The 115,343-nt window shown below is 50.2% G+C and carries 96 protein-coding genes, 4 tRNA genes and 3 pseudogenes (1 of these 103 running past the window's edge); 52 read left to right on the forward strand and 51 right to left on the reverse strand.

What is annotated here, in order from left to right; all coding sequences use genetic code 11:
- Positions 1 to 862 precede the first annotated feature (862 nt).
- The 3 genes from BQ7483_RS10020 to BQ7483_RS10030 are packed head-to-tail and all read right to left on the reverse strand — an operon-like array spanning position 863 to position 3,210.
- Complete coding sequence (locus BQ7483_RS10020; RefSeq protein ID WP_072545810.1) at positions 863 to 1,429, reverse strand: nitroreductase family protein; 567 nt, start codon at positions 1,427 to 1,429, stop codon at positions 863 to 865.
- A gap of 19 nt (positions 1,430 to 1,448) precedes the next feature.
- Positions 1,449 to 2,573 carry an HpaII family restriction endonuclease gene (locus tag BQ7483_RS10025; RefSeq protein WP_072545811.1) on the reverse strand — a complete coding sequence of 375 codons (1,125 nt, stop codon included), beginning with the start codon at positions 2,571 to 2,573 and terminating at the stop codon, positions 1,449 to 1,451.
- 37 nt (positions 2,574 to 2,610) lie between these two features.
- Positions 2,611 to 3,210: an IMPACT family protein gene (locus tag BQ7483_RS10030; protein WP_022020678.1), complete on the reverse strand. Its 600-nt coding sequence runs from the start codon at positions 3,208 to 3,210 to the stop codon at positions 2,611 to 2,613.
- Positions 3,211 to 3,298: 88 nt separating this feature from the next.
- Here BQ7483_RS10030 and BQ7483_RS10035 point away from each other — a divergent pair, with 88 nt between their 5' ends.
- On the forward strand, positions 3,299 to 4,429 hold the full coding sequence (locus BQ7483_RS10035) for a glycerate kinase family protein (protein ID WP_072545812.1): 1,131 nt from the start codon (positions 3,299 to 3,301) through the stop codon (positions 4,427 to 4,429).
- Positions 4,430 to 4,442: 13 nt separating this feature from the next.
- Here the strand turns inward: BQ7483_RS10035 and BQ7483_RS10040 are convergent, their stop codons facing one another.
- Complete coding sequence (locus tag BQ7483_RS10040; protein WP_162274252.1) at positions 4,443 to 5,369, reverse strand: helix-turn-helix domain-containing protein; 927 nt, start codon at positions 5,367 to 5,369, stop codon at positions 4,443 to 4,445.
- Between the two features lie 261 nt (positions 5,370 to 5,630).
- Here BQ7483_RS10040 and BQ7483_RS10045 point away from each other — a divergent pair, with 261 nt between their 5' ends.
- The 7 genes from BQ7483_RS10045 (at position 5,631) to BQ7483_RS10075 (ending at position 15,450) form a co-directional block, all read left to right on the forward strand.
- Positions 5,631 to 6,755 (forward strand): efflux RND transporter periplasmic adaptor subunit, encoded by a 1,125-nt coding sequence (locus BQ7483_RS10045; RefSeq protein WP_072545814.1) that lies wholly within the window; start codon positions 5,631 to 5,633, stop codon positions 6,753 to 6,755.
- 21 nt (positions 6,756 to 6,776) lie between these two features.
- Positions 6,777 to 9,911: an efflux RND transporter permease subunit gene (locus BQ7483_RS10050; RefSeq protein WP_072545815.1), complete on the forward strand. Its 3,135-nt coding sequence runs from the start codon at positions 6,777 to 6,779 to the stop codon at positions 9,909 to 9,911.
- 31 nt (positions 9,912 to 9,942) lie between these two features.
- The gene (locus BQ7483_RS10055) at positions 9,943 to 11,313 is read left to right on the forward strand and encodes an efflux transporter outer membrane subunit (RefSeq protein ID WP_072545816.1); all 1,371 of its coding nucleotides are present in this window, start codon (positions 9,943 to 9,945) and stop codon (positions 11,311 to 11,313) included.
- A gap of 409 nt (positions 11,314 to 11,722) precedes the next feature.
- On the forward strand, positions 11,723 to 12,631 hold the full coding sequence (locus BQ7483_RS10060) for an ion transporter (protein WP_022020672.1): 909 nt from the start codon (positions 11,723 to 11,725) through the stop codon (positions 12,629 to 12,631).
- Between the two features lie 42 nt (positions 12,632 to 12,673).
- Positions 12,674 to 13,444, forward strand: coding sequence for a patatin-like phospholipase family protein (locus BQ7483_RS10065; RefSeq protein ID WP_022020671.1), 771 nt, complete (start codon positions 12,674 to 12,676; stop codon positions 13,442 to 13,444).
- A gap of 121 nt (positions 13,445 to 13,565) precedes the next feature.
- Positions 13,566 to 14,729, forward strand: coding sequence for an N-acetylglucosamine-6-phosphate deacetylase (gene nagA / locus BQ7483_RS10070; RefSeq protein WP_072545817.1), 1,164 nt, complete (start codon positions 13,566 to 13,568; stop codon positions 14,727 to 14,729).
- 46 nt (positions 14,730 to 14,775) lie between these two features.
- Positions 14,776 to 15,450 (forward strand): OmpA family protein, encoded by a 675-nt coding sequence (locus tag BQ7483_RS10075; protein ID WP_022020669.1) that lies wholly within the window; start codon positions 14,776 to 14,778, stop codon positions 15,448 to 15,450.
- A gap of 99 nt (positions 15,451 to 15,549) precedes the next feature.
- On the opposite strand, the gene BQ7483_RS10080 is transcribed toward BQ7483_RS10075, so the two are convergent.
- Positions 15,550 to 16,911: a glycoside hydrolase family 88/105 protein gene (locus tag BQ7483_RS10080; RefSeq protein WP_022020668.1), complete on the reverse strand. Its 1,362-nt coding sequence runs from the start codon at positions 16,909 to 16,911 to the stop codon at positions 15,550 to 15,552.
- A gap of 255 nt (positions 16,912 to 17,166) precedes the next feature.
- The gene (locus BQ7483_RS10085; RefSeq protein ID WP_072544383.1) at positions 17,167 to 18,336 is read right to left on the reverse strand and encodes an IS4 family transposase; all 1,170 of its coding nucleotides are present in this window, start codon (positions 18,334 to 18,336) and stop codon (positions 17,167 to 17,169) included.
- 141 nt (positions 18,337 to 18,477) lie between these two features.
- On the opposite strand from BQ7483_RS10085, the gene BQ7483_RS10090 reads away from it, so the two are divergent.
- Together BQ7483_RS10090 and BQ7483_RS10095 are read left to right on the forward strand one after the other, a co-directional pair.
- The gene (locus tag BQ7483_RS10090) at positions 18,478 to 19,230 is read left to right on the forward strand and encodes an SDR family oxidoreductase (protein ID WP_022020667.1); all 753 of its coding nucleotides are present in this window, start codon (positions 18,478 to 18,480) and stop codon (positions 19,228 to 19,230) included.
- 264 nt (positions 19,231 to 19,494) lie between these two features.
- Positions 19,495 to 19,932: an Hsp20/alpha crystallin family protein gene (locus BQ7483_RS10095; protein WP_022020666.1), complete on the forward strand. Its 438-nt coding sequence runs from the start codon at positions 19,495 to 19,497 to the stop codon at positions 19,930 to 19,932.
- Between the two features lie 78 nt (positions 19,933 to 20,010).
- On the opposite strand, the gene BQ7483_RS10100 is transcribed toward BQ7483_RS10095, so the two are convergent.
- Both BQ7483_RS10100 and BQ7483_RS10105 read right to left on the reverse strand, forming a co-directional pair.
- A complete protein-coding gene (locus BQ7483_RS10100; RefSeq protein ID WP_072545818.1) occupies positions 20,011 to 20,976 on the reverse strand; it encodes a YitT family protein in 966 nt (321 codons plus the stop codon).
- Between the two features lie 109 nt (positions 20,977 to 21,085).
- Positions 21,086 to 21,880 carry a DnaJ domain-containing protein gene (locus BQ7483_RS10105; protein WP_072545819.1) on the reverse strand — a complete coding sequence of 265 codons (795 nt, stop codon included), beginning with the start codon at positions 21,878 to 21,880 and terminating at the stop codon, positions 21,086 to 21,088.
- Positions 21,881 to 22,260: 380 nt separating this feature from the next.
- On the opposite strand from BQ7483_RS10105, the gene BQ7483_RS10110 reads away from it, so the two are divergent.
- The 4 genes and pseudogenes from BQ7483_RS10110 to BQ7483_RS17540 form a co-directional block, all read left to right on the forward strand.
- Complete coding sequence (locus tag BQ7483_RS10110) at positions 22,261 to 23,571, forward strand: TolC family protein (protein ID WP_072546214.1); 1,311 nt, start codon at positions 22,261 to 22,263, stop codon at positions 23,569 to 23,571.
- A 60-nt stretch (positions 23,572 to 23,631) separates the two neighbouring features.
- On the forward strand, positions 23,632 to 24,663 hold the full coding sequence (locus BQ7483_RS10115) for an HlyD family secretion protein (RefSeq protein ID WP_022020661.1): 1,032 nt from the start codon (positions 23,632 to 23,634) through the stop codon (positions 24,661 to 24,663).
- A gap of 3 nt (positions 24,664 to 24,666) precedes the next feature.
- Positions 24,667 to 26,256 carry a hypothetical protein gene (locus tag BQ7483_RS10120; protein WP_072545820.1) on the forward strand — a complete coding sequence of 530 codons (1,590 nt, stop codon included), beginning with the start codon at positions 24,667 to 24,669 and terminating at the stop codon, positions 26,254 to 26,256.
- Between the two features lie 228 nt (positions 26,257 to 26,484).
- A pseudogene (locus BQ7483_RS17540) lies at positions 26,485 to 26,742 on the forward strand (RNA pseudouridine synthase); the annotation flags it as partial.
- Here BQ7483_RS17540 and BQ7483_RS10130 read toward each other — a convergent pair.
- Positions 26,694 to 29,075 (reverse strand): TonB-dependent receptor, encoded by a 2,382-nt coding sequence (locus tag BQ7483_RS10130; protein ID WP_072546216.1) that lies wholly within the window; start codon positions 29,073 to 29,075, stop codon positions 26,694 to 26,696. The pseudogene BQ7483_RS17540 and the gene BQ7483_RS10130 sit on opposite strands and share 49 nt — an antisense overlap.
- A gap of 293 nt (positions 29,076 to 29,368) precedes the next feature.
- Between BQ7483_RS10130 and BQ7483_RS10135 the strand changes: the two genes are divergently transcribed.
- Positions 29,369 to 30,583, forward strand: a complete 1,215-nt coding sequence (locus BQ7483_RS10135) for a transposase (protein ID WP_072545385.1) — start codon at positions 29,369 to 29,371, stop codon at positions 30,581 to 30,583.
- A 107-nt stretch (positions 30,584 to 30,690) separates the two neighbouring features.
- Here BQ7483_RS10135 and BQ7483_RS10140 read toward each other — a convergent pair whose 3' ends face one another.
- A complete protein-coding gene (locus tag BQ7483_RS10140; protein WP_022020658.1) occupies positions 30,691 to 31,395 on the reverse strand; it encodes a 6-phosphogluconolactonase in 705 nt (234 codons plus the stop codon).
- Positions 31,396 to 31,586: 191 nt separating this feature from the next.
- Between BQ7483_RS10140 and BQ7483_RS10145 the strand changes: the two genes are divergently transcribed.
- Together BQ7483_RS10145 and BQ7483_RS10150 are read left to right on the forward strand one after the other, a co-directional pair.
- Positions 31,587 to 33,245, forward strand: a complete 1,659-nt coding sequence (locus BQ7483_RS10145; RefSeq protein ID WP_022020656.1) for an AMP-binding protein — start codon at positions 31,587 to 31,589, stop codon at positions 33,243 to 33,245.
- Positions 33,242 to 34,477, forward strand: coding sequence for an LA_2272 family surface repeat-containing protein (locus tag BQ7483_RS10150; RefSeq protein WP_072545822.1), 1,236 nt, complete (start codon positions 33,242 to 33,244; stop codon positions 34,475 to 34,477). The genes BQ7483_RS10145 and BQ7483_RS10150 overlap by 4 nt, the downstream gene beginning before the upstream one ends.
- A gap of 46 nt (positions 34,478 to 34,523) precedes the next feature.
- On the opposite strand, the gene BQ7483_RS10155 is transcribed toward BQ7483_RS10150, so the two are convergent.
- The 6 genes from BQ7483_RS10155 to BQ7483_RS10180 form a co-directional block, all read right to left on the reverse strand.
- Positions 34,524 to 36,512, reverse strand: coding sequence for a fructose-bisphosphatase class III (locus tag BQ7483_RS10155; RefSeq protein WP_022020654.1), 1,989 nt, complete (start codon positions 36,510 to 36,512; stop codon positions 34,524 to 34,526).
- A 55-nt stretch (positions 36,513 to 36,567) separates the two neighbouring features.
- Positions 36,568 to 38,232, reverse strand: coding sequence for a putative transporter (locus BQ7483_RS10160; RefSeq protein WP_072545823.1), 1,665 nt, complete (start codon positions 38,230 to 38,232; stop codon positions 36,568 to 36,570).
- 20 nt (positions 38,233 to 38,252) lie between these two features.
- Positions 38,253 to 38,909: a DedA family protein gene (locus BQ7483_RS10165; protein ID WP_022020652.1), complete on the reverse strand. Its 657-nt coding sequence runs from the start codon at positions 38,907 to 38,909 to the stop codon at positions 38,253 to 38,255.
- Positions 38,910 to 38,987: 78 nt separating this feature from the next.
- Positions 38,988 to 39,059: transfer RNA gene (locus BQ7483_RS10170), tRNA-Glu, on the reverse strand.
- A 12-nt stretch (positions 39,060 to 39,071) separates the two neighbouring features.
- Positions 39,072 to 39,144 (reverse strand) — tRNA-Lys (locus BQ7483_RS10175).
- Between the two features lie 11 nt (positions 39,145 to 39,155).
- Positions 39,156 to 39,242 (reverse strand) — tRNA-Ser (locus BQ7483_RS10180).
- A 206-nt stretch (positions 39,243 to 39,448) separates the two neighbouring features.
- Here BQ7483_RS10180 and BQ7483_RS10185 point away from each other — a divergent pair.
- Positions 39,449 to 40,033: a Crp/Fnr family transcriptional regulator gene (locus BQ7483_RS10185; RefSeq protein ID WP_022020651.1), complete on the forward strand. Its 585-nt coding sequence runs from the start codon at positions 39,449 to 39,451 to the stop codon at positions 40,031 to 40,033.
- 183 nt (positions 40,034 to 40,216) lie between these two features.
- Here BQ7483_RS10185 and BQ7483_RS10190 read toward each other — a convergent pair whose 3' ends face one another.
- Both BQ7483_RS10190 and BQ7483_RS10195 read right to left on the reverse strand, forming a co-directional pair.
- Positions 40,217 to 41,092: a helix-turn-helix domain-containing protein gene (locus BQ7483_RS10190; protein ID WP_022020650.1), complete on the reverse strand. Its 876-nt coding sequence runs from the start codon at positions 41,090 to 41,092 to the stop codon at positions 40,217 to 40,219.
- Positions 41,082 to 42,827: a bifunctional metallophosphatase/5'-nucleotidase gene (locus BQ7483_RS10195; RefSeq protein ID WP_072545824.1), complete on the reverse strand. Its 1,746-nt coding sequence runs from the start codon at positions 42,825 to 42,827 to the stop codon at positions 41,082 to 41,084. The genes BQ7483_RS10190 and BQ7483_RS10195 overlap by 11 nt, the downstream gene beginning before the upstream one ends.
- Positions 42,828 to 43,290: 463 nt before the next feature.
- Here BQ7483_RS10195 and BQ7483_RS10200 point away from each other — a divergent pair, with 463 nt between their 5' ends.
- Complete coding sequence (locus BQ7483_RS10200; RefSeq protein ID WP_072545825.1) at positions 43,291 to 45,435, forward strand: Tex family protein; 2,145 nt, start codon at positions 43,291 to 43,293, stop codon at positions 45,433 to 45,435.
- Here BQ7483_RS10200 and BQ7483_RS10205 read toward each other — a convergent pair.
- The gene (locus BQ7483_RS10205; RefSeq protein WP_072545826.1) at positions 45,432 to 46,301 is read right to left on the reverse strand and encodes a CPBP family intramembrane glutamic endopeptidase; all 870 of its coding nucleotides are present in this window, start codon (positions 46,299 to 46,301) and stop codon (positions 45,432 to 45,434) included. The two genes, BQ7483_RS10200 and BQ7483_RS10205, sit on opposite strands and share 4 nt — an antisense overlap.
- A gap of 127 nt (positions 46,302 to 46,428) precedes the next feature.
- On the opposite strand from BQ7483_RS10205, the gene BQ7483_RS10210 reads away from it, so the two are divergent.
- Positions 46,429 to 47,484: a leucine-rich repeat domain-containing protein gene (locus BQ7483_RS10210; RefSeq protein ID WP_072545827.1), complete on the forward strand. Its 1,056-nt coding sequence runs from the start codon at positions 46,429 to 46,431 to the stop codon at positions 47,482 to 47,484.
- 81 nt (positions 47,485 to 47,565) lie between these two features.
- Here the strand turns inward: BQ7483_RS10210 and BQ7483_RS10215 are convergent, their stop codons facing one another.
- The gene (locus BQ7483_RS10215; RefSeq protein WP_072545828.1) at positions 47,566 to 49,182 is read right to left on the reverse strand and encodes an ABC-F family ATP-binding cassette domain-containing protein; all 1,617 of its coding nucleotides are present in this window, start codon (positions 49,180 to 49,182) and stop codon (positions 47,566 to 47,568) included.
- A gap of 335 nt (positions 49,183 to 49,517) precedes the next feature.
- On the opposite strand from BQ7483_RS10215, the gene grpE reads away from it, so the two are divergent.
- Together grpE and dnaJ are read left to right on the forward strand one after the other, a co-directional pair.
- Positions 49,518 to 50,102: a nucleotide exchange factor GrpE gene (gene grpE, locus BQ7483_RS10220; RefSeq protein ID WP_022020862.1), complete on the forward strand. Its 585-nt coding sequence runs from the start codon at positions 49,518 to 49,520 to the stop codon at positions 50,100 to 50,102.
- 16 nt (positions 50,103 to 50,118) lie between these two features.
- The gene (dnaJ, locus tag BQ7483_RS10225) at positions 50,119 to 51,288 is read left to right on the forward strand and encodes a molecular chaperone DnaJ (protein ID WP_072545829.1); all 1,170 of its coding nucleotides are present in this window, start codon (positions 50,119 to 50,121) and stop codon (positions 51,286 to 51,288) included.
- A gap of 175 nt (positions 51,289 to 51,463) precedes the next feature.
- Here the strand turns inward: dnaJ and BQ7483_RS10230 are convergent, their stop codons facing one another.
- The 8 genes from BQ7483_RS10230 to BQ7483_RS10265 all read right to left on the reverse strand — a co-directional run bounded on the left by BQ7483_RS10230 (position 51,464) and on the right by BQ7483_RS10265 (position 63,159).
- Complete coding sequence (locus BQ7483_RS10230) at positions 51,464 to 52,681, reverse strand: cyclically-permuted mutarotase family protein (RefSeq protein WP_204246013.1); 1,218 nt, start codon at positions 52,679 to 52,681, stop codon at positions 51,464 to 51,466.
- Positions 52,682 to 52,797: 116 nt separating this feature from the next.
- Entirely contained in the window at positions 52,798 to 54,483 is a 1,686-nt protein-coding gene (locus tag BQ7483_RS10235) for a hypothetical protein (RefSeq protein WP_072545830.1), read from the reverse strand.
- Positions 54,484 to 54,569: 86 nt separating this feature from the next.
- Entirely contained in the window at positions 54,570 to 56,255 is a 1,686-nt protein-coding gene (locus tag BQ7483_RS10240) for a RagB/SusD family nutrient uptake outer membrane protein (RefSeq protein WP_072546218.1), read from the reverse strand.
- A 12-nt stretch (positions 56,256 to 56,267) separates the two neighbouring features.
- Positions 56,268 to 59,309 (reverse strand): SusC/RagA family TonB-linked outer membrane protein, encoded by a 3,042-nt coding sequence (locus BQ7483_RS10245; RefSeq protein WP_072545831.1) that lies wholly within the window; start codon positions 59,307 to 59,309, stop codon positions 56,268 to 56,270.
- Between the two features lie 34 nt (positions 59,310 to 59,343).
- The gene (locus tag BQ7483_RS10250; protein ID WP_072546219.1) at positions 59,344 to 60,519 is read right to left on the reverse strand and encodes an AGE family epimerase/isomerase; all 1,176 of its coding nucleotides are present in this window, start codon (positions 60,517 to 60,519) and stop codon (positions 59,344 to 59,346) included.
- Positions 60,520 to 60,524: 5 nt separating this feature from the next.
- A complete protein-coding gene (locus tag BQ7483_RS10255) occupies positions 60,525 to 61,442 on the reverse strand; it encodes a dihydrodipicolinate synthase family protein (protein ID WP_022020868.1) in 918 nt (305 codons plus the stop codon).
- Between the two features lie 23 nt (positions 61,443 to 61,465).
- Positions 61,466 to 62,704, reverse strand: coding sequence for an MFS transporter (locus BQ7483_RS10260; RefSeq protein ID WP_072545832.1), 1,239 nt, complete (start codon positions 62,702 to 62,704; stop codon positions 61,466 to 61,468).
- Positions 62,705 to 62,712: 8 nt separating this feature from the next.
- Entirely contained in the window at positions 62,713 to 63,159 is a 447-nt protein-coding gene (locus BQ7483_RS10265) for a NanQ anomerase/TabA/YiaL family protein (protein ID WP_072545833.1), read from the reverse strand.
- A 202-nt stretch (positions 63,160 to 63,361) separates the two neighbouring features.
- Between BQ7483_RS10265 and BQ7483_RS10270 the strand changes: the two genes are divergently transcribed.
- The 6 genes from BQ7483_RS10270 (at position 63,362) to BQ7483_RS10295 (ending at position 69,560) form a co-directional block, all read left to right on the forward strand.
- Positions 63,362 to 64,570 (forward strand): ROK family transcriptional regulator, encoded by a 1,209-nt coding sequence (locus tag BQ7483_RS10270; RefSeq protein WP_072545834.1) that lies wholly within the window; start codon positions 63,362 to 63,364, stop codon positions 64,568 to 64,570.
- A gap of 202 nt (positions 64,571 to 64,772) precedes the next feature.
- Positions 64,773 to 64,845 (forward strand) — tRNA-Thr (locus BQ7483_RS10275).
- A gap of 84 nt (positions 64,846 to 64,929) precedes the next feature.
- Positions 64,930 to 65,961: an endolytic transglycosylase MltG gene (gene mltG, locus BQ7483_RS10280; protein ID WP_072545835.1), complete on the forward strand. Its 1,032-nt coding sequence runs from the start codon at positions 64,930 to 64,932 to the stop codon at positions 65,959 to 65,961.
- Positions 65,962 to 66,034: 73 nt separating this feature from the next.
- Positions 66,035 to 67,627, forward strand: coding sequence for a thiamine pyrophosphate-dependent enzyme (locus BQ7483_RS10285; protein WP_072545836.1), 1,593 nt, complete (start codon positions 66,035 to 66,037; stop codon positions 67,625 to 67,627).
- 12 nt (positions 67,628 to 67,639) lie between these two features.
- A complete protein-coding gene (locus BQ7483_RS10290; protein ID WP_072545837.1) occupies positions 67,640 to 68,221 on the forward strand; it encodes an indolepyruvate oxidoreductase subunit beta in 582 nt (193 codons plus the stop codon).
- A 31-nt stretch (positions 68,222 to 68,252) separates the two neighbouring features.
- Positions 68,253 to 69,560, forward strand: a complete 1,308-nt coding sequence (locus BQ7483_RS10295) for a phenylacetate--CoA ligase family protein (protein WP_072545838.1) — start codon at positions 68,253 to 68,255, stop codon at positions 69,558 to 69,560.
- 349 nt (positions 69,561 to 69,909) lie between these two features.
- Here the strand turns inward: BQ7483_RS10295 and rplT are convergent, their stop codons facing one another.
- From rplT to BQ7483_RS10375, 16 genes are all read right to left on the reverse strand, one after another.
- The gene (gene rplT, locus BQ7483_RS10300) at positions 69,910 to 70,260 is read right to left on the reverse strand and encodes a 50S ribosomal protein L20 (RefSeq protein WP_022020876.1); all 351 of its coding nucleotides are present in this window, start codon (positions 70,258 to 70,260) and stop codon (positions 69,910 to 69,912) included.
- Positions 70,261 to 70,362: 102 nt separating this feature from the next.
- Complete coding sequence (gene rpmI / locus BQ7483_RS10305; protein ID WP_022020877.1) at positions 70,363 to 70,560, reverse strand: 50S ribosomal protein L35; 198 nt, start codon at positions 70,558 to 70,560, stop codon at positions 70,363 to 70,365.
- Positions 70,561 to 70,614: 54 nt separating this feature from the next.
- Positions 70,615 to 71,229 (reverse strand): translation initiation factor IF-3, encoded by a 615-nt coding sequence (gene infC / locus BQ7483_RS10310; RefSeq protein ID WP_072545839.1) that lies wholly within the window; start codon positions 71,227 to 71,229, stop codon positions 70,615 to 70,617.
- A gap of 59 nt (positions 71,230 to 71,288) precedes the next feature.
- Entirely contained in the window at positions 71,289 to 73,229 is a 1,941-nt protein-coding gene (gene thrS, locus BQ7483_RS10315) for a threonine--tRNA ligase (RefSeq protein ID WP_072545840.1), read from the reverse strand.
- Positions 73,230 to 73,304: 75 nt separating this feature from the next.
- Positions 73,305 to 75,341 (reverse strand): tetratricopeptide repeat protein, encoded by a 2,037-nt coding sequence (locus BQ7483_RS10320; RefSeq protein WP_072545841.1) that lies wholly within the window; start codon positions 75,339 to 75,341, stop codon positions 73,305 to 73,307.
- Between the two features lie 24 nt (positions 75,342 to 75,365).
- The gene (def, locus tag BQ7483_RS10325; RefSeq protein ID WP_022020881.1) at positions 75,366 to 75,926 is read right to left on the reverse strand and encodes a peptide deformylase; all 561 of its coding nucleotides are present in this window, start codon (positions 75,924 to 75,926) and stop codon (positions 75,366 to 75,368) included.
- Between the two features lie 35 nt (positions 75,927 to 75,961).
- Positions 75,962 to 76,381, reverse strand: coding sequence for a Holliday junction resolvase RuvX (gene ruvX, locus BQ7483_RS10330; protein ID WP_072545842.1), 420 nt, complete (start codon positions 76,379 to 76,381; stop codon positions 75,962 to 75,964).
- Between the two features lie 42 nt (positions 76,382 to 76,423).
- Positions 76,424 to 77,374 (reverse strand): PCMD domain-containing protein, encoded by a 951-nt coding sequence (locus BQ7483_RS10335; protein WP_407657213.1) that lies wholly within the window; start codon positions 77,372 to 77,374, stop codon positions 76,424 to 76,426.
- 36 nt (positions 77,375 to 77,410) lie between these two features.
- Positions 77,411 to 78,517: a sulfotransferase family protein gene (locus BQ7483_RS10340; RefSeq protein WP_022020884.1), complete on the reverse strand. Its 1,107-nt coding sequence runs from the start codon at positions 78,515 to 78,517 to the stop codon at positions 77,411 to 77,413.
- A 129-nt stretch (positions 78,518 to 78,646) separates the two neighbouring features.
- Entirely contained in the window at positions 78,647 to 80,092 is a 1,446-nt protein-coding gene (cysN, locus tag BQ7483_RS10345) for a sulfate adenylyltransferase subunit CysN (RefSeq protein ID WP_407657216.1), read from the reverse strand.
- Between the two features lie 72 nt (positions 80,093 to 80,164).
- Positions 80,165 to 81,076, reverse strand: coding sequence for a sulfate adenylyltransferase subunit CysD (cysD, locus tag BQ7483_RS10350; protein ID WP_022020886.1), 912 nt, complete (start codon positions 81,074 to 81,076; stop codon positions 80,165 to 80,167).
- A 17-nt stretch (positions 81,077 to 81,093) separates the two neighbouring features.
- Positions 81,094 to 81,696 carry an adenylyl-sulfate kinase gene (gene cysC / locus BQ7483_RS10355; protein ID WP_022020887.1) on the reverse strand — a complete coding sequence of 201 codons (603 nt, stop codon included), beginning with the start codon at positions 81,694 to 81,696 and terminating at the stop codon, positions 81,094 to 81,096.
- Between the two features lie 28 nt (positions 81,697 to 81,724).
- Positions 81,725 to 83,281, reverse strand: a complete 1,557-nt coding sequence (locus BQ7483_RS10360) for an SLC13 family permease (protein WP_022020888.1) — start codon at positions 83,279 to 83,281, stop codon at positions 81,725 to 81,727.
- A 19-nt stretch (positions 83,282 to 83,300) separates the two neighbouring features.
- The gene (cysQ, locus tag BQ7483_RS10365; protein ID WP_072545845.1) at positions 83,301 to 84,116 is read right to left on the reverse strand and encodes a 3'(2'),5'-bisphosphate nucleotidase CysQ; all 816 of its coding nucleotides are present in this window, start codon (positions 84,114 to 84,116) and stop codon (positions 83,301 to 83,303) included.
- Between the two features lie 173 nt (positions 84,117 to 84,289).
- Positions 84,290 to 84,790, reverse strand: coding sequence for an SPOR domain-containing protein (locus tag BQ7483_RS10370; protein ID WP_022020890.1), 501 nt, complete (start codon positions 84,788 to 84,790; stop codon positions 84,290 to 84,292).
- Between the two features lie 34 nt (positions 84,791 to 84,824).
- A complete protein-coding gene (locus BQ7483_RS10375) occupies positions 84,825 to 85,241 on the reverse strand; it encodes a lipocalin-like domain-containing protein (RefSeq protein ID WP_083535707.1) in 417 nt (138 codons plus the stop codon).
- 184 nt (positions 85,242 to 85,425) lie between these two features.
- Between BQ7483_RS10375 and BQ7483_RS10380 the strand changes: the two genes are divergently transcribed.
- The 3 genes from BQ7483_RS10380 to BQ7483_RS10390 are packed head-to-tail and all read left to right on the forward strand — an operon-like array spanning position 85,426 to position 86,287.
- Positions 85,426 to 85,635, forward strand: coding sequence for a YtxH domain-containing protein (locus BQ7483_RS10380; RefSeq protein ID WP_022020892.1), 210 nt, complete (start codon positions 85,426 to 85,428; stop codon positions 85,633 to 85,635).
- A 30-nt stretch (positions 85,636 to 85,665) separates the two neighbouring features.
- Positions 85,666 to 86,046, forward strand: coding sequence for a hypothetical protein (locus tag BQ7483_RS10385; protein ID WP_072545846.1), 381 nt, complete (start codon positions 85,666 to 85,668; stop codon positions 86,044 to 86,046).
- Complete coding sequence (locus tag BQ7483_RS10390) at positions 86,036 to 86,287, forward strand: hypothetical protein (RefSeq protein WP_072545847.1); 252 nt, start codon at positions 86,036 to 86,038, stop codon at positions 86,285 to 86,287. The genes BQ7483_RS10385 and BQ7483_RS10390 overlap by 11 nt, the downstream gene beginning before the upstream one ends.
- Positions 86,288 to 86,371: 84 nt before the next feature.
- On the opposite strand, the gene BQ7483_RS10395 is transcribed toward BQ7483_RS10390, so the two are convergent.
- Positions 86,372 to 87,343, reverse strand: a complete 972-nt coding sequence (locus tag BQ7483_RS10395) for a type I phosphomannose isomerase catalytic subunit (RefSeq protein ID WP_072545848.1) — start codon at positions 87,341 to 87,343, stop codon at positions 86,372 to 86,374.
- Positions 87,344 to 87,559: 216 nt separating this feature from the next.
- On the opposite strand from BQ7483_RS10395, the gene BQ7483_RS10405 reads away from it, so the two are divergent.
- The 12 genes and pseudogenes from BQ7483_RS10405 to BQ7483_RS10450 all read left to right on the forward strand — a co-directional run bounded on the left by BQ7483_RS10405 (position 87,560) and on the right by BQ7483_RS10450 (position 97,551).
- Positions 87,560 to 88,660, forward strand: a complete 1,101-nt coding sequence (locus BQ7483_RS10405) for an aldose epimerase family protein (protein ID WP_072546220.1) — start codon at positions 87,560 to 87,562, stop codon at positions 88,658 to 88,660.
- A 39-nt stretch (positions 88,661 to 88,699) separates the two neighbouring features.
- A pseudogene (locus BQ7483_RS10410) lies at positions 88,700 to 89,713 on the forward strand (MFS transporter); the annotation flags it as partial.
- Between the two features lie 186 nt (positions 89,714 to 89,899).
- Positions 89,900 to 90,190, forward strand: a pseudogene (locus tag BQ7483_RS18250) (MFS transporter); the annotation flags it as partial.
- Between the two features lie 47 nt (positions 90,191 to 90,237).
- Complete coding sequence (gene galK / locus BQ7483_RS10415) at positions 90,238 to 91,392, forward strand: galactokinase (protein ID WP_022020898.1); 1,155 nt, start codon at positions 90,238 to 90,240, stop codon at positions 91,390 to 91,392.
- Between the two features lie 180 nt (positions 91,393 to 91,572).
- On the forward strand, positions 91,573 to 93,582 hold the full coding sequence (locus tag BQ7483_RS10420) for a transketolase family protein (protein WP_022019539.1): 2,010 nt from the start codon (positions 91,573 to 91,575) through the stop codon (positions 93,580 to 93,582).
- 106 nt (positions 93,583 to 93,688) lie between these two features.
- Positions 93,689 to 94,132, forward strand: a complete 444-nt coding sequence (rpiB, locus tag BQ7483_RS10425; protein WP_022019541.1) for a ribose 5-phosphate isomerase B — start codon at positions 93,689 to 93,691, stop codon at positions 94,130 to 94,132.
- Between the two features lie 246 nt (positions 94,133 to 94,378).
- Complete coding sequence (locus BQ7483_RS10430) at positions 94,379 to 94,654, forward strand: tetratricopeptide repeat protein (RefSeq protein WP_022019542.1); 276 nt, start codon at positions 94,379 to 94,381, stop codon at positions 94,652 to 94,654.
- A gap of 25 nt (positions 94,655 to 94,679) precedes the next feature.
- A complete protein-coding gene (locus BQ7483_RS10435) occupies positions 94,680 to 94,907 on the forward strand; it encodes a 4Fe-4S dicluster domain-containing protein (RefSeq protein WP_022019543.1) in 228 nt (75 codons plus the stop codon).
- 16 nt (positions 94,908 to 94,923) lie between these two features.
- Positions 94,924 to 96,009, forward strand: a complete 1,086-nt coding sequence (locus BQ7483_RS10440) for a 3-methyl-2-oxobutanoate dehydrogenase subunit VorB (protein ID WP_022019544.1) — start codon at positions 94,924 to 94,926, stop codon at positions 96,007 to 96,009.
- Positions 96,010 to 96,033: 24 nt separating this feature from the next.
- A complete protein-coding gene (locus tag BQ7483_RS17910; RefSeq protein ID WP_022019545.1) occupies positions 96,034 to 96,204 on the forward strand; it encodes a hypothetical protein in 171 nt (56 codons plus the stop codon).
- A 21-nt stretch (positions 96,205 to 96,225) separates the two neighbouring features.
- Entirely contained in the window at positions 96,226 to 96,987 is a 762-nt protein-coding gene (locus tag BQ7483_RS10445; RefSeq protein WP_022019546.1) for a thiamine pyrophosphate-dependent enzyme, read from the forward strand.
- Positions 96,988 to 97,008: 21 nt separating this feature from the next.
- Entirely contained in the window at positions 97,009 to 97,551 is a 543-nt protein-coding gene (locus BQ7483_RS10450) for a 2-oxoacid:acceptor oxidoreductase family protein (protein ID WP_072545850.1), read from the forward strand.
- A 137-nt stretch (positions 97,552 to 97,688) separates the two neighbouring features.
- Here BQ7483_RS10450 and BQ7483_RS10455 read toward each other — a convergent pair whose 3' ends face one another.
- A complete protein-coding gene (locus tag BQ7483_RS10455) occupies positions 97,689 to 98,858 on the reverse strand; it encodes a BACON domain-containing protein (RefSeq protein WP_072545851.1) in 1,170 nt (389 codons plus the stop codon).
- Between the two features lie 17 nt (positions 98,859 to 98,875).
- A complete protein-coding gene (locus BQ7483_RS10460) occupies positions 98,876 to 99,859 on the reverse strand; it encodes a hypothetical protein (RefSeq protein ID WP_072545852.1) in 984 nt (327 codons plus the stop codon).
- 221 nt (positions 99,860 to 100,080) lie between these two features.
- Here BQ7483_RS10460 and BQ7483_RS10465 point away from each other — a divergent pair, with 221 nt between their 5' ends.
- On the forward strand, positions 100,081 to 101,592 hold the full coding sequence (locus tag BQ7483_RS10465) for an IS1182 family transposase (protein WP_072545345.1): 1,512 nt from the start codon (positions 100,081 to 100,083) through the stop codon (positions 101,590 to 101,592).
- A gap of 302 nt (positions 101,593 to 101,894) precedes the next feature.
- Here the strand turns inward: BQ7483_RS10465 and BQ7483_RS10470 are convergent, their stop codons facing one another.
- Positions 101,895 to 102,548 carry a response regulator gene (locus BQ7483_RS10470; protein WP_072545853.1) on the reverse strand — a complete coding sequence of 218 codons (654 nt, stop codon included), beginning with the start codon at positions 102,546 to 102,548 and terminating at the stop codon, positions 101,895 to 101,897.
- A gap of 110 nt (positions 102,549 to 102,658) precedes the next feature.
- Complete coding sequence (locus tag BQ7483_RS10475; protein ID WP_022019714.1) at positions 102,659 to 104,572, reverse strand: tetratricopeptide repeat-containing sensor histidine kinase; 1,914 nt, start codon at positions 104,570 to 104,572, stop codon at positions 102,659 to 102,661.
- A 193-nt stretch (positions 104,573 to 104,765) separates the two neighbouring features.
- On the opposite strand from BQ7483_RS10475, the gene BQ7483_RS10480 reads away from it, so the two are divergent.
- On the forward strand, positions 104,766 to 106,907 hold the full coding sequence (locus BQ7483_RS10480; protein WP_072545854.1) for a putative porin: 2,142 nt from the start codon (positions 104,766 to 104,768) through the stop codon (positions 106,905 to 106,907).
- Between the two features lie 36 nt (positions 106,908 to 106,943).
- A complete protein-coding gene (locus tag BQ7483_RS10485) occupies positions 106,944 to 107,771 on the forward strand; it encodes a transporter substrate-binding domain-containing protein (protein WP_072545855.1) in 828 nt (275 codons plus the stop codon).
- 7 nt (positions 107,772 to 107,778) lie between these two features.
- Here BQ7483_RS10485 and BQ7483_RS10490 read toward each other — a convergent pair whose 3' ends face one another.
- Complete coding sequence (locus tag BQ7483_RS10490) at positions 107,779 to 109,695, reverse strand: NAD(+) synthase (protein ID WP_022019717.1); 1,917 nt, start codon at positions 109,693 to 109,695, stop codon at positions 107,779 to 107,781.
- A gap of 148 nt (positions 109,696 to 109,843) precedes the next feature.
- Between BQ7483_RS10490 and BQ7483_RS10495 the strand changes: the two genes are divergently transcribed.
- The 6 genes from BQ7483_RS10495 (at position 109,844) to BQ7483_RS10520 (ending at position 113,680) form a co-directional block, all read left to right on the forward strand.
- Complete coding sequence (locus BQ7483_RS10495; protein ID WP_022019718.1) at positions 109,844 to 110,248, forward strand: Fur family transcriptional regulator; 405 nt, start codon at positions 109,844 to 109,846, stop codon at positions 110,246 to 110,248.
- A 60-nt stretch (positions 110,249 to 110,308) separates the two neighbouring features.
- A complete protein-coding gene (locus BQ7483_RS10500; RefSeq protein ID WP_021847577.1) occupies positions 110,309 to 110,866 on the forward strand; it encodes an NADH peroxidase in 558 nt (185 codons plus the stop codon).
- Between the two features lie 357 nt (positions 110,867 to 111,223).
- A complete protein-coding gene (locus tag BQ7483_RS10505) occupies positions 111,224 to 111,742 on the forward strand; it encodes an RNA polymerase sigma factor (protein WP_072545856.1) in 519 nt (172 codons plus the stop codon).
- Complete coding sequence (locus BQ7483_RS10510) at positions 111,739 to 112,203, forward strand: hypothetical protein (RefSeq protein ID WP_072545857.1); 465 nt, start codon at positions 111,739 to 111,741, stop codon at positions 112,201 to 112,203. The genes BQ7483_RS10505 and BQ7483_RS10510 overlap by 4 nt, the downstream gene beginning before the upstream one ends.
- Before the next feature lie 6 nt (positions 112,204 to 112,209).
- Complete coding sequence (locus tag BQ7483_RS10515) at positions 112,210 to 112,683, forward strand: DUF6108 family protein (protein WP_072545858.1); 474 nt, start codon at positions 112,210 to 112,212, stop codon at positions 112,681 to 112,683.
- A gap of 61 nt (positions 112,684 to 112,744) precedes the next feature.
- On the forward strand, positions 112,745 to 113,680 hold the full coding sequence (locus BQ7483_RS10520) for an outer membrane beta-barrel protein (protein WP_072545859.1): 936 nt from the start codon (positions 112,745 to 112,747) through the stop codon (positions 113,678 to 113,680).
- A 108-nt stretch (positions 113,681 to 113,788) separates the two neighbouring features.
- Here the strand turns inward: BQ7483_RS10520 and BQ7483_RS10525 are convergent, their stop codons facing one another.
- Positions 113,789 to 115,343, reverse strand: partial view of an OmpP1/FadL family transporter gene (locus BQ7483_RS10525; RefSeq protein ID WP_072545860.1) — the 3' portion only. Its footprint extends 95 nt past the window's final position; 1,555 of the gene's 1,650 nt are visible here — the last part of the coding sequence; its start codon lies beyond the right edge, outside the window; it ends in the stop codon at positions 113,789 to 113,791.

Here is a 115,343-nt window from a genome sequence, read left to right on the forward strand (position 1 = left end):
GTTTCGCTCTTGTACTACTGTATTGTTTATGTAAATCTCATCAAAGATCGCTCTTTCTTGACGCCTTCCGTTTTTAAGGGAAAGCGGTTGCAAAGGTAAGGAGTTTTTGGCATATCCTCCAAATTTTTGCGGAACTTTTTTCGAAGTTTTTTTTCGGAACGGAGCTCCGGGGTGTCCTTCTCAAAAGCGGGTGCAAAGGTAAGGAGTTATTTTCAAACCGCCAAACGTTTTGCGAAGTTTTTTCGAAGTTTCTTTTCCGAAGGCTGCCGGGGAAGGGCCGTCCGCTTGGGCCTCTCTTGCGAAAGGCGGGACCTGAGCCGCAAACCGTCCGGAGCACCCTGCGCCAAACGTCTCCGCAACATTCTGTCAAGCATCGCCGCTTCCTTTCCGAAAGCGGGTGCAAAAGTACGGGTTATTTCCATACTCGCAAAATCTGCGCAAGTTATTTTTTGAACTTTTCCGCAGGGTTTTACGCAAACTGCTGGTTTACAGATATGTTACAAAACATAATTTTCCCATGCTTGTGGAGGCAGGAAAAAGAAGGCACACATTATAATATTTCACGCGGGCGCATCGCGCGCGCATGACAATTACAATTACAGTTTCGGAAAAGGAAACGGCGACTTCCCGTCCGGAAAGCAATGATTTGAAGAGGGAAAAAGGATGCATTACAGAACACAAACGAAGGGAAAAGAATGTGCGAAAACAAAAGGGAGGATGCGCACAGGACGGAAAGAGAATGTACATATCCTGCAATAGAAGGGAAAAAATGGGCAGAAAAACTAAAAAAGGCTCGGAAACGCTCCTGCCAAGTAGCTGTTTCCGAACCTCTTGATCCCTTCTACAAAATAATAGAATTATTTTAACGGATAATGGTAATAGTCCCCTCCTTTACCTTCTTCTCTTTCTGAGGAGCATCGGCAGGTTCATATCCCAAAGCCGCACAGCCATAAACCTTATGATTCTGAGGAACTCCCAAGCGAGTAAGGAGGGCACGGACTTCAGGATCATCGCAAGTCTGCCCCAACTGATTAATCCAGCAAGAACCGATACCCAACGAACGTGCTGCCAAGAAAATATTTTCCAATGCACAAGCACAATCCATCGGTGCCCACCATTGGGTAGGTTCGTTGGAAACAATCACCAAAGTAGGAGCATGGTAATAACAACAATAAGTCGTACTATGCCCGCGTTCGCGCAAGCGGGGCTCGCCACTTTTGGCAAATGCACCCTTGATGGCCTCGTTCAACTCGGTCAGAACCGCCGCATCCTGAATGGCCGTAAAATGCCATGTTTCATAATGCATACCATTGGGAGCATAGGTAGCCGCTTCGAGAATCAAATCCAAATCGTGTGCCGACACCTGACGGTCGGTATAGGTACGCACACTGTGGCGTGCCTTGATGTTTTGCAATACTTCGTTCTTCATTTCTTCTATTTATTGTGGTTCAACGTTTCACCAATCCTATCTTGACATTCAGTTTGAAATACCAGGAGCCATTCTCACGCTCCAAAAAACCATACTTATCCTTCTCCAACGCTCCTTTTTCAAAGCGCGTATTAAGGTAAAGGAATTCGGCAAAATCCTGTCGGCACGACTGATGGTAACAAAACACTTCGCCTTGCCCGTCGACCAGCAGCATGCCCTCGACGGCCGAGTCGGCTCCATTGAAAATCTTGGCGGGACGCATGCCTAAAGCCAGAGCCAGCAGGAACTGCTTCATCTTGTACTCATAGAACCGATGTTTCTGGATGAGTTCATCCTTTATCTTCAACGGATTGAGTTCCTTGATGCGCTCTGTCAGCTCAGAGACGCGAGTAATGCCTTCGAGATGCATCAGGCGCACCATCTCGGCCAACATACGGGGAAAATGCAGGTCAATCATCAGCAGGTTGCAACGGAACACGCGGTCGGCCACATCGCTATACTTCAGCACGCCGCCCAGCCGTTCAATCATCAGCATACGCTCGGCCACCTCGTTGGGCGATTCGGGCAGGGCATTGACCTTGTTGACCGTAGGCACGGCAAACTTCACGCCTGTCTGTTCCAACTTCAAGTTGGCCGTACGCCCGCCGTCGAGCAACGGATTCATGGGACTCAACCTACAACGCACGCACAAGCCCGTCAAGGGAGCGTCCGCCTGCCAAAAAGCCACCTTGAAGTCGGTACGGTCATCGGTCTTGGCTTCCAGATCGTAGATGCGTACGGCATCGAGAAATCCTTCCAACCCATCAGGCACTTCAACTTCCTCGCCCGATGCATTCTTCAGAATATCAAGTATATAGTCGGCCGCTTCGCCAAAGTCGGTTCTCGGAAAAGCAACCGGCTCCGCCTCTTCCTTCGGCACAAACTGTCCGTTACGGTCCACCTCGCCCGACACCATGCGAACCTCCTCCGCTTCGATGTAATAACGGCGCGTACCGTCGTGCTCCTCGCGCTGAACCAGCGCCACAGGCCGGCAACGATTCATGTCCTTTTGTACCTGAGGCGTACCCATATATACCTTTCCATCCGCCAACAGACGGAAAAAAGCATAAATCTCGCCCAATTCTCTTTTTGTCGCTTTGAACATATATGATAATGTATAAAGTTAACAATATAATAGATTTCTACTCCTCTACTCTCAACGTTTCCACTTTCTCCAGCCGTGCACGCAAGCGTGGCATCAGGGAGCTGCGTATGCGGAGGGTCATACGGCAATCCGTGTCGTAACCCTGCTCCACAATCTCGGGCCCTTCTTCCTTGACCACCCGCATCACGTCGTTCATGAAAGGATATTCGAACCAGAAGCAGATGCACTCGTCCACAGTTTTCTCCACAACTTCAGCGGCGGCAATGGCTTCGGCAGCGGCAGCCTTGTAGGCTACAATCAATCCGCTTGTCCCCAACTTGATGCCTCCGAAGTAACGCACCACGATGATAAGGATATCCGTCAGCTCGTTCGAGTTTATCTGCCCCAGGATAGGTTTGCCTGCCGTACCCGACGGCTCACCATTGTCGTTCGCCCGGAAGTCTTTGCGCTGAGGGCCCAGCATATAGGCGTAGCACACGTGGCGGGCATCATAGTATTTCTTCTGATACCCCTCCAGCAACGCCTTCACTTCGTCCACCGTACGCACAGGCAAGGCAATGGCGATAAACTTGCTCCGCTTCTCCGTGTAAATGCCTTCGGCAGGAGCGGCAATGGTTCTGTATACGTCTTCGTTCATACCGACAAAGATAGTGCATTTTTCCACTTACTCCTCGCCTATTCCCGACAAAAATCCTAATTTTGCAGAGTACCAAGTCCTAAACGTCATGAGAAAGTTTGTCCTCGCCATCGACTCCTTCAAAGGAAGTCTCACGTCCACCGAAGCCGAAGCAGCCGCCCGCGAAGGCATCCTGCGGATATACCCTCGGGCTGAAACCCTTTGCATCCCGATAGCCGACGGAGGTGAAGGCATGCTGGATGCCTTGTCCACTTTAGGAGGACAGGAGGTACACCTCCGTGTACAGGGTCCCCTGAATGACAAGGTGGAAGCACGCTATCTGATTACTGCCGACAGACAGACTGCCTATATTGAAATGGCTTCGGCCAGCGGCCTGACTCTCGTACCCGAAAACTTGCGCACCCCCCTGCAAACCACGACCCGCGGAACAGGCGAACTGATGCGTGATGCCCTCGACCGTGGATGTCGCCGTCTGGTCGTCGGCCTCGGCGGCAGTGCCACCAACGACGGAGGTATGGGGATGCTCAGTGCCTTGGGCATCCGTTTCCTGGACCGGCAAGGGAAAGAGTTGGAAGGACGGGGCAAGGATATGACAGCAACGGTCCGGATAGATACCTCGCTCGCCCACCCTGCCTTGAAAACCACCCGATGTACAGCTGCCTGCGACGTCCGCAATCCCTTCTACGGTACCGAAGGTGCAGCCTGCATCTTTGCCCCCCAAAAGGGAGCCACCCCCGACGATGTGCAACTGCTCGACCAAGGCCTGCAACACCTGGCCCAACTCTACCAACAAGCGACAGGAATCGACATCGCCACCCTACCTGGTGCCGGAGCCGCAGGCGGACTGGGCGGCGCGCTGGCCGCCTTCCTGCATGCCGACTTACGTCCAGGCATCAGCCTGCTGCTGGAGGCCAACGGTTTTCAAGACAAAATAAAGGGGGCCGATCTGATCATTACAGGCGAGGGACGTGCCGACCGACAGACCCTGATGGGAAAAGTTCCGGCAGGAGTACTGCACGAAGCTGTACGGGCAGGCATTCCCATTGCTCTGATAGCAGGACAAATTGCAGACGAAGAAGAACTGCATGCAGCCGGATTCTACCATGTATGCGCCACTACCCCTCAAGACATGCCGCTCTGCGTAGCCATGCAAAAGCATACAGCCCAAGAGAATATCCGCCAGGCAATGGAGCAGCTTTTAAAAAATTGGAATAAATAGACATTCCACCGGTCTATTGCGGCGTTTTTTCTTTCTCCAGTTCACGGCGGAAGAGAGCCGGCGACACTCCGAAACAACGTTTGAAAAACTTGCCGAAAGCCGACTGGTCACTAAAACATAACTGGTCGGATACGTCCTGCACACTATATCCCGGATTGCGTAAAGCCACTTTGGCTTCAGTCAGAAGCAATTCATCGATTATACTCCGTGCAGTCTTTCCATACAACCTTTTCAAGGCAGCATTCAACGCATTGACCGACACGCCCAACTGCTCACAGTACCAGTTCACTTCGTGGCGTTCGCAACAGAAAGTGTGGACCAGATATAGAAAATGAGAAACTGTGTCACCCCAATGATAAGATTCTTCCGCTCCGTAAACAGACTCATGGCGACGGAAAATCGTATTCCATAACTCACACTGGCAGGAAGACAAAAGGCTCTGCAGCAATTCCCTATGGAAAACATCATTGCCTCCCAGCATTACCCCGAACAAGACAGAAGAAAGTTCCCCCAAACGCTCTGCCTCTTCCTGCTCCAACAAGACAAAGGGACTACGGACATATTCCATCATTTTTTCAGAGATTCGGGAACGAAGTTTGACAGTTACCTCGTGGAAGAAATTCCGTTCCACCACCAACAGATATGCTTTCAAGCAACCATCCATATGGACATTCTCCCAACGATTGGAATCAATAAAGTCAATATAGACGGGTGAAACGAATCCCATACGGTCACCGTTCAACGTCAGATGAAGTTCGCCTCCTATCATCAGCAAACTGATATGGTAACCGTCATCAGGAATGTCCAGTGCCCACTTCATGGCCTCACCTTCCAGTCTTGCCATCACTATTTCATGACCATAAGAGGCCACTTCCACCTTTCCACCCGCAGGCATTCCCTTGGAAAGCCAGCCATGAACGTCTTCTGCCAGATTCTTCATTCGCTCCATTTTTTATGATTCCTAATCTACGCCGGCTCTCTCTTCATGGCTGTATTTTCAACGACTTCTCATCCGATTTGCCGGTAAATATAAAGGAAAGACACGATAGGCCGAAGCCTTTTTTCACTTATTAAAAATTATAAAGCAAAAAAGTGGTAATATGCGATTTTAAACCAATCAAAAGTGAAATGAAACCAGAAGAAGGCCTCACATTGCCGATAACTTTGCGCCCATCAATCAAACGGATTAAGTTAATTAAGAATGAAAAGAATGTTTTTACGGGCAAGTGCATGGAGCCTCTGCCTCCTGCTTGCCACCGCATGCAAGAATGCCCCTCAGGACATGAATGGAGGAAACTACAGGACAATGGAAGTGACACGCGGAACACGTACACTCAGCCAAAGTTACACAGCTGTCATCAATGGTCGGCAAAGCGTGGAAATACGTCCGCAAGTAAGCGGTACCATCACCCAAGTATGCATCGCCGAAGGTGCTAAAGTAAAGAAAGGACAGACACTGGTCATCATCGACCAGGTACCTTATAAAGCGGCACTGGAAACAGCTGTCGCCAACGTAAAAAGCGCTGAAGCATCCGTAGGCACAGCCCGACTGACAGCCAACAGCAAAGAACAGCTTTTCAAAGAAAAAGTAGTGTCAGACTTTGATCTGCAGACTGCCCGCAACAGCCTGTTGCAAGCCGAAGCCACTCTGGCACAAGCCAAGGCAGAAGAAGTGAACGCACGCAACAACCTGTCGTATACCGAGGTAAAAAGCCCGGTAGACGGAGTGTCGGGCATGCTCCCCTATCGTGTAGGCGCATTGGTCGATGCCTCCATCACTACACCGCTCACCACCGTATCCGACGATAAAGAAATGTATGTCTACTTCTCCATGACCGAAAGTCAGATATTGTCCCTGATACGTCAATACAAGACACTCGACGAAGCCTTGAAACAGATGCCCGAAGTGGAACTGAAACTGAGCGACGGACTGACATACGCCCACAAAGGCCGCATCGATGCCATCAGCGGAACGATTGATACCAGTACAGGAGCCGTCAGCTTGAGGGCCACCTTCCCCAATCCGGGACACATGCTCCGCAACGGTGGTAGCGGTACAGTCATTTTCCCTTATGTGAAAGAGAATGTACTGATCATTCCCCAGGAAGCCACCTATGAAATTCAAGACAAAATTTTTGTTTATAAGGTTGTAGACGGTAAGGCCACTTCTTCACAAGTGACCGTATTCCCCATCAACGATGGGAAAGAGTACATCGTGGAAGATGGAATAAAAGAAGGAGACACTATCATCGCCGAAGGAGCCGGACTGGTTCAGGAAGGAACTGCAGTAGGTGCACCAGCACCCGAAAGCACCTCTGCCAACTAAACCTGAAAGGAGGAAAACGTTATGAAACTCAGAACATTCATCGACCGCCCCATCCTGGCATGCGTCATATCAGTACTGATACTGATGCTGGGCCTCATCAGCCTGTTCAACCTGCCTATGGAACAATATCCCGACATTGCACCGCCTACCGTCATGGTATCTACCAGCTACACGGGAGCCAATGCCGAAACCGTACAGAAGAGCGTCATCGTACCGTTGGAAGAGGCCATCAACGGCGTGGAGAACATGACCTACATGACTTCGACCGCCACCAACAACGGTTCGGGCAGCATCACCGTGTATTTCAAACAGGGCACCGACCCCGATATGGCCACCATCAACACTAAGAACCGTGTATCCGAAGCCGAAGGCCTTCTGCCCGCCGAGGTAACCAAAATCGGTGTGACTGTTGAAAAAAGACAGAACAGTATGCTGAAGATTCTGGCCCTCTACAGCCCCGACGACAGTTACGACCAGACCTTCATCAACAACTATTTCAAGATCAATGTAGAGCCACGTATTTCGCGTATCACAGGCGTAGGAAACGTCAATGTGATGGGTGGCGACTACGCCATGCGTATCTGGCTCAATCCGCAGATCATGGCCCAGTACTCGCTGGTACCCGATGACGTTATCAGTGCCCTGGGCGACCAGAACGTTGAAGCAGCTACCGGTACGCTGGGCGAAGATTCTGAAAATACCTACCAATACACCTTGAAGTACCGCGGACGTTACGAGACCTCCGAAGAGTTCGGCAACATCGTCATCAAGTCCCTGGCCAACGGTGAAGTGCTCCGCCTAAAAGATGTCGCCAAAGTGGAACTGGGGGCACAGAGCTATGCCTACAACAGCGAGATAAACGGCCATCCGGGAGCTACCTGCATGATTTCGCAAACGGCCGGCTCCAACGCCAACGAAATCATCCAAGAAATAGACAAGCTGACTGAAGAAATAGCCAAAGAACTGCCCAAGGGCCTGGTACTGACTGACCTGATGAGTACCAAAGACTTCCTCGATGCCTCCATCCACGAAGTGGTAAAGACGCTGGTTGAAGCCATTATCCTGGTTATCCTCGTTGTGTACGTCTTCCTGCAAAGCGTCCGCTCCACCATCATTCCGGCCGTATCCATCATCGTGTCGCTGGTCGGAACGTTCGCTTTCCTCTACGTAGCCGGCTTCAGCCTTAACCTGCTGACACTGTTTGCCCTCGTACTGGTCATCGGTACGGTGGTGGACGATGCCATTGTGGTGGTCGAAGCGGTACAGGCCAAGTTTGACGAAGGCGTCCGCTCGCCCTACAAGGCTACTACCGGAGCCATGGACGGCATTGCTGCCGCCATTGTCACCACATCGCTGGTGTTCATGGCCGTATTCATCCCGTCATCGTTCATGGGAGGAACCAGCGGAACGTTCTACATGCAGTTCGGTCTGACGATGGCCGTAGCCGTGGGTATATCCGCCATCAATGCCCTGACGTTGAGTCCGGCCCTGTGCGCACTCATCATGACTCCACATATCGATGCCTCTACGGGCCAGAAACTGAGTTTTTCTTCCCGCTTCCACCAGGCCTTCGAAGCTTCGTTCAACCGCCTCATCCTACGCTATAAAGGTGGAGTGAAATGGTTCTTCCGGCGCAAATGGATAGTAGGAACGGCACTGGTTGCCAGCATCGCCCTGCTGGTAGTCCTGATGAAGACCACCAAGACCGGACTGGTGCCCGACGAAGACATGGGCTGTATCTTCATGAACGTCACGACCCCTCCGGGCAGTAGTCTTTCGCAGACCGTCAAAGCCATGTCCGAAGTGGAAAAGTGCATCAAGGACATCCCGCAGATAGACCGTTACTCCAACGTGAGCGGTTACAGCATGATGGGCGGACAGGCTCCTTCGGGCGGTATGCTCATCATCAAGCTGAAGCCTTGGGAGGAACGTGCTGGAAGCGAAGACAACATCAACGCCGTCATCAACGAGATATACCGCCGCACGGCCAACGTCAAGTCCGCCAAGCTCTTCGTCTTCGCCCAGCCTACCATCATGGGTTACGGTATGGGCAGCGGTTTTGAGCTTTACGTGCAGGACCGTGCCGGAGGTGACATCAACACGTTGCAGAAATACACCACGAACTTCATTGCCGCCCTGAACCAACGGCCCGAAATCCAGATGGCCTATACTTCGTTCGACACGAAGTTCCCTCAATATACCGTCGAAGTAGACGCCGCCCGCTGCCAGCGGGCAGGCGTGACGACCACCGATGTACTCAGCGCACTGTCCGGCTTCATCGGCGGTAACTATTCGTCCAACTTCAACCGTTTTTCCAAGCTCTACCGCGTCATGGTGCAGGCCGACAAAACCTATCGTCTGGACAAGGATGCGCTGAACAACATGTTCATCCGTACCTCCTCGGGCGAAATGGCCCCCATCGGCCAGTTCGTCACACTGACCAAGGTATATGGCACCGAAACGCTCAGCCGCTTCAACCTCTACAGCTCCATCCAGGTGAACGGACTTCCGGCCGACGGCTACAGCACAGGCGAAGCCATTGCAGCCATTGAAGAGGTAGCCAAAGAGACACTGCCCGTGGGCTACGGCTACGAATTCGGAGGCATCACGCGTGAAGAAGCCGGAAGCGGAAGCAATACGGTTATCATCTTCGGCATCTGCATCATCTTCGTCTACCTCATCCTCTGTGCGCTCTACGAGAGTCTCCTCGTTCCACTGGCCGTCATGCTGAGTGTACCGTTCGGACTGATGGGAAGCTTTCTCTTCGCCAAGATGTGGGGACTTGAAAACAACATCTACATGCAAACGGGTCTCATCATGCTGATCGGTCTGCTGGCCAAGACAGCCATCCTGCTGACGGAATACGCCTCGGCCCGCCGCCGTCAGGGCATGACCATCGCCCAGGCAGCCGTATCGGCAGCCGGCGTCCGCCTGCGCCCCATCCTGATGACTGCCCTCACGATGATTATCGGTCTGTTCCCGCTGGTAGTAGCTTCGGGTGCCGGCGCCAACGGTAACATCTCGCTGGGCGTAGGAACGGTAGGCGGTATGCTGATAGGTACCCTGGCCCTGCTCTTCGTGGTGCCCACGCTGTTCATTGTCTTCCAGACGCTGCAAGAAAGACTGATGCCTGCCCGCAAACATGAAGAGGACTGATTCTTATATAAACTCTAACAGAAAGAAGAACATGAAACATATATGGATAGCCGCCCTGTCATTGCTGACAACCAGTTGCGGCATATACAACAAATACGAGCGGCCCGAACTGGGCACGGTTCAGACCGACAGCCTCTACCGCGCCGAAGCCGCTCCCGACACGACCTCGTCCATCGCTTCGCTGGGATGGGAGGAACTGTTCACCGACCCTTACCTCCAGTCGCTCATACAGCGCGGGCTGAAGGCCAATACCGACCTGCAGACAGCCGCCTTGCGCGTCAAGGAGGCACAGGCCGCCCTGATGTCGTCCAAGCTGGCCTACCTGCCTTCCCTGCAACTCGACCCGCAGGGCAGTCTCTCCAGCTACGACGGCAGCAAAACGCAGAAAACCTATTCGCTGGGGGGCTCTGCCTCGTGGGAAATCGACCTCTTCGGAAAGCTGACCAATGCCAAGCGCAGTGCCCGTGCGGCCCTGCTCGAAAGCGAAGCCTACCGACAGGCCATGCAGACCCAAGTCATAGCCACCGTAGCCGACAGCTACTATGCCCTGCTGATGCTTGACGAACAGGTAAGAGTCACCACACAGACAGCCGAAAGCTGGCGCGAATATGTCAAGTCGCTACATGCCCTGATGAATGCGGGCCAGGCCGACCGTGCCACCCTGAGCCAGGCTGAAGCCTCCCGCCTCAGTGCCGAATCGTCGCTCCTCTCGCTCCAGCAGCAGGTAGCCGAACAGGAGAATGCCCTGTGCACCTTCCTGGGTGAAGTGCCCCGCCACATCGAACGAGGTACACTGGACGAGCAGCAATTCCCCGACCACATGTCTGTCGGCCTGCCCATCGAGCTCCTGTCCCGACGTCCTGATGTACGCCAGTCGGAAGCCTCGCTCATGCAGGCCTTCTATGCCACCAATTCCGCCCGTTCGGCCTTCTACCCCAGCATCACGCTGAGCGGAAGTGCCGGATGGACCAACAGCGGCGGAGCGGCCATCACCAATCCCGGCGCCTGGCTTCTGCAGGCGGTAGGCTCGCTGGTGCAGCCGCTCTTCAACCGCGGGCAGAACATTGCCAACCTGAAGATAGCCAAGGCGCAGCAGGAAGAAGCGGTACTGGCCTTCAAACAGTCACTGCTCGATGCCGGACAGGAAGTGAACAACGCCCTTATCCAGTGGCAGACGGCCCGCGAACAGATCCTGCTGGACAGGGAACAAGTGAAACATCTGGAAACCACCGTTTCGGATACACGCCTGCTGATGAAGTACGGAACGGTGAACTATCTGCAGGTGCTCACCGCCCGCCAGTCGCTCCTCTCGGCTCAGCTGACCCTGGCTTCCGACCGCTACAATGAAATACAAGGCGTCATCAACCTCTACCATGCTTTGGGCGGAGGAGCTGACCAATAAATTCATACGGGACATTTCCCAAAAGGGGTTTTCCTAATACCGTGTTAACTAAATCTACTCTCTCTTCATAAACCAATATTATGAAGTCAACCTGAAGCCCGCACCATTCGTGACGAACCGTGCGGGTTTATTTCATACCAGTAAGCATCAGAAGCACAAACAGATAACACTTTATTTTCACTTTACGCATAATAAAGTACCGCTTTATCAGTAATAAAGCAATGCTTTAACAGCAATAAAGCATTGCTTTAAAGCGTTTAAAGCACCGCTTTAATCCGTGTAAAGCAAATACATCACCCACTTTCAGGCACCCTCCCCCATCCTGTAATAGAATTTTATGCCCGTCCGGCGATACAAAACCAGCCGTTAATTGTTAACTTTGTCCCACAAATTCAAGCAAGATACTATCATGAAATATTTTTCTACCCTGCGCCAACGATGGCACCACTTCCTGCACAACGAGGAGCTGAAGCAGAAGATCTTCTCCATCGTCTTCGAGTCGGACACGCCCCAGGGCAAGCTGTTCGACATCATCCTCATCGGGAGCATCATCCTCAGTGTGCTGCTTGTCATACTGGAGAGCATGCACATCTTCCCCCACTCGGCCTACCTGGCGCTGAGGGGGCTGGAGTATCTGCTCACACTGATTTTCACCATGGAATATCTGGCACGCATCTACTGCCTGAAGCAGCCGCGGAAATACATCTTCAGCTTCTTCGGCATCGTCGACCTGCTGGCCACGCTGCCCGTCTACCTGAGCTTCTTCCTCCACGGGTCGCACTACCTGCTCGTCATCCGCGCCTTCCGCCTCATCCGCGTCTTCCGCATCTTCAAGCTCTTCACCTTCATCAACGAAGGCAACCTGCTCCTGCGCTCCCTGTGGATCAGTGCGCCCAAGATATTCATCTTCTTCTTTTTCGTGCTCATCCTCGTCACGTCCATGGGCACGGTGATGTATGCCATCGAAGGCGATGCCCCCGGCTCACAGTTCAACAACATCCCCAACAGCATCTACTGGGCCATCGTCACCATGACGACCGTAGGATATGGAGACATCACACCGGTCACGCCCACAGGCCGCTTCCTGTCGGCCGTCATCATGCTCATCGGCTACACCATCATTGCCGTACCTACCGGCATCGTGTCGGCCACCATGGTGAGCGAACACAAGAAACGCGAGAAACGCCGCTGCCCCCGATGCCATCGCGACGGACACGACTTCGAGGCCCTCTATTGCAAATATTGCGGCGCCCGCCTGAGGAAAGCCGAACCCGATACGGACAAGCCGCAGGAGCAACGCGACGACGAACACTTCTGACCGCCTGCCCCCTTCACTGAACCCAAGATATATTGACGCCTTATGAACAAACAGAAGATAGCCCTCGTACTCTCCATGGGCGGCGCCCGTGGCATCGCCCACATCGGCGTGATAGAAACCTTGCTGGAACGTGGTTACGAAATAGCGTCCATCACCGGCAGCTCCATGGGAGCGATGGTCGGAGCCATGTACGCAACCGGAAAGATGGACGCATGCAAGGAATGGCTGTGCAGCTGGGACAAGCGAAAGATGTTCCAACTGGCCGACCTTACCCTGAGCCGTGACGGGCTGGTAAAAGGCGACCGCTTCATCCGCGAACTGAAACGGATTGTCCCTGACATCCCCATCGAGGACCTTCCCCTGCCCTACGCCGCCCTGGCTACGGACATCCTGAACGAACAGGAAGTGAAGTTCACCTCGGGCAGCCTGTTCCACGCCATCCGGGCCTCCATCTCCATCCCCATGGTGTTCCGCCCCGTCCGCTCCGAAGGCCGCATACTGGTGGACGGCGGACTGCTCAATCCCCTGCCCCTGCGCCACGCCATCCGCACGCCGGGCGACCTCCTGGTGGCCGTCGACGTCAACGCACCCATCGACAACGGCAAACGCCAACGGATGAATCCCTACAAGCTGCTGTCAGAATCGTCACGCCTGATGATGCAGCAGATTACTCGCTTCGACATCGAACGCACCACGCCCGACATCCTCATCCAAATGTCCGCTCGCGACTACGACATGATGGAATTCAACCACGCCAGCCGCATCATCCGGAGCGGAGCCGAAGCCGCCCGCCGCACATTGGAGAAGCTGTAACATTTTCTGCCTGATAAATTTCCCATAAAAATTTCAGAGCAAAAGAACCATTTCTCATAAGAAGTCGTTACATTTGCAAGAAACAATCCAATAACACTAACCTTTAAAAAGAAAAAAAACGATGCTGACTCAGATTATAAACGGCCGTATATTTACTCCGCAAGGATGGCTGGACGAAGGTTCCGTACTGATGCGCGACGGAAAGATACTGGAAGTAACCAACTGTGACCTGGCACTGATCGGTGCCCGCATGATTGATGCCAAAGGCATGTACATCGTGCCGGGCTTCGTATCCATGCACATTCATGGCGGAGGCGGACACGACTTTACCGAATGTACGGAAGAGGCTTTCCGTTCTGCCATCCATGCCCATCTGCTCCATGGCTCTACCACCATCTATCCCACCCTGTCCAGCTCACCTTTCGACAAGCTGCACGAAGCGGCCTCCATCTGCGAAAAGCTGATGCAGGAGCCGGGCAGCCCTGTAGCAGGACTCCACATCGAAGGCCCCTACCTCAATCCCAAGATGGCTGGAGAGCAATTTACCGGACAAGTAAAGGACATTGACGAAAAAGAATACAAGGAACTGGTGGAAAGCACCTGCTGCATCCGCCGCTGGGACGCGTCCCCCGAGCTGCCGGGTGCCCTCGACTTCGCCCGCTATCTCCGCCAGAAAGACATTCTGGTCGCCATCTCGCATACCGAAGCCGAATACGACGCCATCAAGGCTGCGTATGAAGCCGGATTCACCCATGCAGCCCACTTCTACAACGCCATGCCGGGCTTCCACAAACGCCGCGAATACAAATACGAAGGCACCGTGGAAAGCGTCTACCTGACAGACGGCATGACCATCGAACTGATAGCCGACGGCATCCACCTGCCCGCCACCATCCTGAAGCTGGCCTACAAGCTGAAAGGCGTGGAACGTACGTGCCTCGTCACCGACGCCATGTCGTGCTCGGCCAGCAACGGTAAGGAAATCAACGACCCGCGCTACATCATCGAAGACGGAGTCTGCAAGCTGGCCGACCACTCGTCTCTGGCAGGCAGCATCGCCACCAGCGACACGCTGGTCCGCACCATGGTAAAGGCAGGCATACCGCTGGGCGACGCCCTCCGCATGGCAAGCGAAACGCCGGCACGTATCATGAACATTTCCGACCGCAAGGGCTCCCTGCAGAAGGACATGGACGCCGACGTCGTCGTACTCGACAAGGAACTGAACATCCGGGCCGTATGGCAAGCCGGAAAGTTGGTGGAAGAAACCAATACGCTATTCTAAGACAGAAAATAACAGAACTATATCCTAATCCTAAACTTATAGAAAGATGAAGAATGTGAAATTAATGATTGGCTTGCTCTGTGCAGGCATGTTGGCCAGTGGTTGTGGAACCATGAACAATACGGCTAAAGGAGGTATCATCGGAGGTACATCGGGAACCGCAGCCGGCGCCCTCATCGGAGGACTGGTAGGCAAAGGCAAAGGAGCCGCCATCGGTGCTGCCGTAGGAGCCGTGGTAGGCACCGGAACCGGTGTCATCATCGGCCGCAAAATGGATAAGAAAGCAGAAGAAGCCGCCAAGATTGAAGGCGCCGAAGTGGAAAAGGTAACCGACACCAACGGACTGGATGCCGTCAAGGTATCGTTCACATCGGGCATCCTGTTCGGGTTCAACTCTTCGGCGCTGAGCAACGATGCCAAAGCCTCGCTCCGCGAACTCGCCCAAATCCTGCGCGACGACCCGACAACAGATATCGCCATCATCGGACATACGGATAAGGTGGGAACGTATGAGGCCAATGTGAAAGTCTCGAAAGACCGCGCATACGCCGTAGAAAACTATTTGCAGGAATGCAACGTGTCGCCCGCCCAGTTCAAGGTAGTGAAAGGTGTGGCTTATGATGAATACGACGAAAGCAAGTCGGCCGACGAAAACCGCCGCGTAGAAATCTATATGTATGCCAGCAAGGAAATGATCCAGCAAGCTGAAGCACAACAATAAAGGGGAGACCGCACCCCACATCTGTCAAAAACGGGCCGCAAGCATCGATGGAATTTCCACCGGAACTTGCGGCCCGTTCTTTTTTTATATCATCGGCTGTCACCGGTCCAACTGCTCATATTCGACAGACGCCATGATAAAGGTGCCTATAGCCTTACCCTCGTTTTCGACAACCGTCACGTCCTTGCCCGCCAGATAATAGTTAGCCGTACCGGTACGCGAAGGATCCTTGGCCGGCCCCAGACCGGCCGATGCACACGTCTGCACAATGTCCAGACGACCGTCAGGCTGTTCGCGGATGAATGTCTTGAGCAGTCCCTGATAAGCCTTCTCGGCCACAGGCAGGTATACCTCACGGTCGAGCAAACCGAGGCGTATGCCTTTCAGATAGGCATACGTGAAAATGCCCGAAGCCGAAGCCTCCAGATAGTTGGAAGCCGTCCCTACGTTATAGACCTGTCCGTTGATGGTATCACCCTTGCCGTCGGCCCGCATCTGTCCGTCGTATTGCAACAACTGATACCAGACGCCCGAGGCAGGATCCTGCCAACGCTTCAGTCCTGCAGCCACCTGACGGAAAATGGCCAATACATCCGCATAGTCGGGATGGTCCTGAGGCATGTACTCGAGTACATCGGCCAAAGCGGCAAAATACCACCCCATGCCACGTGCCCAAAATTCCCGGCTGCATCCCTTGAACGGCCCGTCCTGGCGTGCCCAGAACGAATTTTCATCCTCAGGAGTGGCCGACCACGCATGATAGTTCAGCTGCTTGCCCTCGTCGTACGTATACCGGTTGATGGTCTTGAACTGCAAGGCTATGTCGGACCAGCTCTGTGCATTGTCCTCGGGATGCTCCTTCCCGAATACATGCTGCCACTGGGCATAAATCGTGGAACCCATGTAGAGTCCGTCAAGCCACATCTGGTTGGGATACACCGCCTTATGGAAGAAGCCTCCCGCTCCCGGAAGCCCTTCGGCAATGCGCGAATGCTCATACTTCAACTTATTGCGGATAAGCGACGCCGCATTCTTGTACCGCTCGGCATCCTGGACGTTTCCTTTCTTCAATTCCTCCTTATATAAGGTAAAAAAGACATTTCCTGCAGGCAGATCGTCGATGTTGCTTGGACGGAGGGCCGGTTTCCCTTTGGCATTCAAGATGACGGAACCGTCAGGAGAAGTGCTGTTGTCGACGAAAGCCTTCACCGCATCGTAATACTCGGTTTTCTCCGGATAGAGCAGCCATGCCTTCAAAACCGCATTGGCCACCAGCCCCGAAACATAATCCCAGGCGGCACTGTCCAGCTCCGTCTGATGGTGACGGTTACAATAGAAATCGACCAGCCCGTGCGACTCCACCATCCGCTGGGAATAGTTTTCCGGTTGGTGCGTTTGCCTTTCCGCACCACAACCTGTCATGACGGCTACCAGAACCGCCAACAGTAGACAATTTTTCATGCTATATTCATTTAAAGTTCATCCATACTCCACGCTCACGGCACACCGTTTTTCCCATCGTTTTCCCAAACGATACAGGCATTTCTTCCGGCAACCGTGTTCGTTAACGGCACAAATATAACACTCCTTATCCGAAATAAAAACTTTTGGAACTCATCTTTACAAGGATAACTTTCCGCATACGAAGAAAAAACCTATTTTTGCACCTTCGTCATACAAAAAAGACAACCTCAATCACTGCTGTCCGGAGAAACTTTACCACAATGTAAGCTGCCTAGGACCATCACCCTCCGGAACATTAGCAGTGAGGTCGGTTTGATTAAATATATCTTTGATGTCGCCTCTTTTGAAGAGAACTTGACCAATAGAATTTGAAATAGAATGAAGACTTGGGTTCAACATATAATGTTTCTTCGCAATGATAAGCAGAAGATAGTCACAGATAGCTATCCATATCTGTGTGTACACGGCGTTTTGGGTGGTTCCATAGAATGTCTTTATGTGCAGATGCTGCTTTATCCATTTGAAGAACAACTCAATTTGCCATCTTTCCCTGTACAACTCGGCAATGGTCAATGCCTCAAGTTTGAAGTTATTGGTGAGGAAACGGTAAACTGTATTTGTGCTGAAGTCTTCATATACAACAAGTCTAAGAGAATCAGGATACTTCTGAGAAGTAAGTGGCCCAGTCAATTTGATGGTTTCATCAGAGGAAAGTCCGGCAGATTGATCTACCTCTCTACTATCAATAACCTTATAAAGCATATTTCCTTTTGCTCTAGTTACAAAAAAGGCATTGTTAAGATGAAAATGCTGGTACAAGGAGTCAAACTTGACATATCCTTTGTCCATAAGATAGTAGGAGTTTGCTTCTACAGGTATCTTATCCATAATTTTGGAATCGTGAACCGCTCCTTCTGTCAGATGAACAAATGTCGGGATGGAACCCCTAAAATCCATCAAGGTATGCATCTTGATTGCTCCTCTCTCATGATGAAACTTAGCCCATGGACAAAGCTTCAGACACAGCTCAATAGTGCTGCTGTCAAAGGCATAGACCATTTCATCCAGGTCAAGTCTAAGTTTCTGTCCCTTATATGCTTCCTTTGCTTGTCGTATCAGAACTTGTGCAAAGTCCTGATAGATACGCCAATCCTTCTTTTCGTTCGCTTCGGCCAAGGTGGATTTGGGCATTACCTTGATACCAGAACGGTAAAGATCAGGAGAACAAAGGTTAAGTGTAGTCTCTATGTCTCTCAGCCCGGACCTGTCCGTGAACTGGGCAAAGCTCATTACCATGAACTGGTCACGGCAAGTGAATTTGATGGAGTGTCTGTCACCCTTATAGCGGTTGACGCACTTCTTAAATTCGTATGTGTTTATAAGAGACATAACCTGTGCAAATATTGTTTTTCCTTTGTTCATAGTTTGCAGAATTGGCTGTTTATACCTTCTTGCAAAACTATGATTTCTAATCGAAAAATTTTATTATCCTCGTAACCAGTTGAGTATTAATTAATAATAGCTGCTTTGGAGAATCTTCTCCGGACAGCAGTGAACCTCAATATGAAATTCAATCATAAAGTTTGCGTCCTCACCGGAGGAGCGGCCGGTATTGGAAGATGTCTGGCCGAAAGTTTCTGTGCCGAAGGAGCACGAGTTTACGCCATAGACAAAGATCCAGCTCCGTCCTCATCTGCCGGTATCCGGTATTATCAGGGAAACATCTCCGAACAAGCAGTAATCGATGCATTTGTCGACTGGGTATTGCAGCAGGAAAAGCACGTCGACATCCTGGTCAATAATGCCTGCCTGACGAAAGGCGGCATTCTGTCCGGCTGTACATACGAGGACTTCCTATATGTGCAGCGCGTCGGGGTAGCTGCCCCCTTCTGGCTCGCCAGCCGGCTGAAACCTTATTTTGCCCCCAGAGCCAGCATTGTCAACCTTTCGTCCACCCGCGCCTTCCAGTCACAGGCCGACACGGAAAGCTATTCGGCTGCCAAGGGTGGCATCACGTCCCTGACCCATGCCCTGGCCGTCAGCCTGTCCGGTATAGCCCGCGTCAACTCCGTAGCACCCGGCTGGATTGAAACGGCCCGTTTCCACACCGAGGCTCCCATCCCCTCCTATTCGACGGCCGACCTGCAACAACACCCTTCGGGACGAGTGGGTGAACCTGAAGACATCGTGCGTGCCGTATTCTTCCTCTGTGATGACCGGAACAGCTTCGTCAATGGCATCAACCTGACCGTAGACGGCGGCATGAGCCATCTGATGGTGTATCACAACGACGAAGGCTGGACATTGGACAGGTGACAATCTTTCCGGAAAAATGACAATCTGACGCCCGGTTCCCCGGTCCGTCACACCCGGAAGAGCTAACAAAGTATGCACAAGTTTAAAAACACGGAGCATTCCGATTAAAATTGTTTTCACAAGTTTAAATGGCACATAGCGGGAGCTGACATTCCGGCAAGCGGCACAGTATTTGCCAATCCTTAGGCGAACAACGAAACCGAAAGGTGGAGGGGTTCAGAAGAAAATTGATAATAAACAACTTAAAAATAGGAGATTACAACTATGATGCCGATTAGAAAGTACAACAATCAGAATTGGTTACCGAGTATCTTTAATGATTTCTTTGATAACGATTGGATGGTAAAAGCAAACGCTACTGCTCCTGCAATCAACGTAATAGAAAACGAAAAAGATTACAAAGTAGAAGTAGCTGCTCCGGGTATGACAAAGGATGACTTCAACATTCATCTGGGTGACGACAACGAACTGGTCATCACGATGGAAAAGAAGAACGAGTCCAAGGAAGAAGACAAGGAAAACAAGAAGTATCTGCGTCGCGAGTTCTCATACTCCAAGTTCCAACAGGCTTTCGTTCTGCCTGACGATGTTGAAAAAGACAAAATCAGTGCCAACGTCAGCGATGGTGTACTGACCATCGAACTGCCGAAGAGCACACCCGAAGAAAAGGCCAAAGTCAATCGTGTGATTGAAATCCATTAATATAAATCAGCCTTTTAAATGAAAGAGAGCGTATTCCGCTACGGGAGTACGCTCTCTTTTTTTATGTCCGTATCCTGCCTATTCCGGTTGCAGCTCGTTGGCCGATGAAGGCAGCTGCTTCCACCCTTCGCCAAAGGCGTCGTAGGCATCGGTCACCACCACGAACGCCCGCGGATCGGCCTCCTTGATCTTCAGCTTCACGCCACTCACCTCCTTATAGCTCACCACCAGGAACAGCATTTCTTTCTCCGCCCCCGTATACAGGCCGCTGCTCTTGATGCATGTGGCCGTACGGTCCAAATCCTCGAGAATATACTTGTGCAGGTCGGTCATCCGCTTGTCGCTGATGACAAAAATCAGCTTGTCGTTCTTCGCCCCATTGATCATGAAAGCGATGACACGCGAGCAGACAAAGATGGCAATCAACGAATAGAACGACAGGAAAAGCGCAGGCTGCTCTACGTCCTCGGCACTGCCGATGCCGAAACCGATGACGGCCAGACCGAAGCAAACCACCGCTCCGTCGGCCAGCAGGATGGCCCGGGAGAAGCGGATGTGGCAATACTTCTGGAGCAGCATACCCACGATGTCCGTACCGCCCGTAGTGGCCTGATTGCGAACTACGATGCCCGACCCGATGCCGATTACCGTGGCGCCGATAACGGACGTCAGCATCAAATGGTCCGACAAGTCCATGCACCCGCCCAGCAACTGCGACGGGTCGAGCGCTTCGAGTGCCTCCTGCGAGGGATACACCGCCCGCGAAAGCAGGTTCATCAGCAACGGCGTGGTCAGCGCGGCAACAATGGTTCGCGTACCCAGCCGGGCTCCCAGCAACACAACCGACAGGATGAGCAACGGCACGTCGAACATATATCCGAACGTACCCACCTGGACGGATGGAAACAGATTATGGAGCACAATGCTCGCCCCATATACTCCGCCCGGAACGATGTTATAAGGGTTGATGAAAAATACGAAACCGGATGCCAGAATAAAGCATCCCAACAGAATACTGACCCAGGAAGTGATTGTTTTCTTCATACGGTTAACTTTTTATCTTTATGCAGCAAATATACGAAAATCATCCGCATACACGGCTATAAAGGAAAAGAAAAATCGCATGAGCCCGCCTCTTCCGCCGGCCGGTACATCACTTCAGCCCGCGTGCCTTGTAGATGCGCTCCTTGGCCTCGTTGATTTCCTGGAACTTCTGCTCGGCCGCCTTTCGGATGTCCTCGCCCAGCGCAGCCACCTTGTCGGGATGGTGCTTCAGCGCCAGGCGGCGGTAAGCGGCACGCACTTCGGCATCGGTCGCGTCGGGCGACACTTCGAGCACCTTGTAGGCATCCTCCAGCGAGCTGCCACGCAGGTTGAGCATCGACTCTACCTCCTTTACCGACAGGCCCATGGCGACCGCCACTTCCTTCAGTGCATCGATTTCGGCCTGACACACGTTGCCGTCGCTCTGGGCTATCTTCACGAGGAAGTCCAGCAGCTGCAGACGCTGCTCATAGGTCAGGTTGGCGGCAATCTGCACGCCGCAGTCGTGGATGGTGTTCTTGAATGCCATCGGATTGGTACGCTCCATCTGCTTGCGCCGTTCGAAGAGGTTCAGCAGAATCTGTTGTCCCTCGTCCACAGCCCCCTCGCCGAAGTTCACCCGCAGAAAGCGGCGCACAAACTCCATCTCGCTGTGCATGATGCGCCCGTCGGCCCGGATGATGTACGAAGCCATAACGAGCATCGCAAACAGAAAACTGTTGCGCTGTCCCAGGTCCTCGCATCCCTCCGCCGTAGGGCCGTAATACTCGTGCCCCGTAGCTCCCTGTGCTTCCGCATCCGTCGCCTTGTCGAACAGCGACCCTATCGCATATCCGGCCAGCGCACCCAGAGGCCCCATGGCCATGAAGCCCACCACGCCGCCTATCCATTTTCCGTATCCCATAGCGTTACTTATATGATATTAATGTATAGATGATTGAACAATTCAGCGCAAAGGAACATATTTTTCGTCGGTCTGCCAATTGCATCGCCTCCATTCATCCGTTAAAACGACTTAAAAGAACGGCTTTATAGAGTCACAACTTATTTTCCTAATTTCTACCTTTGCAGCCGAAAATCAAAACAGTAATCAGTCAGAACATGATGGAAACCATCCGACAATACAGCGCCTTCCGCTACAAGAACAAGATACACGATTTCCATGTGTGGGGTGTAGCCGCACAAATCTGACTCCATATAGGAGCGCGGAGGCTCCCTGTCCTGCTTCCTCCGCCCGATTTTCATCTCCATTTTACATTTTAACAAGCAATTTCTTTAGACATGATGAGCAAACTGAACAGGCTCATGGTGCTGTGCATCGCGGCACTGTGCAGCCAGCATCCGTATGCCCAGTCGCAGGTGACGGGCATCGAAGAACTGTTCCGCCTGGCCGACGAGAACAGCACGAGCATACAGGCTTACCGCACCGGCAAGGAAGCGGCCGACCAGGCACTGAAAGCGGCCAAGGCACAACGCCTGCCGGACATCAACGCGTCGGTATCGGCCAGCTACCTGGGCGACGGACGCCTGTGGGACCGCGACTTCGGCAACGCCATGACCGTCGACATGCCGCACTTCGGAAACAACTTCGCCATCGAGGCGCAGCAGGTGGTCTACGCCGGAGGAGCCATCAACAGCGGCATCCGCCTGGCCGAGCTGGAACAGCAACTGGCCGAACTGGACTGGCAGAAGAACCGGCAGGAGATACGCTTCCTGCTCACGGGCTACTACCTGGACCTCTACAAACTGAACAACCAGGAACAGGTATTGCAGAAGAACCTGGAACTGACGGAGCAGATGATAGCCCACATGGAGGCACGCCGCCGCGAGGGCACCGTCCTGCAGAACGACATCACCCGCTACGAACTGCAACGGGAGACGCTGAAGCTGCAGCTGGCCAAGGTGCAGGACGCCGCCAAAATCATGAACCACCAGCTGGTGACCACGCTCCACCTGCCCGAAGGTACGGTCATCGTGCCGGACACCACCCTGCTGGAACGCCGCGTACAGACGCTGGCCGAAGACGACTGGCAGGCCCTGGCCACGCAAAGCCACATCGGGCTGCGGCAGGCCGAAGCTGCCGTACGCGTCAACGAGCAGAAGGTGCGTCTGGAACGCTCGGCCCGTCTGCCGCAAGTGGCGCTCGTGGCTGCCGACCACCTGGACGGCCCCATCACCATCGAGGTACCCGTACTGGACAACAACTTCAACTACTGGTACGTGGGCGTAGGCGTGAAGTACAGCCTGTCGTCGCTCTTCAAGAACGGCAGCAAGCTGAAGCAGGCCCGCCTGAACGTGCGCCGCGCACAGGAGTCGCAACGCCTGGCCGCCGAACAGGTGGAGAACGCCGTGCAGGCGGGATACACCAGCTTCCTGACGGCCTTCACCGACCTGCACACGCAGGAGAACAGCGTCCGACTGGCCGACCAGAACTACAGCGTGACCAGCAACCGCTACCGCAACGAGATGGCCCTGCTGACCGACCTGCTCGACGCCAGCAACATGAAGCTCAGCGCCGACCTGGGGCTGGTGAACGCCCGCATCAACGTGCTCTACAACTACTACAAGATGAAGTACATCACGCACACGCTCTGAATTGAAAATTGAGAATTGAAAATTAATAATTATCCATTATCAATTATCCATTAAACCATCATGATTACCCGAAAAGTTAAAAAACTGATCTATAACATCGTCATCGTCTGCCTGCTGGCAGCCGGACTGATCTATGTATGTTCCCGCTTCTTCCATCCGGGCGTGGAATATACCGACAACGCACAAGTGAAACAGCACATCACGCCGGTGAACACCCGCGTACAGGGCTTCGTCCAGCGCATCTGCTTCGACGAATACAAGCCCGTGCACAAGGGCGACACGCTCGTCATCATCGAAGACACGGAGTTCCGCCTGCGCCTGGCACAGGCCGAAGCCGACCTGGCCAACGCCCTGGCCGGACAGGAAGCCACCACGGCAGGCATCGCCACCACGCAGAACAACCTGAGCGTGAACGACGCCGGCATTGCCGAGGTGCGCGTCCAGCTGGAGAACGCCCGCCGCGAACTGGAACGTTACAAGCGGCTGCTGGCCGAGGACGCCGTCACCCGCCAGCAGTATGACAACATCCTGACTGCCTACGAAGCCACCAAAGCCCGCTACGAACAGGTGTCGCGCGTGAAGCACTCCACCTCGCTGACCAAGAACGAGCAGACCCACCGCCTGGGCCAGAACGAAGCCGCCGTACGCCTGGCACAGGCCGCCGTCGAGCTGGCGCGGCTCAACCTGTCGTACACCGTCATCACGGCCACCTGCGACGGCGTGACGGGCCGCAAGGACATCCACGAAGGCCAATTGGTACAACCGGGACAGACGATGGTGGACATCGTGGACGGCACCGACCTGTGGGTCATCGCCAACTACCGCGAGACGCAGCTGCCCCACATCCATGAGGGCGACCGCGTGACGCTGACCGCCGACGCCGTGCCGGGCGTCACCTATACGGGCACGGTGGAGTCCATCTCCGACGCCACGGGAGCCGCCTTCTCCCTCATCCCGCAGGACAACGCCACGGGCAACTTCGTGAAGGTGGAGCAGCGCGTCCCCGTCCGCATCAGCCTGGCGGGCAACGACCCCGAACGGCTGAAGCTGCTGCGTGCCGGATTCAACGTAGAGTGTAAAGTGAAGCATTAAGCCATGGGAGCACCTGTATTAAACGGCCCGTTCACGATGCCGATGATCCGCAGCTTCGTGCCGCGCAGGCTGCAGCCGTGGATCTATGTCCTCATGGCCTTCACCTTCCAGTTCTCCGGCGGCCTGTACATGGGCGCGCTCAACCAGATGGTGGGCGAAACGTCGCTCATGCGCGAGGACCTGCAGATGTGCCTCTACGCCAACCTGGCGGGCATGGCCATCTACTTCCCCCTGCTGTTCCGCATGAAGTTCCGCTTCACCAACAAGACGCTGCTCATGGCCGCCGCGGCCGGCGTGCTGGTGTGCAACCTCGCCGCCCCCTACATCACCTACCTGCCCCTGCTCTGGGCGGTGTGCTTCGTCGAGGGCATCTGCAAGATTCAGGGAACGTTCGAGTGCATGTCCACCATCCAGCTGTGGATGACGCCCAAGCGCGACTTCACCGTCTTCTTCCCCCTGCTGCACATCATCATCCTGGGCAGCATGCAGCTGTCCGACCTGCTGGCCACACACCTCATGTACTACTACCACTGGAGCTACATGCACCTGTTCATGGGCGGCGTCATGCTGGTCGACCTGCTCTACCTGGCCGTCTGCACGCGCCACTTCCGCATCGTCAAGAAATTCCCCCTGTTCGGCATCGACTGGCTGGGCGGCGTGCTCTGGGCGGTGCTGCTGCTCGAGGTGGCCTACTTCTTCTGCTACGGTGAGTTCTACGACTGGTGGAACAGCCCCGTCATGCGGCGCCTGGCCGTGGCCATCGTCGTCACCCTGTGCTGGTGCGTAGGCCGCATGCGCCACGTCCGCCATGCCTTCCTCGAACCGAAGATGTGGACTTATCGCCACCTGCTGCCCATCCTGCTGCTCATCACACTGGTCGAAGCCTTCCTGGCCACGGAGCACGTGCTCGAGGAGGTGTTCTACGAGGAGGTGATGCACTACGAGGCGCTGACCGCCGTCCGCCTGGACTGGCCCATGCTGGGGGGCATCCTGGCCGGCTGCCTCTTCGCCTACTGGTGGATGCACGTGCGGCGCTTCAACTACCTGCGCCTGCTCATCGTGGGCCTCGGCGCGCTCGTCTGCTACCTGCTGGGCTACTACTTCACCCTCTCGGCGGACATCCACCTGTCGCAGCTCTACCTGCCCACCGCCTGCCGGGGCTTCGCCTACTCCATCCTGAGCGCCACGTTCATGGTGTGTCTGGAAGAAATCATGACCTTCCAGCACTTCTTCCAGGCGCTGAGCGTGTTCAACATGCTCCACATGGTGGTGGGCGGCGTCATGGGCGCGGCGCTCTACGGCCACGGCTTCTCCTACTACGTGGCCGACAACCTGGCGCGCTACGGTGCCGCCGTAGACCGCGTGGCGGTCAGTGCCTCACCCCTGCCCTTCGGCTCCTTCGTCGAGTCGTTCATGACGCAGATGATGGAGGTCAGCATCAAGCAGATCTACGGCTGGGTCATCTACGCCTGCATCCTGCTCCTGCTGCTCTTCCTGCTCTACGACGCGCCGATACGCCGCGAGCTGAAGCGGATGCCCTTCTGGCGCACCGTACGCAAGGATGTGGAAAAGGAATTGAAAATGGAGAATTGAAAATTGAAAATGGAGAATGCGGCATGGAGAATGAAAAATAGGTATCTTTGCAACCTGATTGAAACCATTATCCATTTTCAATTCTCAATTTTCAATTCAATGGCCGACAACTATCTGGAACGCCAGCGCGACGCCTACGAGGCCCGCAAGGCGGCATGGGAAAAGAAGAAGAAACACGCGGCGGGGTTGAAGAAGGCCGCCGCACGCACCACCGGCGACGGGGCGGAGATGCTCCACCCGTTCGCCTCGCCTACTGAGGGCATCGAGCTGCCCCGGCAGTTCACCTATCCCTTTGCCTACACGCCCCACCCGCTCTGCCTGCTGGCCGCGCACGAGGTGCAGCAGTACCTGGCGGCGCAGACGCAATGGCACGACGAGCTGGAGCGCGGCAAGATGTTCGGCGTGCTGGTGGTGCGCACCCGCGAAGGGCAGCTGGGCTACCTGGCCGCCTTCTCGGGCATCCTGGCGGNGAATTCCACCGTCAGCCCGATGGTGGGCAGCAGCGTCCCGCTTTCCTGCTTCAGGCGCTTCATCACGTAGCGCTGCTCGGCGGCAGGGGCTTCGGGGTTCTCGATGACGCCGGTGCTCATCAGCACGTCCTGCTGGCGGAGGACACTCTTCGTGACGTTCTGCAGGTCGAGGTAGATGCCCAGGCGCCAGCCGCGGAAGTAGTAGTTCTTATCCACGCGGACGTCGAGCTGGGCAAAGGCGTCGAGGCGGCAGGTGTTGTAACGCGAGTAGTCGTAATAGGGCCGTCCCTGCACGTCCCAGGCCTCGACGAGCGACGAACGGTCTTCATCGTAGGGTGTGTAGGGGCTGCCGCCGATGGCACTCAGCTTGGCGCCCACGCTCCAGTTGCGGGGAAAGTCGTAGGTACCGCTCACGTTGGCAATGAAGCGGTTATCCCAGGCGGAAGCGATGTAGGGCGAACGGTCGTCGTTGCGGTACTCGCTGCGAAAGCAGGTGACGGAGGCCACGGAGGTGAACTTGCCGGGAATCTGCCAACGCATGGAAGCCTCAACGCCGTAAGCGCGTCCGCTGGCCGTGGGGAGGAGCAATTCGTTGCCCACCGTGCCGTAGTCGTTTCCCTTACAGGAAAGGGGGATGCCGTCGGCCACGGACAGGGGCACGCGGGTATAGTATTTGTAGAAGCCTTCGAGGGCGAGGACCACACGGGGGGTGACGTTCCACTCGGTGCCCAGGTTGGCATTGGCCACACTCATATACTTCAGCGATTTGTTGGCATACATACCTGCTGCATCCTTGTAGCCCAGCCCGGTGTAGGGCGGCAGCTGGTGGTAAAGGCCCACGGCAGCGTTGATGGCCACGGCGGGACGCACGCGCCACGACACGGAGAGATTGGGCGACAGGTTCTGCCAGAAGCGCGCCATGGCACGCGAGTAGTCGCAGCCGTCGAGGCGCAGGCCCAGCGTGGCCGTCCATCGTTCGCCAGCCGTCCGGTAGCGGGCGGAAGCAAAGGCTCCCCAGCCCACGATGCCCAGATTGGTCTGCTGCTCCCGCACCTGCTGCATACCGCCTGCGAACAGCCGCTGGAAGGTGTGGTCGTCGTAGCGGGCATACCAGGCCTCCACGCCCTCAGTCAAGGTCCACCGCTCACCGTGCGTGCGGTTCTCGGCGCGGAGGGTGGCCTTCTGCTCGTGCGAGCTCAGGTCGAGATTCAGGTTGTCCGGACTGGAGTCATCGTTGTTCGCATATTTCAGGTTCTGATTGGCCAGGTAGTTGTAGCCCAGGGAGACGGTCTGCACGTGCCGTCCGGCGTAGTGTTTGTAGGCCGCGCCCAGGGTGAAGGTCTGCTGCTTGATGCGGGGCAGGTAGCTCAGCATGTACTCCGCGTCCTCGCCCTCCTCGTCGGTGTTCAGCTTCATATTGTCGATGCCCGTCAGGCCCAGAAAGATGAGCTCGTCCGTAAGCGTGAGGCGCGTCTTGATCTTGAACTGCCCGTCGATGTAGTTGGGCAGGAACGGCAGTCCCAGCATCTTGAAGAGCAGTTGCAGGTAGGACTGGCGGACAGAAAAAAGATAGGTGGTCTTCTCGCCAAAATGTCCGGCTCCGCTCAGTGAAACCTCTGACGCCCCCAGCGTGGCCTTGAAGGTCTGGTCGTCGGGATTGCCGTCGCGCAGGCGGATGTCCATCACGGAGCTCAGCGCCCCACCCTTGTCGGCCGGAAAGGCACCGGTGTAGAACTGCACCTCACGGATGAGGTCGGCGTTGAGGATGCTGACGGGGCCACCCGAAGCGCCCTGCGTGGCAAAATGATTGATGTTGGGTATCTCGATGCCATCCATATAGAAGCGGTTCTCCGAGGGCGAGCCGCCGCGCACGATGAGGTCGTTGCGGTAGCCGATGGGCGAGAACGACACGCCCGGATAGGAACGGACGATGCGCGAGATGTCGCGATTGCCGCCGGGGCTTTTCTCAATCTCGCTCAGGCCGATGATCTGCAGGCTGACGGGGCTCTCCTTGATGCGGCGGAAAGGTGCGGCGGCCTGTACGGTCACCTCGGCCAGCTGTGAGGCGTCTTCCTCCAACTCCAGCTCGACAGGCGGCAGCTGGGCAGAAACGATATATTCGGGTGAAAGCAGGTTCTTGTAGCCAATGCACGAAACGGAAAGCTGATGGATACCCGGCGAGACCCGCTCGATGCGGAACACACCCAGGCTGTCGGTCGACGCGCCCTGCCCGGGCTGACCATAAAGCGACACGTTGGCGTAGGGAACGGGCTGGCGCGAATACTTGTCCACCACCCGACCCCGGACGGTGTAATACTGGGCAAACAGTTGCAACGGCAACAGAAGCATCCAGCCCAGTATGCATAGAAATGAACGGAACGACATGGTTGAAAACATTTTTATATCTGTTTAGATTTGCAATACTTCGGTAAATTTTTACCGATAAATTTAATTAAATAATAGAATCGGTGTTAGCCAGTTCAATATTATTAAAGAGATCATTGAAATACTGTCAAGAATGAATCGTTAAGGGGTAAGAAAAGTGATGAAAAATATATGATAAATAGCTGAAAATAAAGCATGAAAGTATTGCATAATTTGTTGATTATTAGTAAATTAGAAGTATCTCACCACTTTTAATTATGACCAAAGAATCACTCCTTATGCAATACCAATCCGAGTGCAGGAATGCTCTCGAATCAGTTGTAAATATAAGCAAATCTTTCCAGAAAGTATTCATGGATGCAATAAAATTGTTCATGGCCATACCTGACCGCATCAATTTCCTACAAATGGGACGATATGGATGTTTCTCAGAACAGACATACCGAAACAATTTTGAGAATGATGGCTTTGACTGGTTTTCCTTCAATGAAGCCATCATTAGAGAACACCTTAAAGGTGGTCGTAAGGCGATAGCCGTTGATCCGTCTTTCATTCCAAAATCAGGCAGCAAAACGCCATGGATTGGCTATTTCTGGTCCGGTTGTGCCGGTGAATACAAACGCGGACTGGAAATAACCGGTATTGGAGTTATAGACGTTGACAACCATGAATGTATGACTTTGGGTTCTGTACAGACACCTGACAACGCAACGCTGGAAAGCTGTGAGAAGAATCTTGTTGACTGGTACAGCTCTTACCTTATCAGCATACAGGAACAGCTGAAACGTATTTCTGGCACAGTCGTATGTGATGCGTTCTTTTCAAAGGCAACTTTCATCAAACCATTGTACGATAACGGTTTCCACGTAATAAGCCGTTTCAGGAATGATGCCGTATTGTTTTATCCCACCTTAGAAAATAGGACAGGAAAACGCGGACGTCCAAAATTACATGACGAGAAAATTGACTTTGAAAATCTGGACATCACAAGATGTACCGAGTACAAAGTGAACAAGGGTAAACTTTACGGACTGAAAGCATACTCCAAAGCGCTCAAACGCTTTGTGAGCCTGGCTGTATGGTATCCTATGGATGGAACGGACAAATGGCAGCTGTATTTCTCTACGGACGAAACACAGAACGCACAGGATGTTCTGGACTTTTACAGGACACGTTTCCAACTCGAATTTTGCTTTCGTGATGCCAAGCAATATGCCGGAATAACAAACTGTCAGTCTACAGACTTCAGGAAACTGGCATTTCACTTTAATGCATCACTTGCAGCGATAAACCTTGCCAAGGCTGCCTGTAAGAGGATGGGAATAAAATATTCCATATCATCATGCAAGTCAGTCATACACAATGCTTACATGCTTGAACGATTTATTCACGTGTCTGGGATTGAACCAGACACGCATTTAATTGACAGACTTTTCAAAGAACTCATTTTATTTACTGCCAAAGCCGCTTAGGCTAGGCTAATGGTTAACGAACTATTGGATTTGTGCAAAGATAAGAAAGTCATCCCACATAAAGCCGGAATCCGGCCATTATCTTGTCAACAAGTTTTCCAGACTGTCTATTCGCCATAAGCACTCCGGTCGACAAACAGGCCGACACAGGACGCATGATGGGCAATGTAGGCGGCAGGCGTCACGTCGCCCGAACGAAGCACATCGGAAACTGCCGTCCTACGGCTCCGGCCCACCGCCAACAGAAGCAGCCGTCCGGCCGCCAGCAGCTGCGGCCCCGTAGCCGTGACACACTTCTGTCCCGTATAGGGATTGATGCAAGGTGCGTACCATTCCCTCAAAGCCAGCAAGCGCTCCTGCCCCGCATAGATGGAAGCCACATGGCCGTCGGATTCCAACCCCAACAGAACAATATCGAAAACCGGTACCCCCGCCACCTGCGGCACCGTAGCTGCCACAACCCGTGCATAACGGGAAGCCTCCCGCTTCGGCGAAAGCAGGTCGGACATCGGGTAAATGTGTTCCAGAGGAAAATCGACCTTGTCGAGCAACAGGCGGCACAACGTACCATAGTTGCTGTCCGAGTCGCTGACGGGGACGCAACGCTCATCGGTCCAATAGATGCGCATCCGTTCCCAGGGAGTCTGCCCGCCATACTCATTGGCCCATATATCAAACAGAGGCAACAGAGAATCGCCGCCGGAGAAGGCCAAACAGAACGTCTTCTCAGGCCGGGCGTTCATCGTGTCAAGAAGATGCCTGATCAAGGCATGACAGGTAGCGGTAGCAGTTCTTTCTATATGAATATCCATGTTAGGCTAATCAACAAAGTAAAGGAATCGGATGTATTTTTTAAACAAAAGGAAACAGATGTTTGTTCATAAGCAAAAGCAGATAAAAAGGCTGTTTCTGCAACAATCATCTACCTTTTTGGAACAAATCGTTTGCATTGTGTTGAGAAAAGCCTATATTTGCACAAATCTAACAAAAATGTGCAATCATTATGGAGCAAAGTTTTATCGCATACATTGAGAAAAGCATCAAGGAAAACTGGGACCTGGACGCCCTGACCGACTACAAGGGAGCAACCCTGCAATACAAAGACGTTGCACGAAAAATCGAAAAGTTACACATTATCTTTGAGGCCAGCGGCATCCGGAAAGGAGACAAGATAGCCGTCTGCGGACGCAACAGCTCGCACTGGGGCGTGACATTCCTCGCCACCCTGACCTATGGAGCAGTCGTCGTACCCATTCTGCATGAATTCAAGGCCGACAATGTACACAACATCGTGAACCACTCCGAAGCCAAGCTGCTCTTTGTGGGTGACATGGTTTGGGAAAACCTGAACGAAAACGCCATGCCCTTGCTGGAAGGCATCTTCCTGATGACCGACTTCTCCATCCTCGTCTCCCGCAGCGAGAAAGTAGACTATGCCCGCGAGCACCTGAACGAGCTCTTCGGCAAAAAATATCCCAAGAATTTCCGCAAGGAGCATATATCTTATCATAAGGACCAGCCGGAGGAACTGGCCGTCATCAACTATACATCGGGAACAACCAGCTACTCCAAAGGCGTGATGCTGCCCTACCGCAGCCTCTGGTCGAACACGACTTTCGCCTTCGAAGTACTGTCGTTGAACAGTGGCGACAAGGTGGTGTCCATGCTCCCTATGGCCCACATGTATGGACTGGCCTTCGAATTCCTGTATGAGATTGCCGTAGGATGTCACATTTATTACCTGACGCGCATGCCGAGCCCCAAAATCATCTTCCAGGCCTTTGCCGAAGTAAAACCGCGCATCGTCATCGCCGTCCCCCTCATCATCGAAAAAATTATCAAGAAGAACGTACTGCCCAAACTGGAAACGCCCACCATGAAACTGCTGTTGAAAGTTCCCTTCGTGAACGACAAGATCAAAGCAACCGTGCGCGACCAAGTCATCCAGGCTTTCGGTGGCAACTTTGAAGAAGTCATCATCGGCGGTGCAGCCTTCAACCACGATGTGGAGCAGTTCCTGAAAATGATAGACTTCCCCTATACCGTCGGCTACGGCATGACTGAATGCGGCCCCATCATCTGCTACGAAGACTGGAAACGCTTCAAGCCAGGTTCCTGCGGGAAAGCCGCCCCGCGTATGGAAGTCAAGATTCTGTCGCCCGACCCGGAAAATATTCCTGGTGAAATCATCTGCCGCGGGTCCAATGTTATGCTGGGCTATTACAAGAATGAAGAAGCCACCCGCGACGTTTTGGAACCGGACGGCTGGCTTCACACCGGCGACCTGGCATTGATGGACCGCGAAGGAAACGTCACCATCAAGGGACGCAGCAAGAATATGCTCCTCGGTCCCAGCGGACAGAACATCTATCCGGAAGAAATAGAAGACAAGCTGAACAACATGCCTTACGTATCGGAAAGCATCATCGTACAACAGAACGAACGGCTGGTCGGACTGGTCTACCCCGACTTCGACGATGCCTTCGCCCACGGCCTGACCAACGAAGATATCGAACGGGTAATGGAAGAAAACCGGGTGGCACTGAATGCCGAACTTCCGGCCTACAGCCAGATTTATAAAATGAAAATCTACCCGGAGGAATTCGAGAAGACTCCGAAGAAGTCCATCAAACGATTCCTCTATCAAGAAGCCAAAGGATGAAACGTATCTATATTATCACCTTGACAATGTCCCTGCTCACCGCAGGGACACTTCTTTTTGCCCAATCCCGTACTCCACTCCCCGCTTCCAATCCACTGAAGCCCGTAGGCATCAACCTGTCCCTATGGAAAGGCTTGTCCACCCAACCGACAGACAGCGTCGGCAGTACAGCCTTCAACCTGGGTATCTTTTCTTCCCAGAACAACCTGACCGGAGTGGGTATCAACCTGCTGGGAAGTGTCACGAAAAGAGACGTAAAGGGCCTGCAACTGTCCGGACTGTCGAACACCGTAGGGCAACAGATGAAAGGCCTGCAACTGGCTGGCATCACCAACATCAACGATTATGGATATCAAGGTGTCTCCATCGCCGGGCTGGTAGGTATCAACGGTGATGAAGGAAAAGGCCTGCTGGCCTCCGGCCTGGCAAACGTTACCGGCAATGACAACTGCGGACTGACCTTGGCCGGACTGATGAACTTTACCGGCAACGGAGGAATAGGATTGCTCTTGTCCGGCATCGCCAACATCACAGGCAATGGCTACCGGGGCATAGCGGCATCCGGACTGATGAATGTATCGGGCGGCTCTGCAGCCGGCATGCAGGTGAGCAGTCTGCTCAACCTCACCGCAGAAGACATGGCAGGCCTCCAGCTGTCGACTCTCGGCAACGTTGTAGGGAAAGAGCTGAAAGGCGTCCAGATTGGACTGGCCAACATGGCCTCCCGAGGCAAGGGACTCCAAATCGGTCTGTTCAATTATTACAAGGAAAAATTCGACGGACTGCAATTAGGACTGGTCAATGCCAATCCGCATACCCGAACCCAACTGCTGGTATCGGGAGGCAATACAACAAAAATCAATCTGGCAGCCCGCTTCAAGAACAACCGGCTTTACACCATCCTGGGAGCCGGCGCCCCTTACTTCGGCTTTGACAACCCGTTCTCCGGCTCCCTGTTCTATCGGGCCGGTGCCGAACTTCCTCTTTACAAGCATCTGTTTGTCAGCGGAGACTTGGGTTATGCCCATATCGAGACATTCCGCAAGAACAACACTTCCTGCCCGGCGCGCCTTTATTCCCTCCAGACACGCATCAATCTGGAATACAGACTGACGGACCGCATGGGGCTGTTTGTCAGCGGGGGATACGGGTGGGACCGTTATTACAACCGGAATGCCACTTACGACCACGGTACAATCATAGAGGGCGGCATCGTACTGTTCAAGTACTGACGCCGCCCTCCAAGGTCGGATATCTACTTTCTTGTCCGAGAAACTATCAGACGTGTTCTTTAATCAGTCCGGTACGATAGGCTACCAGCAATTTCTTCAAATCCTCAATCTGAGTGCGCAATTCACGTCCCTTATCGGTATCTTTCACCATCATGCGCTGCGAATTGAATTCCACCAGGAAAGTGGTCGACTTGATGTCAAGTCCCTCTTCGATAGCCTTCTGACGACTTTGAAAGGGTTCGTGCTGTACCAGCTGCAGACCGTGCGAATGATATACCAACGTATATCCGGCAATGCCCGTTTCCGGCTGATAGGCTTTGGAAAAGCCGCCATCAATCACCAGCAGTTTTCCTTCGGCCTTGATGGGCTGTTCGCCCTTGATGGTCTTCACAGGCACATGACCGTTGATGATATGGGCATGAGCTTCGGGATCTATGCCAAATTCCCTCAGGATGTTATTGCAGACCTCCACCTCGTTCCTCAACGTATAATAATACCCTTTCGTTTCCTTGTGTAGAGACTTGTCCGCTACAAAATAACGTTCGAACGTAGCCATCTTGTCCTTATCAAAGGACGGGGCATCCGGACCGCACCACAAGTACCACATATAGTCGAGGGCAAAACTCTTTTCCTCCGAACCTTCCTCACCGAAATAGGCAGTACGCACCAACTGATCCACTTTCTTCAGCAGCTTCTCCCCCCAATACTCTTTTCCATTGATCTTCACATGCTTGAAGCTGCCGTCTGCATTCAGAGGCACCGAGGCATGGTAAAGCAAATTACTGTTGCACACCAGATACATGCCACCATAAGTAAAAAGGCAGCGCATGTGTTTCTTTAGTTTTTCACTGTTCATGAAAGAAGCATGGAGTTTCTCCATCAAATCATGCTCCTCGTCTGTCAACCGATAAGGATCAGCCGGATCGATTGTCGGGAAATTGGTATCGAGCAGAGCATATTCCTGCCCTTCATATTGGAAAACTCCCCGCTCAAAATCTATCAGATGCAACAACTTGCGCCCCTGCATACCGAGATCCGGACGACGGTCAATGATGGCAGCTTCCAGCTTCAACTGTATGATGGTAATGGCTTTATGCATCTGGGTAATGAGACGCAACGTCTTTTCATTGTAGCGGGAATCGGAGAAGTTCAGTTTCGGTGCAAAAATCTCACAGGGATCATCTCCATAAATATCCATGGCAAAGGTCGCCAACGGAAGCAGGTTGATGCCGTATCCGTCTTCCAATGTAGCCAAATTGGCATAACGCATGGACATACGAATCACGTTTGCCATACAGGCATCATTTCCCGACGCCGCCCCCATCCAAAGGAGATCATGATTACCCCACTGGATATCGAAGTTGTGATAATCGCAAAGCGTATCCATAATAATATGTGCCCCCGGACCACGGTCATAAATATCACCAACAATATGCAAGGAATCAATGGTAAGACGCTGGATCAGATTACACATAGCTATGATAAAGTCATCGGAACGCTTGGTCGAAATGATGGTACTGATGATGACATTAATATACGCATGCTTATTAGGATCTATAGTAGATTCATGCAACAACTCCTGAATGATATAGGAAAAATCTTTCGGCAAAGCTTTCCTCACTTTGGAACGGGTATATTTGGATGATACGTTCTGACACACCTTAACCAACTGATTCAGCGTAATCAAGTACCAGTCATCAAGATCCTTCTCTTTTTCCTTGATAAGTTGTAATTTCTCTTCCGGATAATAAATCAAGGTACATAGTTCCTTCTTTTCGCTCTCGCGCAACGTATGACCGAAGATTTCATTTACCTTACGTTTCACGGCTCCCGAAGCGTTCTTCAACACATGCTGAAAAGCTTCATACTCCCCGTGCAGGTCAGTCAGAAAGTGTTCTGTCCCTTTCGGAAGATTCAAAATGGCTTCCAAGTTGATAATCTCAGTACTGGCATCAGCTATCGTCGGAAAACTATGAGACAACAACTGCAAATAGCGCAAATCACTGATGATACTTTCAGAAGTAATGTTTCCCATGACTTTATCGTTTTAATACATTCTTTTCTCTATTCTGTCTCAATATATACCCCTATCATCCCAATAGGAACATCAGCAGCACTTGGGCTATGATGACCCGCAGGAACATGCAAAGCGGATAAACCGTAGCATAAGATACGGACGGATTATCCCCCGGGATGGTATCATTGGCATAATTCAATGCCATCGGGTTGGCCATACTACCACACAACATACCTGTCACAGAACCGAAATCCACTTTCATCCATTTAAAAGCCACCACCCCCATGATGAATACAGGCAACAATGTCAGTACAAAACCCACACCAATCCAAAGCAGACCTTCAGGACGGAATACAGTCTCAAAGAAATGAGCTCCTGCATCCAACCCCAGGCAGGCCAGATACAAAGACAACCCCAAAGCACGAAGCATCAGATTAGCACTGCGAGTGGTATAAGTCACCATGTGCAAGCGCGGGCCAAACGTACCTATCAAGATACCGACAATAATGGGACCACCGGCCAATCCCAATTTCACAGGCGCGCTGATACCGGGAATGGAAATGGGAATAGCTCCCAGAATAAGCCCCAATATAATGCCAATGAACACTGCCACAAGGTTGGGCTCCTTCAGACTCTTGATAGCATTACCCAACACCTTTTCCACATTATGTACAGCCGCCGCTTCACCAACAATTGTCAAGCGGTCACCCAACTGCAACGTCAGACCAGCTGTAGCCAAAAGTTGTACGCCGCTTCGATAAACACGCGTAATGTTGATACCATAATGATTGCGCAGGTGGAGGGAACCTAATTTCTTACCGTTCAATTCGGGACGGGTCACCACAATACGCTGGGATATCAATTTGCTGTCAATGGCATCCCAGTCAATATCCTCCTTATTCCAATCCGTATGTTCCTGTTCACCGAAAAGCACCGTCATCGCAGCCGCCTCTTTCTCTGAAGTAATGACCAGCAAGCGGTCACCTTCCATCACGACCTTATCCGATGTTGGAATAATTACCTTTCCATCACGCCACAAACGGGAAATCACAAACTTGGAATGGCTCAGATCCGCAATCTCTTTCACACTTTTGCCAAAGATGCCCGGATTATGCACTTGGAAAGCACCAATATACGTCTTGTTATCATTATCCTTTTCCGATATTTCCAAATCTTTGTCCTTTACCATCAGCTTGCGGATGACAAGGATTGCCAATATGACGCCTATTACTCCCAAGGGATAAGTGACAGCACAACCCAAAGCCGGCGTGCTGGCGTCCATACCCATCTGCTTCAGCGTCTGTTGAGCGGCTCCCAAAGCCGGTGTGTTGGTCGTGGCACCACAAAGAATGCCTGCCATATCGGGCAAGGAAATGCCTGTCAACCAGCAACCTGCCACTGCCATAAAAGTACCAATCAGAACAACTCCGATACCCAGCATATTAAGACGGACACCTTCATCACGAAAAGAACTGAAAAAACCAGGCCCCACCTGCAGTCCCAAAGCATATACAAATATCACCAAGCCAAAACTCTCGGCATAGTTCAGCATCTGAGGGTCTATCTTCAACCCCAAGTGTCCAGCCAATATGCCGGCAAAGAAAACAAAGGTGACACCCAGCGATATGCCTCCTATACGTATTTTACCCAATCCGAGTCCAATGGCACAGATGAGTGATAGTATCACCACCGCCTGCAAAGCCGATGGTTCTATAAACAAATTATACAGCCAGTCCACGGTCAGTTCTTATTTGGAGTTCAAGCTTGATGTTTATTCCTTGCGTTTTTGAACCGCACCCGCAGCACTTCCAGCACGGCCGGCAAAACAGACACGACTATAATAGCCACTACCAGCAACTTCAGGTTTTGTTGTACGAAAGGAAGGTCTCCGAAAAAGTAGCCCGCATAGCAAAACAAGGCTACCCATAGCAAACCGCCCGACACGTTGTAAAGCATGAAATAATAGTAGTGCATTTTGCCCATACCTGCCACAAACGGCGCAAAAGTACGTACAATCGGGACAAAGCGGGCTATAATAATCGTTTTTCCGCCATACTTCTTGTAAAATTCATGCGTTTTATCCAGATGACTCTGCTTAAATATCTTGGATTTAGGATTACTGAACAGTTTTTTTCCGAAAAAATGCCCGATGGCATAATTGCTTGAATCCCCCAGGACGGCCGCAGCAAATACGATGAGTACTAACACGTTGACCTCCAGAGGTATGTCGGGCTGTGCGGCGATAGCCCCCGCCACGAATAGCAAGGAGTCTCCCGGCAGGAAAGGGGTAACCACAAGACCGGTCTCGCAAAAGATAATGAGAAAAAGAATGGCATACGTCCACAAATGATAAGCTTGCACGATATTAATCATGTGCTGGTCAATGTGAAGGATGAAATCGATGATGAAATCCATAACAATGTCACATTTTACAATGAATTCAACCAAAACAGGCGACCGCAGATATTATTGCAGCCGCCTGTTATTCAAAAGTAGTGGATACGAGAATCGAACTCGTGTTCCATGCGTGAGAGGCATGTGTCCTAGCCGCTAGACGAATCCACCCTAAAAAATTTGTACACCCTCAGGGATTCGAACCCTGGACCCACTGATTAAGAGTCAGTTGCTCTACCAACTGAGCTAAGAGTGCATATCACGCTGCGGAAGCTGGGGGATTCGAACCCCCGGTACGGTAACCCGTACGGCAGTTTAGCAAACTGCTGGTTTCAGCCACTCACCCAAACTTCCTTAGTGACCAGCATTCTTTCGAAATGCGCTGCAAAGGTAGGGAAAGTTTTGGACTGTGCAAACCTTTCCAGCATATTTTTTTCGTAGTTTTTTCACCTCAAAACTTAATCTTCTAACATTCAAACCAATAAAGCGTCCACCAAATAAACAAGAAATTGGCTTTTTTTGTTATCTTTGCAGTCCGATGATCAAAATCAGAGAAAAAGATGGATACATTATTGAAAGAGACAGTCAATCTGGCTGTAAATTCCCGATACCCGGGCATGAATTCTGAAGGAAGAAGGCAGATAGAAGGCATTCTGGTCCGACAGGACATCACCAAAGGAGAGATTATTCTCGACGAAGGCCAAATCAGCCACGACATTCTTCTGGTGGGCAAAGGAATGGTACGCCAGTTCTATTATAAGAACGGGAAAGACGTCACCGAACATTTTTCCTACGAAGGATGCATCGTGATGTGCATCGAGAGCCTGCTGAAACAGGAACCTACCCGACTGATGATAGAAGCGCTGGAAGACGGTACGGTCTATCAGCTCAATTATAATAAACTAATGCTGCTGGCCGAGACGTCGTGGGAGGTCAACATGTTCTACCGGAAGATTCTGGAATTCTCCCTCATCACGTCGCAGGTGAAAGCAGACTCCTGGCGGTTCGAGACGGCCCGTGAACGCTACAACAACCTGATGCAGGCACAGCCTGAAGTTATCAAGCGGGCTCCTCTCTCCCACATTGCATCCTATCTGCTCATGACGCCCGAAACACTGAGCCGTGTACGTTCCGGAGTTTTGTAAACAGGCAAAAAGAAAGATGTACCCTTACTTTTGTCGCTTTTTGACGCAAATCAACGGATAAAAGAAGAAAAGGTTATAACTTTGCACCATCAAACAATAGAGAGATTAGTTTTTATAAGAGAGATTAGTTTTAAAAGGGTACAAGAGAAGAAGCAGGCCTTCGCAAAGGGCCTGCTTCTCTTTTTATTGGTTCCGGTATGCCTTGGGAGACATCCCTGCATGTTGTTTGAAATACTTGCCGAAAAAAGACTGGTTGGCAAAATGCAGCTCTTCTGCAATCTCCTGGATGCTGGCGTCCGACGATTTGAGCAGGACCTTGGCTTCCAATACCACCAGGCTGTCTATCCACTCGCCGGCCGTACGCCCACTGACCTTCTTGACTACAGCCGACAAATGTTTGGACGAAAGACACATCTTCCCTGCATAAAATGTCACGCTCCGCTCCTGCTTGCAGTATTCGGACACCAAATGCATGAACTGGCGGAACTGTTCTTCCTGAAGACTCTCGGAATCCTTCACCTGAATATTCCGCTGCAGATAGATGCCGTATATCTCGTAAAAAAGAGAAATCAACAAACCTTGGGCCACCTCCCGCCGAAAAGGATGTCGTTGCTGGCGTACCTTGCTCCGCAGGAATGAATGGTATTGGCAGAACGTCTGCTTTTCTTCCGGAGTAATCCGTATGCAGGGATGGTCCTTGACCAGAAGAGAGACTGGAAACAGCTTCTGAATAGTGGGCAGGATACCTTCCACAAAGTCTTTGGATATGACAATAAAAAGCCCCTCAAAGTCTTCGGTGTAGGAGCCCAACTGGATAATCTGTTCCGGCAGAATGACTCCCAGCATGCCTGCCTCCACTTTGTATTCCTGCAGATTGAGGCACATCGAGCCACGCCCTTTCAGACAGACATACAGACAGAGGACACCCAAACGGCTCGGGTAACCGGAAAAGGGGATATCCCTGATGCTGTCAAATATAGCAAAGTCATTGCCGATGAAGTCTATCATCGGCAAGTGCTGTATCTGCGTCAAGTCTACATGTGGAATCTTACTTTCCATCTCCGAACAACCGTTTGTAGTCGCGACTGGAGGCCGGCCCCGCCCAGTCTTCGGGAATGAAACGCCATTGGTTCAACGAACGGGGCGTAAGGGTCTGCTGCTGCTCGATGTACTGCATCAGGTAGTAGCGCAGGTCCTTGTCCGTAGACGAGAGGATGCGTTTCTCCAGTTCGTCCTGCGGGATGCCGGCTCCGCGGGTCAGCAGTTCTCCGCCGCCGTTGCCGCGATAGGAATTGACAGCCACCTTGTACATCTTTGCCTCATCAAAGGGAGTACCGTCGGCCATACTCACGATGTGTACCTTCTGCCCTTCGGGTTTCGTCACGTCCACCGTATAGATGATGCCTGCCGCCGAATCGAAGTTGTAGCTGGGATTCTGGAAGGCGGCACGGTCGGCAGCCCCCTCGCGGGGACGGTCGCGCAAGAGGAGAAGCGGATCGTCGGCCGAAGTCATGCGGTTGGTCCACAAGGCATACGACATCTCGAGGGCGCCGCGGATTTCCTTGCCGGAAAGGCTCATGACGTAGAGCATGTTTTCGTACTTATAGAGGTTGAACATGTCGCTCACGAAAATGTCGCCCGCCGGTATCTGTGCATCAAAGGACAAGGGTGCGGCCAGCGAGATGTCGGCCCCGCTGATGGCCAGCTGGAGCTGGTGGATGAAGTCCACGAAAGCCGAGGGGCCGAAGTAGGCCGGACGGGTGGAGATGCCTTCGGTGAAGCGGCCTATCCGCTTGGACACGAACTGCTCCACCGTCTTGCGCTGGGGTGCGAAATGGGTCGTGAACTCGGCATCGGGTTCGTAACCGTCCATCCGTACCAGCTCGCCGGAAACGTGCTTGCCGGTCACGCGGCCATCGCTCAACGCCAATGTCACGTCCACGGCTGCCACCACAGAAGCGTTGTTGGCCGGGTTGATGATGAGCACGGAGTCACCCTCTACGTTCACCACCTTTTCGCAGGCCAAGGCATGGTCGTGGCCCATCATCACCACGTCGAAACCGGGCACACGGCGGGCCACGTCGGCCGAAGCGTTCTCGTTATACTTGCCGTTCATCACGTAGGCATTACGTCCCGAGTGGAAGATGCCCACCACCACGTCGGGCTGCTCCCGCTCGCGGATGACCTGCATCCAGCGGCGGGCCGTCTCCTCCATGTCGTCGAAGCGCAGGCCGCGCCACAGGTTCTCCGACAGCCAGGCGGGAATGGCGGGCGTTATCAGGCCCAGCACAGCCACCTTCACTCCGCCGCGCTGCAGCACGACGTAAGGCTTGAAGTGGGGCTGCCCCGTGGCCGCATCCACGATGTTGGCACCGAGGATGGGGAAACGGCAGTCCGACGCCCAACGGTCGAACACCGTGCGGCCCGTCTCCACGTCGTGGTTGCCCATGTTGCCTGCGTCGTAACCCATGAAGTTCATCATGTCGGCACACAGGTGCACGGACATCGTGTCCATATAATTATAGTAATAGGCCGTGGGCTGTCCCTGCAGGATGTCGCCGTTGTCCAGCAGCACCAGCCGGTCGCCATACGCCCGGCGTTCCTGCCGTACGTACGAACAGACGCGCGAGAGGCTGCCCGCCGCGTCGCGGCCCACAATGAAGTCGTAAGGATAATAATTGCCGTGCACGTCGCTCGTCTGCACCAGCTTCAGTTTCACCTCCCGCTGCTCCTGCGCCCACATCGGGAAGGCCAGCAGCAGGCACATCAGGAACAAGATGTTCTTTTTTCTCATAGTTACAACGTTTTGGGATAAATAATGTCCGGAGGAAACCGGGCCAACCAGTCACCTTTGCCTGCCTTCCCCGTCACCTCAGGCAGGAATCATGTTACTTGATTCGTATAATCTCGTTACTTGATTCATACAATCCTGTTACTTGATTCCGGCCTGAGGTGACGGGGAAAGCTATCCAAGGTAGGGACTGAGGCACACTAAGCCCTGCCACCTCCTCCACTCAACGCGGCAAAGATAGTGAAAGGCGAGAGGAGAAGCAAATGAAAATGAAAATGAAAATTTCAATTTGATTCTTCCGAGCCGCATCCTAATCTTATGAAAAGATAGCGAAAGATATTAAAAGACAAGGGCAGGGACAAAACGAAAAACAAAGTTTTTTGATTTGGTTATGCCGAGCCGTATCCTATCTGAAACAAAAGTACTATCTTTGACCCGATTTTATTCCTAAAAGAAAATCCCTGATATGAACGACCTGTTTCCCCACCTGATAGCCGCACCGCTCGCCCTGACAGACAAGCAGGTGCGCCAGACCCTTGTCCTGCTGGACGACGGGGCCACCATTCCCTTCATCAGCCGCTACCGCAAGGAGGCTACCGGCGGACTGGACGAGGTGCAGATAGAAAACATCCGCGACCGCTACGAGAAGCTGAAGGAAACCGAACGGCGCAAGGAAACCATCCTGACCACCATCGAGGCACAGGGCAAGCTGACCGACGCGCTGAAGCACCGCATTGCGGACACCTGGGACAACACCGAGCTGGAAGACCTTTACCTGCCCTACCGCCCCAAGCGAAAGACCCGCGCCGAAGCCGCCCGCCAGAAGGGACTCGAGCCGCTGGCCACCCTGCTGCTGCTCCAGAAGGACCCTGCTCCCGACCGACGGGCACAGAGTTACGTCAAGGGCGACGTGAAGAGCGTGGAAGAAGCCCTGAAGGGCGCCTGCGACATCATTGCCGAACAGGTGAGCGAGGACGAACGCTCGCGGCAGACCGTCCGCACAACCTTCGACCGCCGTGCCGTCATCACCGCCCGCGTGGTGAAGGGCAAGGAAGCCGAAGCGGCCAACTACCGCGACTACTTCAACGTATCCGACCCGCTGAAGCGTTGCAGCTCCCACCGCCTGCTGGCCATGCGCCGTGCCGAGGCCGAAGGCGTGCTCAAGGTGAGCATCGCCCCCGATGAGGACGACACCTGCCTGGAGCGCCTCGAACGCCAGTACGTGCGGGGCAACAATTCCTGCAGCCGCTACGTGGCCGACGCTGTGCAGGATGCCTACAAACGCCTGCTGAAACCCTCCATCGAAACCGAGTTTGCCGCCAGCAGCAAGGAGCGGGCCGACGACGAGGCCATCCGCGTCTTTGCCGCCAACCTGCGCCAGCTGCTCCTGGCCTCCCCGCTGGGACAGAAGCGTGTCATGGGCATCGACCCCGGCTTCCGCACGGGCTGCAAGGTGGTGTGCCTCGACGCGCAGGGCAACCTGCTCCACAACGAGAACATCTACCCCCACCCGCCCGTCAGCAAACCCAAGGAAGCGGCACAGAAGATACAGAAGATGGTGGAGGCCTACCGCATCGAGGCCATGGCCATCGGCAACGGTACCGCCAGCCGCGAGACGGAAGACTTCCTGAAGCACCTGCGCTTCGACCGCGACATGCAGATATTCGTCGTCAGCGAGCAGGGTGCTTCCATCTACTCGGCCTCCAAGCTGGCCCGCGAAGAGTTTCCCGACTATGACGTCACCGTCCGCGGTGCAGTCTCCATTGCCCGCCGACTCATGGACCCGCTGGCCGAGCTGGTAAAGATAGACCCGAAGTCCATCGGCGTAGGACAATACCAGCACGACGTGGACCAGACAAAGCTGAAGAAATCGCTCGACCAGACGGTGGAAAGTTGTGTGAACCTGGTGGGTGTCAACCTGAACACGGCCAGCAGCCATCTGCTGACCTACATATCGGGCCTCGGACCGCAACTGGCGCAGAACATCGTCAGCTACCGTGCCGAACACGGCCCCTTCGCCTCGCGCCGCGACCTGCTGAAGGTGCCCCGCATGGGCGCCAAGGCCTTCGAACAGTGCGCCGGCTTCCTGCGCATCCCCGATGCCAAGAACCCGTTGGACAACACGGCCGTCCACCCCGAAAGCTACGGCATCGTGGAGCAAATGGCCAAGGACCTGGGCTGCACCGTCCATGAACTGATAGCCGACAAGCAGCTGCGCCTGCGCATCCGGCCCGAGCGTTACCTGACGGACACCGTCGGCATGCCTACCCTCAAGGACATCCTTCAGGAACTGGACAAGCCCGGACGCGACCCGCGAGGCCCCATCAAGGTGTTCGAGTTCGACCCGAACGTCCGCACGCTGGACGACCTGCACGAAGGCATGGAGCTGCCCGGCATCGTGGGCAACATCACCAACTTCGGCGCCTTCGTGGACATCGGCATCAAGGAGAACGGCCTGATACACCTCTCTCAACTGGCCGACCGCTACGTGACCGACCCCAACGAAGTGGTGTCCATCCACCAGCACGTCCGGGTACGTGTGCTGGGCATCGACACGGAACGCAAGCGCATCCAGCTGACCCTGCGCGGCGTATCGCAGGAAGGACTCTAAGCCTCCTTCCTGCCGCGCCGTTCGTAATAGCCGACAATGGCCAGCGTCCCCACAACAAGCAGCACCGTGCAGAGCAGCGAACCTTCGAAGCCGAAGCTGCCGCCCGTCAGCAGGTCGCTGCCCGTCAGACGGAGGGTAAGCAACGATTGGCCACTGTCTGTCCCGCTGACCTCATAGCCCAGCACAGACCCCTGCAGCCAGTTCCAGAACCAGTGCAGCACAATGGGGAAGCACAAATTACGTGTATACAGAAAAGAAGCACCCAGCAGACAGCCTGCCAGCAGAATGTTGACAAACGGCAGAAGAGCGAAATTGGGATTGAACAGATGCATGGCCGAAAAGAGGGCCGACGACAAGAAAAGAGCCACGAAACGGTTCATACCTTCCGAAAGCATCCTTCCCAGCACGAAACCACGAAGCATCACCTCTTCCGAAACGGCTACCAGCAGGAAGAGCAGCAACCATCCCAGCAAATCACAGGGTATCCATTGGATGCCTGTCACCTCGACAGCCCCCGTCAGGAGCGACACGCCAAACCCGACGGCATACAGCAGCACCGCCACACCAAGGCCCGCCAACAGGTCCTTCCCCCGCCCCTTCAGCGACAAGCCCAGCGACGACAGGGGCAGGTTACGCCAGCGCAATATCAAGACCGCCGCACTCAGATAGCCCACCAGCATAAACAGACTCTCACACGCATGGGAGAGCAAGCCGTCCTCCGGCATCTCTGCTGCCGCCAACTTATATCCCAAGAAGAGAAACATACCCAGAAACATCAGGATAAATGTCCCTATCACATAAAACAGCAGAATATCCGCCACCAATCGGCCGGTCTTCTTCCAGAAAGTTTTGTTTCCTATCTCCATACCTTATTATATATTATCTAAAATCACTGAACACGGCTGCAAAAATACAAATAAAAGAAAAAAAATATCCATTCTCGCCAAATCTTCCGTATCTTTGGAAACCGAACCAATAAAAAAGAGAAGAAATATGAAAATAAGACACATACTGCTGATGGCAGCCGGCTTCTGCCTTACACTGGGAACCTATGCCCAAAAGAAAACAACCCTCTACGTGCCCAAGGCCGGCACACTGGTAGAACTGCTGACCGAAAATGAAGCCAACCAGATAACCCACCTCACCTTGCAGGGAAAACTCAACGCCGTAGACTTCCGTCACCTGCGCGACGAGTTTACCAGCCTCCGGGTACTGGACATCTCGAACGCCAGCATCAGCATGTATACCGGCAAGAACGGTACGTATCCCGACAAGTTCTACATCTATCCGGGCAACTGCATTCCAGCTTATGCCTTCTGCAAACAGAAGGAAGACGGAAGCTACCAGGGGAAAACAAGTCTGGAGCATGTCATTCTGTCCGAAAAGACCAAGAACATTGAAGATGCCGCCTTCAAGGGCTGTACCAATTTGAAGATTTGTCAGATTCGTAAGAAAACAGCCCCCAACCTGCTGCCGGGAGCTTTGGCAGACAGCATTACGGCCATCTTCGTCCCGCTGGGTAGCAGCGATTCCTACCGCCACAAGGACAGATGGGAAAACTTCTCCTTTGTCGAAGGTACCCCAACCGCCGTTACCGTACAGATAGCCAAAATGGGCAGCCTGGCCAGCGAACTGCTGAATGCCGGCGTGCAGCCCCGTGACGTGAACTTCCTGACCATCGAAGGCAAAATGGACGAAACGGACTTCAAACTCATTCGCGACTACATGCCCAACCTGGTTTCGGTCAACATGGAGAACTGTAACGCGACAACCATCCCCGAATACACCTTCACACAGAAAAAATACATGCTGAACATTACCCTCCCCAAAGGACTGACCACCATCGGGCAACGCGCCTTCAGCGGTTGCACACGCCTGTGTGGCACACTGGTATTGCCCGCCTCGGTGACAGCCATCGAATATGGGGCGTTCATCGGGTGTGACAACCTGCGCCGGGTACTGGCAACCGGTACCCAAATTACGACGTTAGGCGACAACCTGTTTGGTGACAGCAATGCCAGCAAGATTGTCTACCAATCCGCCCAATAAAATCATTTGATTCCAATAAAAAGAGGGGGCGCATCACGGATGATACGCCCCCTTTCTGTTTTCTGCTCTCTTCTTCTATTTTTATAATTGATACATCCGGGCCCTCAACTCCTTGATGTGATCCGAAGCAATGTATTCGTCGTACTCCATCATCTTGTCAATGATGCCGTTCGGCGTCAGCTCTATGATGCGGTTGGCCACCGTCTGGATGAACTCATGATCGTGTGACGCAAACAGAACGTTGCCTTTATAAATCTTCAGATTATTGTTGAAAGCCTGGATGGATTCCAAGTCCAAGTGGTTGGTAGGAGTATCCAAAATCAGGCAGTTGGCATTGCGCAGCTGCATACGGGCAATCATGCAACGCATCTTCTCGCCTCCCGACAGCACACTGGCTTTCTTCAGCACCTCGTCGCCCGAGAACAGCATACGGCCCAGGAAACTCTTCATGTAGACTTCGTTGCCTTCGCCAAACTGGCTGAGCCATTCTACCAGATTCAGGTCCGTGTTGAAATAGGCCGTATTGTCCAGCGGCAGATAGGCCGTCGTGATGGTCACACCCCAGTTGTAATGACCGGCATCGGGCTTCATATTTCCGTTGATGATTTCGAACAGCGCCGTCATGGCACGCGGGTCGTGCGACAGGAACACAATCTTGTCTCCCTTCTCTACGTTGAAATTCACGTCGCGGAAGAGTATCGTACCGTCGTCCAGCGACTTGGTCAGTCCCGACACCTCCAGTATCTGGTTGCCCGGCTCGCGCTCCGGCGTAAAGATGATGCCCGGATATTTACGTGAAGACGGTTTGATTTCCTCCACATTCAGCTTTTCGAGCATCTTCTTGCGGCTCGTCGTCTGCTTGCTCTTGGCCACATTGGCACTGAAACGGCGGATGAACTCCTCCAGCTCCTTACGCTTTTCCTCGGCCTTGGCCTTCTGGTTCTGCTGCTGGCGCAGGGCCAGCTGGCTCGACTCGTACCAGAAGCTGTAGTTACCGGCAAACAGATTGATTTTGCCATAATCGATATCAATCGTGTGCGTACATACCGAATCCAGGAAGTGGCGGTCGTGGCTGACAACCAACACGGTATGTTCGAAATTAGACAGATAATCTTCCAGCCATGTCACCGTTTCCATGTCCAGGTCGTTGGTCGGCTCGTCCAGCAACAAGTTGTCCGGATTACCATACAATGCCTGTGCCAGCATGACACGCACCTTCTCCTTGTTGTTCAGCTCGCTCATCAGCACATAATGCTTGTCCTCCTTGATGCCCAGTCCGCTCAGCAAGGATGCCGCATCGCTTTCGGCATTCCATCCGTCCAGTTCGGCAAACTTTTCTTCCAGTTCAGACACCTTCATGCCGTCCTCGTCCGTAAAGTCTTCCTTGGCATAAAGTGCCTCACGCTGCTTCATGATGTCCCACAACACCGTGTGACCCATCATCACCGTATCCATCACCGTGTAGGCATCCCACTTGAAGTGGTCCTGACTGAGCACAGACAAACGCTCGCCCGGCCCCAGAGTAATAGACCCCGTCGTGGGCTCCAGCTCACCCGAAATCGTCTTGAGGAAAGTGGACTTGCCCGCGCCGTTGGCACCGATAACACCATAACAATTGCCGCTGGTAAACTTCAGGTTTACGTCGTTGAACAACACCCTTTTACCAAACTGCACCGAAACATTAGAAACTGTAATCATGAATTATTTTTCCCTTATATTACTAATACCTTAAAATTGAGCGTGCAAAGATACGACTTTATCGCGATATATACGATACCGCAGGCAGTAAACATCATGGAAATACGTTACAAACTTCCTGCCGACAGGAAGCAGACATTCCATCAACAGACCGTGCATATCCTAAATATCCTGCCTTTACACTGACAATCTGACATAAAAACACTACCTTTGCGGCGTTTTTCAAGAACGGATGTCCATTTGGCAAAGTTTTTGTACGAACATCGGATAAAAATGGTCCAAGCCTAAACGGGCTTGGATATATATCAACAAGCAATCATAAAAAATATAAAGATATGGATCCGAAAAAAGAAACCATGAACGAAGAAGAGCTGAAGGCCCGTGCCGAACGCGAAGAGCACAAAGCCAAGGGCTCCAAGGAAAAAGAAGAGAAAACGACCGATGAACAGTCGGCCGAAGAGAAGCCTGCAGATGAAGTGGAAAAGCTGCAAAACGAGCTGGACAGCTTGAAAGACAAATACCTGCGCCTTTCCGCAGAATTTGACAACTACCGCAAACGTACGATGAAGGAAAAAGCCGAGCTCATCCTGAACGGCGGTGAAAAGTGCATCAGCAGTATCCTGCCTATTGTCGATGACTTCGAGCGTGCATTGAAAAACATGGAAACTGCCGAAGACGTAGCTGCCGTAAAGGAAGGAGTTGAACTGATCTACAACAAGTTCATGACCGTACTCGGACAAAATGGCGTGAAACCCATCGAGACCAAGGAGCAGCCGCTCAACACAGATTATCATGAAGCCATTGCCGTCATTCCGGCACCGGCGGAAGAACTGAAGGGCAAGGTTTTGGATTGTGTACAGACCGGCTATACGTTAAACGACAAGGTAATCCGTCATGCCAAAGTGGTAGTCGGAGAATAAAGAACAGGCATAGGATATGGAAAAAAGAGATTACTACGAGGTACTGGGAGTCGACAAGAATGCATCGGCCGATGAGATAAAGAAAGCCTACCGCAAAAAAGCCATCCAATATCACCCCGACAAAAATCCCGGCGACAAGGAAGCGGAAGAAAAGTTCAAGGAGGCTGCCGAAGCCTATGACGTACTGAGCAATCCGGACAAACGTGCCCGTTACGACCAGTTCGGCTTTGCAGGCATGAGCGGCGCAGCCGGCAACGGAGGTCCTTTCGGTGGATTCAGCGGAGGCATGTCCATGGACGACATCTTCTCCATGTTTGGCGACATCTTCGGCGGACACGGTGGAGGTTTCGGCGGTTTCGGAGGATTCGGCGGAGGAGGCGGTGCACAGCAACGCCGTTTCCGTGGTTCCGACCTCCGCGTAAAGGTGAAGCTCAACCTGAAGGAAATATCTACCGGTGTAGAGAAGAAATTCAAGCTGAAGAAATACGTCACCTGCAGCCACTGCCATGGCACCGGAGCCGAAGGCAACGGAGGAAGCGAAACCTGTCCCACCTGCAAAGGCTCAGGGACCGTTATCCGCAACCAACAGACGATTCTGGGTACCATGCAGACGCGTACCACCTGTCCCACTTGTGGCGGTGAAGGCAAAATCATCAAGAACAAGTGCAAGGAATGTGCAGGCGAAGGTATCGTATATGGCGAAGAAGTAGTAACCGTCAAAATTCCTGCCGGCGTAGCCGAAGGCATGCAATTGTCCATGAGCGGTAAGGGAAATGCCGGCAAACACAATGGCATACCCGGCGACTTGCTCGTGCTGATTGAGGAAGAGCCGGACAAAGAACTGATCCGTGAAGAGAACGACCTTATCTACAACCTGCTGCTGAGCTTCCCCACGGCAGCCTTGGGCGGTGCAGTAGAGATTCCGACCGTCGACGGAAAGGTAAAGGTTAAAATCGAGCCGGGTACACAACCGGGCAAAGTGCTCCGCCTCCGCAACAAAGGTCTGCCCAACGTCAACGGTTACGGCACAGGCGACCTGTTGGTCAATGTCAGTATCTACGTCCCCGAAACGCTGAGCAAAGACGAAAAGAAAGCCTTGGAGGAAATGGAAACTTCCGACAACTTCAAGCCGAATACTTCCATCAAGGAAAAGATATTCAAGAAGTTCAAGAGTCTGTTTGAATAAAGGCATCCTATCGGCTGTTTACCCAGTTTAAAGCGATGCTTTACCCAGCATAAAACAATGATTTGTCCAGCTTAAACGATTGGTTTACTCATAGTAAACGGACGGTTTAAGCTGGACAAACTATATTAATAATTCTATTAGCTACAGTACCTCGGGCAAAACTATATGAATAGAGTTAAGGGTTAGAAAACGATATTCTCACTACAGTAGGAGTGCGTACTCCAGGTTTAATCTCCCCATTTATATAAAAAACCATATTTTTGTAAGGTACGGCCACTGCACCTGCGCGAGCCAGAACAGGAGAAGTACACACAGTCTTCCATTCATGACTAAAAACATGATAACCCAATAACTCCTGATTAAACTTATACCACTCAGCAGGATGAGACAAATAATCAGGAGCCGGCTGACGCAAAGCCTGTAAAAACACATCTTTGTTCACCCCACCCATACAAAGGATCAGGCTATCACCGACTGAAACTGCAGCGCCACCACCCAACGAAACAGCCTCACCGCGAGTATTCGTAGGAGAGGCTAAAGGTACCCACTCCTTCTGCGACAAAGAATACCGATATCCGTCTGTCGACAAAGAAGCCTCCCTTTCTGAAGATGCCGGAGCAAAACCACCCCATAAATAAATTGCATACTCTCCTTTTTCATCCTTTTGAACAGCGCAAACCGGCTGGATACGCGGCTTCCCTGGGAAGGGAGCCAACTCTACCCACCCAGTAGAAAGATGTTCCAAATCCAAACGCAAAAAGACATTAGATGCCTTGCCATCACGATTTCCTCCCAAAACAAACAAGCTATTATCGACAAGGCAGCCGGATATATTATCCAAAGCAAAAGGTAAAGAGGGCAATTCCTCCGTTTTCAGCTTTCCGTTCACCATAGACAAACGAAAAACTCTTTTCACCGCTCCATCATCATTCATTCCACCAACACAGACAATGCCATCAAGAGTAGTAACAGAGAAGCCGTAAGCCATAGGCTGAAAAAGTTCTCCCACTTTCCTCCAAGATAATAGAGTATCTTTCTCAATCCTAGCCATGTAAACATCTTTATAAAAAACTTTAGTTCCACCTTTTTCTGCAGATACATCAGGGAAATTACAGCCACCGGCTATCACCAAATCATCCCCCATACATCCAGCAAAAGGCGCTGATACCCCTCTTGCAAACTTTATATTTTCAGTTACAAAGTCACGTATCAATTTCAAGTTCGGAATTTCCTCAGAACAAAACGGCATATCTCCACCAGACACAATCATTCTATCTTTTTCTCTCCCGCTTATGAAAGATGCTACAAGACTTAAAATCACCACACAAATACATAAACTTCTCATTCCTATATTATACAGTTTAGTCAACAAATTTCTGTCATTATAAATCATATAAATAAACATCCCTTTATTTCTCATTATTACTTTTCAGAATCCAAATGTGAAATAAAGGGATGTTTAAATGGGCCATATCAACTACTATCCATAAAAATATCAACAGATACTCATTAAGGTATATCTATTCCTTCCTCATTGAGCCCCGGTCCGCCTCCAGCTGTATAGCCACGGCTTTCTCCAGTCTCCCAAGGGGAAATCCAAAATGAATAAAGATCACCTTGCTGCAAATAGAATTTCACACGAATGTTTTTCCCCTTTAAAGAGGATAAATCTTTGTTTCCTTTCCACGTAACCATTTGCTTTGTACTGTTTACCCCTTTGATTAAAAGACAATCTTCTTTTGTAAAACCTGAAATAGGCTTACTTGATTCATCTAACAATTCAACAGTCAAAGTGGAATTCTCATTACGTACATCTACATTCACAAAAAAATACTTGCCGTCAAAAGATAATTTTTCTGTAACTAAGAAACCCTCAGTGTTACCAGCATGCATTGACATAAAACCGTCTCGTCTAAGCGTTGCAAGTCCTGTCGAAACATGACCATCCCACATGACATCATTCTTCATACGTCCACTAGAATAGAAATACAAAGAATCGCCAACAATAAGAGGAACTCCATTGACAGATTGCATATTCCCCCAATTCCATGCGCCTTCCGTTTCATTTACTCCCATAAAAGCCGAGTGATCTGGCCTATAGAAATGAAAACCATCCCGACTATAACCCAACCCTATTTCATTTCTTTTTTGAATTCCATATCGGTCACAAACATCATTTTCAGGGCCTTTCCACATTGCATAGAAACCTAAAATAACACTTTCATATGCTATAGCATCAAAATTATAGATTGCAGGTTCCACTTCTGGGAATTTAGGATGATGCAGTTCTTTATCATCAGGAGAAAACCAGAAAACAATATTACGATCCTTTATAGTATTACGAATATGATGAGCTAAACTTACTGCCATTTCAGGATCTTCATGTTCTAGATATGCCCTTGAACGGCCAGATAATTTATTCCCATACCGCAAACTTATAACCCATTTATTAATAAAAGGATTATAAAAAGCTGTAGTCCTGTCCCCCACAGATCCAGATTGAGCTTCACCTTTTGACCAATGAATACCATCTGCAGAATATTTAAGAACAATCTGCCAACCTCTGTTGGTTTTCTCTACATTAAATAGTTTGTACCGTTTTGACGGTTCCTTTTCCTTTTTATCCAACCATACTGTAGCAGCATCACGATCACAAGTATCCACAATATTTGTATGTGGATATACATCACGTTCTATTTTATTCCAATGTTTTCCATCGTCGGATTCTGCATAACAAGTATAAAAACTCTGTTTATGCTTATGCAACATACCAGCTCCAGCCAAGTACCACATTTTATATTTATTCTCCCGTTCATCATACCAAATTCCATCACTAAAGGGCGCAGCGTAAGGAGACCTTTCATAAGTCATTTCCCACTCCTTATCAGGTTGCAAAACTGGATTATCAGCATAAAAAACTGCATGATGTGGAATTTTCTCCAAGTTATTAACAGATGAGATCAAAAAATCATCAACAAACAATTGCCGTCCCACATTAACCGGAATGACTTCAGGTTTTTTATCAATATAAGGCAACGGCATCTCCTGTCGTTGATCTGGCACCTCATAACGAGGGGGCCAAACCTCCGGTAACACAATACCATTATGCAGAGCTGTGCTTTCATTGAGTTTATCATTGCCAGATGAACAGCCTATAAAAAAAATAACAAGAAATAAGAAATTCAAAAATCTCATGTTTTTTCATATCATATGAATAAGGTATTAGGATATCAGAAAATGATTATCCTAACCCTTATTCTGTTAAACATTCATTCTATCTATTACCAACCAGGATTGTTTGAGGTTATATAAGGATTACCTTCCACTTCTTCAATAGGAATAGGAACCCATTCATGTTTACCTTCCACAAATCCTTTATAAGTATGCCCATTATTATAAGCCTTGAAATTCGGATCTGATGCCTCTAACTCACGAAAACGTTCCGGTAATCTTCCCCAACGCAATAAATCATAAAAACGATGTCCCTCATAAGTAAGTTCCAAGATTCTCTCATGTTCAACCGTTTCCATATTAGCGGTTGCTACATGAGGCATATGCACTCTATCTCTAACTTCATTAATAGCCTCTAACGCTGTTATAGAGGTTTGTTCACCCCCCATGACCAATGTTTCAGCATACATCAGCAACACATCAGAATAACGAATCCACCTCCAATTAACTCCTTGGGCACGTCCATAAAAGAAATACTTGTTATCACCTGTATTTTCCATAGGCAATGTCCAATCCAACCATTTTCGACTAGCACATTTATAATTTTTTGCAGCTTCCCATTTGTTTCCAAATCCAGCATCAACCCCTCCGAACTCATCAGCCCAAGTATCACCTTCCAAGAAGGTTACCTTACATCCTGATGGAGCTTTTATTTCCGGCAAGTTATCATTAAAGACTAACGTACCGAACATGCGAGGATCCGTTTCACCAGCTTCATTTTTTGAATTTACAAAAACATCATAGACCCAATCATGAATTACCTGAGCATTACTTGCATTATAACCGGTATTCTGTCCCATAATGGGTAATTTGGATCGAATATCGCTAAATAAACCACTTTCAACAAAACCTGGATTAAAATTAGTATTAATTACATCCCCTAAGAATTGAATTTCCCAAATAGATTCATCATTGTTTTCATGAGCTACATCAAAATTCCAATTATAATCTTCAACCAACTTATAAGATCCATATTCACCATTAATTATACGGCCAAAAGCTTGAGCAGCCTCATTATAATAAGAATTTGTACTATTCCCATAATATTTCTCAATGCCGCTTCGATATAAATAAGCTTTTCCTAAAAGAGCAGCAGCACTCGCTTTAGTGGCTCTTCCCAAATTGGAAGCGTCCCAATACCCTTTCATAGGCAATAAACGTTCTGCCTCCTTCAAATCATTTATAATGAAATCCCAACATTCTTCTGGACTAGCCTGCGGCCTATATTCATTCGCATTACCTGTCATTTCCTTAATTAATGGTATATTTCTATAGTTTACAAATAAAAAGAAATGGGTAAATGCCCGTAAGAAATATGCTTCTCCCAAATAGGCATTTTTTAAATCTTCATCTACAAAATCTACATTCGGAATTGTTTGTATCATTTGACAAGCTTGTCCTGCTGCAGTATACATCAATTGAAAAGGCTGCACAATTGTATAATATGATGATGTGTAATCATCACTATAAGTACCAGGCATACTATAATCAGCACCAGAAGAGGCTTCATCACTCCTACTCAATTGCAATCCAAATCCACAAGCACCTAAATTTCGAGGAGTCGATATATAACCATAAGCACCCAAAATTCCTTTTTCAACATTTTCAGGAGTCGTATAAAAAGAATTTAAATCAATTTGATTCGGATTAATAGATAAATCATCAAACACGTCATTACATGATGTAATCAATAAGCAACCTACAGCTATTAATATTTTACTTATATAAGTCTTCATAATTATCATATTTTAAAAAGTCAAATTAAAACCAATATTAAATACCCGAGCATTATATGTAGGAGCATGAGCAGAATTCTGAGAAATATAAAAGCCATCTACTCCTCTGTCAAACAATGTATTGGAGTTTACCTCAGGATCATACAAAGGATATTTCGTTATGGTAAATAAGTTTTGTGCGCTAACATATATCCTCGCATTCTTAATGTGAACTTTAGACAATAAATTAGGACTAAAAGAATAACCTATTTGCAGATTCTTCAAACGCAAATACGAACCGTTTTCTACATAAAAAGAACTAGGCAAAGCATTGCTTCCACTTGAGTTTGCAACCTTAGCAATAGGTATATCAGTATTGGTGTTTGTTGGCGTCCATGCATTTAATGCATCTTTCAACAACCCTCCATTATAATTAAAATACCAATCATATTTCATTAGAGCAAAAATATCATTGCCTTGCGACCCTTGGAAGAAAGCTGTAAAATCCCAATTCTTATATGTAAATCCTAAATTTAATCCATAAGTAAAATCAGGATGAGGATTACCAATGTTTGTTTTATCATTCTCATCCACAACTCCATCAGGTTTCCCCGTCAAGTTGCCTGCTGAATCAAGACCATTATTATCCTCAAATATAAAATCGCCATTTTCATCAATGCCTAAAACATTATACCCCCAAAATGTTCCAATAGGCAAACCCGGTTTTGTAATCGTAGGACGATCATTAAAACTACCACTCATAAAAACTTCTGCATTAATTGGCTGAACCCCTTCTCCCAAGCTCTTGACTTTATTACGCAAAAACGACACATTGGCATCTACATTAATGCTCCAATCTCCAAAACTCTTTCTATAAGAACCTGACAATTCCAATCCTTTATTGCGTACAGAAGCCGAGTTAAATACAGTATTTACTCCTTCATTTACATAAATCATCTGACCGGATGAAGGTAATGGAACCAAAGAAGCCAACAAGTCATTGTTATCACGAATAAAATACTCAACCGTAAATTGCAATGCATTATCAAGGAAACCAAGTTCAACACCATAATTTTGACTGATAGACTTTTCCCAAGACAAATTCTGTTGAGCATATCTCGCGACATAACCAAGTACTCTATTATCACTTCCTACTACTGCAGGAATAGGACCATGAGCAGTAGACAAAAAAGAATACGGATCAATAAAATTCGCACCTAATTGCCCATAACTTGCACGAAGTTTTAACTTTGACAACCAGGGAACATTAAAAAACTCTTCATTGTGGACATTCCATCCTGCAGATATAGACGGGAAATAACCAACTCTATGCCCTGAAGCAAATTTTGAAGACTTATCACTGCGAATACTTCCTGACAGCAAATATCTATTATCATAATCATAATTTACACGAGCAAAAAAAGACAGCAGTGCTGAATTAAATTCCTCTCCGCCAATATTACCTGTACCATTAAATACTGTAATGGTCGGCGCACCTAAATCCGTATTACCAGAATCTGTTGATGTTAAGCGATAATATTCTCGCATCCAACTAGTACCAATCATAGCATTAACCGTATGACGATTAAATGTATTTGAATAGCTCAATATATTATCAATCGTATAATTAAACTGTTGTGAACGACTTTCAGACAACGAATTTAGTAAATTACTATATTGTTGGATAGCAGTACCATCAGCATTCCATTTTGAATCATATGCAGCCGTACGAGTGAAGCTATGACCAGCCAAATAATCTCCACCCATGGTAAGTTTATAATCCAAACCTTTGAATAAATTCAACGTTAAATTCAAACTTCCTGTTACATTCACATTACGGTTTCTTCTTTCTTGATTTGATAAAGAAGCCAAAGGATTTATATTACCCTCTGAACCATTAATATAATATTCACTACCGCCGGAAACATATCGACCATACTCATCTGTCAACGGCAATGTAGGCAAAGACATCACCATACGTGTTTTAGGTTCCTGATTAGTATAAGCTACAGCCAAATTCTCCTGCACTGTCAATCTTCCCTTCTTGAAAGTTCCATTCAACCGTGCATTATATTTCTCATATCCTGAATATATAGTTATTCCCTCTTGATTCATGTAACCAACACTTGCATTAAAAGTTGTATTCTCACCACCACCTGATATTGCAGCATTTACATTATACATAGGAGCTGTACGCAAATATACATCTTGCCAATCTGTACTCAAATTAGGATTTGTCGGATTTATATTTTCAGAAGCATTTATTGCACCAGGACTATTTGCTACTAACATTGCAGCGTATTCCCGATATTCACTTGCATTCATAAAATCCAATTTTTTAGAAGGAGTCTGTACTGAATAAGTTGCAGATAAATCAACTTTAGTTTCCCCTTTCTTACCTTGTTTTGTCGTTATTAATACAACACCGTTAGCCGCACGGGAACCATAAATAGCAGCAGCTGCACCATCCTTTAAGACCTCAATGGATTCAATATCAGTTGCGTTCAAAGTATTCAGACCACTATTACTAAAAGCACCATCTATAACATATAATGGCTCCGTTTCTCCAAAAGTTCCAGCACCACGCACTAGAATTTTAACATCAGCACCGGCTTCTCCTCCTTTTTGAAGGACTTCAACACCAGGAATTCTTCCTTGTAAGGTAGAAGCGACATTAGGTGCTACCTGTTTTTGAATTTCATTCACTGAAACAGATGCGACCGAAGCTGTCATACTAGATTTTTTCTGCACACCATAACCTACTACAACAACTTCTTCCAATTGTTCTGCATCTTCTTGCAATACAACATCAATAAATGTCCTCCCACCAGGTACTATCTCTTGTGTTTTATAACCTATATAGGAAAAAACCAAGGTCGACCCAGTTCCTACATTTAATGAAAAGCTTCCGTCCAAAGAAGTTATTGTTCCATTAGTCGTCCCTTTTTCTGATATTGAGACACCAATTAAAGGCTCTTTTTTGTTATCAGTAACCTTACCTGTAATAGTTAACTGCTGAGCATACACTACAACATAAAAACAATAAAAGCATAAAAACAATAAAAGTTTCTTCATAGCGCAAATTAAATTAATTATAAAATCAATATTCCTATATACTCTCTTTACATAACATGTATCCACAAACCATCATACGAGGAATGTGGAAAGGTCCCTTGAACAAATTGCCCTTTGCCGGCTGAGCCACAGTACCGTCACGATGAAGATAACCGTACCACTCACCAAACTCCTTATCAGGGAAATGAGCATAAGTCCAGTCACTGATCTGTTTGTGCATTGCCAGATATTTTTCATCATGCGTAGCTTGATAAGCATACAAAGTGGCAATGATAGCTTCAGTCTGCGGCCACCAGAACTTCATATCTTGCGAATAATCCTGTACAGGGAAATTACGACAATCGCGGAAATTGATGATGCCACCATATTCCTTGTCCCAGCCCCACTCCCAGGACCATTCCAATATATCAAGAGCCATCTGAACCAAATTCTTGTCCCAATTGCGATACTTGGCCTCTTCCATGATAAACCAGGAAGTCTCGATGCAATGTCCAGGGTTAATGAGACGACCGTTGCAAGTATCCATAAATTCGCCATTGGGTCCCACCATTTCAAGCACAGCCTTGAACTCCGGATGCATGAAATAATGACGAATCGCAGACAACGATTCATCAATCTGTTTGTCGAGTATAGGATCCGCGATAGCCGCACGTATACGGGAAGCCGTATTGATGAGGATCATCGTAATGGAATGTCCACGCGACTGCAAGGTCGGCAGATACTTGGGTTCCAAAAAACCAGGAGTTGACAAGAACTTCTGAATATTTTTAAACATATCCAAAGCCTTCAACGCATAGGTCGTGTCGCCCGACGCAATGGAATATTCCGACATGGCAATGGCTGCAAAGCATTCAGAAAACACGTAACGACGTTTTCGCAAAGGTTGTCCGTCACCTGTCACCTCAAAAAACATATGTCCGTCTGTATCGATGCAATGCTGCTCTATAAAATCTACGCAACTTTTAGATGCTGCCAACCAGTCGGGATTTTTCTCCACCTGATTGTATGCATAAGCTGCTATAAAACCAAACCTGCCCTGAAACCAAACCGATTTGGTCGTATCCATCAAACGTCCTTCCCTATCCAAACAAGTATACACTCCACCATGCTGACGGTCCAGCCCATGTTCCAGCCAAAACGGCATAATATTTTCTTGGAGTTCATGCTTATAATCAGAAGCCCAGGTATTCAAATACTGTTTTATATCCATAGCATTCAGAATTTGTTGCAACGTTCAAAGAAATTAATGGCCTCCAATTCCGCTTTCATACGCTTCTCTTCCTCATCGGTCATATTCTGGAAAGGTGTACGGTTCTTTCCCAAATCAAGTCCTATCAGCTTCATAATCCGTTTGCCTGCAACTATATTACCCCGATAATGGCAAATGACATTAATGACATCTTGGGAGAAATTTTGTAATTCACGGGCCTTCTCAATATCACCGGCATTCCAGGCATCAATGATACCTACCAAATTAATGCCATTGTAATTGGTCGTTCCACCAATACCTCCCTGAGCTCCGCCCATTGCCAATGAAGGAAGAATGGTTTCATCCTGACCGTGAAGCATATCAAACTTGCCATTTTTATACAGACGGCACTGGTTGTATTCATAAATGCTCTCGTAGGTATATTTGATTCCAGCGAAGTTAGGTATACGCCCATCCACAGCTTTCAACAGTTCGACCATCGGCAGAAAAGCCCCATTGAATGCGGGGATATGATAGTAATAAAAAGGCAAATTGGGAGCTCCCATCGCAATCTCCTCGCAATATTTCACCAATTCCTCAATACGACCCACCTTCGGAAAAGGGGGAGCCATCGCACCAATACCCCATGCACCTATTTTCTGCGCATGTTCGGCCAGCATTTTGCTAGCCTTGACACAACAACTGCCCACATGAACAATCACCTTGAAACCTTCAGGCGCCACTTCTATCCAACGTTCCGCCAGCTTCATGCGTTCTTCTTCCGTCAGCATATAGCCTTCACCGGAAGAGCCATTAATAAAAACTCCCTTCAGACCATTCTTTTCCAACATCTTGGCATACGCCTCAATGGGTTCATAATTCACTTCTCCATTCTCATAAAACGGAGTAAAAGGCGCGTCAATCAATCCGATAATTTTCTCCATAACTTTCATATATTAAAGGTTTATTATTCTACATTATCTGTCGTGGGACGTAAGAAATACAGCTGTAAGCCCAGGGCAACCAGCACCACTATACTTAACAACGCAAATCCCAATCCCAAATTTCCGCCATCGGTCCATTTCCCTAAAAGCTCTGTAACAGCTGCACCGGCAAAAACACCGGTCATATTCATAATTCCGTATGCTGTAGCACGATGTTTGGCTGACACAAATTGGCAGAGAATTGGCATATTGTTCGCATCGAATACGCCATAACCAATACCAAAAAGCAAACCGGCTCCTACAACCGCAATCAGGCTATGTCCAAAGCCTAACAAGAGCAAAGCTGGTATCGTCAAACCCAAACCTATTGCGCCGGTATATACCCGACCCCGTATATTTTTCTGCACCCAACGGTCGGACAACACTCCACCGGCAAGCACACCAATAAAAGAAGAAACCGCAATAGTTATTGTCGAAATGGGGCCTGCTTCCGACATCGGAATATTCAAATTCTCGGCAAACAGAGTAGGCAACCAATTTTTAGTAGCCCAACCGGGCAAACTGGGAGCAGCAAAATAAAAAAGAATAATCCAAAAAGCCCACGTCGAGAACAACATGCCCAATCCACTGAATAACGAAGTCTTTTTCACCTCATTCTGGACAGGTTTCACTTTCTCTACAGAAGCATGAAGAGGATTTTCGCGGAGAGCCAGCATCAGAACCAAGGAATAAGCTACACCAATAATACCAAACCAATGGAATGCCGAATGCCATGAAAACATAGCGGCCACCGTTGCACCAAATCCGCCAATTGCCTGACCAACATACAAACCTGTCATATGTACACCAACAGCCAGCGAACGGGACTTACCTTGATGCCAATCAGCAATCAAAGACAAGGCAGAAGGAATATAAAGAGCCTCACTGATACCCATCACAGCACGAAGCCAATATAATTCATGAAAAGTATCAGCGTATCCCATCAAATAGGTAACAGCAGACCAAACGAACAAACTGCCTACGACCAGCCATTTCCGGCTGAAACGATCTGCAATCATACCTGCAACCGGACTCATAAAGCCATATATCCATAAAAATATAGCCATCAGGGCACCGAAGGCCTCAGCTTTATTCAATTCCACAATATCGACCTTCATAGCCTCCTGCATGGTAGAAAGCATCTGACGATCCATATAATTAAGCAAGGCTACCACCCAAAGCAACCCTACCACAACCCAAGGATACACTTTTCCATTTCCCATAATATCAATTACAATTTAACCTTTGCTATAAGTTTTCTAATTTTTCCCTCGCCAATGCATGGAGCATGAGCATCCTCAGGATAAGCAACCACAAATTGACCAGGCACCAAATCCACATATGTAGTCGGAGCATCGCTATACAAGGCACAATCACCTTCCGGAGAATAAGCCTTTTCCTCTTGAATCAAATCAGATGCAGCCTTCCACCCTATTCTTTCACGACCCTCCAATAAAATATGGACATCAAGATATTGATTATGAAGCTCAAGCAACTGCTGCTCTTGAGATACAGCTTCAGTTTCCGTATTCATAACATAAAGATTATCTCCATCTATATCAATCCGTCCCAAGGGAGCACAAGAGAAATCATAAGATCTCACAAAATCAAACAACTTTTTAAATAATGGATGAAGAACCTCCACCCGACTTGAATTAACTAAATTCGAGATTATCATAGCAAAACATTTAAGTTTTTACATTATAGAGGACAAATACAAAGATTAATTTTCAAATCACATATAATTAATAAAATATTTTATTAACAATGCTGTAAAACATATAAAATATGACCTATTTAGTATATAACAACGGAGCAATTACTATATTTTTATGAAAAACATTCGTATATTTGTCGAAACAACTAATAAATTAAGACACATGAAACAAGCGTTACTTAAAGAAATAGAAATAGGCAGCAAAAATGCCTTACTTAAAAAGAAAATCATTACACATTATATATATAATGGATGTTCAACCATCACAGATTTATCCAAAGAGCTGGATTTAAGTGTACCGACAGTAACCAAATTCATCTCAGAAATGTGCGAAGAAGGCTATATCAATGATTATGGGAAACTGGAAACAAGCGGCGGAAGACATCCAAGTTTATATGGACTCAATCCAGAATCAGGATACTTTATAGGCGTAGACATCAAAAAATTTGCAATCAATCTGGCACTGATCAATTTCAAAGGCGATATGCTGGAATTAAAAATGAATACTCCCTATAAATTTGAAAATACTCCAGAGGCACTGGAAGAACTTTGCAAACTCATCAAAGATTTTATCGCAGAAACAGAAGTGAAACTGGAAAAGGTGATGAATATCTGCATCAACATCTCCGGGCGAGTCAATCCAGAATCTGGGTACAGTTTCAGCATGTTCAATTTTTCAGAAAATCCATTGGCTGATGTCCTAAGAAAAAAAATAGGATTTCCTGTATGCATTGACAATGATACACGCGCTATGACTTATGGAGAATATATGAAGGGATGCGTCACTGGAGAAAAGAATATAATTTTTGTCAATATCAGCTGGGGATTAGGTATTGGTATCATTATTGACGGGAAAATATATACAGGTAAATCAGGTTTTTCTGGAGAGTTCGGTCACATCAACGTATTCGACAATGAAATCATCTGTCATTGCGGCAAGAAAGGATGCCTGGAAACAGAAGCCTCAGGAAGTGCCTTCCATCGTATTTTTCTGGAAAGAATAAAAAACGGAGAAACATCCATATTGTCTGAAAGGCTTAAAGAAAAGAACAAAGCCCTCACCTTGGACGAGCTGATAGCAGCAGCATGCAAAGAAGACCCGCTCTGCATAGAAATAGTTGAAGAGATAGGACAAAAACTCGGAAAGCAGATTGCAGGACTGATAAACATCTTCAACCCTGAACTGGTAATAATAGGAGGTACGTTGTCACGAACTGGCGACTACATCACTCAACCAATAAAAACAGCTGTCAGGAAGTACTCCCTAAACCTGGTAAATAAAGACTCGGCTATCCTTACTTCTAAACTAAAAGATAAAGCCGGCATCATAGGAGCATGTATGCTGGCCCGCAGCCGCATGTTTGAAGGGTGATACCAAATAAGAATCCTCTCAAGTCTAATTTACCATTAACAGAGGCTCCTTCCTGCTATCTCAGGCACCCAAAAAAGAAGGCCATATCATTCCGTCCATTAAAAATTTAAGGGGAGCAAGACAAAAAAAACGCCCCTAAACCTTTTGATTTTTCAAATAAAGCTGTACCTTTGCACGCCGTAAGACATAAGGGCTTATGATTGCCGATATAGCTCAGTTGGTAGAGCAACGCATTCGTAACGCGTAGGTCGCCGGTTCAAGTCCGGCTATCGGCTCAAAAGAGATGCAAACAATGCATCTCTTTTTTCTTTATTAGAAATTTCATATTTTTGTGCCTCAAATTCAACAAAAGCAATCGTATGACCAAAAGGAAAAAGCTCATTACCCTGCTATTGGCTTTGACGACCATTCTGTGCATCTGCATGGGAACAGCCTACTACCTACTGCTGGCTCCACAATTCCACCCCAAGAAACCGGTTTATATCTATATAGACAAAGACGACACGGCCGACTCGGTGTTCCACAAGCTCCATACCACAGCTTCTCCCGGCCATCTGGCCGGCCTGTACGCGATAGCCCGTCTGAAAGGATATGACGAACACCTCCATACGGGACGCTATGCTGTCCGCCCCGGCGACAATGCCTACCATGTATTCGGAAGGTTGTCACGGGGACACCAGGAACCCGTCAACCTGGTCATAGGCAGCGTACGTACCCTGGACCGCCTGGCACGCAACGTAGGCAGGCAACTCATGATAGACTCTGCGGACATTGCCCGGGGGCTACAGGACTCTGCCTACTGGAAAGAACAGGGCTATACAAAAGAAAGCCTCCCCACCCTCTTCATCCCCAACACCTATCAGGTGTATTGGGATATGGATGCAGAAGGTTTCTTTAGACGGATGATAAAGGAACACAACCGTTTCTGGAACGAAAGTCGCCTGAGCAAAGCCGACTCGCTGGGCATGACACCCGTAGAGGTAGCCACCCTGGCATCCATTGTGGAAGAAGAGACCAACAACGCACAAGAAAAGCCGATGGTAGCCGGCCTGTACATCAACCGCCTGCACGCAGGCATGCCGCTCCAAGCTGATCCTACGATCAAGTTTGCCTTGCAGGATTTCGGCCTGCGCAGAATCAGCAACGCCCATCTGGGCATCGACTCTCCCTACAACACCTACCGGTATGCAGGTCTGCCTCCGGGCCCCATACGCATTCCCTCGCCTGCGGGAATAGATGCCGTGCTGAACTACACGAAGCATAATTATCTGTATATGTGTGCCAAGGAAGACCTCTCGGGTACCCACAATTTTGCCGCCAACTACGCCGAGCACATGCGCAACGCCCGAAAATACTGGAATGCCCTGAACAAGCGAAAGATTTTCCAATAGATTTGATTTAATAAGAGCAAAAGCTTATATTTGCCCTTCGTATAACCGAATCATAAAAAATACGAAGAAAGATATGAGCAAGCAACTCTTACTTGGCGACGAAGCCATCGCCCAGGCGGCACTCGATGCAGGCCTCTCGGGCGTTTATGCCTATCCGGGCACTCCTTCCACAGAAATAACCGAATACATTCAGGCGGCTCCCGTCACTGCTGCCCGAAACATACACAGTCACTGGTGCAGCAATGAGAAGACGGCGATGGAGGCAGCACTGGGAATGTCGTTTGCAGGCAAACGGTCGCTGGTGTGCATGAAACACGTAGGCATGAACGTGGCAGCCGACTGCTTCGTCAACTCAGCCATCACCGGTGTAAAAGGCGGCATGATAGTCGTAGCAGCCGACGACCCCAGCATGCACTCTTCACAGAACGAACAGGACAGCCGCTTCTACGGCGACTTCGCCCTGATTCCCATGTATGAACCCAGCAACCAGCAGGAAGCCTACGACATGGTCTACAACGGATTCAAATTCTCCGAACAGACAGGCGAACCCATCCTGCTGCGCATCGTCACCCGCCTGGCCCACTCCCGTTCGGGCGTGGAACGTCGGGAAGAACAACCGCAGAACACCCTTGCGTTCAGCGAAGATCCCCGCCAGTTCATCCTCCTGCCCGGCAATGCGCGCAAACGCTACAAGGCGTTGCTGCAGCAGCAGGAAGCCTTCATTCACGCCTCCGAGACATCGCCCTACAACCGCTACACGGAAGGGAGCAACAAGAAAATGGGAATCGTGGCTTGCGGCATCGGCTACAACTACCTGATGGAGAACTATCCCGAAGGATGCGAATATCCGGTGTTGAAGATTGGCCAATACCCCTTGCCCAAGAAACAACTGATGAAGCTCGTGGAGGAATGTGACGAAATCCTGGTTCTGGAAGACGGACAGCCGTTCGTAGAGAAACAACTGAAAGGCTACTTGGGTCTGGGCGTCCATGTGAAAGGACGACTGGACGGAACCCTGCCGACCGACGGCGAGCTGACCCCAGACAGCGTAGCCCGGGCCATAGGCAAAGAGAACGTAGCCACCTTCAGTGTTCCTTCTCTGGTAGAGATGCGTCCGCCAGCCTTGTGCGACGGATGCGGACACCGGGACATGTACACCGTGCTGACCCAAGTTCTGAGGGAAGAATATCCCGACCACAAAGTATTCAGCGACATCGGCTGCTATACACTGGGGGCCAACGCTCCGTTCCATGCCATCAACTCCTGCGTGGACATGGGCGCCTCCATCACCATGGCCAAAGGCGCTTCCGACTCCGGTGTACATCCGGCAGTAGCCGTCATCGGCGACTCAACCTTCACCCATTCGGGCATGACAGGCCTGCTGGACTGCGTCAATGAAAATGCAAACGTCACCATCGTCATCTCGGACAACGAAACGACCGCCATGACCGGCGGACAGGACTCAGCCGGTACCGGACGTTTGGAAAGCATCTGCGCCGGCATCGGTGTGGCACCGGAACACATCCGTGTCGTCGTGCCCCTGAAGAAAAACTACGAAGAGATGAAGCAAGTAATCCGCGAAGAAATCAATTACAAAGGCGTGTCCGTCATCATTCCCCGTCGAGAATGCATCCAAACACTGGCACGCAAGAAACGTAACAAATAAACAAGAACAGCCATGAAAAAAGATATCATATTGTCGGGCGTGGGAGGACAAGGCATCCTCTCCATCGCCACCGTTATCGGACAAGCCGCCCTGAAATCGGGTCTTTACATGAAGCAAGCCGAAGTGCACGGCATGAGCCAGCGCGGCGGCGACGTACAGTCGAACCTGCGCATCAGCGACCGCCCCATCGCTTCGGACCTCATCCCAACCGGAAAATGCGACATCATCCTCTCGCTGGAACCTATGGAGGCGCTGCGCTATCTGCCCTACCTCAGCCCCGAAGGCTGGCTCATTACCAACGAGACGCCGTTCATCAACATTCCCAATTATCCGTCGACGGAAAGTATCCAGGCGGAGCTGGACAAACTGCCCCACAAAATCACGCTGAACGTCAACGAAGTGGCCAGACAGACCGGCTCACCACGCGTAGCCAACATTGTTCTGCTAGGTGCCACCATTCCGCTACTGGGCATCAGTTACGAAACGGTACAGGAAAGCATCCGGGAAATTTTCCAACGGAAGGGAGAAGAAATCGTGGCTCTGAACCTGAAAGCGCTGGCTGCCGGAAAGGAAATAGCCGAAAAGAACATCTGAAAAATACAACAACTATCATACAACCACAACCATGAATAGCAAATACTGGGAAGAAGAGATCGAAACCATGCCACGCGAAAGGCTGCGTGAGCTGCAGTTGCAAAGACTGAAAAAGACCATCGGCATTGCAGCTCACTCGCCTTTCTACCACAAAGTGTTTCAGGAGCATGGCATCACACCGGACAGCATCCGGACACTGGACGACATCCGCAAAATACCTTTCACAACCAAAGCCGACATGCGCGCCAACTACCCCTTCGGACTGGTGGCCGGCAACATGCGCGAAGACGGAGTGCGCATCCACTCGTCCAGCGGCACCACCGGCACACCGACCGTCATCGTACATTCACAGCACGACCTGGACTCTTGGGCCAATCTGGTTGCCCGCTGCCTGTACATGGTCGGCATCCGCAAAACAGACGTATTCCAAAACAGTTCGGGCTATGGCATGTTTACCGGAGGACTGGGATTTCAATATGGAGCCGAACGACTGGGAGCACTGACCGTACCGGCAGCAGCCGGCAACAGCAAACGCCAGATCAAGTTTATTACCGATTTCCACACAACGGCCTTACACGCCATTCCCAGTTATGCCATCCGCCTGGCAGAGGTATTCCAATCGGAAGGGATAGACCCGGCCAGTACCACTCTGAAAACCCTGGTCATCGGAGCCGAGCCACACACCGACGAACAGCGGAAAAAAATAGAGCGTATGCTGGGCGTAAAAGCCTACAACAGCTTCGGAATGACAGAAATGAACGGACCGGGAGTGGCATTTGAATGCCAGGAGCAAAATGGCATGCACTTTTGGGAAGACTGTTACCTGGTAGAAATTATCAATCCGGAAACGGGAGAACCTGTACCCGATGGTGAGATTGGCGAACTGGTGCTCACCACGCTTGACCGCGAGATGATGCCATTGATACGCTACCGCACCCGAGACCTGACCCGCATTCTTCCGGGAGAATGTCCCTGTGGACGTACCCACCTGCGCATCGACCGCATCAAAGGCCGCAGCGACGATATGTTCATCATCAAGGGTGTAAACATCTTCCCGATGCAGGTTGAAAAGGTACTGGTACAGTTCCCACAACTGGGCAGCAATTACCTCATCACGCTGGATACCATCGACAATCAGGACGAAATGATTGTAGAAGTAGAGCTCAGTGACCTGTCTACCGACAGCTATGTCGAACTGGAAAAGGTACGCAAGGAGATCACCCGCCAGCTGAAAGACGAGATTCTGCTGACTCCCAAGGTCAAGCTGGTCAAGAAAGGCACCCTTCCCCAAAGCGAAGGGAAAGCCGTCCGGGTCAAAGACCTGCGCAACAACCGATAAGGGAAGGAGAAAGAAAAGAGGGATGGTTCTTGAAAGCCATCCCTCTTTTTTATAGAAAGCCGCACCGATGATGTGATGAAACTCCGATAGACATGATTTGAGTGCTCGTCCTCTTTGTAATCCACCGACTCAAAGGTTACCCCGAAGGGCGTGGCCCGCCATTGAGAAGCGAAACTTGTCTCGGTATTTCTTATAATTTGATGAGTTTCCCGATCCAATCAATGCGGCTATTTTTTCTATAACAAAGGTAAGAAGTTTATCTGAAAGAAACAAGCAAAACACAAAAAAAGTGTCGGAAACTTATAAAAGTCCCGACACTTTCCTTTAATCTTCAGCTATTCAGGATAGCTTATGCTGCTTTAGCCTTAGCAACGATAGCCTTGAATGCTTCCGGGTGATTTACAGCCAAATCGGCCAACACCTTGCGGTTGATTTCGATTCCGGCTTTGTGCAGAGCACCCATCAGCTTCGAATAAGACAAACCTTCCAGACGGGCAGCAGCGTTGATACGCTGAATCCACAGAGCACGGAAGTTTCTCTTTTTGGCCTTACGGTCACGGAACGCATACGTCAAACCCTTCTCCCAAGTATTCTTGGCAACGGTCCAAACGTTCTTTCTTGCACCAAAGTAACCTCTGGTCAACTTCAAAATTTTCTTTCTTCTTGCTTTAGAAGCAACATGATTTACTGATCTTGGCATAGTTTTTTCTGTTTTTGAATGTTAGCGCCATTGCTCCACGCAACGGACTTCAAGCTAATGCATTCGGTTAATAACTTTAATTTCTTTAGCAGCTTTCTCTGATTACTTCATAGCCAAAAGCTCCTTCACCTGGCTCACATTCGTAATGTCTACCAATGTAGAGTAGCATAAGTTTCTTTTTTGCTTTTTAGTTTTCTTAGTCAGGATGTGACTGTGAAAAGCATGCTTTCTTTTGATTTTACCCGTTCCGGTAAGAGTAAATCTCTTTTTTGAACCGGAGTTAGTCTTGATCTTTGGCATCTTACTTATTTTTAAATTATTAAAATTAGATGGCAACGCACTATACCTGCGGCGTTACTCATTATTTTCATTTTCTGTGGCAGCTTCCTTCTCTTTCGGCGCTGCAGCGGCTTCAGCTTTAGGAGCAGCAGCTTTCTTGGGAGCTCCTGGTTTCTTAGGCGAAAGCTGGATGGTCATGCGTTTCCCTTCGAGAACAGGCATCTGGTCTACCTTGGCATAGTCTTCCAAATCGTTAGCAAAACGGAGCAGCAATACTTCGCCCTGCTCTTTGAACAAGATGGAACGTCCTTTAAAGAAAACGTATGCTTTTACCTTGTCACCGTCTTCCAGGAAACCTTTGGCATGCTTCAACTTGAAGTTGTAGTCATGATCATCGGTTTGAGGTCCGAAACGGATTTCTTTCACGTTGACCTTCACCTGCTTGGCCTTCTGTTCCTTCTGACGTTTCTTCAGTTGGTAAAGGAATTTAGAGTAATCGATAATACGACAAACAGGGGGTTGTGCATTGGGAGAAATCTCTACCAGGTCCGCTTCATGTTCCTCAGCCAGTCGCAAGGCCTGACCGATGGGATACACTTTGCTTTCCACTTCGTCGCCCACAATACGGACTTCTTTGGCACGAATCTGTTCATTGATTCGGTGTTGCCCTTTTAAGCTGTCATTCTTCATTCAATAATGTTACTACCTCTTTTTGTTTTTTATTCGTTACTACTAAATTGGCCGCAAATTTACCACTTATTTATCATATTCTGAACTTCTTCACTAATTTTTTTAGCGAAATCTTCAACTTTCACGGTTCCCTGATCGCCTTCACCTTGCTTACGCACAGAAACTTCGCCGTTCTCGGCTTCTTTCTCGCCGACTACCAGCATGTAAGGAATGCGCTTCATCTCGTTGTCGCGGATCTTACGCCCGATTTTCTCGTTTCGTTCGTCGACCAGCGCACGGATATCGTATTTCTTCAAGATCAGACGCACTTCGTTGGCATAGTCGTTGAACTTCTCGCTGATAGGCAGGATAGCTACCTGGTCGGGAGTCAGCCACAAGGGGAACTTACCGGCTGTATGTTCGATGAGCACAGCCACAAAACGTTCCATAGAGCCGAACGGTGCACGATGAATCATGACCGGACGATGCTTCTGGTTGTCGGCACCGGTATATTCCAGCTGGAAGCGTTCGGGCAAGTTATAGTCCACCTGGATGGTACCCAGCTGCCAGCGACGTCCGATGGCATCCTTCACCATAAAGTCCAACTTCGGGCCATAGAAAGCGGCTTCGCCATATTCTACCTTCGCTTTCAATCCTTTCTCTTCGCAAGCCTCGATGATGGCACGTTCGGCCTTTTCCCAGTTTTCATCGCTACCGATGTATTTGTCACGGTTCTCCTTGTCGCGCAACGAAATCTGTGCTTCGAAGTTCTCGAAATCCATCGACTTGAATACGATGGAAATGATGTCCATCACGCGCAGGAATTCATCCTTTACCTGGTCGGGACGACAGAAGATATGGGCATCATCCTGCGTAAAGCTACGAACACGGGTCAGTCCATGCAACTCTCCGCTCTGTTCGTAACGGCATACGGTACCAAACTCGGCCAGACGCAAAGGCAGGTCCTTGTACGAGCGGGGCGAGTTCTTGTATATCATGCAGTGGTGCGGGCAGTTCATGGGTTTCAGGAAGTATTCCTCTCCTTCCTCCGGTGTGTGAATGGGTTGGAAAGAGTCCTTGCCATACTTCGCATAGTGCCCGGATGTAATGTAGAGCAGTTTGTTTCCGATGGGCGGACACATCACTTCCTGATAGTCGTAACGGGCCTGGATGCGACGCAGGAAGTCCTGCAGACGGATGCGCAGTGCCGTTCCTTTCGGCAACCACATGGGCAAGCCCTTGCCCACGGTATCCGAGAACATGAACAGGTCCATTTCCTTACCAATCTTGCGATGGTCGCGTTTCTTGGCCTCTTCCAGCATCACCAGATACTCGTCGAGCATTTTCTTCTTCGGGAAAGTGATGCCATAGATACGGGTCATCATCTTGCGGTCTTCTTGTCCGCGCCAGTAGGCACCGGCCACCGAAGTCAGCTTGATTGCCTTGATGGGAGCGGTTGTCATTAAGTGAGGACCGCGGCACAAGTCTGTGAAAGCACCTTGTGTATAGGTCGTAATATGGCCGTCTTCCAATTCCGAAATAAGTTCGCACTTATAGGTTTCGCCCCGGTCACCAAACATCTTCAAAGCATCGGCTTTGGAGATATCCCGACGAACCACGGCTTCTTTCTTGGCAACCAGTTCGGCCATTTTCTGTTCGATAGTAGGAAGATCGGACTCCTTGATGGGAGTTTCACCCGGATCGACATCATAATAGAATCCGTTTTCGATAGCCGGACCGATACCGAACTGGATGCCGGGATAAAGCTCCTGCAGGGCTTCGGCCAACAAGTGGGCACTGGTATGCCAGAAAGCATGCTTGCCCTGCTCGTCTTCCCATTTATAAAGTACAAACTCAGCGTCGTTCTGGATAGGACGACCCAAATCATACGTTTCACCGTTCACACCGCAAGCCAACACTTCTTGAGCTAGTCTTGCGCTTATACTTTCTGCAATCTGCAGTCCTGTTACTCCTTCGTTGTATTCACGAACGGAGCCGTCTGGAAATGTTATCTTTATCATAATGTCAGGTATTTCAAATTCTGCACGCAAAAATAGAGATTTATTTTTTGATAACCACTCATTTCACAAAAAATGTTATTCGCGGGTATCGGTAAAGCGTTTGATGATGTTGTAGGCAGACACGATACCCAGTTCGCCCGCCTTACTCAAGTCCATGATTCCCTGTTTGTTATTACCCAGGAAGATCTGGGTCAACCCACGGTTGAAATAAGCTTCAGCAAACTCCGGATCCATTTCGATCACCTTGTTATAGTCTTCCAACGCCGAACGATAGTCTTTCAAGGCCGAAAAGACATTGCCACGGTCGTAGTAGCCGTACACAAAGTCGGGAGCCAGCTCAATCACCTTGTCCAGGTCTTTCTTGACCACTTCGTAATCGACGCCCGTCACGCCCTTCTCCTGTTTTCCATCGCCTGCCGACGACGAATTGGTGTCGGACAAGGCCTCGGCCTTCTTGTACTCCAGCTGCTTGAAGCGGACCAGGGCACGCATGAAATAGGCTGGGAAGAAATTACCGTCCAACAGGATACTCTTCGTAAAGTCGGCGATCGAACTATCAAAATCCTGTACCAGATAGAAATCCATGCCACGCGAAAAGCGCTTCAGGGCATTCTGCGGATCGGCCACGATATCCGACGTATGGGAATCGATCAAGGCAAAATGATACTTCACCTGTTCCTCGGTCAGCGGAGCCTCCATGTTGGTGATGTGCAACGGCTTTGGCAACTTTTTCGACAGATTCAACTCATCGATTGCCTTATAGAAGTGGACCGTTTTCTTGATTTCACTAATTTTCTCATAATAAGTCAGCGCATACATGGGCTCCAGCTTGACCACCACATTTCGATCCTGCACACGTCCACGGTAATCGCTGGTGTAACGCTGGGTAGATTCCGAGTCGTCGGCAATCACAATCTTCCGATAGTTTTCCATGTTCTTGTCCGACTTCTTGCGGGTCTTTTCGCCGTCATTCCCTTGGCCGTCGGCTTCGGCCATGTCCTTCTTATCGCTTCCCTGCTTGCCGTTCAAGCGGTCCAGCTGGGCTTGCATCAGTTTGAATTCATCCTGTTCGGCTCCCTTGCGGTCTCCTATTTTCCGACGGGCTTCTGCCCGGTAATGATACCCGGTCAGGAAGTTGGGATATTCAGCTATCACCTTCGAATAATCGTCGATGGCTCCCCGATAATCTCCCGTCTGGGCGCGCAACAAGCCACGGTTGAAAGTGGCCATCATGTTGTCCGGCTCCATTTGCAAGACAAAGTCGAAGTCTTCGATGGCGCGGTTGTCATCGCCCACCTGGGCCCGAAGCAAACCACGGTTGTAGTGCCCGATAAAGTTATTGGGGTCAATATCCAAGGCCAAGTCATAGTCCTGCATGGCTCCCCTCAGATTGTTCTGATGGAAACGGGCCAAGGCACGGTTGATGTAATTGCCGGCATTCTTGACACTCAAGCGGATGGCACGATCCAGATCGTCCTCCGCGCTCTTATACTCTTTCTGCTGAAGTTTGACCATCGCACGAGCACTCCACGCATCGGCATCATAGCGGTCCAGTTCGATGGCCTTGTCAAAATCGCGCAGGGCACTGATGGTATCGTTTTGCTTCAGGTTAACCTCTCCACGCATCAGATAGGCGCGCGTGTAGCGGGGCGAAATGGCCAGCAGCTTCTCCAGATCGTCTTTGGCGGCCGTATAGTCTTCCTTCTGCATGTGACAAAGGGTCAGATTATGCCATAGCACCAAATTCTCGGGATCGTATTTCAACGCCATCCGATAGTCTTCAATTGCTCCGTCGAAATTGTTCTGACGAATACGGGCCAAGCCTCTCACTTGATAAGCACCGACCACAAACGGATTGCGGCGGATAGCCTCATCGCAATCGGCTTCCGCCCCCTGATAGTCGTCCAGGTTGATTTTGGCCAAGCCACGGTAGAAGTATGGTTCAAACAAGTAAGGCTTGGCACTGATCACCTGATTGAAGTACTGGATGGAAAGCACATAATCTTCGAAATACAGAGCATTCCGAGCAATCATCATTACCCGCTCCGTATTGATCTGGGCACACAGACAGGCCGGAAAGAGCAGTATGGCTATCAGCAGTTTCTTGATCATTATTCTACCCCTATCACATCGTTTTTATTTTACCCTCACCGTCTTGACCTTGTACGTGCAATGTGCCTTCCCCTTCAGCATGGCATTGAGTTTGCCCTTGATCATCTGCTTGCGCAGGGCCGACAGGTGGTCGATGAACATCTTTCCTTCCAGGTGGTCGAACTCGTGCTGCATGACACGGGCCAGATAACCCTCTACCACTTCGTCGTGCTCCTGGAAGTTCTCATCCATGTATTTCACACGAATCTTGTTGCCACGCTTTACACTCTCATGAATACCCGGCAGGCTCAAGCATCCCTCTTCCATCGAGACCTCCTCTCCGGACACTTCTTCGATATGGGCGTTGATGTAGGCCTTGCGGAAACCCTTAAACTCAGGCAGGTCGTCAGACAGGACATCCAGATTGATCACAACCACTCGGATAGGCAGTCCAATCTGCGGAGCGGCCAATCCCACTCCGTCTGCATGGTCCATCGTTTCGAACATGTCCGCAATCAGCTGTTTCAATTCAGGATAATCGGGAGTGATATCTTCGGACACCTTTCTCAGGACAGGTTGTCCATACGTATAAATCGGTAAAATCATATTTTGTTTCCTTTCAGTTGGTTTTGTTCTCTATATTATCTAAAACTTCGGTTCTCCAGATAGCTCTGCAAAATGATGGTGGCACTGATTTCATCGACCAGCGCCTTGTTCTGCCGGTCCTTTCTTTTCAATCCAGCTTCCAACATGGTCCGATGAGCCAAGACGGAGGTAAAACGTTCGTCCACATACTCCACCGGCATGTCGGGCAATCTTTTCTGCAACGAACGGACAAAGGGCTCGATGCGCTTCATGTTCTCCGAAGCCTCGTTGTTCATCTGCTTGGGCAGTCCCACCAGGATGCGCTCGACCGGCTCCCTGGCCACATAGTCCAAGATAAAAGCCAGCAGTTCGTGAGTAGGTACCGTCGTCAGACCGTTCGCAATCAGTTGCAAGGGGTCGGTTACCGCAATCCCCGTACGCTTCTTTCCGTAATCTATAGCCAGCAGTCTTCCCATATCGGCCACAAAAATACAACTTTAATTGCTTTTGCCAAACAATCAATAAACGAGTTTCACATTATCTATCCAAAGGGAGTTGCCGGGCGAACCGATATAGGCTCCCCCGTGGCTGGACGTAAACTGAAGCACCATGTGGGTGGGCACGTCGTCTTCCGTTCCCCATGCCACCTCGTGGATGGGTACGCTCTCGCCCTTGCTGTTCATGGCATAACGTTCCTCTACCTGCAAGCGCATCATGTGGGCCTTGTAGTTAGGGTTACCCGTAATGTCGCCATACATGATGTCGTATGTGGCATTGTTTTTCCAATCAGGCGTAGTCGTATAGTAGCGTACCACCATCGTCCCCACACGCTTGGCATAGATGTTGCCGTCCTTGTCTTCCCAGCGCTTCTGCAACAGAAGAATGGCGGCAGGAAAGTCTTTTCCTTCCACATCCGTGATGCGACTGAAGCCTGTAGCACGGATACGCTTCTCACGATCGGACATCTTGACCTTGTAGTCGAACTGGATGGCAACCGGCTTCTTGGTGAAAGGAATGCCCGAATTCAGCATCTTCTGCGGGTTTTGCGTTCCCTTAATCGGTTCGTGCACATCGCCCAAAAAGATGGAGCCGGCAGCCAGCACCGTAATATTCACCAGTCCCAGCACCTTGACACTCTCCATGCGGGTATCGAGCCGGGCACAATACCCGTCTCCCCTCTTTTCGGGAAAGACAGACGTGTTGGTCTTCGTAATGCCGGCCACCTTGGCCATCACGTTCGAGGTAGCCCAGGGCGATCCTCCCATATTGGTATACGGCTCGTCGCCCACAATCGTCTTCGTAGGTCCGATGGCATACACATGCTTGGTTGCACCGCCAATGATGCCCGACTCCTTGATTTGCCGGTCCACCCATTGGTCCATATCACCAAAAGCGATGGGTTCTACCCGAGGCTGAGCTTGGGCAATCCCGCCCCAAAGCAAGGCAATACCCATCAGCATATATATCATAAAAAATCTGCGAATCATCTTTCTACCATTTACCGTTTACAACTCATACTTCCACTGTTCCAAGGCAAAGCCCCAGTTCTCCTGCACCAGATGCACCGTCCGGTCATCGTATTTATATTTGTTCTTCTTGTATCCCTTCTTGCCTCCCACATACTTCTCGATGTCGGTACGGGCTTCCTTGAAGCCGGGGAGGGACAAAGCCTGATAGATATGTTCGGTCATGCCCATGGCATCAGCCTCAAAATCCTCAAACTTCACTTCTATCAGATTGCCGACAGGGATGCAACTCTTATCCGCCTCGTACTTATGATACAGCTTGGCGTAGATGGAAAGGATGTTCTTCTCCAGTTCTTCGTTGCTGATGTCCTGAAGTTTCAACGGCTGGATGGTGTTGGTAAAGAAGCTGCGCGTACTCTCGAACACCGTATAGGGATTGCGCATCAGGTAAATGAACTTGGCGTTGGGGAACATCTTCACCAGCTCCTTCACACGGCCCGTGTGGGGAGGATTCTTGCTGAGGAATTGGGTGCCGTGCGTATTCCACAAGGAAATCTTGATGAGTTTCACAAACGTTTCCTCAAACACGTTCAGTTCTTCGTCCGTAATATCATCGAAGAGCAGGTACTTGTCGGCATACTCCTGCATGTACTTGGGCAGGAACCAGAAGTTGTAATAGGTGTAGGGCATCATGTTGGCCAGCGCAAACTCCTCCTCTTGAGGCAGGTCAACAGCCAGCTCCATGTTGTCCGTCGGACGTTTGTCGGGCATCAGCCAGCTCATGTTCTTCTTGAAGAAAGGCTGTCCCCACATCATCAGGTGTGGGAAAACGGTCTGGTAGGTGGTATTATAACCGAAGTGCTTGTCGCACGAAAAGACGTTGTGTACAAACGTCGTACCGCTCCGCCAATGCCCCAGGATGAACACAGGATCGTGCTCCAGCGGCTTGTCAGCCAACAACTTCTCATATCTTCTGTCCTGCAACGGCACCAGTGTCGAGAGCAGTCGGCACACCGCCTTTGTCAGGCGGTATTTACCTTTGTAGGCAGGATCAATGGTACGCCCGGCAGTTATCTGGTTGAAGGTTTTCCAGTCGGCACCCACCAAAGTATTGATAGGCAACTTGTTAAATTCTAATAAACCCATATTATTTCCTCAAATATTCACTCTATTTTTTACTCACGATGCTCCACCTGAGAGAAAACTATCTTTTCGCCACAAGAAAACAATGTTTTCGCCAAGGCAAAGCATCCTTTTTTCCTTACCAGGTCTTTTTTACTTTACAATCCGAATGCCAAATCCCTGACGTTCGAGTTCCTTAACCACTTTTTCTACCGCTTCATAATGCTCAGGAGCAATGCCCAGTTTCGGCAGGTCGAGAACAGGCAATTCCATCTGATTGTGCATATCCTTGTCGGCCACCTGGTTGATAATCATACCCACGGCACTGGTGTTGTTGCTGATGGGGTCAATCAAGATGAAGGCGCCCGTAGCCTTATTCTTCGTATAAGGATCGAAGAACAATTCCTTCGAAGAGTTCAGTACCACATGAGCGATTTGATTGAGCTGCATGGGGACATCGTCTTTTGCCAGGCGTCCGTTCTCTACAGACAGGTGCTCCATCGTGTTGATATCCACCTTATATTTGATACTGTCAATGCGCGTACGGCTGGTATTGGTGGTCTGCTTGAGGAAGAAAGATTTTTCCATATCCATCTTCTCCTCGTCCATCCACACCAGCATCGCTTCGAAGTTACGGCCAATCATCGGCAGGTTGTCGGGATGTACCAGCATTTCACCGCGCGACACATCAATTTCATCTTCCAAGGTCAGGGTAACAGACATCGGCGGGAAGGCATAGTCGAGTTCACCATCATAAGTCACGATGCTCTTCACATGCGAACGTTTGCCAGAAGGTAATGCCACCACTTCATCCCCCTTATGGATTACACCAGAAGCGACCTTTCCACAGAAGCCGCGGAAATCAAGGTTCGGGCGGAGCACGTACTGTACAGGGTAACGGAAATCCTTCAGATTATGGTCGTTGCCGATGTGCACGGTTTCAAGAAACTCCAGCAGAGCCGGTCCTTGGTACCACGGGGTGCGGTCGGACTTCTCTACCACATTGTCACCTTCGAGAGCCGAGAGCGGGATGCACTGCACATCGGGCACGCCCAGCGGAGTGATGAAGGCGGTATAATCGGACACAATCTTGTCGAACACCTCCTTGGAGAAGTTCACCAGGTCCATCTTGTTGACGGCCAGTACTACGTGCTTGATACCCAACAAGGACACCAGATACGTGTGCCGACGAGTCTGTGTGATGACACCCGTACGGGCATCTACCAGAATCACAGCCAGATTGGCGGTAGATCCGCCGGTAATCATGTTGCGGGTATATTGTTCATGCCCCGGAGTATCGGCGATGATGAATTTGCGGTTGTTGGTCGAGAAATAGCGGTAAGCCACGTCGATGGTAATGCCCTGCTCGCGTTCGGCCTTCAGTCCGTCGAGCAACAGGGCATAGTCGATGCGCTCACCCGCATTTCCCATGCGCTTGCTGTCGCGCTCCAGGGCATCGAGCTGGTCTTCATACAATTTCTTACTGTCGAAAAGCAGACGCCCGATCAGGGTGGATTTTCCGTCGTCTACTGAACCTGCGGTCAGGAAACGGAGCAGGTCCTTCTGTTCGTCTTTCTTCAGGAACTCTTCGATGGACATCTTGCCTCTGGTCTCTCCCTCCATCGGATTTCCCGACTTGCTTTTATCTAAATGTTCCATGTCGTTGCGTAATTAAAAATATCCTTCACGTTTCTTTTCCTCCATACTGGCCTCCTGGTCGAAGTCGATGACACGGGTCGTACGTTCACTCTTGGTCGTGGTCATCATTTCCTCCACAATCTTTTCGATGGTGTCGGCTTCGCTTTCGATGGCACCGGTCAGCGGCCAGCACCCCAGTGTACGAAAACGGATTTTCTTCATTTCAATCTTGTCACGATACTTCTCCGGCAGACGGTCGTCATCGGGCATAATCAGCTGTCCGTCGATGTTGACCACCGGTCGCATTTTGGCGAAATACAACGGCACGATGGGAATCTTCTCCAGGCGGATGTATTGCCAGATGTCCAGCTCCGTCCAGTTGCTCAGCGGGAATACACGAATGCTTTCTCCCTTACGGATACGGGCATTGTAGATGTCCCAAAGTTCCGGGCGCTGGTTCTTGGGATCCCACTGGTGAAACTCGTTGCGGAAAGAGAAGATACGTTCCTTCGCACGCGACTTCTCCTCATCACGACGGGCTCCGCCAAAGGCTGCGTCAAACTTGTATTTGTCGAGGGCATGCAGCAGGGCCTGCGTCTTCATCAGGTCGGTGTGCACCTTACTGCCATGCGTAAAGGGGCCTACCCCTGCCTTAAAGGCTTCCATATTGCTTTCCACAATCAGGTTCCAGCCATATTTCTTAGCATATTCGTCGCGGAACTGAATCATTTCCTTGAACTTCCACTTGGAGTCGATGTGCATCAGTGGGAAAGGCACCTTGCCCGGATAGAAGGCCTTCTCGGCCAGACGCACCATCACAGACGAATCCTTGCCGATACTATAGAGCATCACCGGATTCTCGAACTCGGCCGCCACCTCACGGATGATGTGGATGGACTCGGCTTCGAGTTCCTTCAAATGACTAAGCTTATACTCTTCTTTCATCTTTTTCTCTTTCTATCTTATTTTTTCTGAATTCTAGGTAATATGAGCTCCAACAACCTGTGAACGGAGTCTTCCAGCGAAAGCACCGACGTGTCAAGCGTCAGAGACGGGTGTTCGGGTGCTTCGAAAGGTGCCGAGATGCCCGTAAAGTTCTTGATTTCCCCTCGACGCGCCTTGGCATAAAGTCCCTTTACGTCCCGTCGTTCACATTCCTCGATAGGGGTACTGACGTAAACTTCCACAAAATCATCCTTCCCGATGATATCGGCCGCCATCTCGCGGATGTCGTTGCTGGGGCTGATAAAGGCGGCAATGGTCACGATGCCCGTATCGACAAAAAGTTTGGCCACTTCGGCAATACGACGGATGTTCTCCACCCGGTCGGCCTCTGAAAAGCCCAGGTTGTTGTTGATGCCGCTACGGATATTGTCACCGTCCAGAATGCGGCACAAAATGCCCCGCTGATGCAGCTCGCGCTCCAGCGCAATGGCAACGGTACTTTTGCCCGATCCGCTCAGCCCCGTAAACCACACCATGACGCTGTGCTGCCCCAGCAAGTTTTCCTTGTCGGCCCGCGTCATCATTCGGTCGAATATCGGATATATGTTGTTATTTTCCATATTGCTTATTCTTATATATTTTATACATTTAAAAAGGCCAGATTACTGGTATCAGAAAGACGGATATCAGAAAGGTGATGATGTTCAGCGGCAATCCAATACGCACAAAGTCCGTAAACTTATAGTTACCGATACCTTGCACAATCAGGTTCGTCTGATAGCCGATGGGCGTGGAAAAACTGGCCGAGGCCGCCATGCAGATGACCACAAAAAACGGCACAGGACTCACCCCCAGCTGTGTCGAGATAGACAGCGCCAGCGGGAAAGCCAACGCCGCCGCCGCATTGTTGGTAATCAGCTCTGTAAACAGGTTGGTGATGATGAATACAGCCGCCAGCAGCACGTGAGGCCCATAATGGTCGCTCAGGCCGATGATGTACCTGGCCACCAGGTCGGCCACACCCGAATTGACCATCGCCTTGCTGATGGCAAAGGCACAGGCAATCGTAATCAGCACGTCCCAAGAGATATATTTGGTGTATTTGCGCGGCGGAAATATCTTTGTCCACGCCATGATGATGGTCGTAATCGAGACAAAGAAAAACATGTCCAGCTGCATGTCGGGCACGGCCTCCTTGACGAAAGGCAGCTCCCCGACCGTGGCCCCCACAATCATCAGCACCAACAAAGCCAGCGCCAGCCAGCGTTTGCCCCGTCCGGGAACCGGCTCGTTGTCTTTGCCGTTGGCTATCATGACGAAGACCGAAGACTCGCCCCACGTCTGGATGAACGAATCATCGGCCATTACCACCAACGTATCTCCCTCGCGCAGGTATCTGTTTTCCAAGTTCTCCGTGATGCTCTGGCCACCACGCTTGATTTCCTTTACCTCCGCCCCGTAATGGCGTTTGAAGTTGAAGTCCTTCAGCCGTTTGTTGATACCAGGGAAACGCGGGCCCAGAACCGCTTCTACCCGATGCAGGTTTCCTTTCTGCTCTTCCAGCTCCTCTTCCACCTCGGCCGAATCTTTGCGCACGTCGGGCAAAAGTTTCGACGAGAAAGCAAACAGGTAAAGAATGCCCGCAACGGCAATAAAGATGCCCACCTTACCCAGTTCGAACATCGTAAATCCTTCGTAACCGGCTTCCAGAATCATGCCGTGCACTACCAGATTGGTCGACGTACCAATCAGTGTACAGATACCTCCCAAAATCGTGACATATGACAAAGGTATCAGAAATTTTGTGGCAGGCAGCTTCACCGAATCGGCCCACCGCTTAATGATGGGAGCAAAAATAACCACTACCGGCGTATTGTTCAGAAAGGCGGATATGAAAGAGATTGTAGGCAACATGCGGAGCTGGGCCTTAAAAACCGTTGTTTTCTTCTGGGGTAATAATTTCTTGATCAACTGACCTAATGCCCCCGATTGCCGGATGCCCTCGCTCACCAGGTAAAGCATGGCCACCGTAATCATACCCTTGTTACTGAAACCTTCGAGCATCTCCTTGGGAGTCAGAATGCCGGCACAGAGAAACAGGACCACCACCGACAGCAACACCATGCCCGGACGCATCTTGTCCAGCACCAGTGCGGTCACCATGCCTGCCAGCCCTAACAGTACGAATACGATTTCAAACGTCATCACTCTATCGTTTTATCATTCACAACCGCTTCGGCTCAACGATGAACCACGGGTTCAGCAAATCTTCCTTATTATATTCCAGCGGAGTGTCGGTACCGGCCCGATACACCTCCCGTCCGGCAGCACGCGCAATGGCATGTCCGGCCGCCGTGTCCCACTCCATGGTCGGAGCAAAACGGGGATACACGTCCGCCGTTCCTTCGGCCACCAGACAAATTTTGATGGAGCTGCCGCTCGATATCAGCTCAACGGCCCGATGCGAAGCCCGGGCCTCCTCGATATATTTCTCGGTCTCGGGAGTCGAGTGCGAACGCGAAGCCACAATCACGAACCGATCATGTTCCGCCTCCATCGGCAGCCTGACTGCCCGCGCCGTCAGTTCCTCCAGCGAAGCTCCGTTGCGCGAAGTCACATCGGACAGCCGATAGGCTCCGATGCCTTCGATGCCGACATACAGCACCCGCTTCACCGGCACATAAATCACCCCCATCCGTGGCACTCCCTTCTGCACCCAAGCAATGTTGACGGTAAACTCTCCATTTCGCTTGATAAATTCCTTGGTACCATCCAGCGGATCCACTATCCACAAGTCATTCCACGTCTTGCGCTCGGCAAACGGGATAGCTTTCCCCTCCTCGCTCAACAGCGGGAAAGGCGTATCAGCCAGCAGGCGGCTGATGGTTTCGTGTGCCGCCCTGTCGGCAATGGTCAAAGGAGAATTGTCTGCTTTCCTTTCTATCTGAAAGTCAGATGCAGGATCGTTGTAAATGGACAAAATGTTTTCTCCTGCCGCCAAAGCTGCATCAATAGCTTTTAATATATATCGTTGCTCCATACCTTTCTCAAAATAAGGCGTAAAATTAGAAACTTTTCCCTTGGCAAAAGTTTTTCTTCTTTATTTTATAACTTATTTTAAGTGTTATTCACCTATCAGAAAGCACTAAAAAAGGCAGTGACCTTGAAGTCACCGCCTTCTTTTTTTATGAATGACACCATTGCTCGTCTTTTTCAATTGAGGCGATACAGCAACCACGCACCCTGGAAATCCTTCCGATTGGGATATTTAGCCTTGAAAGCATCACGGGCATCTGCAGCCGAAGCTCTATCGTGATAAGTGGCCACAATCACACGATACATGGCGATATCAGCATTGAATGCAACCGTCGCATTATATCCTTCTTTATCCAAGAAATCCTTCAGACTTTCAGCATTGGCCTTTACAGAAAAACTGCCAGCTACGACATTGAAATCTTTCAGCTCGGAACCAGATACGACGGAAACTTTTTCCTGACGTACTCCAGTACTTTCTACCACCTTAGGAGCCTCTACCGGAGCACTAACTACTGGAGCAGCCTCTTCGACCGGAGCAGTTTCCTGTGGGGCCGTTTCAGCCAATTCCTGCTTCTTTGCATTTTCATACGCTTTTTTATACGCACTTTCACTTGACTTACAAGAAGAGAATGCCAGTGCTACACAAACACTCACTCCCAATACTGCCATTTTTTTCATTTTCATTATCATTTTAAAAGTTTATTGTTGCATATTAATAATTACGGAAAACGTATATCGTATCATGATAGTTCAACCGGATTCTCTTCGATGTCAGTTCTTCCACCTTGAAAGTACGCGAATTGTTTTCCCATCCGAACCATTTCTGGTAGGTTGCATCCCCTACAGACGGTTGCCAAAGATTGATAGTAATTTCATCGTTCCCTTCCTCATAATAACCATACATGGAACGATAATTACCATCCGTTCCCATATAATAAGTAAGGAATGAACCCTTCTGAAAACCATAGAACACACTGTCGACCTTTGCCGTAGATCCATTAGGATACTGATACTCACGCAACTGCCACTTCCCTACCCATGGAGAATCTCCCCCATTCATACAAGAAACGCAGCAGAGCATCCACATTGCTACAGATGCCGCTTTTATACCAGTTTTCAGCTTTTTCATACTTATCTTTATATTTGAACGACAAAAGTACAGCGAAGCAGTTATCTGACACGCCCCTCTGCCGTTAAATATATTTAAAACAAGCAACATATATCTGAACAAGCCCATATTTCCCGACAAAATATAGTGAAGAAATAAAAGGATATTTGTAGATTTGCAGATAAACCATTAAAAAATAAATATTATGAAAGGATTAAATGTTTTAGCCGCTTTCTTAGGCGGAGCTGCCGTAGGCGCAACGTTGGGCATATTGTTTGCCCCCGAAAAGGGAGAAGACACCCGTGCCAAAATCGCAGACATCCTGCGCAAGAAAGGTATCCGTCTGAACCGCAACGAGATGGAAAATCTGGTAGACGAAATTGCAGCAGAAATCAAAAATGAAGATGCTGAATGAGCCCCAATCAGGAATTAAAGCAGAACCACCATGTTTTCCAATGATCAAAATATAGAAACGATCCAGCAGCTGTTTATTGAAGTCAAAAAATATCTGTCCCTTCAGAAAAAGTACACCCAACTGGAGATTGCAGAAAAATTGACCGTGCTGCTTTCTACCCTAATTTTGGTATTGATAGTCATTATTTTGAGCATGGTGGCTCTGTTTTATATGTCCTTTACATTTGCTTATTGGCTGGCCCCTGTTTTTGGGAGTATCATGGCGAGCTTTGCACTGATAACCACCGTCATCATACTGCTGATTATTGCAGTTATCACTTTCCGCAAGAAACTTATTATCAATCCGATGGCCAAATTCATTGCCAGCCTATTCATTCAGGAACCGTCAAAAGAAGAAAAGCATGAATCCTAAAAGCAATCTCCCCAGCACATTGGACGAAATCCGTGTTTTGAAGGAAAAAGCATTGGAGGACGTACGGCAACAACGGAAGACCCTGAATGCCACTACACGCAAATTGTTTGCGCCGCTTGCTCCTGCCGCCAGTAAAAGCAGCGCTATAACGAGAGCTTTCCATACAGGAATGGCCGCTTTTGACGGCCTTATGCTTGGCATACGGCTTATCAAGAAGTTTCGAAAAGCATTCAGAAAATAAATTTTCTACCATTATAGGCAAAACAAAAAGGCACCGCCCTCCAAAGGAAGAGCAGTGCCCACTTTTATGCAACCTATATATCGGTCAGACATAAGCTTCCAACAATTTTACTTTTCCATCTGGAATGATATGAACCGACTGAGTCGTAGCAGGGAACAAAACCGTTTCGCCCGCACATAAAGTAATTTCATTCTGCACATCGTCTACCATACGACAAGCTCCCTCCACACAAACGAATATAACAAAAGAATCGAGCTCCGAATAGTCGCAGGTAATATCCTCCGTCATATCATACAAAGAAACCGAAAAATAGGGAGTGGTCAATATTTCAACCGGTTCATTGGGGACAGCTTCATACTCTGTTCGAAAATCGTCTTGCACATCAGCGAAGTTAATGGCATCCAGCGCCTGACTGACATGCAGTTCGCGCAACTTCCCGTCCTTATCTCTTCTATTATAATCATAAATACGATAAGTGACGTCAGAAGACTGCTGCACCTCGACAACGAATGCACCGGCACCAATTCCATGCACACGACCTGCCGGCACATAGAAAACATCCCCCGGCCGGATGGCACACGTCTGAAGTACTTCATCAAAAGTACCGTTATGCACCCGCTCTTTATACTCCTTCGGCGTAATCTGGCGAGAAAAACCTGAAATCAGCGTAGCTCCTTCATCAGCAGAAACCACATACCACATTTCATTTTTACCAAAACTGTTATGCCGTTTTTTAGCCAGTTCGTCACCCGGGTGAACCTGAATGGACAACTTCTGCCGAGCATCAATAAACTTAACCAACAAAGGGAATTTATTACCAAAACGGGCATAATTGCCCTCACCAACCAATTCCTCACGATACCTGCGAACCACTTCGGGCAAAGTGAGTCCCTTATCGGCACCATTGGCCACAACCGACTCGCTACCCTCTACGGCAGACACTTCCCAACTCTCTCCCACGTTGGGCAAATTTTCATTCAAATGTTTGAAAGGAATAATCTTGTCGCCCCCCCAAAGCGTCTGCTTCAGAACAGGCTCAAATTTCAAAGGATACATTTATTAAATTATTATGTTTAAAAAGTTTTTCATATTATTATCAATCAACAAGAGCCTGACATCCACCCAAACACAAGCTATTTTCCCCGCATCAGGGCATGCGACTCCAGTCAAAGCCATTTTTATGGTGACAAACATACAAAAATTATTTGTTATTACTTGGGAGAACAAAAGAATTTCTGTTTATTTGCAAGAAATTTAATGAATACCATGGATATGACAACGTCTAATATTTACGAAAGCAACCTTTCCGGTCTTGAAAGGAAAAACTTTCAAAAAGAAGTAAACAACAAGCAGACAGACCTATACTTCCTGAAGAACAAGCAAGGTATGGAAGTGGCCGTTACCAATTATGGATGTGCCATCCTTTCTATTATGGTTCCCGACAAGAAAGGCCAATATGCCAATGTAATTTTAGGGCATGACAGCATCGATCATGTAATCAACAGCCCGGAGCCTTTCCTCAACACTACGATTGGACGATACGGAAACCGAATTGCCAAAGGACATTTTACCTTGTATGGTGAAGAGCACCAACTTTCCATCAACAACGGTCCCAACTCTCTGCATGGTGGTCCTACCGGATTTCATACCAGAGTATGGGATGCAACCCAACCCAACCCGGCAACCATCATCTTCAACTACACCTCAGCCGACGGCGAAGAAGGTTTCCCCGGCAAACTGGAAGTAGAGATGACTTATCGTCTTGAAGAAGAGATCAATGCTTTGGTTATCGAATATCGAGCCACGACAGACAAGGCTACCATTGTAAACTTGACGAATCACGGATTCTTTAACTTGACAGGAATAGCCAATCCTACTCCGACCGTCCTTAATCAATCAGTGACCATCAATGCAGATTTTTATGTTCCGATTGACGACGTTTCCATTCCTACAGGCGAAATATTAAAGGTGGAAGGTACGCCGATGGATTTCCGCACCCCGCATACAATCGGCGAACGCATTGACGAGCCATTCCAACAACTAATCAATGGAGCCGGTTATGACCATTGCTACGTACTCAATAAAAACGAAGCGGGCGAACTGAGTCTGGCCGCCACTTGTACAGATCCGGAAAGCGGACGCCAAATGGAAGTATATACTACTGAAAACGGAGTGCAATTGTATACAGGAAACTGGCTTAATGGGTTTGAAGGAGCTCATGGAGCAACATTCCCTGCCAGAAGCGCGGTATGTTTCGAAGCTCAATGCTTCCCCGACACCCCCAACAAGCCGCATTTTCCTTCAGCCATTCTCCTGCCTGGAGACGAATATCAGCAAATAACCATCTATAAATTTGGAATCGAAGATAAATAATAAACTCTTTATAAACACTTTTAAAACTAAAGAAAAACCATGACACAACAAAAAAAGAACGGTAATCTCATCGCAATCATTACGATGTTCTTTCTGTTTGCGATGATCTCTTTCGTGACCAATCTGGCTGCTCCGTTTGGTACTATCTGGAAAAATGAATATGCCGGTGCCAATACCCTGGGTATGATGGGTAATATGATGAACTTCCTGGCCTATCTGTTTATGGGAATCCCTGCCGGCAACATGCTTGTAAAAATCGGCTATAAGAAAACGGCCCTCATCGCAATGGCAGTGGGCTTTATCGGCCTGTTCATCCAATATCTCTCCAGCCTGTTTGGCGCAGGTGTCGGAGTTTTCACCATGGGCGAATATACCATCCAGCTGAACTTCATCATCTACCTGTTGGGAGCTTTCATCTGCGGTTTCTGTGTATGTATGCTGAACACTGTAGTAAACCCCATGCTTAACCTCCTCGGCGGTGGTGGCAACAAGGGTAATCAGCTGATTCAAACAGGTGGTGCACTCAATTCTCTGTCAGGTACTTTGACTCCCCTTTTTGTTGGAGCATTGATTGGTACCGTCACTGAAAAAACTGCCATGTCCGATGTTACGCCGCTGTTGTTCATCGCCATGGCCGTATTTGTAGCAGCCTTTATCATCATTTCGTTTGTATCCATACCCGAACCTCATCTCAGAAAAGGAGGCGCAAAGAAGGAAAAATTCGAATATAGTCCTTGGAGCTTCCGGCATACAGTGCTGGGTGTTATCGGCATCTTCATCTATGTAGGTATCGAGATTGGTATCCCCGGCACACTCAACTTCTATCTGGCCGATGCTTCGAGCAAAGGAGCCGGAATTCTCATCAACGGTGCCGCTATCGGTGGAGCCATTGCGGCCATCTACTGGTTGCTGATGCTTGTCGGACGTTCGGCCAGTAGCGCCATCAGTGGTAAGGTAGCCACCCGCTCCCAGCTGATTGCTGTATCGGCCACGGCTATCGTACTCATCGTCATCGCCATGTTCTTGCCCAAAAACGTAGGTGTCAATGTTCCCAAAATTGTTTATGACCCCGTAGCCAAGACCACGGAAATACTGACCAACGCAGGTGTTCCTGCCGAACAGATATCGGCCTTCATCGCCAACCCAACTTCTGTTGACCTCACTCCGTACGCCGGAGCGTTGAAGGAAGAAGCCGCTATGGCCCCCGAAGAGATGGTAGGTTCACTGGCTACCCCCAAAGTTCCTCTGAGCGCATTCCTGCTAGTATTGTGCGGATTGTGCACATCGGTCATGTGGGGTGGTATCTTCAATTTGGCTGTTGAAGGACTGGGCAAATACACCGCCCAAGCATCAGGCATCTTTATGATGATGGTAGTAGGTGGAGGTATTCTGCCGCTCATCCAGAACGCCATAGCCGACGGTGTTGGCTACATGGCAAGCTACTGGCTCATCATTGCCGGCCTGGCCTACCTGCTCTACTACGGTATAGCAGGTTGCAAGAACGTCAACAAGGACATCCCTGTAGAATGAAACATATATAGGTAATTATAATTATTCACCTTAAAAATATCAGTATTATGGATATAGAATACGTAAGAAGCCGTTTCATCAAGCATTTTGATGGAACAACAGGAGCAGTTTACGCTTCTCCGGGTCGCATTAATCTGATCGGCGAACACACCGATTATAACGGCGGCTTTGTATTTCCCGGTGCCATCGACAAAGGCATGATTGCCGAAATCAAGCCGAACGGCACCAACATTGTGAAGGCTTACTCCATTGACCTGAAAGATTATGTAGAGTTTGGTCTCAATGAAGAAGACGCTCCCCGCGCCAGCTGGGCAAGATATATCTTCGGTGTATGCCGTGAGATGATTAAGCGCGGCGTAGATGTAAAAGGCTTCAATACCGCTTTCGCAGGCGACGTTCCATTGGGTGCCGGCATGTCTTCATCCGCAGCATTGGAAAGTACGTATGCTTATGCGTTGAACGATCTCTTTGGAGACAACAAGATTGACAAGTTTGAGCTTGCCAAAGTTGGCCAGGCTACAGAACATAACTATTGCGGTGTCAACTGCGGTATCATGGACCAATTCGCTTCTGTATTTGGAAAGAAAGGAAGCCTCATCCGTCTGGACTGCCGTTCCTTGGAATACCAATACTTCCCATTCGATCCGAAAGGCTATCGCCTCGTGTTAGTTGATTCTGTTGTAAAACATGAGCTGGCTTCTTCCGCCTACAACAAACGCCGCCAAAGCTGCGAAAATGTGGTTGCTGCCGTTCAGAAGAATCATCCGCATGTTGAATATCTGCGCGATTGTAACATGGAAATGCTGAATGCAGTCAAAGCTGACATCACAGAAGAAGACTACAAGTGTGCCGAGTACGTTATCGAAGAAATCCAACGTGTACTTGACGTCTGCGATGCATTGGAAAGGAACGATTATGAAACAGTGGGCCAAAAGATGTATGAAACACATCACGGAATGAGCAAGCTTTATGAAGTAAGCTGCGAAGAGCTGGACTTCCTGAACGACCTTGCTTTCGATTGCGGAGTCACAGGTTCCCGTGTAATGGGTGGCGGTTTTGGCGGATGTACCATCAATCTGGTAAAAGACGAACTCTACAGTACCTTTGTAGAGAAAGCCAAAGAAGATTTCAAGAACAAGTTCGGCAGAAGTCCCAAGATTTACGATGTAGTAATCGGAGACGGTGCTCGCCGACTGGAATAAAACTTCTGAAATTTCATCGCACATAAAAGCAATCCCTTCCTCCAACACTGCTTGGAGGAAGGGATTTTTTACATTTGCCCCCTTGATGGTAAAAAAGGCAGGCAAGAACGATGGATATTCACGCATAAAAGCCTATCTTTGTCCGTACGAAAAAAAGCTAATCTTTTAAACCGTTAAAACATGAACGACAACAAGCTAATGAATCGCGCGGCAGACAACATCCGTATCCTTGCCGCCTCCATGGTTGAAAAAGCCAAGTCCGGCCATCCCGGTGGTGCAATGGGCGGTGCAGACTTTGTAAATGTACTGTTTTCCGAGTTTCTGATATACGATCCCGAGAATCCGGCATGGGAAGGACGCGACCGTTTCTTCCTTGACCCGGGGCACATGTCACCCATGCTCTATTCACAGCTGGCTCTGACAGGCAAGTTCACGATAGATGAACTGAAGGAATTCCGCCAATGGGGAAGTCCAACCCCCGGACATCCCGAACGCGACATTATGCGTGGTATTGAAAATACATCCGGTCCCTTGGGACAAGGGCATACCTTTGCCGTAGGCGCTGCCATTGCTGCTAAATTCCTGAAAGCGCGCTTTGGGGAAATCATGAACCAAACCATATATGCCTACATTTCAGACGGTGGCATTCAAGAAGAAATTTCACAAGGTAGTGGCCGCATAGCCGGTACTCTAGGCCTCGACAATCTCATTATGTTCTATGATGCCAACGACATCCAGCTTTCTACCGAAACCAAAGTTGTCACTTCAGAAGATACAGCAAAGAAGTATGAGGCTTGGGGATGGAAGGTCATTCTCATCGATGGCAACAATCCCGATGAAATACGTCGGGCACTCAACGAAGCCAAAGCTGAGACAGAACGCCCCACGCTTATCATCGGTCATACCATCATGGGCAAGGGAGCACGCAAAGCTGACGGCAGCAGCTACGAGGCAAATTGCGCTACCCATGGTGCCCCTCTTGGCGGCGAGGCTTACGTCAATACCATCAAAAACTTGGGAGGAGATCCGGAAAATCCATTCGTCATCTTCCCCGAAGTAGCAGAGCTATATGCCAAAAGAGCTGAAGAACTGCGCAAGATTGTAGCCGAGCGATACACACAAAAAGCGGAGTGGGCCCAAGCTCATCCTGAACTGGCTGCCAAACTTGAATATTTCTTCTCCGGAAAAGCCCCACAAGTAGATTGGGAAGCCATTGTGCAAAAGCCGGACGCCGCAACTCGTGCCGCATCGGCCACCGTACTCGGAGCACTTGCCACCCAAGTGGAGAATATGGTTGTAGCATCGGCCGACCTTTCCAATTCGGACAAGACGGATGGATTCCTGAAGAAGACCCATGCCTTCCAGAAGGGCGATTTCAGCGGAGCTTTCTTCCAGGCAGGCGTTTCTGAACTGACCATGGCCTGTTGCTGCATCGGCATGGCTCTGCATGGTGGTGTAATTCCGGCCTGTGGAACCTTCTTTGTATTCTCCGATTATATGAAACCGGCTGTCCGTATGGCAGCTTTGATGGAAGTTCCTGTCAAGTTCATCTGGACACACGATGCTTTCCGCGTTGGCGAAGACGGTCCTACTCACGAGCCGGTTGAACAAGAAGCCCAGATACGCCTCATGGAAAAACTGCAAAACCATAAAGGCCACAACTCCATGTTGGTACTCCGCCCTGCCGACGTAGAAGAAACGACCGTAGCATGGCGTCTGGCGATGGAAAATACAACGACTCCTACAGCCCTCATTTTCTCCCGCCAGAATATTACCAACTTGCCGGCAGGCAACGATTATGCGCAGGCAACTCGTGGAGCATATATTGTAGCCGGTTCCGAAGACAAACCGGATGTAATACTTGTAGCTTCCGGTTCCGAAGTTTCCACTCTCGTGGCCGGTGCCGAGTTACTCCGTAAAGACGGTATCCGGGTACGCATTGTGTCGGCACCTTCTGAAGGCCTTTTCCGCAGCCAGTCCAAGGAATATCAAGAAAGCATCATTCCCACAGGTTCCAAAGTGTTTGGCCTCACAGCCGGCCTTCCTGTGACCTTGGAAGGTCTGGTAGGCTCTAACGGCAAAGTATGGGGTCTCCCTTCCTTCGGTTTCTCTGCTCCTTATAAAGTCCTTGATGAGAAATTAGGATTTACCGCAGAAAACGTATACAGACAGGTAAAGGATATGATTTGATTTATTCAGCGGGAGAATAGCAAGTGATTTTAAGAGGCAATCATACAGATACTCTTTATCACTTGCCATTTCCCATTGTTATTTACATTCTTTTTTTGCAAAAAACATGAAAACGATAGGTTTAGCTTCCGACCATGCAGGATTTGAGCTCAAGCAATACGTCAAACAATGGCTCGATGCCAAAGGATGGCCTTACAAGGATTTCGGCACGTATTCTACCGAAAGTTGTGATTATCCCGATTATGCCCATCCGTTGGCTCTCGCTGTAGAAGCCGGCGAATGTTATCCGGGAATAGCCATCTGCGGCAGTGGCGAAGGCATCAGTATGACACTGAACAAACATCAGGGAATTCGTGCAGCTTTATGCTGGATACCCCAAATCGCTCACTTGGCCCGCCAGCATAACGACGCCAACGTACTCGTCATGCCCGGCCGATTCATCACGCCGGAAGAAGCCAATCCTATTTTGACAGAATTCTTCAACACACCATTCGAAGGAGGACGGCATCAGAAACGTATTGATAAAATTCCGGTTCGTACCGCCGAATAGTTTTTGATGAGACATCGCATGATTTCGGAAGTCTGAACAAGACACATAGACAAAGAGTTACGATTCGTCCGAATAACGAGTGACCATGCAGCAAACCAGTCTGCGTGGTCACTCGTTCGCATATAAAAACTGACGATATTCTTCTTTTTCTAAAAGAAGCACTCCCATTTTCTCATTTTTCACACCGAAAATGACCGTTGTCTGAGATAAAAAGCTATCTTTGTGATTTGAACAAAGAATCAGAAAATGGAACGACTGGACATCATCAGAGAATACATCAGCCAAGGAGAAGTAGAAAAGGCCTGCCACGAACTGGATATTTATCTACAAACATCAGACACAGGTAAGGACGAAGCCTATTACCTCTATGGCAACGCCCGACGAAAACAAGGCAATTGGCAACAGGCCCTCAACAACTACCGACGCGCGATGGACATCAATCCCGACAGTCCGGCACGTCATGCCTATCAGATGGTGATGGACATCCTGAACTTCTACAACAAGGACATGTACAATCAATAACAATTCATATAAAGGAACGTATATTATGGCAAAGATCAAAGGAGCAATTGTAGTGGACACCGAACGTTGCAAAGGTTGCAACTTGTGTGCCGTGGCTTGTCCACTCCATGTAATAGCCCTCACCAAAGAGGTGAACATCAAAGGATATAATTACGCACACCAGGTACTGGAAGACACCTGCAACGGTTGCGCATCATGCGCCACGGTTTGTCCGGACGGATGTATCTCGGTGTACAAAGTAAAAGTTGAATAAAAAATCAGTAAGCTATATGTCAGAAGAAGTTGTATTAATGAAAGGGAACGAAGCCATCGCTCATGCAGCTATCCGTTGTGGAGCTGATGGATACTTCGGTTACCCGATTACTCCCCAATCGGAAGTACTGGAAACGCTGGCCGAACTGAAACCCTGGGAAACGACCGGCATGGTAGTACTCCAGGCTGAAAGTGAAGTGGCCGCAATCAATATGGTATACGGCGGTGCCGGAAGCGGTAAAATGGTGATGACCTCATCGTCCAGTCCGGGTGTCAGCCTGAAACAGGAGGGCATCTCCTACTTGGCCGGTGCCGAACTGCCCTGCCTCATAGTCAACGTCATGCGTGGAGGCCCCGGATTGGGAACCATCCAGCCCAGTCAGGCTGACTATTTCCAGACAGTGAAAGGTGGCGGACACGGTGACTACCGCCTCATAGCCCTGGCACCCTCCTCTGTACAGGAGATGGCCGATTTTGTAGGGCTGGCTTTTGAACTGGCCTTCAAGTACCGTAATCCAGCCATTATCTTGGCTGATGGTGTCGTTGGACAGATGATGGAGAAGGTTGTTCTTCCCCCCATCAAGCCGCGCCGCACGGAAGCCGAAATCATTGCCCAATGCCCTTGGGCCACTACTGGCAAATCCGGACGGAAGCCCAACATCATCACTTCACTCGAACTGAAACCCGAAGAGATGGAAAAAAACAATCTCCGCTTCCAGGCCAAGTATCGTAAAATAGAAGAGAATGAAGTACGTTTCGAGGAAATCAACTGTGAAGATGCCGATTACCTCATTGTAGCTTTCGGATCAATGGCCCGCATCGGACAGAAAGCAATGGAACTGGCCCGTGAAGAAGGTATCAAAGTAGGAATTCTACGCCCCATCACCCTTTGGCCTTTCCCCACCAAAGTGATTGCATCTTATGCCGATAAGGTGAAAGGCATGTTGGTTACCGAACTGAATGCCGGACAGATGATTGAAGATGTCCGCCTCGCCGTTAACGGCAAAGTACGGGTTGAACATTTCGGCCGTTTGGGAGGCATCGTCCCCGATCCCGATGAAATCGTAGCTGCATTGAAGGAAAAGATTGTTGTCAACTCATAACCATCCAATCACGGACAATCCACCATGGAAACGGATAAAATAAGGAACATACTGAACATCATCTTCCTCGTGCTGGCTGTAGCAGCCGTTGTGACCTACTTTGTGTCGGACGACTTCATGGACTTCGTTTATGTCTGTGCGGCAGCCATCTTCGTCAAAGTGATGGAGTTCTTCATACGATTTACCAACAGATAAGAGAAGAGAGGAGAATCAATTATGACAAAAGAAGATATCATCAAACCTGAAAACCTGGTTTACAAGAAACCGACGCTGATGAACGACAACCCGATGCACTATTGTCCGGGCTGCAGCCACGGCGTAGTACACAAACTCATTGCCGAAGTCATCGAAGAGATGGGTATGGAAGACAAGGCCATCGGCATCTCGCCCGTCGGCTGTGCCGTCTTTATCTACAACTATCTGGATATCGACTGGCAGGAAGCTGCCCACGGACGTGCACCAGCATTGGCAACAGCCATCAAACGTCTTTGGCCCGACCGTCTTGTATTCACTTACCAAGGAGATGGTGACCTTGCTTGTATCGGTACGGCTGAAACCATCCATGCCTTGAACCGCGGTGAAAACATCACCATCATCTTCATCAACAATGCCATTTATGGCATGACTGGCGGACAGATGGCACCTACCACGCTGGTAGGCATGAAGACGGCTACCTGCCCATACGGCCGCGATGTACATCTCCATGGCTATCCGCTGAAGATGGCCGATATCGCTGCCCAACTGGAAGGCACAGCCTACGTGACCCGCCAAAGCGTACAGTCGGTACCCGCCATCCGCAAGGCCAAGAAAGCCATCCGCAAGGCTTTTGAAAACTCCATGGCCGGCAAGGGCTCCAACCTGGTAGAGATTGTGGCTACCTGCAACTCCGGCTGGAAGATGACACCTGCCGCAGCCAACAAATGGATGGAAGAGAACATGTTCCCCTTCTACCCGCTCGGCGATTTAAAAGACAAATAACCCATTCGTAAAATTATTCTTATGAAAGAAGAAATCATTATATCAGGATTCGGCGGACAAGGCGTATTGTCCATGGGTAAGATTCTCGCCTATTCAGGACTGATGGAAGGCAAGGAAGTGACCTGGATGCCGGCCTATGGCCCCGAACAGCGAGGCGGTACGGCCAACGTGACCGTCATCGTCAGCGATGAAAAGATTTCATCGCCCATTCTCAGCAAATACGACGCAGCCATCATCCTCAACCAGCCCTCGCTGGAAAAATTCGAGAGCGAGGTAAAGCCCGGCGGCGTACTTATCTACGACGGCTATGGCATTATCAATCCGCCTACACGCAAGGATATCCATGTGTATCGCATTGACGCCATGGATGCCGCCAACGAGATGAACAACTCCAAAGCCTTCAACATGATTGTATTGGGCGGCCTGCTCAAAATCAAACCGATGGTCACCTTGGAGAATGTCATCAAAGGATTGAAGAAAACCCTCCCCGAACGCCATCACCACTTGATTCCTATGAATGAAGAAGCCATCAAGAAAGGAATGGAATTGATCAAGGAAGTCTGATGATATAATATGAACCGTCCCTGTCAATCTGAAATTGGCAGGGACGTTTTTTTCACACCAGATACATACGGCTATTACTTATATGTAATAGTAAAAACCGTTTCGTTTTTAGCATAATAATCACTGCCATGCGAAGTTCATACTATGGTAACAGGACGGCCCAATTGGTCAAATTCATAGGTGTAAGTATCATAATATCCTTCTCGATAACGGTCATACTCCGCTGTCATATACAGCTGGCTGCGCTTTCCTAAATAGCCATACGGTTGCAAATACCGCCCGCCAAAAGCAAAACAATCCAACCATTCCGTATTGCAGACCACCCAGTTCAAATCAAAATTAATATTGGGATTATTGACGTACTCGGCATTGTCATAACGTATTTCCGCCACATACCTGTTATTGTTTGCATTGTACAAATCGTTCGTCACCTTAACCAGATTGCCATTCTCCCACTCCGCTTCATCAACATATTCCATCGTTTCACCAACCTGATTTCTATAAGTTCTGTTACATGTCTGCACAAAGCCATCTTCATATACTACCGAACCTGATTTTTCCGTTGTTTTTCCTGCTCCTTCATCATTGACGATAGAAAATGTTTCGACATAACCATCGTTTCTTAAAACAAAAGTTGAAACATCAGCGGATCCATATCCTTTTTCCGTCATCACGATCTTACCCGACTCATAAGCAAAAGAAGTATAAATCATGTCCTCCCCCTTTCCTGTCCCCGAGTCATCGGTCGTCTGTTTGACCAGACGATTCTGATCGTCGTATTCAAAATAATAGATATTTCTATCTTCTGACTCTGTACCCGTCTCGGCCGTCACACGCTTATGTACTTCATCTATTCTTGCAACCAGATAAACCGACGAAACAGAAGGTATTTCACCGGATGCCGTGGTAGCTTTCTGCTCTACAGTAATCGTTATCACATCATCTCCACACCGTATTTCTATCCGAGCCTGCCTATCATGCCCCGTCAGATTTTCAGTCAGCGTAAAAGTCAACGTACACTTGCCTGCACTACCGCTATAGGCACTCAGCACAAGCCAATCCACACCCGTGGCATCCGCTTTAGTCGTCACGTCGGTAACCGTTGCTGTCCAGTTGCCCGATGCCGTAAAACGAATGCCTTCCGAAACACCAGACGTTTCATCGGCATACACTGTCTGAGACGTGGCGACACCTTCAGCCAAAATCAAATTCTTATTACCTGATTCATCTTTACTGCAAGCGGCCAACAGACAACCGCAGATCCAACATAAAATTGGAAACATCCATTTGTTCTTATCTATCTTCATTTTTCATTAAACATTCGTTATTGATAAGGACAAACACCCGTATCACGCATCTTGCAACGGGTATTCGTGAGCCTGCAAATATCCTGTCCGCGAATAAGGTCATCGGTCAGCTGGTTACACGACACGATATGTGTACGGCTTCCCTTACCGGACCCGCCATATCCGCTGAATACCAACGTGAAAATCAGATACAGCACCAACAAGATCAGCACCCCCACAATCAGCATCCAGGTAAGGGTAAAAACCGCATACGTGGTAAACAGCATATAGGCATACATCCACTTCAGACGCTTCCGGTCCTGAGGAGCAGCCCGACGTACCCGAAACACGATATATGCCAGAAAGGCGAACAAAGAAACAAAAATCATGCCGAAAATAAAGTCCTCTTTTTCACGGCCGAAGAATTGGGATACAATCCCCACAACACCCAACACACAGCCTACGAGATAGTAGGTGATGGACGGAGGCACCCCATCGACTCCCGACATGTCGCGCAAGCGGCCGGGAACAAGAGACTTCCACTTGGTCAGGGACAGCAAGACGGCAACAAAAGACATAATTACCGCCACCATCCATCCTCCGGACAAGGCCGCATAGTTCAAGAGGCAATCATAATACAGACGCCACCGGGCTGCCCTACGGTCATTACAACTTTTCAGATGCCTTATACGGCGTACAAGTCTGTAGGCCGGATAAGTCAAACCTACCAGCAGGAACAACGAATACAGCAATACAAACTGATTGTCGGTCAGTTGCTTTTCCGAATAAAACGACATAGTGACCAATACGCCCACCATGGCCATCACCCACTCCAGTACAATCGTAATGCACAATGTCCGGACATCCCTGAAACGGACCGTAGATACAATCTCTGCACCCGCCTTCCTGTTAAACCAGTCCTTCACTTTTCCAAATCTGAAAAACAACATAAAAGCCAACGCCAGTCCTGTCCAAAAGACTATTTGGGAGAGCAGCAACAATCCCGTAAATGCAGTTATCATAAAAGAATAAATACGTTATATGTTACACAAATTATTTATTACAAATAAATTCAAGCTGAACTTCACTCCACGAATCAGGAGGCTGTCTCAAATAAACTTTGAGATGGCCTTTTTTGTGTCTACAAAAAAAATGGGCAAGCCCTAACTTCTCTCAGCCAGAACTTGCCCGTTTCCCTAATTTTTTGTATCTTAGGGAACCAAGTTAAGATATCCCAAAGATAATGTTTAAAAGTTACACATCCAACGATAATCTGCTTTTACCTCCATGTTTAGGCGATTTTATCCCCCAGAACGATCCAGTCCGTGTTGTTCACCGTATCATTGAACAGATAAACCTTGAAGAACTTTACCGTAAGTATTCCCCTAAAGGCTGTTCTGCGTACCACCCACGTATGATGCTTCAAATTCTTGTCTATGCTTATTTGCGTAATATCTATTCCAGCCGTCGCATAGAAGAATTCTGTCGCAATGACATCCGCCTCATGTGGCTTACCGGCAATGTGACTCCTGATCATAACACCATCAACCGTTTTCGCAGCAGCCGGCTGAAGGATGTACTGAAGACAATATTTGCCACCATTGTAAAGTTTCTCGTGTCGGAAGGTTTTGTAAGTCTGGATGTAGCCTGTACCGACGGGACGAAGATGGAGGCGAACGCCAACCGTTATACGTTCGTCTGGGGCAAGTCCATACATACCCGCATAGTCAGAATCGCGGAACAGCTTGAAGAGATATGGCAGTACGCCGAGTCTGTCACCAAACAGGAACTGCGTGATTCCGCTCCGGTCACCTGTCAGGATATCACTCCGGAGAAAGTAGAAAAGGCACTCAAGCAGATTGATGATGCCCTGAATGAAGTGGATGCGGACAAGAAAATGAAAGCGAAGATAAGACGTGTAAGGAAGTCATGGCCAGAACAGCTCAGGAAATATGAATCACAGGGAAAGATACTTGACGGACGCAACAGCTATTCAAAGACGGACAATGACGCCACCTTCATGCGTATGAAAGAAGACCATATGAGGAATGGACAACTCAAACCCGGATATAATACCCAAATCAGTACCAACAGGCAGTTCATTCTGGACTATACCCTCCATCAGTGTGCGGGAGATACCTCCACCTATTCTCTGCATATGGATGATTTTCATTTCCTTTACGACAGATACCCTGACATATCTGTCTGTGATGCCGGATACGGGAGTGAAGAGAACTATCTGTATGCTTCCAGACATGGCATTAAAACCTTCATAAAGTACAATTATTTTCATAAGGAACAGAAAAAGAACTTCAGAAATGATCCTTTTCTGTCTGCCAACTTCTACTATAATGAAGAAACGGACGGAATGTACTGTCCGATGGGACAAAGGATGGAAAGACTTGCTGATATAACGCGTTCGACAGACAACGGTTTTGAGCAGACCATATCAAGATACAGAGCACGTAACTGTAAAGGCTGCCCGTTAAGATGCCGGTGTCACAGAAGCCAGTCGGAAAGGATTGTACAGGTAAATCACCGTCTGAGGAAAATCAAGAAAAGAGAACGTGAAAAGCTACTCTCTGATGAAGGTCTGAAATATCGCAGTCAGCGACCACAGGATGTGGAGGCTGTATTTGGAAACCTCAAGAACAACAAGCACTTCAAGAGATTCCATCTTCGTGGACTTAAGAAGGTTGAGATTGAGTTCGGACTGCTGGCCATGGCACATAATCTTGCAAAAGTAGCCTCGTAGGAGGCTTATGACAACGAATAAACAGTTTGAAAGAATGATATCTTCAAAAGTAAGTTTGTAAACTCCTCTTTTGAGAAAAATGACTTCAATCTGAGATGAAACAAACAGAGGCCATCTCAAGTCTATTTTGAGACAGCCTCATCTCTATAGGACTTATGCCACATCAGTCGTATACTCATGGTACAATAAAAACGTCCACCTATTATCAACTATTTACGAAAGGCATATACAAGCCCGAAGAGCACAGAAAAAAGTATACATTCACCGGTATCGGCACACTCTCTCCACACACACCTGCCTACTCAACATTTCCGTATAGGAATAATCCCCTTGGAGATGTCAGTCATAATCAGGTCGGCCACGTTGCGCGCTCCCAGCTTGTCGAGCAGATGCCGGCGGTGTGTATCCACCGTATTGGTGGACACACACAGTTCGCGTGCTATTTCCTGTGTATTTTTCCCTTCGGAGATCCGTTTCAAGACATCCAGTTCCCGCAGAGTCAGGTCTTCGGGCTTTTTCTCCTCCGTACGTTTCATTTGGGCGCGGATATGGTCGGCATACGGACAATAATAAACTCCTCCCGCCAACACCCGTCGGATGGCTTCCGTAATCTTGCCCGAATCAGTAGACTTGAACAAGATGCCGTCCACCTCGCATTGCAGCGGGTTCTTGACATACCAGATTTCTTCGTGCATGGTATTCACCAGAATACGGGCATGAGCATTGCGGCTGCGGATGGTATTGATGAGATCCAGGCCACACACATCGGGCAATTCCATATCCAGTACAAAAAGGTCGAATTGCTGCGAAGCTGTCAACAACTCCACCTCATGTCCCGATGAAGCAGTACACACATTCTTTACTTCCGGGAGCGAACATTCTATAATACGCTTCAACCCCTGCAACACCAAATCATGGTCGTCAACCAATAGAATCCGTATATCTTTTTCTTTCATCAGCCTTCTCAATACCTGTCTTGTTATGATAGTGCAAAGAAAAGCCATTTATCCTTATTTCACATCATCAGAAATAGTGATTTTAACACCTATTCTGCAGAAAAACGGACTTAAACAGCCAAAGGAACATTCAACGTCATCCGTTGTTCGCCATTCTCTGCCGCGACAGTGAAGGCAGCACCGATTGATTTCGCCCGTTCGCTCACGGTGGTCAGTCCGATGCCGTTTCCTTTCCCCGCATGGGAGGGACAAGGCTTTCCGCAATAGGCAATCTGCAAAACCAAGTCCTTCTTGGAAAGACACAGCCGGAGGTCTATCCGAGTGGCCTCCGCATGTTTCAGTACATTGGAAAGCAGTTCCTGCAGAATGCGGTATACTTCATATGCCTGATCCTCGGGGACACGGCTCCAGTCGCACCCTCCGTCATCGACCGCCAAAGCCCACTCGGCAGGCTGCGCAGCCAATATCCGTCCGGCATAATCCTCGACAACTTCTTTCAAGGTGACACGCTGGAATTGCGGAGGCATCAGTTCATGAGAAATGAGACGCACATCCTGGCGGACTTTTTCCAACATCGCTTTCACTTCGGCCTTGCCCTGTTCCGTAGGAGGCAGACACTGCAACTGCATGCCTATCCCCAGCAAATCGTTGCACACCCCGTCATGCAAATCTTTGGCCAGGCGCCTGCGTTCGCGTTCCAGTCCCTCAATGTAGCGTTGTGCCAGTTTCAGTTCTTCTTCCTTTTTCTGCCGGCGACGACGCAATTCATACCAGATGACCAACAGTACGACAACTCCCACAGCTGTTACCGCCACAAATCCCAGCTGCATAATGCGGTTCCGCTGCTTCAGCTGCTGTTCGTTCAGGTGTACAATTTCCAATTCCTTCTCCTTCGTGTCATACTTTACGGACAATTCCGACAACTCGGCCTCCACCTGTGCCGTGTGCAAACTGTCGGCAACCGTTACCGCCCGTTCATAGCAGTCGAAAGCCCGGGCATAGTCTTTCAGGCCTTTGTAATTACGGGCCATGTCCAGATACAGACGGTCCAACGGTACCGCCATATTGACATCCTTCAGTCCCAACAACCGGTGTTGGATATCGAGGCTCTCCCGATAACGTCCCATTCCGGCATACACCTCATACAATCTTTCGTAAAAACCCAGCACTTCCGTCGAGTTCTCCGGCAGGACAGCCAAAAGAGGTTCCGCCTCGGCCACGCATTTCATCAGTTCTGCCCTATTGCCCAGACGCCCGTAAGTACCTGCCAGATAAGTCAGGCACCGCAATACGAACTTCGGTTTCTTCTGTTCGCTGGCCATGTCCAGAGCCTGGCGTATGGCCTTGATACCGTCTTCCTCCTTGCCACACAGACTGAATATGGCTCCAGCAGTCGATGCCGCATGAATCACCATATCCATGTCGCCACAGGTGGGAACCACCTCCATGGCCCGCCGGATGTAGGTTTCCGCTTCTTCCAGACGCGAAGTGTTGGCATAGAGCACGGCAATGTTTGTCAGCAACTGCGTACGCGAACCGGTTGCGTCAGACTTCTCCACTCCCAGCAGATCCAAGGCCCGGTTGTAATAGACCAAGGCCGAATCGGGCATGGACATCCGCCGGTAGCACACGCCGATAGAACTCAGTATCCCGGCCTGTTCCTCCGCATCCAGGTGCAGCCTCACCGCCTCGGACAGAGCCTTCCTGAAAGCCGGCAGACATTCGTCCATACGCCCCTCATCCAGGTAGGTAACCGCCAGATTGACCAGCAGCACCACGTAAGGCTCTGCCTTGTCACGGTCGGCATACTTCAAGCCCTCCTCGCAATAATAACGCGTACTGTCCACATCCCGATAAGCATAATATTCACTCAAGTGACAACAAGCAGCCGATAGGCTGTCACGATGGCCGCTTTCACATGCACGTGCCAACGCAGCCCGACACTCCGCCAGTTCCGGATCCGGCGACTGTCCCCATACTGCAACAAGCGGCAGCAGGAGGATCCATACAATCAGTCGTTTCATAAAATCATATCAATGGTTAGGGTATTGCAAAGATAAGGAAGTCAAGACAAACAGCAAGAAAGTGACCCGATATCTTGCTGCCCCACCATAAAATATTCCGTTTGCAAGCTGTTCTGTCAAATTATAATAAGAGTTGAAAACTCTGTTTTCGTTTTGTGCTTCACTTGGTTTCCATTATCTTTGCCGCATGAAAATGAAACAAATCATACTGATATATATACTGCTATGTCTGCTGGGAACGGGCCTGGCACAGGCGCAGCAAACGCTGACTCCCGTCGGAGGCGGGCAAACCCTGCGCGACCAATACGGCAACCAGATAGACCCTTCGATCCAGCCGGACAACCTGAACGACAGTACCAACGTAGACGTCCAGAGCCTGCCGCCCAAGCTGTACATGTGGCAGCTGGACGAACTGCTGGGCGAACGCACCATCATACCGGCCGACACCGCCAACCTGAACTTCCAGAACACCAACCTGGTGGAAGGCATGGAAGGACACTACAACTACCTGGGCAATCTGGGCAGTCCGCGTATGTCGCGCCTGTTCTTCGAACGCACAGACTACGGGCCTACCATGTTCCTGACACCCATGTCGAGCTTCTACTTCCGCCCGAGTGACTTCAAGTTCACCAACAGCAACATCCCGTTTACCAACCTGACCTACTACAAGGCCGGCAGCAAGCAGAACGGTGAGGAACGCTTCAAGTCCTACTTCTCGGTCAATGCCAACAAGCGCCTGGCCTTCGGCTTCAACATCGACTACCTGTACGGCCGCGGCTACTATACCAACCAGTCGACCGCCCACTTCAATGCAGGCCTTTTTGCCAGCTACATCGGCGAAAAGTACCAGATGCAGGCCATGTACAACAACTTCTTCATGAAGATGAACGAGAACGGAGGTATCACCGACGACCGCTACATCACCCGTCCCGAAGAGATGAGCGACGTAGGTGGAAGTTCGTACATTCCCGTCAACCTGGAAGAGACATCAAACCGCAACCACAACTTCTACGTACACCTGACCCACCGCTACCGCCTGGGCTTCACCCGCGTAACGACGAAGATAGAAGAGACCAAGGACGAAGCCGCCCGCCGCAAGGCCCAGCGCGACAGTACAGCCATTCCGATGGACACCATCCAGACCGAAGAGTACGTACCCGTGACCAGCTTCATCCATACGTTCCACATCGAACGTTCCAGCCACCGTTTCCGCTCGGGTACGGAACCTACAGGCGAGAACAGCATCTACGACAACACCTACCTGCAGGAAGGCATGAGCAACGACAGCACCGTAGCCCTGAGCGTAAAGAACGTGCTGGGCATCTCGCTGCTCGAAGGCTTCAACAAGTACGCCAAAGCCGGACTGACCGCCTACGCCTCGCACAAGGTGAGCCGCTACACCCTGATGAACCTGGGCAACGGGGAAGGGACAACGACCGATGAAAGCGGGCAGACCACCCGTCCCTACCTGCCCAACCAGATCTATACCGAACACGAACTGTACGTGGGAGGTGAACTGTCCAAACGCGAAGGACGGCTACTGCACTACCGGGCCAACGGTGAAGTGGGCCTGGCCGGCAAGGCGGCAGGACAATTCCGCGTCAACGGCGACCTGGACCTGAACTTCCGCCTGGGCAAGGATACCGTGAACTTCTACGCCCGCGGTTTTGTGAGCAACACACTCCCCTCGTTCTACATGCGCCACTACCACTCCAACCACTACGCATGGGACAACGACCTGAGCAAGGAGTTCCGTACCCGTGTGGAAGGCGAACTGAACATCGACCGCTGGCGTACCAACCTGAAGGCCGGTGTGGAGAACATCAAGAACTACACCTACTTCAACGGACAGGCCCTGCCCCAGCAGCACAGCGGGAGCATCCAGGTGATTTCGGCCATGCTGAAACAGGACTTCAAGCTGGGCATCCTGCACCTGGACAACGAAGTGACGTGGCAGAAGTCGAGCAACCAGTCTGTCCTGCCCCTACCCGACCTCTCGCTCTACCACAACCTCTACCTGCTGACCCGTCTGTTCAAGAAGGTACTGACCGTACAGCTGGGTGCCGACGTACGCTACTTTACCGAGTACAACGCTCCAACCTACCAGCCTGCCATCCAGCAGTTCCACCTGCAGCCGGAGAGTGACCAAGTCAAGATCGGAGGATATCCCATCGTCAACGTATACGCCAACCTGCACCTGAAACGTACACGCATCTTCGTGATGATGTACCACATCAATTCGGGTATGGGCAACCGCAACTCGTTCCTCGTTCCCCACTACCCGATCAACTCACGCCTGCTGAAGATCGGCGTTTCCTGGAACTTCTACGATTGATGTCCTCCATCGTTTCCACCATCCAACCCGAACACCATGAAAAACAAACTGAACCCCAAGATCTGGAAATACGTGGCGGTAGCCTTCATCGGCTCGCTGGTAGCCACTTTCATCCTGCAACGCGAAGAGCCACCCGCTCCCTCTCCACGCGATTATGCCGACATTGCGGCCGAAGGCGTCCTGCGTGCCGCACTGGAATACAATGCCATCAGCCTTTACGTGGACGGCGACACACTGGCCGGCTTCGACTATGAGCTGATGGAGGCCTTTGCCCGCGACCACGGCCTCAAAGTGGCCATCATGCCCGAGATGAGCTTCGAGAAGCGGCTCGAAGGACTGGCTGACGGGACGTACGACCTCATTGCCAACGGCATCCTGGCCACCAGTCCGCTGAAAGACTCCCTGCTGCTCACCGTCCCCATCGCACTGACCAAGGAAGTATTGGTACAGCGCAAACCCGCTTCGCCCGACGACTCCCTGTTCATCCGCACCCAACTCTCACTGGCCAAGCGCACCCTGCACGTCGTGAAGGGTTCTCCCTCCATCCTGCGCATCCGCAACCTGGGCGACGAGATAGCCGACACCATCTATATTAAAGAGGTGGAAAAATACGGCCCCGAACAGCTGATAGCCATGGTGGCCCACGGCGACATCGACTACGCCGTATGCGACGAAAACATTGCCCGTGCCGTCACCGACAGCATGCCCCAAATAGACTTCTCGACCGACATCAGCTTCACCCAGTTCTATTCCTGGGCGGTCAGCAAAAAGTCGCCTGCCCTGCTCGACAGTCTGAACACTTGGCTCGAAGACTTCAAACAGGGCAGGGAATATCAGAAAATATATCAGAAATACTACAAATGACCTCCGACTAACACTCCCGCAGCCAGGCTTCCGAAGAGGCGTCGCTCGGCATGCGCCAGTCGCCACGCGGACTCAGCGACACGCTGCCCACCTTCGGACCGTCGGGCAGGCACGACCGCTTGAACTGCTGGTTGAAGAAACGGCGCAGGAAGGTGTGCAACCATTTCTTGATGGTATCCTCGTCATATACATCCTTGAATGTCCGGGCCGCCAGATAGAAAATCTTCGACGGGCGGAAACCGCCGCGCAGAAAGTGGTAGAGGAAGAAATCGTGCAGCTCGTAGGGTCCTACCAGGTCTTCGGTAATCTGACTGATGTTGCCGTTCTCGTCGGCCGGTATCAGCTCGGGGCTGATGGGAGTATCCACTATGTCGAGCAGCGTGCGGCGTGAGGTCTCGTCCATTCCGTTCTCGGCCACCCACTTCACCAGGTGCTTCACCAGCGTCTTGGGCACGCTGGCATTCACGCCGTACATCGACATGTGGTCGCCGTTATATGTAGCCCATCCCAAGGCCAACTCCGACAGGTCGCCCGTGCCGATGACCAGTCCGCCCGTCTGGTTGGCGATATCCATCAGGATCTGGGTACGCTCGCGGGCCTGCGAGTTCTCGTACACCACGTCGTGCACCGCAGCATCATGACCGATGTCTTCGAAGTGCTGCACGCAGGCCTTCCTGATGCTGACCTCGCGCACCGTCACACCGAGCGACGTCATCAGGTCGACGGCATTGGTATAGGTACGGTCCGTCGTACCGAAACCGGGCATCGTCACACCGACAATCCCCTTGCGCGGCCATCCCAGCTTGTCGAACGTCTTGACGCACACCAGCAGGGCCAGTGTCGAATCGAGTCCGCCCGAAATGCCTACCACCGCACTCTTGGCCTTGGTATGCGTCAGGCGTTGTGCCAGCCCGGCTACCTGAATGGAGAATATCTCTTCGCATCGCTCGTCCAGCGTCGGGCCCTGAGGCACGAAGGGATGAGGATCGTAGGTACGTGTCAGATTCAGTTCACGGCTGTTCACCAGCTCCGTCGATATTCTGACTGCAGCCTCGGGAGCCACCCGCCTGCGGCAGGCGGCAAAGGTCGTGTTTACCCGGCGCTCCGTACGCAGGAATTCCACGTCGATTTCGCTCACCACCAACTGCTCTTCCAGCGAGAAACGCTCACTGGACGCCAGCAACGTGCCGTTCTCATAAATCAGACCGTTACCGGCAAACACCACGTCGGTGGTCGACTCGCCGAAACCGCACGAGCTGAACACATATCCGGCCAGGCAGCGGGCCGACTGCTGGCTCAACAGGGAGCGCAGATAGGCATGCTTGCCTATCGACTCGTCGTCGGCCGAAAGGTTGAAGATGATTTCCGCCCCCTGCAAAGCCAGGGACGAACTGGGCGGCACGGCAGCCCATACATCCTCGCATATCTCGATACCGAAAGTCGTGTCGGAAGTCTCGAACAGCAGGTTGGTGCCCAGCGGGGCCACTTGTCCGCACAAGCGGATGGACTGGGCAGAGACACCGGAAGCCGGCACAAACCAGCGCATCTCATAAAACTCCTTGTAGTTGGGCAGGTAAGTCTTGGGCACGACACCCAGCACGCGGCCTTTCTGTATGACGACCGCCGCATTCAGCAGTCCGCCCTCGCACACCACCGGCATGCCTACTATCGAAATGATGTCCAGCTGCCGGGTCGTGTTGAGGATTTGCATCAGTCCCAGTTCAGCTTCCTCCAGCAGCAGCTGCTGGGCAAACAGGTCGCCGCAGGTATATCCGGTAATGCACAACTCGGGGAAAGTGATGATTTGCACCCCCTTGCCGTCGGCAATGATTATCTCTTTCTCTATCTGTCCGGCGTTGAACTTGCAGTTCGCCACCTGCACCCGGGGCACAGCAGCCGCCACTTTGACATATCCGTAATTCATAAAACAATGTTTTAACTTGTGCAAAAATAAAAGAATTTATCAATATGACCACGAAAAAAGCGGGAAAACCTTTGGTAAATAGAAAGAAGTGGCTATCTTTGCATCAGAATTAAAAATGTAATGATTGCAACTTTGGATTAGAGCAAATATGGATGTCATAGAGCGTTTACAGAGTCACAACATCAAACCTTCGGTACAGCGGATAGCCATCATGCAGTACCTGATGGAGCACTATACGCATCCTACCGTAGACGAGATCTATACGGCACTTGCTCCGGGGATACCCACCTTGTCGAAAACGACGGTGTACAACACGCTGAAGCTGCTGGACGAACATGCCGCCATCCAGACCCTGACCATAGACGGCCGGAACACCTGCTACGACGGTGACACCCGTCCGCACGCACACTTCTTCTGCAAGGCGTGCAACAAAGTATACGACATGCCCTGCCCCTCCGACTTTCCCACGGGAGAAAACCCGGACGCGGAAGGGCACGAGATACAGGAAATTCACCTTTATTATAAGGGCATCTGCAAACATTGCAGGCAATGAGATTGTTATTGAGACAAAAGAATAAAGACTAATTAATTCAAACCAAAAAACTGAGTAAAAATGAAAAAGTTTAGATGTACAGTATGCGGTTACGTTTACGAAGGCGATGCCGCTCCCGAGAAGTGTCCTTTGTGCAAGGCTCCTGCCAGCAAGTTCGTTGAAGTGGAAGAAGCCGTAGCAGGCGGTCCGCTGACTTTTGCCGACGAGCACGTTATCGGCGTAGCCAAAGGTTGCGACGACGAAATGATCAAAGACCTGAACAACCACTTCATGGGCGAATGCACCGAAGTAGGTATGTACCTCGCCATGAGCCGTCAGGCCGACCGCGAAGGTTATCCCGAAGTAGCCGAGGCCTTCAAGCGTTATGCTTGGGAAGAGGCTGAGCACGCTGCCAAGTTTGCCGAACTGCTGGGCGACTGCGTTTGGGACACCAAGACCAACCTGGAGAAGCGTATGAACGCCGAAAGCGGTGCTTGCGAAGACAAGAAGCGCATCGCTACCCGTGCCAAGGCTCTGAACCTGGATGCCATCCACGATACAGTTCACGAAATGGCCAAGGACGAAGCCCGTCACGGCAAAGGTTTCGAAGGTCTGTACAACCGCTACTTCAAGAAATAAGATTCTGAATATTCCCTGGACGGAGAGAGGATGCATGGTCGGAAGACGCATCCTCTCTCTTTTTTTGTCCCGTCGTTTCCCCCCTTTCCCACAAAGCACTTTGTCACCCTCCCATGCAGTGCTTCGTCACCTCCTCACGAAGCACTTCGTCACACCCTCATGAAGCACTTCGTCAGACCCTCACGAAGCACCGTGTCGCAACCTCACGAAGCACCGTGTCACAATCCCGTAAAGTTCTGTTTCAGAAAGTCTTCCGGAACGGTCTTTCCGGGCCTCCGCATTTTTCTTGCCTTTTCTCCCATTTTTTTTGCACCTTTGATGTCACGTTTGGCCTTCCCGAACGTCCTATAGGTGTAAATGGAACTCAACGAATTCAAAATATCAGTCCTGCCGCTCCGGCCCAAGCTGCTGAACTATGCACGCAAGCTGACCGAGAGCCCGGAGGATGCCGAAGATGCCGTACAGGAGGTACTGCTCAAGCTGTGGAACAACCGCACGGAGCTGGACCAGTACCGCAGCATCGAGGCATTCGCCATGACCCTGACGCACAACGTCTGCATGGACCTGTGGCGGCGCAGCAGGGACAACAGCCCCCTCGACCGGCTGCAGACCGAAGCCGGAGGCGGAACGCCCGACCACCTGCTCGAGCTGAAGGACGAAGTAAGGCTGATACGGGCCATCATCGACTCGCTGCCCCCGCTCCAACGCACCATCATGCGGATGAAGGACGTGGAGGAATACGAGAGCGAAGAGATAGCCCAGATAACCGGATGCAGCGCCGAGGCCATACGCAGCAACCTGTCGAGGGCACGAAAGAAAGTGAGGGACATCTACCTGCAAACCATACAAGAACGTAAAAGGAGGAAACAGTCATGAAGACGGAAGAACTGCTTGAAAAATATTTCGACGGACAGACTACCTGCGAGGAAGAACGCGAGCTGCGCCGCTTCTTCGCCTCGGACCAGGTGCCCGGACACCTGGAGGTGTACCGCCCGCTCTTTGCCTGCATCGACCGCGAAGCCGAAGCCTTCCGGGCAGCACAGAAAGAGGAGGCCGCCCCGGCCACGCATCCGGCAGGCGTCCGCAAACCCACCCGTCTGCACCGCCTGTACTACCTGACCACAGGCATTGCCGCCGCCCTGCTGCTGTGCATCGGCATCGCCGGACTGCTGCCCCACGTCACACCCGCCCGCACCAGCTACGCCATCATCGACGGACGCTACTGCGACGACCCGCAACTGGTACAAGCCAAGGCCCTGGAAGCCCTGCAGAACGTGGGCTTCACCGACGAAGAACTGAAAGAAACCATCACGCTACCGAACCTATTATTACCCTAAAGCATCATGAAGACAAGAGAAAACATCGCATACCGCCGCCTCGCCGGCATCTTGCTGCTGACCCTCTGCTTCGGTCTCACCGCATACGCCCAGGAGGGCCTGCAGATAGCCACCTTGTTCGAGAAATACAAGGACGAAAAGAACGTGACCTACGTGGAACTGAACGGAAGCATCCTGCGCTCCTACCGCATGACGGCCTACAAGAGCCTGGTCTTCGGGCAAGTGACTCCCTACAAGCAGGAAATCGTACAATGCCTCAAGCAGGCCGTCGACGCCCATCAGGTGCAGAAGACACAGGAAGTGAACGAAAGCGGCGAGCTGCGCAGTGCCTACTACCGCCTGAGCCGTGCCGCCCGGAAGGGCAAAAGAGTGAACCGCTACATCCTCTACAAAGTGGGAAAGGAAGACAAGGCCACCCTGGTCTACATCGAAGGTCCGCTGGACGAAGACGAACTGATGGAAATGCTGTACAAGCAATAAAATAAAGAATGAAGAATTTATCACTTACCACTAACCGCTAACCACTAACCGTTATATAGACATGAAAACAAAGACAATCCTCACAGCCGGCTGCCTGATACTGGCCACCGTCTGCACACAAGCCCAACAAACCACCGAGCCCAAACGCGAAAGAGCCGTCGTCGAAACGCAGGGCGACTCCATCATCATCCTCAGAGGAAAGGGAGACATGCGCATCAGGCTCTACGAACAGCAGACAGAAGACGACGAGCAGAAAGAAGTGGAAATCTTCGAAGGGGTCTACCTGGAGAAAGTGGATGCCGACAAGCGGACATTCCTCGATGTCCTGCCCTTCATCCCGCAAAAGAAGAAATACAACGAATATGAAGCACATGTTTCAGGAGTATTCTTGGGCTTCTCCCGCCTGGCCGACAACTTCATGGGATTCGGCTCCAGTCCCAAGGCACACCTCGACCTGTCTGAGTCGTGGGAATTCGGTTTCAACCTCCTTGCCGCCTCCCACAACTTCAAGAAGAATCCGCACTGGGGCCTCAACATCGGCCTCAGCTGGGGTTACCGTTCGTTCAGCATCGACGGCGACTATGCCCTGCTGAAGCAGGACGGCGCCACCGTCTTCCAGAGCGGACAGGCGATGCTGCCCGAAGGTAACGACGACACCACTCCCTACTACAGCGACAGCCGCCTGCGCCACTTCTTCTTCCGCATCCCCGTACAGCTCGAGTGGCAGCAGCGGTGGAACAAGAGTCTCGTGTTCTTCAACTTCGGTCCCGAATTTGAGATACGCCATGGCGTGAAGTCATTCAGCCACGTGGACGGCGGCAAGAAGCAGACCGTGGGCAAAGGCATGTACGTGCGTCCCATCGGCGCCAACCTGCTGCTCCAGGCCGGTTACGGCAACCTCGGCGTTTACCTCCGCTACTCCATGAACACTCTGTTCCAGGGCGGCAAGGGCCCCGAAATGATGCCCTACTCCTTCGGCATCGCCTGGTATTGGTAAGCTCCCCACCGACCCGTCCGAATACAGTTCAGGCACGAATGAACATGGATTATTCCGTATGGTTTCCATGTCCGTCCGTGCCTGAATTTATGGATAAGGGCAAGTGCCTCAGAAGCGCACACCCAGCGTCAGCAGCACCTGGCTGCGGCGGTCGGTCACCTTTGTCACTTCAGGTGAAGCTATTTCCAGCGTATTGCCCGACTGGTTCATGTTCACAAACGGATAGAACTCTGACTTGCAGCTGGTGAACTTATAGGCCAGGTCGGCATAGAACATCGAGCCGCGATAGCCGATGCCCACGGTATAATTGTTCAACGCCTGGGTATTGGAGAAGTCGGTATCCGTCTGGATGGAATTGTAAGGCAAATCCTTGAACGCATCCTTGTTGAACAGGGCCGAACGGTAGTTGTAGCCTGCACGGATGGCAAACTGGGGAATCACCTTGTACTCCAAGCCCGCACGGAAGGTGTGTACTCCTTTCAGCATGGCCGTCGTGCTGTTCTCAAGTTCAAACGAATCGGAGAAGCCCTGCGGATCGCGGAACTTCATCGATGAATAGTCCTGATACTCGTATTCGGCTCCCAAAGCCAGGCTGCTACCTACCGTATAGCCCAAGCTGACGTTGTAGAGCCAAGGCGTCTGAAGTCTGAACTCACGGATCATGTCGCCATTCACGATGTTCTCCGTCGCCACGCTGGCCGGTTCGTTCCGGCCCGTCACGGCATCATAGAGCGATGACTCCACATAGGCCCGCGTCTTGTAGTCCAGGCTGTAGAAGGTAGGCGTATGGATGGCCAGGCCGACACGCAACGGCGAATACTCGAAGGGACGGATGATAGCTCCCAGCTTCACGTCGAAACCGGCTCCCACAATCTGGTTGTCGCTCGTCAGCGAATAGTATTCATTGTTGGTATAGCTCTCGCCATACACGGTATACTTGCTGTAGTCCACCGAATAGGCTCCCAACGTCACTCCCAGATACACGCGGTCCTTGATGTTGAACGACACGTTGAAGTCATACTGCTCGATGCCGCCCCGCTGCTGCGACCGATAGGTGGCGTTGCCGCCGTCATACAGGCCGTAGAACGTACCCGGCGTGCGATACAGCAGATTGCCGTTCACGTCGCTGAGCTGGTTTCCGTCCTTGTCCAGATAGGGAGTGTCCGTCGGTTGGGTGGTAACGTCCGTAATCATCCAGCCGTCATATCCCAGTACCGAGAGCCAGCCGATATTGGCATCGGTATAAGGGCTGCTGCCCCAATCTTTTATTCCGGCTGCTTCCGCCTGCTGGGCCATGTAGTAAGTCTGCGACAGTCCGTATTCCAGCTGTCCTCCCATCTCCATGTTGCCATAGAAGGAGTTCGACTTGTGGTAATTGAAGCCGAAGTTCACGTAACGCAAGGTGGTCTTGTTGCCTATCTTGGTAGAGAGCACAAAGCCCAGGTTGTCATAAGAACCCTTCATCTTGCTGGTGCTCGTTGCATTGCCCGCATAGTTGGCATCCGTGCCGAAGGACGACAGGCTGAAGGAAGTCATCACATCGTGGCTGCGGTAGATGCCGATGCCGGCGGGATTGGTGCCGATGGTCGAAATGTCGCCGCCCAGCGCACTCATCGCGCCGCCCATCCCGACGAAGCGGGCCGTACCGTTCAGGTCCTTGTCT

Origin of the sequence: Mediterranea massiliensis (assembly GCF_900128475.1) — a bacterium.
Classification (GTDB): domain Bacteria; phylum Bacteroidota; class Bacteroidia; order Bacteroidales; family Bacteroidaceae; genus Bacteroides; species Bacteroides massiliensis_E.

Coding starts and splice junctions, on each gene's coding strand:
- BQ7483_RS10020 (WP_072545810.1), bottom strand. CDS start 1,429: ATGAAGAACGAAGTATTGCAAAACATCAAGGCACGCCACAGTGTGCGT.
- BQ7483_RS10025 (WP_072545811.1), bottom strand. CDS start 2,573: ATGTTCAAAGCGACAAAAAGAGAATTGGGCGAGATTTATGCTTTTTTC.
- BQ7483_RS10030 (WP_022020678.1), bottom strand. CDS start 3,210: ATGAACGAAGACGTATACAGAACCATTGCCGCTCCTGCCGAAGGCATT.
- BQ7483_RS10035 (WP_072545812.1), top strand. CDS start 3,299: ATGAGAAAGTTTGTCCTCGCCATCGACTCCTTCAAAGGAAGTCTCACG.
- BQ7483_RS10040 (WP_162274252.1), bottom strand. CDS start 5,369: ATGAAGAATCTGGCAGAAGACGTTCATGGCTGGCTTTCCAAGGGAATG.
- BQ7483_RS10045 (WP_072545814.1), top strand. CDS start 5,631: ATGAAAAGAATGTTTTTACGGGCAAGTGCATGGAGCCTCTGCCTCCTG.
- BQ7483_RS10050 (WP_072545815.1), top strand. CDS start 6,777: ATGAAACTCAGAACATTCATCGACCGCCCCATCCTGGCATGCGTCATA.
- BQ7483_RS10055 (WP_072545816.1), top strand. CDS start 9,943: ATGAAACATATATGGATAGCCGCCCTGTCATTGCTGACAACCAGTTGC.
- BQ7483_RS10060 (WP_022020672.1), top strand. CDS start 11,723: ATGAAATATTTTTCTACCCTGCGCCAACGATGGCACCACTTCCTGCAC.
- BQ7483_RS10065 (WP_022020671.1), top strand. CDS start 12,674: ATGAACAAACAGAAGATAGCCCTCGTACTCTCCATGGGCGGCGCCCGT.
- nagA (WP_072545817.1), top strand. CDS start 13,566: ATGCTGACTCAGATTATAAACGGCCGTATATTTACTCCGCAAGGATGG.
- BQ7483_RS10075 (WP_022020669.1), top strand. CDS start 14,776: ATGAAGAATGTGAAATTAATGATTGGCTTGCTCTGTGCAGGCATGTTG.
- BQ7483_RS10080 (WP_022020668.1), bottom strand. CDS start 16,911: ATGAAAAATTGTCTACTGTTGGCGGTTCTGGTAGCCGTCATGACAGGT.
- BQ7483_RS10085 (WP_072544383.1), bottom strand. CDS start 18,336: ATGAACAAAGGAAAAACAATATTTGCACAGGTTATGTCTCTTATAAAC.
- BQ7483_RS10090 (WP_022020667.1), top strand. CDS start 18,478: ATGAAATTCAATCATAAAGTTTGCGTCCTCACCGGAGGAGCGGCCGGT.
- BQ7483_RS10095 (WP_022020666.1), top strand. CDS start 19,495: ATGATGCCGATTAGAAAGTACAACAATCAGAATTGGTTACCGAGTATC.
- BQ7483_RS10100 (WP_072545818.1), bottom strand. CDS start 20,976: ATGAAGAAAACAATCACTTCCTGGGTCAGTATTCTGTTGGGATGCTTT.
- BQ7483_RS10105 (WP_072545819.1), bottom strand. CDS start 21,880: ATGGGATACGGAAAATGGATAGGCGGCGTGGTGGGCTTCATGGCCATG.
- BQ7483_RS10110 (WP_072546214.1), top strand. CDS start 22,261: ATGAGCAAACTGAACAGGCTCATGGTGCTGTGCATCGCGGCACTGTGC.
- BQ7483_RS10115 (WP_022020661.1), top strand. CDS start 23,632: ATGATTACCCGAAAAGTTAAAAAACTGATCTATAACATCGTCATCGTC.
- BQ7483_RS10120 (WP_072545820.1), top strand. CDS start 24,667: ATGGGAGCACCTGTATTAAACGGCCCGTTCACGATGCCGATGATCCGC.
- BQ7483_RS10135 (WP_072545385.1), top strand. CDS start 29,369: ATGACCAAAGAATCACTCCTTATGCAATACCAATCCGAGTGCAGGAAT.
- BQ7483_RS10140 (WP_022020658.1), bottom strand. CDS start 31,395: ATGGATATTCATATAGAAAGAACTGCTACCGCTACCTGTCATGCCTTG.
- BQ7483_RS10145 (WP_022020656.1), top strand. CDS start 31,587: ATGGAGCAAAGTTTTATCGCATACATTGAGAAAAGCATCAAGGAAAAC.
- BQ7483_RS10150 (WP_072545822.1), top strand. CDS start 33,242: ATGAAACGTATCTATATTATCACCTTGACAATGTCCCTGCTCACCGCA.
- BQ7483_RS10155 (WP_022020654.1), bottom strand. CDS start 36,512: ATGGGAAACATTACTTCTGAAAGTATCATCAGTGATTTGCGCTATTTG.
- BQ7483_RS10165 (WP_022020652.1), bottom strand. CDS start 38,909: ATGGATTTCATCATCGATTTCATCCTTCACATTGACCAGCACATGATT.
- BQ7483_RS10185 (WP_022020651.1), top strand. CDS start 39,449: ATGGATACATTATTGAAAGAGACAGTCAATCTGGCTGTAAATTCCCGA.
- BQ7483_RS10190 (WP_022020650.1), bottom strand. CDS start 41,092: ATGGAAAGTAAGATTCCACATGTAGACTTGACGCAGATACAGCACTTG.
- BQ7483_RS10195 (WP_072545824.1), bottom strand. CDS start 42,827: ATGAGAAAAAAGAACATCTTGTTCCTGATGTGCCTGCTGCTGGCCTTC.
- BQ7483_RS10200 (WP_072545825.1), top strand. CDS start 43,291: ATGAACGACCTGTTTCCCCACCTGATAGCCGCACCGCTCGCCCTGACA.
- BQ7483_RS10205 (WP_072545826.1), bottom strand. CDS start 46,301: ATGGAGATAGGAAACAAAACTTTCTGGAAGAAGACCGGCCGATTGGTG.
- BQ7483_RS10210 (WP_072545827.1), top strand. CDS start 46,429: ATGAAAATAAGACACATACTGCTGATGGCAGCCGGCTTCTGCCTTACA.
- BQ7483_RS10215 (WP_072545828.1), bottom strand. CDS start 49,182: ATGATTACAGTTTCTAATGTTTCGGTGCAGTTTGGTAAAAGGGTGTTG.
- grpE (WP_022020862.1), top strand. CDS start 49,518: ATGGATCCGAAAAAAGAAACCATGAACGAAGAAGAGCTGAAGGCCCGT.
- dnaJ (WP_072545829.1), top strand. CDS start 50,119: ATGGAAAAAAGAGATTACTACGAGGTACTGGGAGTCGACAAGAATGCA.
- BQ7483_RS10230 (WP_204246013.1), bottom strand. CDS start 52,681: ATGATTTATAATGACAGAAATTTGTTGACTAAACTGTATAATATAGGA.
- BQ7483_RS10235 (WP_072545830.1), bottom strand. CDS start 54,483: ATGAGATTTTTGAATTTCTTATTTCTTGTTATTTTTTTTATAGGCTGT.
- BQ7483_RS10240 (WP_072546218.1), bottom strand. CDS start 56,255: ATGAAGACTTATATAAGTAAAATATTAATAGCTGTAGGTTGCTTATTG.
- BQ7483_RS10245 (WP_072545831.1), bottom strand. CDS start 59,309: ATGAAGAAACTTTTATTGTTTTTATGCTTTTATTGTTTTTATGTTGTA.
- BQ7483_RS10250 (WP_072546219.1), bottom strand. CDS start 60,519: ATGGATATAAAACAGTATTTGAATACCTGGGCTTCTGATTATAAGCAT.
- BQ7483_RS10255 (WP_022020868.1), bottom strand. CDS start 61,442: ATGGAGAAAATTATCGGATTGATTGACGCGCCTTTTACTCCGTTTTAT.
- BQ7483_RS10260 (WP_072545832.1), bottom strand. CDS start 62,704: ATGGGAAATGGAAAAGTGTATCCTTGGGTTGTGGTAGGGTTGCTTTGG.
- BQ7483_RS10265 (WP_072545833.1), bottom strand. CDS start 63,159: ATGATAATCTCGAATTTAGTTAATTCAAGTCGGGTGGAGGTTCTTCAT.
- BQ7483_RS10270 (WP_072545834.1), top strand. CDS start 63,362: ATGAAACAAGCGTTACTTAAAGAAATAGAAATAGGCAGCAAAAATGCC.
- mltG (WP_072545835.1), top strand. CDS start 64,930: ATGACCAAAAGGAAAAAGCTCATTACCCTGCTATTGGCTTTGACGACC.
- BQ7483_RS10285 (WP_072545836.1), top strand. CDS start 66,035: ATGAGCAAGCAACTCTTACTTGGCGACGAAGCCATCGCCCAGGCGGCA.
- BQ7483_RS10290 (WP_072545837.1), top strand. CDS start 67,640: ATGAAAAAAGATATCATATTGTCGGGCGTGGGAGGACAAGGCATCCTC.
- BQ7483_RS10295 (WP_072545838.1), top strand. CDS start 68,253: ATGAATAGCAAATACTGGGAAGAAGAGATCGAAACCATGCCACGCGAA.
- rplT (WP_022020876.1), bottom strand. CDS start 70,260: ATGCCAAGATCAGTAAATCATGTTGCTTCTAAAGCAAGAAGAAAGAAA.
- rpmI (WP_022020877.1), bottom strand. CDS start 70,560: ATGCCAAAGATCAAGACTAACTCCGGTTCAAAAAAGAGATTTACTCTT.
- infC (WP_072545839.1), bottom strand. CDS start 71,229: ATGAAGAATGACAGCTTAAAAGGGCAACACCGAATCAATGAACAGATT.
- thrS (WP_072545840.1), bottom strand. CDS start 73,229: ATGATAAAGATAACATTTCCAGACGGCTCCGTTCGTGAATACAACGAA.
- BQ7483_RS10320 (WP_072545841.1), bottom strand. CDS start 75,341: ATGATCAAGAAACTGCTGATAGCCATACTGCTCTTTCCGGCCTGTCTG.
- def (WP_022020881.1), bottom strand. CDS start 75,926: ATGATTTTACCGATTTATACGTATGGACAACCTGTCCTGAGAAAGGTG.
- ruvX (WP_072545842.1), bottom strand. CDS start 76,381: ATGGGAAGACTGCTGGCTATAGATTACGGAAAGAAGCGTACGGGGATT.
- BQ7483_RS10335 (WP_407657213.1), bottom strand. CDS start 77,374: ATGATATATATGCTGATGGGTATTGCCTTGCTTTGGGGCGGGATTGCC.
- BQ7483_RS10340 (WP_022020884.1), bottom strand. CDS start 78,517: ATGGGTTTATTAGAATTTAACAAGTTGCCTATCAATACTTTGGTGGGT.
- cysN (WP_407657216.1), bottom strand. CDS start 80,092: ATGTCCATCGAAGAGTTCCTGAAGAAAGACGAACAGAAGGACCTGCTC.
- cysD (WP_022020886.1), bottom strand. CDS start 81,076: ATGAAAGAAGAGTATAAGCTTAGTCATTTGAAGGAACTCGAAGCCGAG.
- cysC (WP_022020887.1), bottom strand. CDS start 81,696: ATGGAAAATAACAACATATATCCGATATTCGACCGAATGATGACGCGG.
- BQ7483_RS10360 (WP_022020888.1), bottom strand. CDS start 83,281: ATGACGTTTGAAATCGTATTCGTACTGTTAGGGCTGGCAGGCATGGTG.
- cysQ (WP_072545845.1), bottom strand. CDS start 84,116: ATGGAGCAACGATATATATTAAAAGCTATTGATGCAGCTTTGGCGGCA.
- BQ7483_RS10370 (WP_022020890.1), bottom strand. CDS start 84,790: ATGAAAAAAATGGCAGTATTGGGAGTGAGTGTTTGTGTAGCACTGGCA.
- BQ7483_RS10375 (WP_083535707.1), bottom strand. CDS start 85,241: ATGAAAAAGCTGAAAACTGGTATAAAAGCGGCATCTGTAGCAATGTGG.
- BQ7483_RS10380 (WP_022020892.1), top strand. CDS start 85,426: ATGAAAGGATTAAATGTTTTAGCCGCTTTCTTAGGCGGAGCTGCCGTA.
- BQ7483_RS10385 (WP_072545846.1), top strand. CDS start 85,666: ATGTTTTCCAATGATCAAAATATAGAAACGATCCAGCAGCTGTTTATT.
- BQ7483_RS10390 (WP_072545847.1), top strand. CDS start 86,036: ATGAATCCTAAAAGCAATCTCCCCAGCACATTGGACGAAATCCGTGTT.
- BQ7483_RS10395 (WP_072545848.1), bottom strand. CDS start 87,343: ATGTATCCTTTGAAATTTGAGCCTGTTCTGAAGCAGACGCTTTGGGGG.
- BQ7483_RS10405 (WP_072546220.1), top strand. CDS start 87,560: ATGACAACGTCTAATATTTACGAAAGCAACCTTTCCGGTCTTGAAAGG.
- galK (WP_022020898.1), top strand. CDS start 90,238: ATGGATATAGAATACGTAAGAAGCCGTTTCATCAAGCATTTTGATGGA.
- BQ7483_RS10420 (WP_022019539.1), top strand. CDS start 91,573: ATGAACGACAACAAGCTAATGAATCGCGCGGCAGACAACATCCGTATC.
- rpiB (WP_022019541.1), top strand. CDS start 93,689: ATGAAAACGATAGGTTTAGCTTCCGACCATGCAGGATTTGAGCTCAAG.
- BQ7483_RS10430 (WP_022019542.1), top strand. CDS start 94,379: ATGGAACGACTGGACATCATCAGAGAATACATCAGCCAAGGAGAAGTA.
- BQ7483_RS10435 (WP_022019543.1), top strand. CDS start 94,680: ATGGCAAAGATCAAAGGAGCAATTGTAGTGGACACCGAACGTTGCAAA.
- BQ7483_RS10440 (WP_022019544.1), top strand. CDS start 94,924: ATGTCAGAAGAAGTTGTATTAATGAAAGGGAACGAAGCCATCGCTCAT.
- BQ7483_RS17910 (WP_022019545.1), top strand. CDS start 96,034: ATGGAAACGGATAAAATAAGGAACATACTGAACATCATCTTCCTCGTG.
- BQ7483_RS10445 (WP_022019546.1), top strand. CDS start 96,226: ATGACAAAAGAAGATATCATCAAACCTGAAAACCTGGTTTACAAGAAA.
- BQ7483_RS10450 (WP_072545850.1), top strand. CDS start 97,009: ATGAAAGAAGAAATCATTATATCAGGATTCGGCGGACAAGGCGTATTG.
- BQ7483_RS10455 (WP_072545851.1), bottom strand. CDS start 98,858: ATGAAGATAGATAAGAACAAATGGATGTTTCCAATTTTATGTTGGATC.
- BQ7483_RS10460 (WP_072545852.1), bottom strand. CDS start 99,859: ATGATAACTGCATTTACGGGATTGTTGCTGCTCTCCCAAATAGTCTTT.
- BQ7483_RS10465 (WP_072545345.1), top strand. CDS start 100,081: ATGTTTAAAAGTTACACATCCAACGATAATCTGCTTTTACCTCCATGT.
- BQ7483_RS10470 (WP_072545853.1), bottom strand. CDS start 102,548: ATGAAAGAAAAAGATATACGGATTCTATTGGTTGACGACCATGATTTG.
- BQ7483_RS10475 (WP_022019714.1), bottom strand. CDS start 104,572: ATGAAACGACTGATTGTATGGATCCTCCTGCTGCCGCTTGTTGCAGTA.
- BQ7483_RS10480 (WP_072545854.1), top strand. CDS start 104,766: ATGAAACAAATCATACTGATATATATACTGCTATGTCTGCTGGGAACG.
- BQ7483_RS10485 (WP_072545855.1), top strand. CDS start 106,944: ATGAAAAACAAACTGAACCCCAAGATCTGGAAATACGTGGCGGTAGCC.
- BQ7483_RS10490 (WP_022019717.1), bottom strand. CDS start 109,695: ATGAATTACGGATATGTCAAAGTGGCGGCTGCTGTGCCCCGGGTGCAG.
- BQ7483_RS10495 (WP_022019718.1), top strand. CDS start 109,844: ATGGATGTCATAGAGCGTTTACAGAGTCACAACATCAAACCTTCGGTA.
- BQ7483_RS10500 (WP_021847577.1), top strand. CDS start 110,309: ATGAAAAAGTTTAGATGTACAGTATGCGGTTACGTTTACGAAGGCGAT.
- BQ7483_RS10505 (WP_072545856.1), top strand. CDS start 111,224: ATGGAACTCAACGAATTCAAAATATCAGTCCTGCCGCTCCGGCCCAAG.
- BQ7483_RS10510 (WP_072545857.1), top strand. CDS start 111,739: ATGAAGACGGAAGAACTGCTTGAAAAATATTTCGACGGACAGACTACC.
- BQ7483_RS10515 (WP_072545858.1), top strand. CDS start 112,210: ATGAAGACAAGAGAAAACATCGCATACCGCCGCCTCGCCGGCATCTTG.
- BQ7483_RS10520 (WP_072545859.1), top strand. CDS start 112,745: ATGAAAACAAAGACAATCCTCACAGCCGGCTGCCTGATACTGGCCACC.